The sequence below is a fragment of the Hymenobacter norwichensis DSM 15439 genome, from assembly GCF_000420705.1.
Taxonomy (GTDB): domain Bacteria; phylum Bacteroidota; class Bacteroidia; order Cytophagales; family Hymenobacteraceae; genus Hymenobacter; species Hymenobacter norwichensis.
The window spans coordinates 403,933-515,707 of the sequence record NZ_ATVL01000008.1 but is presented as its reverse complement, the minus strand read 5'-3'; the positions used below and the strand labels follow the sequence as shown (position 1 = coordinate 515,707).

General features: G+C 54.8%; 83 protein-coding genes and 1 tRNA gene. 53 read left to right on the top strand and 31 right to left on the bottom strand.

Features of this window, described 5'->3' with window-relative positions:
- The 3 genes from G536_RS27740 to G536_RS0113210 form a co-directional block, all read right to left on the bottom strand.
- The coding region (locus G536_RS27740) for a DegT/DnrJ/EryC1/StrS family aminotransferase (protein ID WP_211223330.1) at nucleotides 1–823 on the bottom strand (823 nt) is incomplete at its 3' end.
- A gap of 196 nt (nucleotides 824–1,019) precedes the next feature.
- On the bottom strand, nucleotides 1,020–1,715 hold the full coding sequence (locus tag G536_RS0113215; RefSeq protein ID WP_022824076.1) for an acetyltransferase: 696 nt from the start codon (nucleotides 1,713–1,715) through the stop codon (nucleotides 1,020–1,022).
- Nucleotides 1,712–2,362 carry a sugar transferase gene (locus G536_RS0113210; RefSeq protein ID WP_022824075.1) on the bottom strand — a complete coding sequence of 217 codons (651 nt, stop codon included), beginning with the start codon at nucleotides 2,360–2,362 and terminating at the stop codon, nucleotides 1,712–1,714. The genes G536_RS0113215 and G536_RS0113210 overlap by 4 nt, the downstream gene beginning before the upstream one ends.
- A 154-nt stretch (nucleotides 2,363–2,516) precedes the next feature.
- Here G536_RS0113210 and ispE point away from each other — a divergent pair, with 154 nt between their 5' ends.
- The gene (gene ispE / locus G536_RS0113205; protein ID WP_022824074.1) at nucleotides 2,517–3,338 is read left to right on the top strand and encodes a 4-(cytidine 5'-diphospho)-2-C-methyl-D-erythritol kinase; all 822 of its coding nucleotides are present in this window, start codon (nucleotides 2,517–2,519) and stop codon (nucleotides 3,336–3,338) included.
- 68 nt (nucleotides 3,339–3,406) lie between these two features.
- On the opposite strand, the gene G536_RS0113200 is transcribed toward ispE, so the two are convergent.
- The 3 genes from G536_RS0113200 to tgt form a co-directional block, all read right to left on the bottom strand.
- Nucleotides 3,407–4,324: a DMT family transporter gene (locus G536_RS0113200; RefSeq protein ID WP_022824073.1), complete on the bottom strand. Its 918-nt coding sequence runs from the start codon at nucleotides 4,322–4,324 to the stop codon at nucleotides 3,407–3,409.
- A gap of 117 nt (nucleotides 4,325–4,441) precedes the next feature.
- Nucleotides 4,442–5,518, bottom strand: coding sequence for an LptF/LptG family permease (locus G536_RS0113195; protein ID WP_022824072.1), 1,077 nt, complete (start codon nucleotides 5,516–5,518; stop codon nucleotides 4,442–4,444).
- Between the two features lie 661 nt (nucleotides 5,519–6,179).
- Entirely contained in the window at nucleotides 6,180–7,310 is a 1,131-nt protein-coding gene (tgt, locus tag G536_RS0113190; RefSeq protein ID WP_022824071.1) for a tRNA guanosine(34) transglycosylase Tgt, read from the bottom strand.
- 188 nt (nucleotides 7,311–7,498) lie between these two features.
- Here tgt and G536_RS0113185 point away from each other — a divergent pair, with 188 nt between their 5' ends.
- The 3 genes from G536_RS0113185 to rsmG all read left to right on the top strand — a co-directional run bounded on the left by G536_RS0113185 (nucleotide 7,499) and on the right by rsmG (nucleotide 10,068).
- Nucleotides 7,499–8,626 carry a glycosyltransferase gene (locus G536_RS0113185; RefSeq protein ID WP_026880145.1) on the top strand — a complete coding sequence of 376 codons (1,128 nt, stop codon included), beginning with the start codon at nucleotides 7,499–7,501 and terminating at the stop codon, nucleotides 8,624–8,626.
- A complete protein-coding gene (locus tag G536_RS0113180) occupies nucleotides 8,617–9,234 on the top strand; it encodes an RNA polymerase sigma factor (protein WP_022824069.1) in 618 nt (205 codons plus the stop codon). The genes G536_RS0113185 and G536_RS0113180 overlap by 10 nt, the downstream gene beginning before the upstream one ends.
- A gap of 201 nt (nucleotides 9,235–9,435) precedes the next feature.
- Entirely contained in the window at nucleotides 9,436–10,068 is a 633-nt protein-coding gene (gene rsmG, locus G536_RS0113175) for a 16S rRNA (guanine(527)-N(7))-methyltransferase RsmG (protein WP_022824068.1), read from the top strand.
- 684 nt (nucleotides 10,069–10,752) lie between these two features.
- On the opposite strand, the gene G536_RS0113170 is transcribed toward rsmG, so the two are convergent.
- Entirely contained in the window at nucleotides 10,753–11,031 is a 279-nt protein-coding gene (locus G536_RS0113170; RefSeq protein ID WP_022824067.1) for an alpha/beta fold hydrolase family protein, read from the bottom strand.
- 264 nt (nucleotides 11,032–11,295) lie between these two features.
- Between G536_RS0113170 and G536_RS27735 the strand changes: the two genes are divergently transcribed.
- From G536_RS27735 to G536_RS0113155, 3 genes are all read left to right on the top strand, one after another.
- Nucleotides 11,296–13,752 (top strand): prolyl oligopeptidase family serine peptidase, encoded by a 2,457-nt coding sequence (locus G536_RS27735; RefSeq protein ID WP_022824066.1) that lies wholly within the window; start codon nucleotides 11,296–11,298, stop codon nucleotides 13,750–13,752.
- Between the two features lie 912 nt (nucleotides 13,753–14,664).
- Nucleotides 14,665–17,808, top strand: coding sequence for a SusC/RagA family TonB-linked outer membrane protein (locus tag G536_RS0113160; RefSeq protein ID WP_026880144.1), 3,144 nt, complete (start codon nucleotides 14,665–14,667; stop codon nucleotides 17,806–17,808).
- Between the two features lie 22 nt (nucleotides 17,809–17,830).
- Nucleotides 17,831–19,321 (top strand): RagB/SusD family nutrient uptake outer membrane protein, encoded by a 1,491-nt coding sequence (locus G536_RS0113155; protein WP_022824064.1) that lies wholly within the window; start codon nucleotides 17,831–17,833, stop codon nucleotides 19,319–19,321.
- 86 nt (nucleotides 19,322–19,407) lie between these two features.
- Here the strand turns inward: G536_RS0113155 and G536_RS0113150 are convergent, their stop codons facing one another.
- From G536_RS0113150 to G536_RS0113140, 3 genes are all read right to left on the bottom strand, one after another.
- On the bottom strand, nucleotides 19,408–22,260 hold the full coding sequence (locus G536_RS0113150) for a M16 family metallopeptidase (protein ID WP_022824063.1): 2,853 nt from the start codon (nucleotides 22,258–22,260) through the stop codon (nucleotides 19,408–19,410).
- A gap of 261 nt (nucleotides 22,261–22,521) precedes the next feature.
- Nucleotides 22,522–23,802: a sensor histidine kinase gene (locus tag G536_RS0113145; RefSeq protein WP_022824062.1), complete on the bottom strand. Its 1,281-nt coding sequence runs from the start codon at nucleotides 23,800–23,802 to the stop codon at nucleotides 22,522–22,524.
- 20 nt (nucleotides 23,803–23,822) lie between these two features.
- On the bottom strand, nucleotides 23,823–24,506 hold the full coding sequence (locus tag G536_RS0113140) for a response regulator transcription factor (RefSeq protein WP_022824061.1): 684 nt from the start codon (nucleotides 24,504–24,506) through the stop codon (nucleotides 23,823–23,825).
- Between the two features lie 250 nt (nucleotides 24,507–24,756).
- On the opposite strand from G536_RS0113140, the gene G536_RS0113135 reads away from it, so the two are divergent.
- From G536_RS0113135 to G536_RS0113125, 3 genes are all read left to right on the top strand, one after another.
- Entirely contained in the window at nucleotides 24,757–26,052 is a 1,296-nt protein-coding gene (locus tag G536_RS0113135) for a CitMHS family transporter (protein WP_022824060.1), read from the top strand.
- A gap of 108 nt (nucleotides 26,053–26,160) precedes the next feature.
- Nucleotides 26,161–26,883 (top strand): DUF2490 domain-containing protein, encoded by a 723-nt coding sequence (locus G536_RS0113130; RefSeq protein ID WP_022824059.1) that lies wholly within the window; start codon nucleotides 26,161–26,163, stop codon nucleotides 26,881–26,883.
- Nucleotides 26,884–26,901: 18 nt separating this feature from the next.
- Nucleotides 26,902–27,660 carry a DUF475 domain-containing protein gene (locus G536_RS0113125; RefSeq protein WP_022824058.1) on the top strand — a complete coding sequence of 253 codons (759 nt, stop codon included), beginning with the start codon at nucleotides 26,902–26,904 and terminating at the stop codon, nucleotides 27,658–27,660.
- A gap of 26 nt (nucleotides 27,661–27,686) precedes the next feature.
- Here the strand turns inward: G536_RS0113125 and G536_RS0113120 are convergent, their stop codons facing one another.
- Entirely contained in the window at nucleotides 27,687–28,670 is a 984-nt protein-coding gene (locus G536_RS0113120) for a YheT family hydrolase (RefSeq protein ID WP_022824057.1), read from the bottom strand.
- Between the two features lie 176 nt (nucleotides 28,671–28,846).
- Here G536_RS0113120 and G536_RS30665 point away from each other — a divergent pair, with 176 nt between their 5' ends.
- The 3 genes from G536_RS30665 (at nucleotide 28,847) to G536_RS0113105 (ending at nucleotide 31,531) form a co-directional block, all read left to right on the top strand.
- Nucleotides 28,847–29,527 (top strand): DUF4142 domain-containing protein, encoded by a 681-nt coding sequence (locus G536_RS30665; RefSeq protein ID WP_084708610.1) that lies wholly within the window; start codon nucleotides 28,847–28,849, stop codon nucleotides 29,525–29,527.
- Between the two features lie 118 nt (nucleotides 29,528–29,645).
- Complete coding sequence (gene rpsT / locus G536_RS0113110; protein WP_022824055.1) at nucleotides 29,646–29,906, top strand: 30S ribosomal protein S20; 261 nt, start codon at nucleotides 29,646–29,648, stop codon at nucleotides 29,904–29,906.
- A gap of 125 nt (nucleotides 29,907–30,031) precedes the next feature.
- Nucleotides 30,032–31,531, top strand: a complete 1,500-nt coding sequence (locus G536_RS0113105) for a T9SS type A sorting domain-containing protein (RefSeq protein ID WP_022824054.1) — start codon at nucleotides 30,032–30,034, stop codon at nucleotides 31,529–31,531.
- A gap of 96 nt (nucleotides 31,532–31,627) precedes the next feature.
- Here G536_RS0113105 and pyk read toward each other — a convergent pair whose 3' ends face one another.
- Nucleotides 31,628–33,067, bottom strand: a complete 1,440-nt coding sequence (gene pyk / locus G536_RS0113100; protein ID WP_022824053.1) for a pyruvate kinase — start codon at nucleotides 33,065–33,067, stop codon at nucleotides 31,628–31,630.
- 108 nt (nucleotides 33,068–33,175) lie between these two features.
- Nucleotides 33,176–33,604, bottom strand: coding sequence for an IPExxxVDY family protein (locus tag G536_RS0113095; protein ID WP_022824052.1), 429 nt, complete (start codon nucleotides 33,602–33,604; stop codon nucleotides 33,176–33,178).
- A 161-nt stretch (nucleotides 33,605–33,765) separates the two neighbouring features.
- Here G536_RS0113095 and G536_RS0113090 point away from each other — a divergent pair, with 161 nt between their 5' ends.
- From G536_RS0113090 to lgt, 7 genes are all read left to right on the top strand, one after another.
- The gene (locus G536_RS0113090) at nucleotides 33,766–34,002 is read left to right on the top strand and encodes an acyl carrier protein (RefSeq protein WP_019948606.1); all 237 of its coding nucleotides are present in this window, start codon (nucleotides 33,766–33,768) and stop codon (nucleotides 34,000–34,002) included.
- Between the two features lie 152 nt (nucleotides 34,003–34,154).
- On the top strand, nucleotides 34,155–35,405 hold the full coding sequence (gene fabF / locus G536_RS0113085) for a beta-ketoacyl-ACP synthase II (protein WP_022824051.1): 1,251 nt from the start codon (nucleotides 34,155–34,157) through the stop codon (nucleotides 35,403–35,405).
- Entirely contained in the window at nucleotides 35,405–36,142 is a 738-nt protein-coding gene (rnc, locus tag G536_RS0113080) for a ribonuclease III (protein ID WP_022824050.1), read from the top strand. Before fabF ends, rnc begins: the two co-directional genes overlap by 1 nt.
- Nucleotides 36,143–36,289: 147 nt before the next feature.
- Nucleotides 36,290–38,224 carry an NAD(+) synthase gene (gene nadE, locus G536_RS0113075; protein WP_022824049.1) on the top strand — a complete coding sequence of 645 codons (1,935 nt, stop codon included), beginning with the start codon at nucleotides 36,290–36,292 and terminating at the stop codon, nucleotides 38,222–38,224.
- 236 nt (nucleotides 38,225–38,460) lie between these two features.
- A complete protein-coding gene (locus G536_RS0113070; protein WP_022824048.1) occupies nucleotides 38,461–39,057 on the top strand; it encodes an RNA polymerase sigma factor in 597 nt (198 codons plus the stop codon).
- A complete protein-coding gene (locus tag G536_RS27725) occupies nucleotides 39,050–39,289 on the top strand; it encodes a hypothetical protein (RefSeq protein ID WP_022824047.1) in 240 nt (79 codons plus the stop codon). Before G536_RS0113070 ends, G536_RS27725 begins: the two co-directional genes overlap by 8 nt.
- A gap of 170 nt (nucleotides 39,290–39,459) precedes the next feature.
- Nucleotides 39,460–40,464: a prolipoprotein diacylglyceryl transferase gene (gene lgt, locus G536_RS27720; protein WP_022824046.1), complete on the top strand. Its 1,005-nt coding sequence runs from the start codon at nucleotides 39,460–39,462 to the stop codon at nucleotides 40,462–40,464.
- A gap of 72 nt (nucleotides 40,465–40,536) precedes the next feature.
- Here the strand turns inward: lgt and G536_RS27715 are convergent, their stop codons facing one another.
- A complete protein-coding gene (locus G536_RS27715) occupies nucleotides 40,537–41,448 on the bottom strand; it encodes an SdiA-regulated/phytase-like domain-containing protein (RefSeq protein WP_157530611.1) in 912 nt (303 codons plus the stop codon).
- Nucleotides 41,449–41,569: 121 nt separating this feature from the next.
- Nucleotides 41,570–41,791: a membrane protein insertion efficiency factor YidD gene (gene yidD / locus G536_RS0113050; RefSeq protein WP_051166973.1), complete on the bottom strand. Its 222-nt coding sequence runs from the start codon at nucleotides 41,789–41,791 to the stop codon at nucleotides 41,570–41,572.
- 203 nt (nucleotides 41,792–41,994) lie between these two features.
- Here yidD and G536_RS0113045 point away from each other — a divergent pair, with 203 nt between their 5' ends.
- The 5 genes from G536_RS0113045 (at nucleotide 41,995) to G536_RS0113025 (ending at nucleotide 50,581) form a co-directional block, all read left to right on the top strand.
- Entirely contained in the window at nucleotides 41,995–44,304 is a 2,310-nt protein-coding gene (locus G536_RS0113045) for a S46 family peptidase (RefSeq protein ID WP_022824043.1), read from the top strand.
- 98 nt (nucleotides 44,305–44,402) lie between these two features.
- Nucleotides 44,403–45,554, top strand: coding sequence for a DUF4357 domain-containing protein (locus tag G536_RS0113040; protein WP_022824042.1), 1,152 nt, complete (start codon nucleotides 44,403–44,405; stop codon nucleotides 45,552–45,554).
- 46 nt (nucleotides 45,555–45,600) lie between these two features.
- Nucleotides 45,601–46,440, top strand: coding sequence for a PorV/PorQ family protein (locus G536_RS0113035; protein WP_157530609.1), 840 nt, complete (start codon nucleotides 45,601–45,603; stop codon nucleotides 46,438–46,440).
- Nucleotides 46,437–48,545, top strand: coding sequence for a ComEA family DNA-binding protein (locus G536_RS0113030; protein WP_022824040.1), 2,109 nt, complete (start codon nucleotides 46,437–46,439; stop codon nucleotides 48,543–48,545). Before G536_RS0113035 ends, G536_RS0113030 begins: the two co-directional genes overlap by 4 nt.
- Before the next feature lie 278 nt (nucleotides 48,546–48,823).
- A complete protein-coding gene (locus G536_RS0113025) occupies nucleotides 48,824–50,581 on the top strand; it encodes a T9SS type A sorting domain-containing protein (protein ID WP_022824039.1) in 1,758 nt (585 codons plus the stop codon).
- Nucleotides 50,582–50,965: 384 nt separating this feature from the next.
- Here G536_RS0113025 and G536_RS30660 read toward each other — a convergent pair whose 3' ends face one another.
- The 5 genes from G536_RS30660 to G536_RS0113000 form a co-directional block, all read right to left on the bottom strand.
- Nucleotides 50,966–54,541 (bottom strand): reprolysin-like metallopeptidase, encoded by a 3,576-nt coding sequence (locus tag G536_RS30660; protein ID WP_084708608.1) that lies wholly within the window; start codon nucleotides 54,539–54,541, stop codon nucleotides 50,966–50,968.
- 415 nt (nucleotides 54,542–54,956) lie between these two features.
- Nucleotides 54,957–56,804 carry a DUF3857 domain-containing protein gene (locus G536_RS27705; RefSeq protein ID WP_033370218.1) on the bottom strand — a complete coding sequence of 616 codons (1,848 nt, stop codon included), beginning with the start codon at nucleotides 56,802–56,804 and terminating at the stop codon, nucleotides 54,957–54,959.
- A gap of 104 nt (nucleotides 56,805–56,908) precedes the next feature.
- Nucleotides 56,909–58,969, bottom strand: a complete 2,061-nt coding sequence (locus G536_RS0113010; protein ID WP_022824036.1) for a transglutaminase family protein — start codon at nucleotides 58,967–58,969, stop codon at nucleotides 56,909–56,911.
- A 299-nt stretch (nucleotides 58,970–59,268) separates the two neighbouring features.
- The gene (locus tag G536_RS0113005) at nucleotides 59,269–61,290 is read right to left on the bottom strand and encodes a DUF3857 domain-containing protein (protein WP_022824035.1); all 2,022 of its coding nucleotides are present in this window, start codon (nucleotides 61,288–61,290) and stop codon (nucleotides 59,269–59,271) included.
- Between the two features lie 130 nt (nucleotides 61,291–61,420).
- Nucleotides 61,421–62,614, bottom strand: a complete 1,194-nt coding sequence (locus tag G536_RS0113000) for an MFS transporter (RefSeq protein WP_022824034.1) — start codon at nucleotides 62,612–62,614, stop codon at nucleotides 61,421–61,423.
- Between the two features lie 178 nt (nucleotides 62,615–62,792).
- On the opposite strand from G536_RS0113000, the gene G536_RS0112995 reads away from it, so the two are divergent.
- From G536_RS0112995 to G536_RS0112985, 3 genes are all read left to right on the top strand, one after another.
- The gene (locus G536_RS0112995; protein ID WP_022824033.1) at nucleotides 62,793–64,463 is read left to right on the top strand and encodes a catalase; all 1,671 of its coding nucleotides are present in this window, start codon (nucleotides 62,793–62,795) and stop codon (nucleotides 64,461–64,463) included.
- Nucleotides 64,464–64,826: 363 nt separating this feature from the next.
- The gene (gene cmoA / locus G536_RS0112990) at nucleotides 64,827–65,573 is read left to right on the top strand and encodes a carboxy-S-adenosyl-L-methionine synthase CmoA (protein WP_022824032.1); all 747 of its coding nucleotides are present in this window, start codon (nucleotides 64,827–64,829) and stop codon (nucleotides 65,571–65,573) included.
- Nucleotides 65,574–66,299 carry a methyltransferase family protein gene (locus tag G536_RS0112985; RefSeq protein ID WP_022824031.1) on the top strand — a complete coding sequence of 242 codons (726 nt, stop codon included), beginning with the start codon at nucleotides 65,574–65,576 and terminating at the stop codon, nucleotides 66,297–66,299. It abuts the gene before it with no gap.
- A 76-nt stretch (nucleotides 66,300–66,375) separates the two neighbouring features.
- On the opposite strand, the gene G536_RS0112980 is transcribed toward G536_RS0112985, so the two are convergent.
- Nucleotides 66,376–67,896 carry a coiled-coil domain-containing protein gene (locus G536_RS0112980; protein ID WP_022824030.1) on the bottom strand — a complete coding sequence of 507 codons (1,521 nt, stop codon included), beginning with the start codon at nucleotides 67,894–67,896 and terminating at the stop codon, nucleotides 66,376–66,378.
- A gap of 288 nt (nucleotides 67,897–68,184) precedes the next feature.
- Between G536_RS0112980 and G536_RS0112975 the strand changes: the two genes are divergently transcribed.
- Entirely contained in the window at nucleotides 68,185–68,445 is a 261-nt protein-coding gene (locus tag G536_RS0112975; RefSeq protein WP_022824028.1) for a hypothetical protein, read from the top strand.
- A gap of 110 nt (nucleotides 68,446–68,555) precedes the next feature.
- Here G536_RS0112975 and G536_RS0112970 read toward each other — a convergent pair whose 3' ends face one another.
- Complete coding sequence (locus G536_RS0112970; RefSeq protein ID WP_022824027.1) at nucleotides 68,556–69,401, bottom strand: T9SS type A sorting domain-containing protein; 846 nt, start codon at nucleotides 69,399–69,401, stop codon at nucleotides 68,556–68,558.
- A gap of 743 nt (nucleotides 69,402–70,144) precedes the next feature.
- A complete protein-coding gene (locus G536_RS0112965; protein ID WP_022824026.1) occupies nucleotides 70,145–71,635 on the bottom strand; it encodes a T9SS type A sorting domain-containing protein in 1,491 nt (496 codons plus the stop codon).
- A 458-nt stretch (nucleotides 71,636–72,093) separates the two neighbouring features.
- Between G536_RS0112965 and G536_RS0112960 the strand changes: the two genes are divergently transcribed.
- The 3 genes from G536_RS0112960 to G536_RS0112950 all read left to right on the top strand — a co-directional run bounded on the left by G536_RS0112960 (nucleotide 72,094) and on the right by G536_RS0112950 (nucleotide 75,277).
- Complete coding sequence (locus tag G536_RS0112960) at nucleotides 72,094–73,974, top strand: ABC transporter ATP-binding protein (RefSeq protein WP_022824025.1); 1,881 nt, start codon at nucleotides 72,094–72,096, stop codon at nucleotides 73,972–73,974.
- A gap of 24 nt (nucleotides 73,975–73,998) precedes the next feature.
- Nucleotides 73,999–74,457: a GNAT family N-acetyltransferase gene (locus G536_RS0112955; protein WP_022824024.1), complete on the top strand. Its 459-nt coding sequence runs from the start codon at nucleotides 73,999–74,001 to the stop codon at nucleotides 74,455–74,457.
- Nucleotides 74,458–74,671: 214 nt separating this feature from the next.
- Nucleotides 74,672–75,277 carry a DUF4136 domain-containing protein gene (locus G536_RS0112950; RefSeq protein WP_022824023.1) on the top strand — a complete coding sequence of 202 codons (606 nt, stop codon included), beginning with the start codon at nucleotides 74,672–74,674 and terminating at the stop codon, nucleotides 75,275–75,277.
- 21 nt (nucleotides 75,278–75,298) lie between these two features.
- On the opposite strand, the gene G536_RS0112945 is transcribed toward G536_RS0112950, so the two are convergent.
- The gene (locus tag G536_RS0112945; RefSeq protein ID WP_157530608.1) at nucleotides 75,299–76,219 is read right to left on the bottom strand and encodes a hypothetical protein; all 921 of its coding nucleotides are present in this window, start codon (nucleotides 76,217–76,219) and stop codon (nucleotides 75,299–75,301) included.
- A 266-nt stretch (nucleotides 76,220–76,485) separates the two neighbouring features.
- Between G536_RS0112945 and G536_RS0112940 the strand changes: the two genes are divergently transcribed.
- Nucleotides 76,486–77,538, top strand: a complete 1,053-nt coding sequence (locus G536_RS0112940) for a glycosyltransferase family protein (RefSeq protein ID WP_022824021.1) — start codon at nucleotides 76,486–76,488, stop codon at nucleotides 77,536–77,538.
- Nucleotides 77,539–77,642: 104 nt separating this feature from the next.
- On the opposite strand, the gene paaE is transcribed toward G536_RS0112940, so the two are convergent.
- The 3 genes from paaE to G536_RS0112925 all read right to left on the bottom strand — a co-directional run bounded on the left by paaE (nucleotide 77,643) and on the right by G536_RS0112925 (nucleotide 81,116).
- Complete coding sequence (gene paaE, locus G536_RS0112935; protein WP_026880137.1) at nucleotides 77,643–78,722, bottom strand: 1,2-phenylacetyl-CoA epoxidase subunit PaaE; 1,080 nt, start codon at nucleotides 78,720–78,722, stop codon at nucleotides 77,643–77,645.
- Nucleotides 78,723–78,828: 106 nt separating this feature from the next.
- On the bottom strand, nucleotides 78,829–79,410 hold the full coding sequence (locus G536_RS0112930) for a TetR/AcrR family transcriptional regulator (RefSeq protein WP_022824020.1): 582 nt from the start codon (nucleotides 79,408–79,410) through the stop codon (nucleotides 78,829–78,831).
- 284 nt (nucleotides 79,411–79,694) lie between these two features.
- Complete coding sequence (locus G536_RS0112925) at nucleotides 79,695–81,116, bottom strand: FAD-binding oxidoreductase (RefSeq protein WP_022824019.1); 1,422 nt, start codon at nucleotides 81,114–81,116, stop codon at nucleotides 79,695–79,697.
- 193 nt (nucleotides 81,117–81,309) lie between these two features.
- Between G536_RS0112925 and G536_RS0112920 the strand changes: the two genes are divergently transcribed.
- The 6 genes from G536_RS0112920 (at nucleotide 81,310) to G536_RS0112900 (ending at nucleotide 90,671) form a co-directional block, all read left to right on the top strand.
- Nucleotides 81,310–81,831 (top strand): C40 family peptidase, encoded by a 522-nt coding sequence (locus G536_RS0112920; protein WP_245575819.1) that lies wholly within the window; start codon nucleotides 81,310–81,312, stop codon nucleotides 81,829–81,831.
- A gap of 140 nt (nucleotides 81,832–81,971) precedes the next feature.
- Nucleotides 81,972–85,238 carry a TonB-dependent receptor gene (locus G536_RS0112915; protein ID WP_026880135.1) on the top strand — a complete coding sequence of 1,089 codons (3,267 nt, stop codon included), beginning with the start codon at nucleotides 81,972–81,974 and terminating at the stop codon, nucleotides 85,236–85,238.
- Between the two features lie 29 nt (nucleotides 85,239–85,267).
- Complete coding sequence (locus G536_RS31455; RefSeq protein ID WP_084708605.1) at nucleotides 85,268–86,068, top strand: DUF4397 domain-containing protein; 801 nt, start codon at nucleotides 85,268–85,270, stop codon at nucleotides 86,066–86,068.
- 354 nt (nucleotides 86,069–86,422) lie between these two features.
- Nucleotides 86,423–89,782, top strand: a complete 3,360-nt coding sequence (locus G536_RS0112910) for a TonB-dependent receptor (RefSeq protein ID WP_169515096.1) — start codon at nucleotides 86,423–86,425, stop codon at nucleotides 89,780–89,782.
- A 36-nt stretch (nucleotides 89,783–89,818) separates the two neighbouring features.
- Nucleotides 89,819–90,355 carry a hypothetical protein gene (locus G536_RS0112905; RefSeq protein ID WP_022824015.1) on the top strand — a complete coding sequence of 179 codons (537 nt, stop codon included), beginning with the start codon at nucleotides 89,819–89,821 and terminating at the stop codon, nucleotides 90,353–90,355.
- A 242-nt stretch (nucleotides 90,356–90,597) separates the two neighbouring features.
- Nucleotides 90,598–90,671 (top strand) — tRNA-Ala (locus G536_RS0112900).
- A 156-nt stretch (nucleotides 90,672–90,827) separates the two neighbouring features.
- On the opposite strand, the gene cysK is transcribed toward G536_RS0112900, so the two are convergent.
- Nucleotides 90,828–91,748 carry a cysteine synthase A gene (gene cysK, locus G536_RS0112895; protein WP_026880134.1) on the bottom strand — a complete coding sequence of 307 codons (921 nt, stop codon included), beginning with the start codon at nucleotides 91,746–91,748 and terminating at the stop codon, nucleotides 90,828–90,830.
- A gap of 109 nt (nucleotides 91,749–91,857) precedes the next feature.
- Entirely contained in the window at nucleotides 91,858–92,697 is an 840-nt protein-coding gene (locus G536_RS27695; RefSeq protein WP_022824014.1) for a serine O-acetyltransferase, read from the bottom strand.
- A gap of 200 nt (nucleotides 92,698–92,897) precedes the next feature.
- Here G536_RS27695 and G536_RS0112885 point away from each other — a divergent pair, with 200 nt between their 5' ends.
- Entirely contained in the window at nucleotides 92,898–93,239 is a 342-nt protein-coding gene (locus tag G536_RS0112885; RefSeq protein ID WP_022824013.1) for a cupin domain-containing protein, read from the top strand.
- Between the two features lie 89 nt (nucleotides 93,240–93,328).
- Here G536_RS0112885 and G536_RS31810 read toward each other — a convergent pair whose 3' ends face one another.
- Nucleotides 93,329–95,314, bottom strand: coding sequence for a peptidylprolyl isomerase (locus tag G536_RS31810; RefSeq protein WP_084708603.1), 1,986 nt, complete (start codon nucleotides 95,312–95,314; stop codon nucleotides 93,329–93,331).
- Between the two features lie 137 nt (nucleotides 95,315–95,451).
- Nucleotides 95,452–95,955 (bottom strand): acyl-CoA-binding protein, encoded by a 504-nt coding sequence (locus G536_RS30655; RefSeq protein ID WP_022824011.1) that lies wholly within the window; start codon nucleotides 95,953–95,955, stop codon nucleotides 95,452–95,454.
- Between the two features lie 122 nt (nucleotides 95,956–96,077).
- Here G536_RS30655 and asnB point away from each other — a divergent pair, with 122 nt between their 5' ends.
- From asnB to G536_RS0112810, 13 genes are all read left to right on the top strand, one after another.
- Nucleotides 96,078–97,994, top strand: coding sequence for an asparagine synthase (glutamine-hydrolyzing) (gene asnB, locus G536_RS0112870; RefSeq protein WP_022824010.1), 1,917 nt, complete (start codon nucleotides 96,078–96,080; stop codon nucleotides 97,992–97,994).
- Between the two features lie 44 nt (nucleotides 97,995–98,038).
- Nucleotides 98,039–99,388, top strand: coding sequence for a UDP-glucose dehydrogenase family protein (locus tag G536_RS0112865; RefSeq protein ID WP_022824009.1), 1,350 nt, complete (start codon nucleotides 98,039–98,041; stop codon nucleotides 99,386–99,388).
- 112 nt (nucleotides 99,389–99,500) lie between these two features.
- Nucleotides 99,501–100,445 (top strand): UDP-glucuronic acid decarboxylase family protein, encoded by a 945-nt coding sequence (locus G536_RS0112860; RefSeq protein ID WP_022824008.1) that lies wholly within the window; start codon nucleotides 99,501–99,503, stop codon nucleotides 100,443–100,445.
- Between the two features lie 4 nt (nucleotides 100,446–100,449).
- On the top strand, nucleotides 100,450–100,854 hold the full coding sequence (locus G536_RS0112855; protein ID WP_022824007.1) for a sugar 3,4-ketoisomerase: 405 nt from the start codon (nucleotides 100,450–100,452) through the stop codon (nucleotides 100,852–100,854).
- Nucleotides 100,842–101,798, top strand: coding sequence for a GNAT family protein (locus G536_RS0112850; RefSeq protein ID WP_022824006.1), 957 nt, complete (start codon nucleotides 100,842–100,844; stop codon nucleotides 101,796–101,798). Before G536_RS0112855 ends, G536_RS0112850 begins: the two co-directional genes overlap by 13 nt.
- 37 nt (nucleotides 101,799–101,835) lie before the next feature.
- Complete coding sequence (locus G536_RS0112845) at nucleotides 101,836–102,780, top strand: glycosyltransferase family 2 protein (protein ID WP_022824005.1); 945 nt, start codon at nucleotides 101,836–101,838, stop codon at nucleotides 102,778–102,780.
- Nucleotides 102,781–103,032: 252 nt separating this feature from the next.
- Nucleotides 103,033–104,850 carry a hypothetical protein gene (locus G536_RS0112840; RefSeq protein WP_157530606.1) on the top strand — a complete coding sequence of 606 codons (1,818 nt, stop codon included), beginning with the start codon at nucleotides 103,033–103,035 and terminating at the stop codon, nucleotides 104,848–104,850.
- A 51-nt stretch (nucleotides 104,851–104,901) separates the two neighbouring features.
- Nucleotides 104,902–106,011 (top strand): DegT/DnrJ/EryC1/StrS family aminotransferase, encoded by a 1,110-nt coding sequence (locus G536_RS0112835; protein WP_022824003.1) that lies wholly within the window; start codon nucleotides 104,902–104,904, stop codon nucleotides 106,009–106,011.
- A gap of 267 nt (nucleotides 106,012–106,278) precedes the next feature.
- Nucleotides 106,279–107,280, top strand: coding sequence for an STELLO glycosyltransferase family protein (locus G536_RS0112830; RefSeq protein WP_022824002.1), 1,002 nt, complete (start codon nucleotides 106,279–106,281; stop codon nucleotides 107,278–107,280).
- A 5-nt stretch (nucleotides 107,281–107,285) separates the two neighbouring features.
- The gene (locus G536_RS0112825) at nucleotides 107,286–108,269 is read left to right on the top strand and encodes a glycosyltransferase (protein WP_022824001.1); all 984 of its coding nucleotides are present in this window, start codon (nucleotides 107,286–107,288) and stop codon (nucleotides 108,267–108,269) included.
- A gap of 70 nt (nucleotides 108,270–108,339) precedes the next feature.
- Nucleotides 108,340–109,275, top strand: a complete 936-nt coding sequence (locus G536_RS0112820; RefSeq protein WP_022824000.1) for a GDP-L-fucose synthase family protein — start codon at nucleotides 108,340–108,342, stop codon at nucleotides 109,273–109,275.
- 206 nt (nucleotides 109,276–109,481) lie between these two features.
- Nucleotides 109,482–110,378, top strand: a complete 897-nt coding sequence (locus G536_RS0112815; protein ID WP_245575818.1) for an ABC transporter permease — start codon at nucleotides 109,482–109,484, stop codon at nucleotides 110,376–110,378.
- Between the two features lie 27 nt (nucleotides 110,379–110,405).
- Nucleotides 110,406–111,704 (top strand): ABC transporter ATP-binding protein, encoded by a 1,299-nt coding sequence (locus G536_RS0112810; RefSeq protein WP_022823998.1) that lies wholly within the window; start codon nucleotides 110,406–110,408, stop codon nucleotides 111,702–111,704.
- Nucleotides 111,705–111,775 lie beyond the last annotated feature (71 nt).

Below are 111,775 nucleotides of genomic sequence, written 5' to 3'. Positions count from 1 at the left end.
TAGCCAGATGTGCCCGGTACCAGCTGTGAATCTCGCGCCGCCGCTTCACCCGGTCGGCTAGCAGTTCCATCTGGCCCCGCCCGATACCAGCCAGCAGATTGCTAAGGCGGTAATTGTAGCCCGTAACGGAATGCTGGTAGTAAGGTGCGGGGTCTTTGGCCTGGGTAGCTAGGAACCGGACCTGCTGAGCGTATTCGGTACTGTTGGTTACTAAGGCACCACCACCGCTAGTAGTCAGGATTTTGTTTCCGTTGAAAGAAAAGACACCCACGGCTCCAAACGTGCCCAGCGGCTGGCCTTGGTAATGCGCGCCCAACGCTTCGGCGGCGTCTTCGAGCACCGGAATATCGTAGGCCGCGGCCACGTCCAACAACTCGCGCAGCTTGGCCGGCATCCCGTACAGATGCACCAGAATAAGTGCCTTGGGCCGGTGCCCGTGTCTGATTCGGTCTTCGATGGCTTCACGCAGCAGATCGGGGCAGAGGTTCCAGGTGGCGGGCTCACTATCGATAAACACCGGCGTGGCCCCGAGGTAGGTGATGGGGTTGGCGGTAGCCACAAACGTGAACGACGGACATAGCACCTCATCCCCCGGCCCCACGCCCAACACGATGAGCCCGAGGTGAATAGCGGCTGTGCCTGAGGTAAGGGCTACGCAATGCTTGGCACCGGTAAACTCGCAGATGTCCCGCTCGAACCCATCCAAATTAGGACCGGTTGGGGCCACCCAATTATCTTCTAGCGCCTTATGCAGGTAGTTGATTTCGTGGCGGCCGAGGTGGGGCGGCGACAAGTAGAGACGGTCGTAATCCTGACTACGCATGAACTGAACAGGGCCGCAGCCGCAGCTTGTGCCTAAGGGTAACAGAAAGGAAGATTTGCCGCAAAGGTGGCGACACGCACTTTAGCAACCGCCGAAAACCTGCATAGCTGTCGAGTAGAGCTAATTAAGCGTTAAGTACAGAGGCGTGACTTTCAACAAGATACCGGCATTATAAACGCACTTGGTATTACGCTTGCTACTGTCTGGATTTGATTACTTGTGCCGGTACGCCCACTGCAGTACAATGGGCTGGCAGGTCGCGGACGGCTACGGCCCCAGCGCCCACAATAGTATGCGCGCCCACCCGCACCTGGTTGATAACGGTGGCATTGGTGCCCAGATACACGCCAGTTGCCAGGTGCGCTGCGCCGCCAATGTTAGCGTGCGGCATCAGGGAGCAGAAATCTTCCAGCACGGCATCATGCCCAACGGTGCAGCCCAGATTAAGCAGTACGTGCTGGCCCAGCACAATATCGGTGGTCAGGATGCAGCCCTGACCGATAACACAACCTGCCCCGATTTGCAGTTGCTGATACGGCGCGCAGGCCACACTGGGATGTATGAGAGTGGCAAACGACAACGTTGGCGCAGTGAGCTGGCGTACCACTGCGGCCCGGCTCTGGCTGTTGCCTACCGCTACGGCCACGTGTAGCGGACTTGGTGTGGCGTTGAGGTCGGCGGCGGTACCAAGGTAGGGGAGCCCATGCAGCGTATCAGCAGCCGGCCGAACGTCGTCGTAGAAGCCGGTGAGGTGCCAGGTAGGGCGCTGCTCGTTGATCTGGTGAACCAGCACCAATACTTCCCGGCCCAGGCCGCCCGCCCCGAAGATGGCCAGCGGCCGGACCGACGACGTGTCGGGAGTTGGCTGATTGAGGGGAAACGGCGTCGTCATAGGGAGGAAGAGTGGGGGGAGGAAGAAGCTGAGCCGCGAAACGGCGTGGTGGTGGCTTGGCCGGGCGCGGTGATTCCCCGGGCGCCAAGCACGCGCAATACCGTGCGCAGCAGAATCCGCAGGTCGAGAGCGAAGCTGCGGTTATCAACGTACCACGTATCGAACAGGAATTTTTGCTCCCAACTGATGGCATTGCGGCCGTTCACCTGCGCCCAGCCGGTAAGCCCTGGCAGCACCAGATGGCGACGGGCCTGCGCAGTCGAGTACAATGGCAAATACTGGGGTAGCAGCGGCCGAGGCCCCACCAAGCTTAGGTCGCCGCGTAGTATGTTCCACAACTGTGGCAGCTCATCGAGCGAAGCGGCGCGCACCCAACGGCCCAAACGAGGCAGGCGTTGCGCATCCGGAAGCAACTGCCCATTAGCGTGGTGAGTGGTGGTCATGGTTTGCAGCTTATAGAGCGTGAACAGCCGGCCGTGCAAACCCGGCCGCAGCTGCCTGAACAGCCACGGTCCTCGGTTCTGGACAGCAAGTGCGCCCGCCGTGAGTAGTAGCAGCGGCAGCGTAAGCACAAACAAAGGCGTCGCCAGTCCTACATCCAGCACGCGCTTGCCCCAGCGGCTATACCAGTTGGTTGGGTCAGACATACGGGTAGACGAAGCGGTTTGGGTTGCAAGTTATCAGTTGACAGTTGAGAGTTATCAGTTTCGAATTGTCGGTTGCCAGATTAGCGTACGTTTGATCGAAAGCACACTCACAACTGACAACTGAAGACTCGAAACTGACCATTACCTTTAGCCCATGCTCGTTTTTCCGAACGCCAAACTCAACCTCGGCCTTTACGTCACGGGCCAGCGGCCCGACGGTTTCCGCAACCTCGAATCGGTGTTTGTGCCACTGCCGTGGTGCGACGCGCTGGAAGTGCTGCCTGCCCCTAACGGTACCGAAACCACCCTTGCCCTGACCGGCATCTCTATCCCCGGTGACCCGGCCACCAACCTCTGCCGCCGCGCTTACGAGCTACTGCGGGTTGATTTCAACCTGCCGCCGGTACAGCTGCACTTGCACAAAGTGGTGCCGATTGGAGCTGGCCTAGGTGGCGGCTCGGCTGATGCGGCCTTTGCGCTGAAGGCCCTGAACGACCTGTTTCAGCTGGGTCTACCAATCGAGAAGTTGCAGGCCTATGCCCGCCAGCTGGGCTCCGACTGCGCGTTTTTTGTAGCCAACGAGCCGGTTTTTGCCTACGAGAAAGGCGACGTATTCGAGGAAATCAGCCTCAACCTGACCGGTACCGCCTGCAAAGTGGTGTATCCCGGTTTGCACATCAGCACGGCCGAAGCCTACGCCCGCGTATCCGCGGCCTCACCGCGCCACGACCTACGCCAAGCCCTACGCCAGCCGCTAGAAACCTGGCGCAACACCGTCAGCAACGATTTCGAGGATGCCCTGACGCCCATTTATCCGGTGCTAGGCGAAATTAAGCAGCAACTGTACGCGGCCGGGGCAGCCTACGCCAGCCTTTCGGGCTCGGGCTCGGCTGTGTACGGCTTGTTCCCCGGCCGAGAACTGCCCCCAAAGCTGGAGCTGCCTGCGCAGTATCTGGTCTGGGACGGAAGGTTGTAGAAATAGTGAGTTAGACGGTGTATTGCGCAGACTCACGCCATCAAAATCACCACCTCAATAGTGCACCTTTACCCCACCAACACGTCGGCGGCTTCGGGCTTTGGCTGGTGGCGCTTGTTCCATTGGTCGAGGACGGGGTGGATAAGCACGCTGAACAGGATAACCAGCGTGCCGAGGTAGAACCCCGTTGACATTTTCTCTTCGCTGCCGAGCAGCAGCACCGCCAGCAAGATGCCGTACACCGGCTCCAGGTTGATGGTCAAATTCACGACGAAAGCCGAAAGACGCTTCATCAACTCCACCGACGCCGAGAAGGCGTACACCGTACACACGCCTGCCAATAGCCCCAGCCATAGCCAGTCGTAGCCGTGCAGCGCAAGTTGCAATCCATTGCCCTCGGTGAAATAATGGCTGTAGAGCGGAAAGAAAAGCGCAATACTGAGGCCAGCACCCGCCATTTCGTAGAAGGTAAGCCGTAGCGGCGCATGACGCTTCACCAGCTGCGAGTTCAGCACGCTAAACAGGGCCGAAAGCCCCGCCGACAAAATGGCCACCAGTAGCCCCGCCAGCTGGTCCAACTCTGCCCTCGATACCAGGTACAGCCCCACCATCGTCAGCAGCCCCAGCCCAACTTCGTACAGCCGTACCCGTCGCCACAGCAGCAGCGGCTCCAGCAACGAGGTCCAGAGGGCCAGCGTGGCCATGCCCGCTAAGCACACACTCACCGACGACAAGCGCGCCGCCAGAAAGAACGTAATCCAATGTGCTGCCACCAGTGCGCCCACGCCCAGCAGCCGCAAGGCTTCTGTGGGCGCCACGCGCCATCCCACCTTGCGGGCGGTCAGCAGTACGCCTAGCCCACCCGTAGCCAGTAAGGTCCGCCAGAATACCAGCTCTACCGGCGGCACCGAAATCAGCTTGCCCAAAATGGCCGTAAAGCCCCAAAGCAGGACGATAAAATGCAGGCGGAGGTAGTCTTTTAGCATAGGAGTGAAGTTGTGAGGTTGTGAAATTGTGAGGTTGGTTTTGAAGTGGCGCGACTCGCGCAGATTGCGCGGTTAGAACACCAAATTCACCATTTCACAACTTCACAAGCTCACTAGTTAGCGTGGTACCACGCGGTAGAGCACCAGCCCGATGCAGGTGAAAACGATGCTGGGAATCCAGGCGGCCAGCATGGGATTCAAGTCGCCGACTTGGGCGAAGTTTCGGCTGAGGATAACGAAGATGATAAACACGAAAGCCAGCACGAATCCCAGCGCAATCTGCCCGCCTACGCCGGCCCGGCTCTTGCGTGCACTCATAATCACCCCGATAATGGTGAGAATGAACATGGCGTAAGGGTAGGCGTACCGCTCGTATTTGTCGCTCAGATAAATCTGTGTATCAGAAGCACCCCGTTCTATTTTCTGTTTGATAAAGCGGTTCAGCTCGGGCAGGGTCAGGGTTTCGCTGAGGCGGTAGGTGCTGGCAAAGTCTTTGGGGTAGAGGTTGAGCGTAGTGTCGCGGGCGGGTAGTGTCAGCAGCGTTTCCTTGGGGCCGTTGATGATGCGCACCAACTGCGGCGACAGCAGCCAAGCCCGCTTGGTGGAATCCCAGGTAATGGCTTCGGCCGTCATGCGGCGCTTGAGCAAGGTGCCTTCCACGGTTTCCAGCGCAAACTTATAGCCCACGTTGCTTACGTTGTTGTAGCTCTCCATGTAGGCGTAGCTGTTCGGTCCGATTTTGATGTGCACGTTGCGTCCTTTGTACACGTAGGGATTCTTGGTGTACTTCCGCTCGAAGTTGACCCGCGTTTTGTTGGCGTACGGGATGATCCAGCCGGTCAGGGCAATAGTAACCACCGCCAGAATGGCGCTGCCCATCAAATACGGTACTAGCAGCCGCTTGAAGCTCACGCCACTGGCCAGAATCGCCACAATTTCGGTGCGCGCCGCCAGCTGCGCCGTCACGAATACCACCGCAATAAACACGGTAATAGGGGAGAGCAGGTTGGCGTAATACGGAAACAGGTTCACGTAGTACTCCAACATAATCTGCTTGATGCCCAGATTATGCTTGAGAAAGTCGTCGTTCTTCTCGGTGAAGTCAATCACGCAAATCACCATCACCAACACCACTACGGTGAAGAAGAAGGCCGTGAGAAATTTCTTGAGAATGTATTTATCGAGCAGTTTCATGGTTTAGCTGTTAGCTGATAGCTGTAGCAATGTTCTGTTCCGACGAAGCCATATGTACCGAGCTGCCAATAGTGCCAGTAAAGCTCCAAGCTTAAAGCACGCTGCTTTAGCCCAAGGAGACATGGGTAGATCCATGCCCAGCGGAGGATAAATAGTCCAGCCTTGCACCACCGAATCTTGAACTGGCCAACCATAGTAAGGCCACCAATAGTTGGAGGGTATTGGCTGCTGAGGAAATTCGCTTAGCCAAGGACTACTAGCAAAATGAATTAAACTGCCCATGGTATAAGCTAGAAACAGCAAGATGAGCAAATTGCTTGCTAGCTGCATGACTGATGAAGGATCCTTTGTGAAAGGTTTTCTTTTTGTGATGCGAACTACAAAAGCTGCTAATAGGAGCAAAGAGGCACATGAAATAAAGGCAATCCACAAGGGGTGAAGCCAGAGGACAGCTAGTATCAGAAGTCTCAAATAATATGACCAAGGATTCAGACTGTTACTAACTGGACCGTCCGCCATTTCCGGGCTCGAAAAATAAAGGAAGATGCTAACGAAGTCGCTTACAACAAATGATACACAGTAAAGAGTAGGGAGAAATATCAGTAGTAGCCACAGAAGAATACGAGGCAAGCGTTGTGTAAAAAGCATATTTCCTGCAAACCTACAGCCGCGTCATCACCTGCTTCACCATCTGGTCTTTCCATTCGCGGAAGGTGCCGGCCAGAATCTGCTGACGGGCTTGCTTCACCAGCCACAAGTAGAACGTGAGGTTGTGGATAGAGGCAATTTGCGGGCCGAGCATTTCCTTGCTGTGGAACAAGTGGCGCACGTAGGCTTTCGAGTAGAACGTACTGACGTAGCCGCCTAGTTCAGCGTCAATCGGCTCGAAGTCGTCGGCCCATTTCTTGTTGCTGATGTTGATAATGCCCTGGGTGGTGAAGAGCATGCCGTTGCGGGCATTGCGAGTCGGCATAACGCAGTCGAACATATCTACCCCCAACGCTATATTCTCCAGAATATTGGCTGGCGTGCCCACGCCCATTAGGTAGCGTGGCTTGTCCTGGGGCAGAATGTTGCACACCAGTTCGGTCATTTCGTACATCAGCTCGGCTGGCTCGCCCACGCTCAGGCCGCCAATGGCGTTGCCTTCGCGGCCTTGCTCGGCAATAAACTCCGCCGACTTGATGCGCAAATCCTTGAACGTGCTGCCCTGCACAATCGGGAACAGGGTTTGGGAGTAGCCGTAGTGCCCCTCGGTACTGTCGAAGCGCTGAATGCAACGCGTGAGCCAGCGGTGCGTCATGTCCAAGGATTTGCGGGCGTATTCGTACTCGCAGGGCCAGGGCGTGCACTCATCAAAGGCCATGATAATGTCGGCCCCGATGGTGCGTTGGATGTCCATCACGCCTTCGGGCGAAAACAAGTGCTGGCTGCCGTCAATGTGAGAGCGGAATTTCACGCCTTCCTCCTTGATTTTGCGGGTGCCGCTGAGCGAGTACACCTGATACCCGCCCGAATCGGTGAGGATGGGCCGGTCCCAGCCATTGAACTTGTGCAGGCCACCGGCTTTTTGCAGCACATCCAAGCCAGGGCGCAGGTACAAATGGTAGGTGTTGCCGAGGATAATCTGGGCTTGCACGTCGTCTTTCAGGTCGCGCTGCTGCACGGCTTTCACGGTGCCCGCCGTGCCCACGGGCATAAAAATGGGGGTTTCAATTGAGCCGTGGTCGGTGTGGACTACGCCGGCGCGGGCTTTGGTATGCGGGTCTTGGGTTACTAAGTCGAAGGTCATTCTGGAAGAAGGTAGGAGCTAGAAGCTGGGAGTAAGGAGCAAAAGGCAGAAGAAAAGGACCCATAGCCAACAGGCTGTTCAAGGCTTTTTATTTCTCCTAACTTCTAGCTCCCAACTCCTAGCTTCCGAATACAAAGGTACTTCGCCCACCTCGAATGCCTACTTTTGCAGGCTAATTCACCAGCCCTGTGTTGCCAGTTCCTTTTTCCCCCGCCGTGTGGCTGTTGTTGCTCACTGTGTTGGTGCAGCTCTTCTACCTGGGCTACTACTTTTTGCCCTTCGCCAACCGGCCCCCCGAGCCAGAGCCCGATGCCGCGCGGGCCGAGCCGGTATCCATAGTGGTGTGCGCCCGCAATGAGTTAGAGAACCTGCGCCGCCTGTTGCCGCTGCTCCTGAAACAAGACTATCCCGCCGCTTTCGAAATCATCCTCATCGACGACCGTTCCGGCGACGACACCTATCTGTATGTGCAGCAGCTCACCCAATACTATCCGCACGTCCGCCTCGTCACCATCGACCGCACGCCCGAAGGCCTAGCTCCCAAGAAATACGCCCTAACGTTGGGCATCAAAACGGCGCGCTACGGCCAATTGCTGTTCACCGATGCCGACTGCATACCCGCCACCAATCATTGGCTACTGTACATGCAAGCCGGCTTCCAGCGCCCCGCCGATATGGTGCTCGGCTACTCAGCATACACTGAGGCTCCCGGATTTCTGAATAAGCTGATTCGGTTTGAAACATTACTGACGGGCACGCAGTATTTGTCGTTCGCATGGCGTGGCAAACCCTATATGGGCGTGGGCCGCAACCTTGCGTACACGCCGCAGGTCTTTCGCTCAACCAAAGGCTTTGCTTCCCACATCCGCAGCCTGAGCGGCGACGACGACCTGCTGGTGCAGGATGCCGTGACGCAAGGAGCGCGGGTGGCCGTGGTAGCTGAGCCAGCAGCCCACACTTTAAGTGAGCCAGCTGAAACCTGGACGGGGTGGTGGCGACAGAAAAGGCGCCATTTGTCGGCGGGAGGGCGCTACAAGGCGCCCGACCGATGGCGGATTGGAACCTTTATGGGAAGTAATATGCTTTTTCATGGTATTAGTTTGATTTTGCTGTTTTCCCGCCCCGATTGGATACCTTTGGCCGCTGTATGGACGGTGCGCACAGCACTGATTACGGGCACCTATCTCCGCCTTAGCCGCCGCCTCGACGACTCCCTGCCAGCGGCGCTGCTGCCGGTATTAGACCTTGTCTACTTTTTTTATTATCTCGCTTTAGGAATCTCGCTGTTCCTCTACCGTACCCTCAGATGGAAGTAAACAACCCGGAAAAACAGTTTTCAGCAAAGGCCAAGCACGACTTCAAGTTGATTCGGGCCGCCGTGGAAAACACCGATGAAAAGGCGTATGCTGAGCTAATGCATATCTATAAGAAGCCGGTATATCATGTGGTGCTGAAAATGGTGCGGAATCCCGACGATGCCGAGGACCTTACCATCGAGGCTTTCGCCAAAGCCTTCCGCAACCTGCACAAATTCAACCCGGAGTTTGCGTTTAGCACTTGGCTGTTCCGTATTGCCACCAACAACTGCATCGACTTTATTCGCAAGAATAAAATCAAAACGATGTCGATTGACTCGGCTATCAAAATTGATAACGGCGATGAAATCACCATCGACTTCCGCGACCAAAACCTGAACCCGCAGGAATCGACCATCAAAAACCAGAAAATCGAAATCATGCAGCATGTGGTATCCCGGCTGCCTGATAAGTACCAGCGCCTCGTGACGCTGCGCTATTTCGATGAGCTGAGCTACGAGGAAATAGCCCAGGAGCTAAAAGCTCCCCTCGGCACCGTGAAAGCCCAGCTGCACCGCGCCCGTGAGCTGCTCTATGACATGGTGAAAAACAAGAAGGAAATCATATAAGTGAAAAGCCCCGCTAGTCGGGGCTTTTTTTATGCAGTACATATTAGAACGTCATGCAGAGCGTAGCGAAGCATCTCGCGTGCTGACGTCAGGGCTCTTTCTCCAACGTCAGCGGGCGAGATGTTTCGCTACGCTCTGCATGACCACCTTTATAGGATCATTGTACGCAGACTTTGGCTGCTGTACTACCTTTGCCGCACTATGGATATCATCAACCACTACTTTCCGCATCTTACCGACCACCAGCGCCAGCTGTTCCAGAAGCTCGATACCGAGTTCCGTAGCTGGAACGAGCGCCTCAACCTGGTAGCTCGTACTGATGTTGACAACCTGGCAGAGCGCCATTTCCTGCACTCCCTGGGCATTGCGAAAGTGGTGGAGTTTCCGGCCGGCGCCTCGGTGCTGGATGTAGGTACGGGTGGCGGCTTGCCGGGCTTGCCGTTGGCTATTCTGTTTCCGGAAGTGAAGTTTCACCTCGTGGATAGCATCGGCAAGAAGATTCACGCCGTGCAGGAAATGGCGCGTGACTTAGGTCTCACCAACGTTACGGCCGAGCAAATCCGCGCCGAGCAGCTCCGCCCCAAGTACGACTACGTAGTGAGCCGCGCCGTAGCCCGCTTGGCTACCTTCCACACCTGGATTGCGCACCGCTACAAACCCCACGGTGACGTCACTAGCGGCCTTTACTACCTGAAGGGCGGCGACCTAACCGAAGAAATTGAAGAGTCTGGCCTCAAGGCCACTATTACCGACCTCAAGGATTTTTACACGGAAGAGTTCTTCGAGACAAAGAAGGTGGTGTTCGTGCCGACTAACTCGGGTGGGAGGGGGTAGGGAGGCTCGTGTCGTTTCTTAAATGACAACAATCATTGTTACGAGTTTCTTCAATCAGAAGCCTCGTTCAAGGGACACAATACGAGCAAAGAAATGGCCACAGCAGTGGAATAGATGCTTAGTGCTGTAGTTCAGCTAAGCTTTACTGTTTATCCCTACAAGATGGTGTCCTTTACAAGCTTGGCCTTGCTCTCTTTGTTGTTGAGGTCATCTATCATGCAGAACTCTCTGGAAATCTATTCTGCTCAACGGATGGAACAAGCACAGCCAGAAGATTCTTTGATAGGGCGGTGGCGCGGGCAAGAAGAGAGTGTTTGAATTAACTTAGAGTTTACTGCCTCTCATATATTGATCATCCGGCATGACAAGGAGATATATAGAACATTTCGCTACACGGTAAAAGGAAACGCACTTACTCTTAGAGTAGCTGACAAGTCCGTTAGCAAACATTATTATCAGGTGAGACGCTATACGCTCACCTTTAGACCAGATAAAGTAACGCACTCAGAATCCATTGACTTGTTGTATGAATTATCCTTCCATAGAGTCCTATAGGCACCATCTTAACGTCTCTTTCAGTGAGTGGAAGAAATGAAAACAAGGCCTAACGACCAGCTATACAATGTGTAAGAACTTAAGCAGCTAGCTGACCAGTTTTTGTTCACAAATTGGTAGCCATTGTAATCACCCTGGCACCTCGGCCGTCAGAAACTCAACGGCTCGGCGTTCAGAATAATACTCGCCATCGGGCGTGCCTTCTGCAAACCCGACGTGGCCGCCTGCTTGCGGCGTTTCCAGGAAGACGAACTTGCTGCGAGCCGCCACTTCCCGTGGGTAGCAGGTGGGGGCTAGGAATGGGTCGTTTTGGGCGTTGACGAGCAGGGTAGGGATTTGGATGGCGCCAAGGTAGCGGCCGGAAGCGGCGTGCTCGTAATACTCATCGGCCGACTTGAAGCCGTGCATAGATGCGTGGTACTATCCATCAGCTTGAAAGATTTAGCGCCACGGGGTTCCCGAATTGGCTGATTTATCTCCGACTTCTTGTTCTTTCCTCTTCCTCGCTTTCTTCATAACTGCTGTGCGGCGCGCGACAGAAGCAGAGTTGCTGTTGCTGCCGAATTAGAAATGAATACTTGTTTTCTTGGCAAGCACTAGCCGCAACCCTAGTCCTTATTATCTTGTCATTCGTAGCCGCGTGCCATAATGCTTCTTCTTTCCTTTCTGCCTATGAAAACACTGTTTCTTTCCGCCACCTTATTACTCGTTGCAGTTGTATCTGAGGGCCAGGACTTCAAGTATCAAACACCTCCCAAAGCCCTCCAAGACCTGCTACTGGCGCCGCCCACGCCGCGCGTTAGCCTCGCATCGAATGGCCGCACAATGGCCTTGCTGCAAGTGCAGGATTTTCCGACTGTGGCCGAGCTAGCGCAGCCTGAACTGCGCCTGGCGGGCTTGCGCATGAACCCGCGTACCAACGGGCAGAGCCGGGTGAGCTACGCGGTGGGTATCAAGCTTAAAACATTGCCCAACGGTGCCGAAATCGAGGTGAAAGGCCTGCCAGCCCAAGCGCGGATCAGTGACGTGAGCTGGTCGCCCGATAATAAAACCATAGCCTTTGCGCTAACTGTGCCCGGCTCCGGTACCGACGGCCGCGTGGAACTTTGGATAGCCGACGTGGCCGGGGCCACAGCGCGCCGCTTATTGGCCACGCCCCTCAACGATGCGTTTGGTAACTCCTTCGATTGGGTTTCTGACAGCAAAACGATTTTGGCTTGCACCGTGCCGGCGGGCCGGGGTACCGCGCCTTCGGCCGACACTGCGCCCACTGGACCGGCGGTGCAGGAAAGCGGCGGCGGCATCAAAACGGCGGCCCGTACTTATCAGGATCTGCTGAAAAACCCCGCCGACGAGCGACTGTTCGATTACTATGCCACCTCTCAACTGGTGAAGGTGAACGTAGCCGATGGAACAGCCCAGCCCCTGGGCCAGCCCGGCGTGATTCAGACCGCCTCGCCTTCACCCGATGGCAAATACGTGATGCTGCGTACCCGCCACCGGCCGTATTCTTACACGCTACCTATCACCCGGTTCCCGCAGCGCATTGATGTGCTGGATCTAACTACCGGGGCCTCGGTGAAATCAGTGGTTGATTTGCCTTTGGCTGACGCCGTACCCATCGGCAATGATGCGGCGCCTACTGGCCCACGTAACCACGGATGGCGCGCCGATGTGCCCGCTACGCTCTATTACGTGGAGGCCCAAGACGGCGGCAACCCCAAAACGAAAGCAGACATTCGCGATAAAATATTTACTCTAGAAGCGCCATTTACGGGCACGCCACAAGAGCTAGTAGCGTTGCCTATGCGCTTTGGCGGCCTAAGCTGGGGCACCAGCCAACTGGCCCTGGTAGATGGCTACCGCTGGGCCGACCGCCACGAGACTAAGTGGCAGTTGAACCCTAGCAAGCCGACCGCGCCGCTCACTGTGTTGTTCGAGGGGTCGTCGGAGGATAAGTACAAAGACCCCGGCACGCCGTACGAGCACCGCAATGCCCAAGGCAAATCGGTGTTGCTCACGGGCGGACCTTCGGGTCAGAATCTGTACTTGCTGGGCATGGGAGCCTCGCCCGAAGGTGACCGGCCTTTTGTGGACGAGCTAGATTTGAGCAGCAAGAAGACTACCCGCTGGTGGAGGTCGCAGGCGCCCGTGTATGAGGTGCCAGTAGCCATTATTGATGCTAGCGGCAAAAACCGGCAGCTGCTCACCCGCCGCGAGTCGCTCACTCAGTCGCCAAACTACTATCTGCGCGACGCCACTAAAAAAGACAAGCTCACGGCCGTAACCAAGTTCCCGAATCCATACGCGGCGTTTGGGGGCAGTTTCCCCAAGCAGGTGCTCAAGTACAAGCGCGCCGATGGTGTGGACTTGACAGCCAACCTCTACCTGCCGCCAAACTACAAGAAAAGCGACGGTCCGCTGCCCACACTTATGTCGGCTTATCCTCTGGAATTCAAGGATAAAAGTACTGCCGGGCAAGTAAGTGGTTCACCGTACACCTTCACGCGCCTAGGTGGTGGCTCGCCGGTATTCTGGGTTACGCAGGGCTACGCCGTGCTAGAAAATGCCAGCGTGCCGATAGTGGGCGAGGGCAGCAAAGACCCCAACGATACCTACATCGAGCAGCTAGTGAGCAGTGCCAAGGCGGCTATTGACGAAGGGGCACGCCTGGGCGTGGTGGACGCCGACCGGGTGGGCGTGATGGGCCACAGCTACGGCGCATTCATGACGGCCAACTTGTTGTCGCACTCCAACTTGTTTAAAGCGGGCATTGCTCGGAGCGGCGCCTATAACCGCACCCTCACGCCCTACGGCTTTCAGGGCGAGGAACGCAGCTACTGGCAGGTACCGGAAGTGTACAACACGATGTCGCCGTTCAACTACGCCGACAAAATGAAAACGCCCATCCTGCTGATCCACGGCGAGGCCGACAACAACCAGGGTACTTTCCCCATCCAGAGTGAGCGGTACTTTTCTGCTCTCAAAGGCCAGGGCGCTACCGCGCGCTATATAGTGCTGCCAGCCGAGGCGCATGGCTACGCAGCCCGCGAGAATATGCTCCACGTGTTGTGGGAGACGAATGCGTGGCTAGAGAAATACGTGAAGCCACTCAAGCCAGCAAACTAACTACAGCAAAAAGAGTAAACAGTAAAAACCGAGAAGCCTGAATTACCAAGTGGTAGTTCAGGCTTTTTCATGTGTGCTTACCTAGCTGCTTTCCTAAGCGCAAGGTTGGGCTTTTCGCAAGCTGTAGCTAAGCGCAGCAAAGGTGACAGGCTGCTACTATTCTTGTCTTCCAGCATAGCCACGCTACATTGTCAGTGCACCTGACGTCGCAGCAAGTGAAGGCTATTTTCAACTGCTAGCAAATCTTACAGCCTAAGAAAATATGTAGCAACGGCAGTTGTTTGAAAAGTACAGAAATACCCCGTATGGCAGCGTTTTATAGCACTTTGCGGCGGTATTATATAAGTGAAATCGATTGCAATATTTGCAATATTAGCGTGGCTTTATAGAGAAAAATATCATGCCGATTATGCAATTGTTAATATTATGTTCTTTATTGGCACTTACGACCGGAATAAGCTCCACTAATAACTCATAGTACATGGGTAAATATTACACTCGTTTTTGTCTGAAATGCCTATCTAAAAAGGGGCATTATATGAGTGAAAGAGTAAAGTATTGCCTCATAGGGTAGTATTCAAGAGGGCACGGCTAAGATGGCCGCCTATATTCAAACAGGTTTTCAGCTTGTACTCACCCACCACTGCGAGTAAGTTGACATGCGCTCTGATTGGGAGTATCGACAGGGATATAATTGCCGGAAACGACCAGTAGGAGCTTTGGTTTAATTCCTTATTGCTTTTACTGCGTGCTTGTAAAGCATGAGTTGAGTTTCCGAGGTAGGCAGAATCCGGTATTCCAATTGCCCGAAAAACAACTGGGCTTGTAGTGACGGGGGCGAGTAGGGGAGGAGCCAGAAAACAGTAGGGTAAAGTAATTCAAACCTTGTTCATTCAATAAATCATAATTCACATGAAGAAAGCTTTACTTTCCAGCTTTGTCTTGATGTCGGCCCTCCCCACGCAGGCGTGGGCGCAGAACAAGGCTGTGACAGGGCGAGTGACGGATGCCATTACCGGCGAAGGGATGCCTGGGGTAACCGTCCACCTCAAGGACACCTCCGTAGCGGCGCCAACCGATGAGAAGGGCAACTACAGCATCAGCGTGCCGGCTACCGGCGGAACCTTGGTGTTTACGTTCATCGGCTACCTCAACAAAGAGGTGACTGTCGGCAATCAGTCCACGCTTAACGTGAGCTTGGCTAGCGACTCCAAAAACCTCAACGAGGTAGTGGTAGTAGCCTACGGCACCGCCGACCCGGCTACGTTCACCGGCTCTGTGGCCCAGATTGGGGCCGAAAAACTGGCGCAACGGCCAGTAACCAACATCACCAATGCCATTGCTGGCCAAGCCCCCGGGGTACAGGTTTCGGCTGGCTCGGGGCAGCCGGGCGCTGGCCCTGATATCCGCATCCGTGGGTTCAGCTCGGTAAACTATGCCAACGACCCGCTGTATGTAGTGGACGGGGTACCGTACACGGCCGGCTTGTCGAACCTGAACACAGAGGATATAGCGAGCATATCGGTGTTAAAGGATGCTGCCTCCACTGCTCTTTATGGTTCTCGCGCTACCAACGGGGTAGTAATGATTACCACCAAGAAGGGCAAGAAAGACCGGATACAAGTGAATTTGAGGGCGTTGCAGGGCGTTTCGTCGCGCGCGGTTCCTGAGTACGAGCGTGTAAACGCGCAGGAATACTACCCGCTGATGTGGGAAGCCTATCGGAATAGCTTGGTCAGCAACACCGTTACCAACGCGCAGGCCAGTCAGCGGGCCACCAATGACATCAAGGGCCTGTTGGGTTACAACCCCTTCAATGTGCCGAACAACCAGATTGTGCGCACGGATGGCACGCTAAACCCGGATGCGCAGCTGCTGTGGGGGGATGACCTGGATTGGGAGAAAGCATTAACCCGGGACGGCTCCCGCTCCGATTATACCGTGAGCTTCAACGGTGGGTCCGAGAAGAGCGACTACTACGTTTCGCTGGGCTACCTGAACGAGAAAGGGTATGTGATTAAGTCGGACTTCGAGCGGTTCGCGGGCCGGTTGAACGTCAACAGCAACCTAACCAAGTGGTTTAAGGCGGGTGTGAACCTGAACTACACCCTCACCAACTCCAACCAAGCAAATACGGGAAGCTCCACGGGCTTCGTAAACCCCTTCTTCTTTAGCCGCGGAGTTGGGCCTATTTACCCCATCTACCAGCACGACCCCACCACGGGCGAATACGTGCTCGACGCGAATGGTGAGCGGATATATGATTTGGGCGGCTCCTCCCCAACCATGACCCGCCCGGTGTATCCCGGCCGGCATATCATAGCTGAAACCGAGTGGAACAACAACCTCTACCGCCGCAATGTGCTGGGCGGCAGAACCTACGGGGAAATCACCTTCCTGAAAGACTTCAAGTTCACGGCCAACTTCGCTGCCGACATCACCAACTACGAAGAGCAGACCTACGAAAACACCATAGTGGGCGACGGTGCCCCGGCTGGTCGGGCAGGCCGCGTGCTCTACAACCTAACGAGCTACACGGCCAACCAGCTCCTCAACTACACCCGCACGCTAGCAGACGTGCACACGGTGGATCTGTTGGCGGGCCACGAAAACTACAGCCGGAGCCGCGACTACCTGAGCGGCACCAAGTCAGGAGAGGTAATTGCTGACAACACTGAACTCCAGAACTTCAGTACCATCAACAGTTTCAACACCTACCTGCAAGAACACCGGATAGAGTCGTATTTCGGGCGGGCAAACTATACCTACAACGACAAGTACACTGTGTCGGCCTCGTATCGGCGAGATGGTTCTTCCCGGTTCTACAAAGATGTGCGCTGGGGTAGCTTCTGGTCGGTTGGGGGCTCTTGGCGCTTGGATCAGGAAACCTTCTTCACCAAGCCCAACTGGGTTGACATGGTGAAGCTGCGGTCGTCGTACGGCCAAGTGGGCAACGAAAACCTGGAGAATGCCGACGGCAACCAATACTACGCGTGGCAGGCGCTGTACACGCTGGGCCAGAACAACGCTGGCGAAGCGGGCTTCTCGCAAGCAAGCTTAGGCAACCGGGGCCTGGTGTGGGAAAAGAACAACAGCTTCGACGCGGGTCTTGAATTCTCCCTGTTTGGAAATCGCCTGAACGGTTCGGCGGAGTATTTCAAACGCACCTCCAAGGACCTGTTGTTTGAAGTGCAGCTGCCGCTTTCCAGTGGGGTAGCCAACCGGATTGAAAACGTGGGCACGATGTACAACCAGGGGGTCGAGCTGCGGCTGGCTGGTGACGTCATCAAGACCGATGCCTTCACCTGGAACCTGGACGTCAACTGGACCACCTTCAAAAATGAGATAACCCAGCTGCCTTACCCCGAGCTGGTGTCGGGTACGAAGAAGCTGAAAGTAGGCGAGGATTTGCAGTCGTTCTGGCTACGCGAGTACTACGGCGTTGACCCGGAAAACGGCAATGCTCTTTACCGCGCCACCAGCTACATTGAGGCCAACAGCAAGATCATCGGCGCCGATACCGTGACCTCGAATGCCAACAACGCCCGGTTCCATTACGCCGGCACGGCTATTCCGAAGTTCTCGGGTGGTGTTACGAATACGTTCTCCTTCAAAGGTTTCACTTTGTCGGCGTTGCTCACCTACTCGGTAGGCGGCAAGTTCTACGACAGCCAGTACGCCACCCTGATGAACCACGGCACCTACGGCGGCGCCATGCACAAGGACATGCTGAACCGGTGGCAGAACCCGGGGGATATCACCGACGTGCCTAAAATGCAAGCGGGCAATACGGCCAACCTGGCGGCCGCTTCCGACCGGTGGTTGATTGATGCTTCGTATCTCAACTTTCGCTCGGTGAGCTTGAGCTACAACATTCCGGCTCCTCTCACCACGCGCCTCAAGCTGCGCAACGTGAACATCTTCGCCACAGGTGAAAACCTGGCGCTGGTTTCCAAGCGAAAAGGCATGAACGTGGCCCAAACCTTCTCGGGTACCACCTCGGCAGTGTACGTGCCTGCCCGGGTGCTTTCGCTAGGGTTGAATCTTTCTTTGTAGCAACTGATTGGACTGATTGGTCATGAAAAAGACGATATACAGCGCGTTGCTAGCCAGCGCCATGATTTTTTCCTCCTGTGATAAGGAGTACCTGGAAACGGCCCCCACCACGGCCGTAACCGAAGGGGACGTGCTGTCCAGCACCAAGAACGGCATGGCCGCGCTGAACGGTATCCACCGGATAATGTACTTGCAGCACAACGGCAGCCAGAACCAGGGCGGCGAAGGCTCAAATAAGATTATGATGGATGCCCTAGGGGAAGACTGGGTGCAGACAATAGGAACCAGCTGGTGGTCTGGTGAGCACAACTGGATTGCACACCGGAACGCTACCTCGACTACCACCTACAACCATGCCTGGTACTATTTTTATTACCGCATCATCGCCAATGCCAATGTGCTGATTAACGGTATAAGCAATGCCACCGGCCCAGAGGCTGAAAAGCAAATGATCATTGGCGAGGCCTTGGTGTACCGCGCCTGGGCTCATTTTCAGTTGGTACAAGTGTTTGGTGAACGATACGCAGCCGGTGCAACCAACAGCCAGCTAGGCGTGCCGCTGATGACTACCAACACCACGGAAGGCCAGCCGCGCGCTACCGTGGAAGAAGTATATACCCAGATCAACACAGATTTAGATGCAGCTATCGGGATGCTGACCGGCGCGGCCAACCGCCCGGCTAAATCGCACTTCAATGCGGCTGTAGCCAAAGGCATTAAGGCCCGGGTGGCCCTCACCATGCAAAACTGGCCGGTGGCTGCACGATTGGCGCAGGAAGCCATTCAGCAAAGCGGTGCTACCCTCATGAACCGGACGCAGTACACGAGCGGGTTCAACAGCATCGACAACCCGGAATGGCTGTGGGGCAGCAAAATGCAAGCCGACCAGACCAGCTATTTCTACTCCTTCTTCGCTTACATGTCGGCCAACTACAGCTCGACCGTTATCCGGCAGAACCCGAAGAAGATCAACTCGGTGCTCTACAACCAAATCCCGACCACCGATATTCGCAAGGCGCTCTGGGACCCCACCGGCGCCAGCATTCCGGCCCCGGCCACGGGCGTGAAAGCGCCGTACGGGCAGAAGAAGTTTCTGGTAGCAGACCCCAACCTGAGCATCGGGGACGTGCCGCATATGCGCTTAGCCGAGCTGTACTTAATCCAGGCCGAAGCCGAAGCCCGGCAAGGTTTGGCCGCTGCGGCCGGCACTCTGTTTACGCTAGTTAGTGCGCGCGACCCGCAGTATGTGCGGTCCACCCGTACCGGGCAGGCTTTAGTAGACGAAATCCTTTTCCAGCGCCGCATAGAGTTGTGGGGGGAAGGATTCCGGTTCCTGGACTTGAAGCGCACCAACAGTGCGTTGGATAGAACGGGTAAGAACCATATCACGCAATGGGCCTGGATTCTCACCGGCAGCAACTTCCGGGTTGAGGCTGGGGCCAAGGAGTGGCAATTCGTATTCCCGCAGGCTGAACTCAACGTGAACAAAGCCATTGTGCAGAACCCGCTGTAGCAACACATTTTCTGGTGCTTGATACCAGTGGCAACAAAAAGAGCCGCTCCTTTCGAGGAGCGGCTCTTTTTGTTGCCACTGGTTGGTTACTTGATTTGCTTACCCGTGGCGTCTAGCAGCGTCACTTTGCCGGGGGCAAACTTCTTCACTTCCTCGTACTGCGTGGCTTTGTCGCCTACCACCACATAAACCAGCTCGTTCTCCGGCATGTACTTGCCAATGGTAGTTTTGAAATCGGCTACCCCCATCTGCATCAACTGCTGCTGGTCGTCCTCGATGAACTTCGGCGGCTTGTTGAACTTGCTGATCCGGCGCAGAATACCCAGCTTGGCGCCCTGGCTTTCATAAACCAGCGTGTTGCCTTTCAGAATCTTGCTTTTGGCAATGTCCACGTCGGCCTGGCTGAAGGTAGGGCCGTAGGTGGTCAGTAGCTCCCGAATCAGTTGTAGCGAGGCACCAGTGGCGTTGGCCCGCACGCTCGTCGAGACGATGAAGGGAGCTATTTCCTTTTGTTCTTGGACCGTTGAATACGCCCCGTAGGTGTAGCCTTTCTGGATGCGGAGCAGCTGAGTCAGGCGGCCGCTGGCGCCGCTGCCCAATACAGCATTGGCAAACGTAGCCTTACTCAGGTCTGGGTCGGAGCCGGCCAGCGCTAACTTGCCAATGTAGAGCACCGACTGCTTGGCGTCGGGCACATCAATGAAATACACGTTGCCGCCCAACGTTTGGGTGGGAATGGGCTGCTTGGGCATAGTCACTGCTTTGGCAGCCCAAGTGGTTTCCAGCGGCTGCAAGGCGTCGGCTACCTGTTTCTGATTGATGGCACCCACCACGTGAACAGCCGCCCCGGAAGGCGAAATGTTGCGGTTGTAGTACGCCTTCAAATCGTCGAGGGTGATGCCAGCCGTTGTTTCCAGCGTGCCACTGCCTGGGGTACTGAGGATGTGGTTAGGGCCGTACATCAACCGGAGGAAATTCTGGCTGGCTACGGCGGCTGGGTTGGCTTCCTGACCTTTGAGGCTGGTAGCCAACGAGCGTTTCAGGCGGGTGAATTCCGCGGCGTCCCAGCGGGGTTGCAAGAGTATTTCCTGCACCAGTGCCAGAGTAGGAGCAAAGTTGCGGGCCAGGCAGCGCGCCTGCACCCGAAATTCTTCGTTGGTGCTGTTCACCGAAATGCTAGCTCCCAGCAAATCAATGGCTTCTTCTAGCTGCGCTGGGGTTTTCTGGGCCGTGCCCTGCATGAGCAGCTGAGCCAGCAGGGAGGCGGTACCGGCTTTGTCTAGCGGGTCCAGATAGTGGCCGCCGGGGATGGTTACGTCAAACGAAACCAGCGGAATTTCGCGGTTGTCAATGCCGTACACTTTCAGGCCGTTGCCCAAAGAGGCATTCCAGATATCGGGCACTTTAAATAGCGGCGTTTCCAGAAATGGCGGCTCCGACCGGTCGTTTTTGGTTACGGTTTTCTCGAATACGGCTTCCTTGCCTTGGCCCACATCTTCGTTTTGCACACCAGACACTACTTTTTCCTGGTACACCGTGGCTAGTTGCGCGCCTTGCACCACTAGGTTCTGCTGGCCTTTAGGCACCACGCTGGTCATCACATAGGGCTTGCCTTTCAAGTACTGGTTGTACACCCGCATCACGTCTTCGCGGGTTACGGCTTGGGCCAGTTTGGCGGCTTTGGTGATGTAGGCCGGGTCGCCAGCAAACTCGTTGTCGCGGCCCATCTGCAAGGCCTTGCTCAGCACCGATTCCACGCCGGAGTACAGGTCGGTTTCAATTTTGGCTTGGATGCGCTGGAGTTCGGTATCCGAAAAACCCTGGGCTTCAAAACGCTGCAACCCCTCCTGAATGGCACTGTGCACCTGTTGCAAGCTGGTGTTCGGGTTGGCCCGCACCTGCACAATAAATTCGCCAGCCAACTCACTGCTGTACTGATAAGCCCCCACGTTGGGCGCCAGTTTCTGCTCTTCTACAATCACCTTGTAGAGCGGCGAAGTGCGGTTGCCAGCTAGCAGCTGGCTCAGCACCTCCAGCGCATACGTGTCGCGGTGGTACTCCTGAATGCTAGGAAACACCATTTGCAACTGCGGCAAGCGGGCAAAATTGTCTTCCAAGTACAGGGATTTCGTTTCCGTCAGGCCGGCGGGGCGGGGCGGCAGGGGCTTCACCTCCGGACCCTTCTTGATTTCGCCGAACCAACGCTGCACCTTGGCCTTCGTTTCAGCAATATTGATGTCGCCGGCAATTACCAGCGTGGCATTGTTGGGGCCGTAGTACTGGTGGTAAAACTCCTGCACATCGGCCAAGGTAGCGGCCTGCAAATCCGGCAAAGAGCCAATCACCGTCCAGTTGTAGGGGTGGTCGGTGGGGTACAGGTTTTTGCGCAGCACCTCGTTGGTGAAGCCGTAGGGGGCGTTGTCGTAGTTCTGGCGCTTTTCGTTTTTCACCACCTGAATTTCGCGCGCCAACGCTTCCGTGGTCACAGTTTTAATCATGTAGCCGAGCCGGTCGGAGTCAATCCACATGATTTTGTCGAAAGCATCCTTGGGCACCACTTCGTAGTACTGCGTGCCATCGTTCCAGGTGCTGCCATTGCGCTGTCCGCCCCACTCCTCAATCAGCTTACGGTTGGCCCCCACTGGGGCATTCTCCGAGTCGTTGAAAGACATGTGCTCGAAGAAGTGAGCAAAGCCAGTTTTGCCCGGTTTCTCGCGGTTGGAGCCCACGTGCATAATGGTGGCCACCGCCACAATGGGGTCGGAGTGGTCTTCGTGCAGCACCACCTCCAGGCCATTTTCCAGCGTAAACTTTTCGTAGGGTAAGGAAAACGAACCTGCTTTTGCCGCCGTGGGCTGCTGGGTGGTTTTGCAAGAAGATACCGCCCCAAGGGAGGCCGCTGTAAGCAGTAAAGCCGCAAGCTTAGAGGTCTGAAGCATTGTTGTAAGAAAGTAAGTACTAATGGAATAAAAGCAATAGTAGCAGTTTTGCCGCAACACATTCTATATGACCGCCAAGTTAGGCTAGCGTTGCTTCCATGAGCTTGCGCAAACTGCTTACGGCAGCCTGAGAATGCGCCCACTGAAGCTGGTGCTTATTCAGATCAGGTAAGTTGCCTAGCGTGTAATTTCCTTGCTGTTACCTACTTCTAGGTTGGCCTCGCCCTGCCAGCTTCCTGGTCGGATGGTTCTAGCTTAGACTTAACTGAACAATACTTGTTGCCGATGTCGGCCGGGGGCTACGTAGGTGTAGCGTAGTGGCAGGCCGCAGTTCGAACAGATTTGCAACACCAAAGCCAAGCCTAGGCCAACGCTTTCAGCGGAGCTGTCGGGGGATTTGTGAAAACGACTGAACAGGCCCGCTTCCTGCAATGATTCTGCCCGGCCGGTATTCTCCACGGTGAGGGCTTCCGGTGTGAGGCGCACCACCAAGAGCCCTTCCGCCACGTTGTGCCGAATGGCATTAACCAATAAGTTGCTGGTCAGTACTTCCAGCAGGCCGCGGTGAATACGAATGAGTACGCTGGCTGCAATTTCCGTTTCTAGTTGGATGCCGCGGGCTGCCAGCTGAGGGGTGAGCTGATTGAGCTGGGTGCGCACGGTGGCCGCCACATCCACGGTTTCGGCGGGGAAGTACAGGTGGTTATCGAGTTGAGCCAACAACAGCAGGCTTTTGGTGAGGTGAGTGAGCCGCTGCGCCACGCCCATCAGGTTTTCGATATAGCCGGCCTGCTCTTCGGTAAGGCCGGGCGCCTGCACCAGCAAGTCGAGGTTGGTGCGCATGATAGCCAGTGGGGTCTGGATTTCGTGGGCGGCGTTTTCCGTAAATTCTTTCTGATACCGGTACACCCGCTGGTTTTGCCGCAGCAGCAGCTGTACAGCTTCGTGCAACTCCCGAAACTCCCGTACCGGCGTAGTAGGCAGCGTGATGGTTTGGTTGCGGTTGAGTTTGTACTGCTGCAACTGCTCCAGCAACGCGTAGAACGGCTGCCACAGGCGGCGGTTCAGAATCAGTTGCAGCCCAAACATGCCCAGCCCTAGCACGCTGAAAAGCCCCGCCCCCGCCACCACAATGCGCAGCAGCAACGACTGCGTATCCAGCAACGACAACCGGATTTGCAGCTCGTACGGCCGCTTTTGGAACACCACGGGCACCGCCAGCTGCCGGTAGGGCTGCTGCTGGCCGGTCAGCTCATTGAACATGGGCCGGATACTGAACTGGTCGGAGCGGCGGGCGGGCAATGCCCGGAGCGGCACGAACTCCACGTTGTGGTCGAGTTGGTGCCAGTACGCTAAGTCGGCGGGGCTGTGCAGATACAAGCGTAATGCCTTCTGCACCCGCAACTTGCGCCGGCTCAGCGTGCGGTCCACGTAGGCATAGTACAGCTTATGAATCAGCGAGTAATACACAAACGACCCCACACCCGCCACAACGCTGGCATACAGCAAAAAAATCAGCGTGGTGCGGGTCAGGAGTTTCATACAGGCAAGGAAACAAAAGGCTACGCCAAGTCGGTGTCGAAGCGGTAGCCCAGGCCGTACACCATCCGGATATAGTTGGGCGCACCAGCTTCAGTGAGCTTGCGCTTCAGGTTCTTGACGTGCGCGTACACCGTTTCGTAGGTATCAAACTGCTCGGCGGCATCCCCGGAAAGGTGCTCGGCAATGGCACCTTTGCTGATTACCCGGCCCTGATTGGCGAGCAGCAGCAGCAGCAAATCCAACTCGGTACGGGTGAGGTTTAGGGGCTGGCCGCCCAGCGTAGCCACCCGCGCCGCAACGTCTACCATTAACGAGCCGACCTGCACCATATTGGCCCCATTGTAGCGGCGGCGGCGCACAATAGCGGCCACGCGGGCACTAAGCTCGGGCAAGTGAAAGGGCTTGGGCAGGTAATCATCGGCGCCCAGCTGCAAGCCCGCAATCCGGTCGTCCACGGCGTTGCGGGCCGACGTGATGATAACGCCCGCCTCGGGCCGCTGCTGTTTCAGTTCGCGCAGCAGCGCTAGGCCGTCGCCGCCGGGCAGCGTGAGGTCCAGCAGAATACAGTCGTAGTCGTATAGCAGCATTTTTTCCTGCGCCTGATCGAAGGTGGCAGCTAGCTCACACACGAAATGCTGCCCGCGCAGGTAGCTGCCGAGGCCAGCCGCCAACTCGGGCTCATCTTCAACGATCAGTAGTTTCATGAATGAAAGCAGAAAAGGAGGAAGGGGTAAAGGTAAGGCAGTTTCGAGCGCCACTGTAGCGCAAGCAAGCGGATTGCGCGGGTGCTTTGCCAACTAGAAGCGAGTACTGGAAGCACATGAGTGATTCATCACTTTTTGTAGGCGTAGGGTGGGCATCTTCCAAATGTATTCTAAATCCATTGGTAGTATCGCCATACGTTTCGGCGTGCTGCTGCTTTTGCTCCTTTCTTTCCCACCCAATTCTCTGCTTATGCTTTCGTTGCTAGGTTTCCTGATGATCAGTACGTTTATGTACCTGATCATGTCCAAGCGCATGTTTGCCATGACGGCGCTGATCCTCATCCCGATTGTATTTGCGCTGATTGGAGGATTTCGGGCCGAAATCGGGGACATGATGCTGGAAGGAGTCAAGAAGATTGCGCCCACCGGCGTGATGCTCATCTTCGCCATTATGTACTTCGGCATCATGACCGACGCGGGGCTGTTCGACCCCATCGTGGCCAAGATTCTGAAAGTAGTGGGCGGCGACCCGCTGAAAGTGGTTATCGGTACGGCCATCCTGGCTTTGTCCGTCTCGCTCGATGGCGATGGTACCACCACCTATATTATTGTGGTGGCGGCCATGCTGCCGCTGTACCGCCGTCTGCACATGAACCCGCTGGTGCTCACTGCCACCGCGTTTTTGTCGAGCGCCGTGATGAACATTCTGCCCTGGGGCGGCCCCACGGCCCGCGTACTCTCGGCCCTGCACCTGGATAGCTCGCAGGTATTCACGCCCCTGATTCCGGCCATGATTGTAGCGGCGGGTTGGGTGCTGTTCGTAGCCTACATCTTCGGTAAGCGCGAGCGGGCCCGCCTGGGTATCACCGTCATTACCGAAGATGCCACGGCGCTGGTAGCCGAGGCCAACGAAGAAGAGCTCAGCTTGCGCCGCCCCAAGCTGCTATGGCTGAATGCCCTACTCACGCTGGCTTTGTTGGTTGGCCTGTTCATGGATATTGTGCCGCTGCCAGTACTGTTTATGACGGCTTTTGCCCTTGGTATGCTTATCAACTATCCGCGCCTGGGTGAGCAGCGCGGCCGCCTGAACGCTCACGCTGGCAACGCCGTCATTGTGGCCGGGATGGTATTTGCGGCGGGCATTTTCACCGGTATTCTGGCGGGCACCAAAATGGTGGATGCCATGTCCCTGACCATCGTGACGCTGATTCCCGACATGCTCGGGCCGCACTTGCCCGTTTTGACGGGTATTACCAGCGCACCGTTCACCTTCTTCATGAGCAACGATGCTTATTACTTCGGCATTCTGCCGCTGGTGACGAAGGCCGCCAGCCAGTTTGGCGTGAGCGTGGTGGATATGGGCCGGGCTTCGCTGCTGGGGCAGTCGGTGCACTTGCTGAGCCCGTTGGTGCCTTCCACCTACCTACTCGCCGGTTTGGCCGAAGTGGACTTCGGCGACCATCAGCGCTTCACGCTCAAGTGGGCCTGCGGCACGGTCATCGTGATGCTCATTACCTGCCTGGTGCTAGGAGTGGTGCCGCTCTAGCAGGCTGGCGGCTCTCCGGAAGCTTAGTCCGGAAGTGTTTGCCCAATCCTCTGCAATCCAACATTCCACCCGCTGCCCTGCCCAGGACGGCATTTTCTTCGGCTTCTTATGAAACAAACGTTTCTCTTTTTCGCCATGCTCGTGCTGCTGGCTGCTGGACCAGCGTTGGGCCAAAACCGCGGCAAGTACAACAGCTGGCTGCAATACACGGGTACCTACTCGCTCAATCAGCGCTTCGATGTGAACATTGGGGCGCAGTACCGGGCCTACAGCGGCCTCACCGACAAGCGCCTGCTGCTGGGTTTGGCCAACCTGCAATACAACCTCAAGAGCCTGCCTATGTCGGTGGCGGCGGGGTACATGTATTTGCAGCTGCAACCCTACTCCAACCCAGAGCAAACCGAAAAATTCGATAACCGCGAAAACCGACTCTACCAGCAAGTTATTGTAAACAACAAGCTGGGCCGGGCGCGGCTGCTGCACCGCTACCGCATTGAGGAGCGCTGGACTCCCGGCGACTTCCGGCTGCGCTTTCGGTACCTGGCTTCGTTGCGGCTGCCGCTCGGGCCTCGTTCGTTGGAAAACCCAAAGTGGTACGCTACCATCAAAGACGAAATCCGCATCAGCGATGAGCCTAACCCTTTCGACAGCAACCGGGTGTGGGGAGGGGCCGGCTACATCCTCAACAAGCACTTAGGTGGCGAGCTGCTCTGGATGACACAGTTCAACGGCGGCGCCGACCGATCCAATTACGTAGTCTTCATCCTGCGTCACGATTTCGGCTGGTCGTCCGACAAACCAGAGCGCCGCCCGCGCTTCCTGCCGCAGTAAATACCCTACCTCTTCCGCATGAACGAACACCTGCAACAAATCATCGACAACCCGCTGGCCGCGCTGGCTATTGTGGGCAACCTGGTTATCATCGAAAGCCTACTGTCGGTGGACAACGCGGCGGTGCTGGCCACTATGGTTGGCGACTTGCCCAAGGAGCAGCGCCAAAAAGCCCTACGCTACGGCATCATCGGGGCCTACGTGTTTCGGGGATTGTGCATTCTGTTCGCCTCGTTCCTGATTGAGTTCTGGTTTCTCAAGCCTTTAGGCGGCCTCTATTTGCTGTATTTGACCTACGACCATTTCAAGCCGAAAGGCAGTTCCGAAACAGACGAGGAAGGCGTAGACAAGCAGCAAAGCTGGCTATACCGCCGCACGCTGGGTCTGTTCGGAAAATTCTGGGCTACCGTGGCCTTGATTGAGCTGATGGACCTAGCCTTCTCCATCGATAACGTGTTTGCCGTGGTGGCCTTCACCGACAACCTGATTCTGATTTGTTTGGGCGTGTTTATTGGCATTCTGGCTATGCGGCTGGTGGCGCAGGTTTTTGTGGTGATGATGGCCCGCTACCCCTTTCTGGAAACAGCTGCTTTCGTGGTTATTGGCATCCTAGGGCTGAAGCTCTTCTTGTCTTTGTTCGAGCACTACTTTCCCCTGCACCCCGTCAGCCACTTCCTTGGCAGCGAAGCCGCCGATGCTGGCCTTACCGTGCTGACTGTAGCCGTGTTTGCGGTGCCTTTATTCGCGTCGTGGGTGAGGCAGCAAGTAGTCCGGTAGCTGCGAAGAGGATAGATAATTGACTCTTACCCCGGCACCTCGGCCGTCAGAAACTCGACGGCTCGGCGTTCAGAATAATACTCGCCATCAGGCGTGCCTTCCGCAAACCCGACGTGGCCGCCTGCTTGCGGCGTTTCCAGGAAGACGAACTTGCTGCGAGCCGCCACTTCCCGTGGGTAGCAGGTGGGGGCTAGGAATGGGTCGTTTTGGGCGTTGACGAGCAGGGTAGGGATTTGGATGGCGCCAAGGTAGCGGCCGGAAGCGGCGTGCTCGTAATACTCATCGGCCGACTTGAAGCCGTGCATAGGCGCCGTAAACCGGTCGTCGAACTGTGGGAAGTCGCGCAGCAAATCTAGGCCTTCCAAATTCACTTGGCCAGGCAGCAAGGCCGCCTTCTCACGCATCTTACGCCGCAACGATTTCATGAACCGATTCATGTAGACACGGTTTTGAGGCTTAGCAATTTGGTGAGAACTGGCTTTGAGGTCGGTGGGTACTGAAAATACGGCTGCCCGCTGTACTTCCGGTGGTAGCCGGTCGGGGTTTTCGCCGAGGTATTTGAGCGTGACGTTGCCGCCCGCTGAGAAACCCGTGAGATACACCCGCTGATAGCGGCCAGTAGCTAAGGCGTGGCGTACCACAAAATCCAGGTCGTCGGTATCGCCGAGGTGGTAGGAGCGGAGCAGGCGATTCATCTCGCCGCCGCAGCTGCGGTAGTTCCAGGCCAAGGCATCGAACCCGGCCCGGTTGAGGGCCCGCACCATGCCGCGCACGTAGGGCCGCGAGGCGTCGCCTTCCAGCCCGTGCGACACGATGGTCAGCGTAGCAACAGTGCGGTCCTGAAGCCGGGACCAGTCCAAGTCCAGAAAGTCGCCGTCAGGAGTTTCCACCCGCTCCCGCTCGTAATGCACCTCCGGCACCGTGCGCAACAAGCTCGGAACGATGGTTTGCAAGTGGCCGTTGAACAGATAGAACGGTGGCTGGTAACGGGAGTGCGCAACGAGGGGCATGGGAGTTCACAAGTAAAAAGCAACCCTATAAAGCCAGATAAGCCGCAATAAGTTTGCTAGGGCTGCGGCGTATAGGTCCGGGACAGGCAGAATTAAGACGTTGTATCCTACAGCACTGACCTGATAGCCAAACTACCGTATAGGCAAGAAATGTTCTGCGTTTCAACCCTATACCTATGAATACGACGAAAGCTCTTTCCCCATTGCTGCTTGCCGGTACCATGCTGCTCGGCTTCGGGTGCAGTACCACCAACACCACCAGCGACCCGGCCTCTACGGCTACCGCTGGTACTATGCCTGGTCCGGCCGGCAACGTAGGCGATGCCACCACTACCCCCGCCGTAGTTAGCGGCTCGGTTGATGCCCCTACCGGTGATAACACGGCCCCTACTACCGCCATGGAAAGCTTCACGGCTAGCCTACCTACCATGCAGGACCCAGTGTTCTTGTTGACGGCCGGTAGTAGTAACCTGCTAGAAATCCAGACCGCGCAACTCGCATTACAGAAGTCAACTAGCCCAGAGGTGAAGAAATTCGCGCAAATGATGCTCGATCACCACACCAAAACCACTCAAGAACTGAAAGGCGTGGCTGCGCCGCTGAACGTTGCGTTGCCCGAAGTTATGATGCCCATCCACCAGGCTATAGCTGATAAAGTGAAAGCCACGGAAGGCAAGAAGTTCGACGAGACCTATATGGACGCAATGGAAACCGCGCACCAGATGGACGTTGCTATGTTTGAAACCAAAAGCCGCACGGCTACCGACCCAACCGTGAAGGCATTTGCCACTAAAGCACTGCCCATGCTAAAGTCGCATGCCGCCATGGCCACCGAAATTGAAGACAAGGTTGATTAAAGCTTACGATGGGCTAGATTAGAAGCGGGAGGCAAGTATTTGTTATTTCCCGCCAAAACCTTACCTTTGCCAACCCAATTGAAACTGAATTCGAGCAGAAGAACCTTTTTTCTACCCCATGGCAAATCATAAGTCGGCCCTCAAGCGCATCCGTTCCAACGAAGCTAAGCGCGTGCTGAACCGTTACCAGGCTAAATCTACCCGCACTGCTGTTAAGAAACTGCGTGCTACCACCGACGTTACCGCTGCCCAAGAGCTGCTGAAGAAAGTATCGTCGATGCTGGACCGTCTGGCTAAAAAGAACATCATCCATAAGAACAAAGCCGCCAACAACAAGTCGAAGCTGGCTAAGTTCGTGAAGTCGCTGGCTGCCGCTTAAGCAGCAAAAGCTACTTCTGCTCTTTATACAGGAAAGGCCCCGTGCGCAAGCGCGGGGCCTTTTCGTGTTTCGTTTATATCAGTTATATTCTATCTTGCCTGAAACCTATTCTTATTTTCCTTTATATGAAGCACTTGTACCAGTTTCTGCTCCTGAGTTTCTGCCTGAGCTGGCTGCCAGCCCAAGCCCAGAACTGGCGCCCCTTCCGCCCTAACGGCGACGTGCACGCCTTCCGCGGTGCCTCTCCTGATACCATTTTTACCTTGCGGCTAGATTCGGCGGGCGTAACCGGGTCCGATTCGGTGTACTACTTCAACCGCATCATGCGGCGTGCGGGCAACGTTTCGTGGCAGAAGGCTCGTAACAACCAGTTCGGGCAACAGCTGCGCTACAACGCGGCGCGACGGACGTATGCGCTGTTCTGGAATGGGGGATCCAACAATACGTTGCTGCTCGACTATCTGCTTGTATTGAAGCCTTTCGCGCAACTAGGCGAGACGTGGACCAGTGGCTTCACCGACTATGGGGTAGCAACCACGCTAGTTTCGCGCGGAACCATGTTGCTTGATGGCGTGCAGGATTCGGTGGCAACCTTTCGGGCTGGTGCCACTCCGGGCGTGCTAGTGGTGCTGAGCAAGAATAATGGTCTGGTGTCGGGGCCGGCCAACCTGCTCTTTGGTGTTCTGGCCCCCAAGATGCTCACGCTGGCCCGGCGCCCCGTCCCCGCCGGCCTCAGCTACTACAACCCGCTCACTATGCTGGATTTGCAGCCGGGTGATGAGCTAGGATATGAGCAAACGCCCTATACCGCCAGCCCTTTTGCGTGCTTCACTGGTTATACCTTGTATCGAATAATCACGCGGCAGATTACCGCTGATAGTATTGCCTATACCATGCAGGCGCAAGGACGCACTGTGAATACTGGTGCCCCGAGTTGTGGGCCAGCGGGCGTTACGGTTTCGGGCGTATCTGTAGCCCGCATTGCTGCTTCACGCCGGACAGGGGAGTGGCGGGGTAGTTGGGCTTTTAAGCCATTAGGTGCTCTGCTAACATACGCTTACCGTTCGCCGGGCATAACGACAAACGCAAATAGCGTTTTTATGGGTCTGCCAATTGTGCCAGCACGTTACGGAACGACTTGCAGTGGGCCGGCTGCGTTACTATCGGAAGCGCTGTACTCTAGTTTGCCAAGCACTGGCTACAACCCTGGAATAGATGCCTTGGGCTGGCAGCAAGCCGTTGCACAGGCAGTAGGAGTAGTACAGCAGGGTGAACACCACTTAGTGTACAGCCGCCGCACTATCAACGGTACTGTGCAAACCTGCGGTAGCCGCGTAAACTTTGCTACGTTGCTGCCCACCAAAGCCACCCAGCGGGCGGCGATGTTCCAGTTGTATCCCAACCCAACTGCCAGCTCCGTTATGCTCACGCTGCCCGCACCAGCTCGTGCAGGTACTACGGTGTGGGTGTTGGATGCCTTGGGCCGTACCATGGCGCGCCAGCCGCTAACGAGTGGCCAAACTACCGCCGTGCTGCTGCTACCAGGGTTAGCAGCCGGGGTGTACGTGGTAGAAGTACAGACCGCTGGAGAAGCGCCGCAGCGGTTGCGTTTGCAATATCAATAGCTTTCGGTAGCATAAGTGCATAAAAACGCCCGCCTGGATTACCAGACGGGCGTTTATGTACAGCGTAAAATTACGCAAAGCTTAGCGCTGCATAATTTACGCTACGCTCACCTTTACCATATTGGCTTTGCCTTTCTCGTTGATAGGCATAGAGGCAGTATTGATAAATACGTCACCTTTCTGGAGATGGCCCATCGTGGTCAACACGTATTTGATGTCGGAAACGGTGTTGTCGGTGCTCACCATCCGGTCGTAGTAGAAGCCGCGCACGCCCCAAATCAAGCTCAGTGTAGTAAGCAATGGGCGGTTGTCGGTGAAGACGAAGATGTTGGCTTTGGGGCGGTACTTGGCAATCTGGAAGGCCGTGTAGCCGCGGTGCGTCATGGCCGTAATAGCCTTGGCCCCTGTATTCTTGGCCAAGTGGCATGCCGCCGACAACAGGCTGTCTACCATGAAGCTAGGTGCCGTAGGATCAATCGGGAACCAGTGGTTGTAAAGGGTTGGCATACGGGTTTCCACGCTCAAAATAGTAGCTACCATAGAGCGGATTACCTCAGCCGGATAAGCGCCTACCGCCGTTTCAGCTGACAGCATCACGGCATCTGCCCCGTCGATTACAGCATTGGCTACGTCGGAGGTTTCGGCACGGGTCGGGCGCGGGGCCGTAATCATACTTTCCATCATCTGGGTGGCCACAATGACGGGCTTGCCGGCTTTGTTGCACTTCTCCACAATCTGTTTCTGCGCCATCGGCACTTCTTCCATCTTCACTTCCACGCCCAGGTCGCCGCGGGCCACCATTACGGCATCGGTAATGGCAATGATTTCGTCGAGGTTTTTGAGGCCTTCGGGCGTCTCGATTTTGGCAATGACGCGGGTGGATTTGCCGGCTTCGGCAATCAGCGACTTAATGAAGCGAATATCTTCGGCGCGGCGCGCAAACGACAGCGCAATCCAGTCTACGTCGTGCTCCAAGCCAAACTTCAAATCCTCAATGTCTTTTTCTGTCATCGAAGGCGCCGATACCTCGGAGTCGGGCAGGTTAACTCCTTTGCGAGGCTTTACCAGGCCGCCGTATATCACCTCCACGTCCACTTCGGTCTCCCGGTCGGTGGCCAGTACTTTCAACTCAATCTTGCCGTCGTCCAGCAGAATCATGTCGCCGGGCTTTACGTCGCGGGCCAATCCCATGTAGATGGTGCTCAGGCGGGTAGCCGTGCTGATTTCCTTTTCGCCGCACACCAGCTTAATCTTGTCGCCGCGCGTGATTTCCACACCGCCACCTTCTACGTCACCCAGGCGGATTTTGGGGCCCTGCAAATCTTGGAGCAAGCCCACGTTGGTACGCAAATCCTTGTTCAGCCGCCGCACCGTGTTGATAACCGACAGATGATCTTCGTAGGAACCGTGCGAGAAATTGAGGCGAAACACGTCTACCCCTTCGCGGATGAGCATAGCCAGCCGCTCGTAGGTGTTGGATGCGGGGCCCACTGTGGCCACAATCTTGGTTTTATTGAACTGAGCGCGTGATTCCATAAGTGAGTGACGCCAGGCTCCAGCTTGGCGGGTTGTTGAACGAGTGGCAAAGGAGTGCCGGCCCCAGCGGCCGACGGTTCACCAAGCTGGAGCTTGGCGCTACAATCCTCAAAAGAGCAGATTTTCTTTAAACTTCAGGCTATTCGGGTCAAATTGGCAGGCGTATTGAACTACCGGTAAGGCCGTCAACTCCTGCATCAGCGTGTCGGCGGCCAGCATGCCGCTGCCGTTGCTCACCTGAATTAGGTAGTCATATTCTTTGATATCAGGCGCCAGAAAGGGTTTTTTGAGTACCGAGGGGTCGAGGGAGCGGTTGCGCAAAAGCCGGAGCGTGAGGTGCTCCGTGGCATGAAGATAATTACTGATCACCAAGCGACCTTGGCTCAACAAATCGTAAATCAGATCCTGCTGCTTCACCAGGCGCAGGCGTAACGACTGGTTGAGCTGCCACGCCAGCATGTGCTCCCGGCTCGACGAAACCACCCCGAACAGGTCGAAGTTGCAGTCGTATTCTACGTCCAGCGTAAGCGTTTTCATGAGCAAATAGCAATGTGAGAGCGAGCAAAATTACAGACCTAGCAGTCGAAATGAATGGATGAGGTCAGAATCTTGTACCCGGAAGTTTAGGGCAACGATGTTTGAAAATGTTAGGGAAGATGGTGTTATTTGTGGCGAGTTTTCTCTAAACCCCCACGGAAATGTCTGAAATTGCAGAAAAAGTAAAAGCCATTATCATCGACAAACTAGGCGTAGAAGCATCGGAGGTAACTCCAGAGGCAAGCTTCACCAACGACCTGGGTGCCGACTCGCTCGACACGGTTGAGCTGATCATGGAGTTTGAAAAAGAATTCAACGTGTCTATCCCCGACGACCAGGCTGAGAACATCGGCACCGTGGGTCAGGCTATCAGCTACCTGGAAGAACACGCTAAGTAGTATTAAGTACTTGGTATTGAGTATAGAAATGCCCTGACTTGGGGTTGACTTCAGTACTCAATGCGTACTATCTAACTCGTAATTTGCGCATTCGGCCGGCCTGCCGCCGGCCGTTTTGCTTTTCCATTTTTTCGTAATCTCTGCCCATTCTTATGGCTTTTCGGAGAGTTGTCGTTACCGGGTTGGGTGCCATCACGCCAGTTGGCAGCACCGTCCCGACTTATTGGGACGGCTTGCGCCAGGGACTGAGTGGGGCCGCCCCCATCACCCGCTTCGACGCCAGCAAGTTCAAGACTCGCTTCGCTTGCGAAGTGAAAGACTACAGTCCCGATAACTACTTCGACCGCAAGGAAGGTCGGAAAATGGACTTGTTTACGCAGTTTGCCGTCATTGCCAGCGACGAGGCTATCAAAGATGCCGGGTTGCTGGAAGGCATAAACAAAGACCGGGTTGGCGTGATTTGGGGTTCCGGTATCGGCGGCCTGAAGACTTTCCAAGAGGAGAGCTTCAATTTTGCCAAAGGCGACGGTACGCCTCGCTACAACCCCTTTTTCATTCCGAAGATGATTGCCGACAGCTCGTCGGGCAACATCTCCATCAAGAACGGTTTCCGCGGCCCAAATTTCGTAACCACTTCGGCGTGTGCATCTTCCTCGGATGCCATTGTAGCCGCCTACAACTACATCCGCCTCGGTATGGCTGATGTGGTAGTAACCGGTGGTTCTGAAGCAGCTATTACCGAAGCTGGTGTAGGGGGCTTCAATGCCCTGAAAGCCATGAGCGAGCGGAACGACGATGCTCTAACTGCTTCCCGGCCTTACGATAAAGACCGGGATGGTTTCGTGCTGGGTGAAGGCGCTGGGGCATTGGTGATTGAAGCCTACGAGCACGCACAAGCCCGTGGCGCCAAAATCTACGCCGAAATCATCGGTGGCGGTCTTTCTTCGGATGCCTACCACATCACGGCGCCTGATCCTACGGGAGAAGGTGTGGTGCTGGTGATGCAGAATGCGTTGCAGGATGCTGGCATCAAGCCCGAAGAGGTGGACTACATCAACACCCACGGCACTAGCACCCCCCTCGGCGACGGAGCTGAAATCAAGGCCATTCAGAAGGTATTTGGCGAGCACGCCTACAACCTCAACATTAGCTCTACCAAAAGCATGACCGGCCATCTGCTGGGTGGTGCGGGTGGTATTGAAGCCGTAGCCAGCATTTTAGCTATTCAGCATGGCATTATTCCGCCCACCATCAACCACGTCACCGATGACCCCGAACTGGATGCTCGTTTGAACTTCACGTTCAACGAAGCGCAAGTGCGGGAGGTGAATGTGGCTATGAGTAACACATTTGGTTTCGGCGGCCACAACACCTCGGTGGTGTTCCGCAAATTCAAGGCGTAATGAGCGGCCTGCCTCTGTTCGGGTTTTTCCGGCGGATGCTGGGTCAGGATCAAGCTTTTATTCGGGCCATTGCTACGATAACGGGCCGCACGCCTTCCAACGTGCGGCTCTATCGTTTGGCCTTCACCCACTCATCGGTGGTGCGGCAGCAGGGCGAACAAGGACGGCAGCAAAGCAACGAGCGGCTGGAATTTCTGGGTGACGCCGTGCTGGGCACGGTGGTGGCCGAGTACCTGTTCCGCAAATTCCCGTACGAGCAGGAAGGCTTCCTGACCGAGATACGCAGCCGCATTGTGAACCGGGAAAGCCTGAATGCCCTGGCCTTGAAGCTGGGCCTGGATAAGTTGGTGCAGCTTGACCCCGGTCAGGGCCGAGCGGCTCGGTCCCGTTCCGTAAATGGCAACGCGCTGGAGGCATTAGTAGGCGCAGTGTACCTCGACCAAGGCTACAAAGCGGCCCGCCGGTTTGTGCTGGGGCGCATTGTGAAGCCCTACGTGGATGTAAAATCCATGACTCAAACCACTGCCAACTTCAAAAGTAAGCTCATTGAGTGGGCCCAGCGCAACGGCCGCGTCCTGCGCTACGAGTTAAATGGCGAAGCCCGGCCGGGCGGCGTAATGGAATTTTCGGCTACAGTGCTGCTCGACGAAGAGGCTGTGGCTACCGGCATGGGCCTGAGTAAGAAGCAGGCCGAACAACTAGCCGCCGAGCGGGCTTTGGAAGTGCTGGGCGTGTAAGCACAACTTTGCGACTTCTGCGTTTCATCTGCGTCTTCTGCGGGCTAAAATCGTAACAACGACTTGGCTGGCGGAAGACGCCGCCGTTTCGGGCAACCCAAAGCCAGGAAAAGGAGTTGTTTTGCAAAACCATCTTTATTCCGACCTATGCGAATTGCCGGCGCCGCCCTCAACCAGATACCATTCGATTGGACCCACAACCTGCGGGTTATCCGCGAAGCCATAGACCAGGCCAAAGCAGCCGGCGTGCAGCTCTTGTGTTTGCCGGAACTGTGTCTTACCGGCTACGGCTGTGAAGACCTCTTTCTGAGCGACTGGCTGCCCGAGGCAGCGCTGGCGCACTTGCAGCAGGTACGGCCCTGGACCGACGGTATTTGCGTGGTGGTGGGGCTACCCATTCGGCTCAACCACCGTACCTACAATACGGCCGCCGTGCTCCGCGACGGCCAGATTTTGGGGTTTGCGGCCAAGCAATTTCTGGCCAACGACGGCGTGCACTATGAGCCGCGCTTCTTTCACCCCTGGCCGGCCGGCGAAACCACGACCGTAAGCTGGGAAGGGGAGGAATGGACGATGGGGGATATGATTTTCGAGCACCAAGGCGTGAAATTCGGCTTTGAAATCTGTGAGGATGCGTGGCGGCCCGATGATGTGCGGCCCGCCTGCCGCCTGCAAGGCCGGGTAGACTTGATTGTGAATCCGTCGGCCAGCCACTTTGCCATGAGCAAGACTGACCAGCGCTATCAGTTGGTACTCAAGGCTTCGCGCAACTTCAATTGCACCTACCTCTACGCCAACTTGCTCGGCAACGAAGCGGGCCGCATCACCTATGACGGCGAAATACTAGTGGCGCGCAACGGACACCTGCTCCAGCGAAATCAGCTTATGAGCTTCAAGGAAGTGGATCTAGAGTACGTGGACGTGGATTTCACGGTGCCACTGGAGCCCGCTGAGGCTATTGCGCCGCTGCCCACGCCCGACGAATACCGGGAGCTGAACCAGGCGCTGAGTCTGGCCCTATTTGACTACCTGCGCAAGGCCCGCAGCCGGGGCTTCGTGCTGAGCCTGAGCGGCGGTGCCGATTCCTGTATGTGCGCCATAGCCGTGGCCGAAATGGTGCGCCTGGGCACTACCGAGCTAGGTACGGCCGAATTTATGCGGCGCAGCGGCTGCTTCACCGCCGACGAAATCGAGCACATTGCCGGAGCCGTTGCGCCTGTGACTGATCAGCAGATGCCGGGGCCGAAGGATGCTTCCCTGACCGATCCGAACAACGAGCAGCGGAAGACCAACAACGACATCACGCGCCGGCTGCTCACCTGCGCCTACCAGGGCACCATCAACTCATCCGACGACACCTTTAACTCGGCTAAGGAGCTGGCCGATTCCATTGGAGCGGTGTTTTATAACTGGGAAATTGATGAGGAAGTGACGGGCTACGTGGGCAAGATCGAGCATGCGCTGAACCGTGAACTGACCTGGAAAACCGATGACCTAGCACTGCAAAACATTCAGGCACGGGTGCGAGCCCCTGCCATTTGGCTGCTAGCCAACGTGCAGAATTGCCTGCTCATCACCACCTCCAACCGCTCTGAGGCTTCCGTGGGCTACTGCACCATGGACGGCGATACGGCTGGCAGCATCTCGCCTATTGCCGGTGTTGATAAGGATTTCGTGAAAAAGTGGCTGCGCTGGGCCGAAACCGAGCTGAACTACCCGGCGCTGAGCCACGTGAACGGCCTGCAACCCACCGCTGAGTTGCGACCCCTAGAGGAAAAGCAAACTGACGAGCGGGACCTGATGCCCTATATTCTACTCAACCGCATCGAGCGACTGGCCTTCTACGATCGGCTCAGTCCGCGGCAAGTGCTAGCCACATTAGTGCATGAAGAGCCTGATACCGACCCGGAGCAGTTGAAAACCTACGTGAAACGGTTCTATAGCCTCTGGAGCCGCAACCAGTGGAAGCGCGAGCGGTACGCCCCCAGTTTCCACCTCGACGACTACAACGTGGACCCTCGCTCGTGGCTGCGCTTCCCCATCCTGAGCGGCGGCTACACCGAGGAGTTGAACGCGCTGTAGGCTCTTGGCAGCATAGGCCGTGCTTTAGAAGATACTGCTTTCTAAAGTAATGTTCTGTTAATCAAGGATATATTAAAAAGATTGTAGGATGGCCGCAAGTTTTGTGGGCTAACGGGGCCTAAGCAGATGTAACCTCAGTAGGCGCAAACAAGGTCGGGTGCTGAGCAGGTTGTTTCTATCTTTCAGTTCTCGCTTCACTGGTGTATACACTTCCGCTGCCTGCTGCCCACGAGGTTGTGCCTCCTGCGTACTTCTGCGCTACTTCTGTTGATGCCGAACTGGTAGCGCAGCTGCAACAGGGTAGTGAAGACGCGTTTCGTAAGCTGGTGGAACGCTACCAGAACCGCGTCTACCGTACCGTACTGGCGTTGTTAGGGTCGCCGGAAGATGCCGAGGACGTGGCCCAGGAAGTGTTTGTGGAAGTCTACCAAACCGTTGGCCGGTTTCGGGGGGAGGCCGCGCTGAGTACCTGGCTATATCGGCTGGCTACTTCGCGGGCCCTAAAATACCGGCAACGGGCCCGCACCAAAAAACGCTTTGCCTACTTCACCAGTTTGCTAGGCTTCGATAACCAGGTACTTCACGAGCCACCCGACCACGCGCACCCACAGGCACAACTGGAAGGGGAACAGCAGGTGGAGCTTCTACGCGCGCATATTGCCCGGTTACCGGATCAGCAACAGATAGCCTTTACGCTACGCTACGAGCAGGAATTGAGCTATGAGGCAATAGCCGCCGTGCTTGAAACTACGGTGCCAGCCGTGGAATCTCTGTTGTTTCGTGCCCGCAAAACCCTTCGTACGCATCTTAAGCTTTCCTCGCATCATGTCTGATTCCGCCCCTCGCTCTACTGCCGACGAAGAATGGGAAAACCTGCTGCACCGCTGGCGCACCCAACAACAGCCTCAACCCCGGCCCTTTTTCTACAGTCGGGTACGCGCCCGGCTGGTTGGGGAAGCAGTGGCGGTACCTCAACCATTGCCTAACTGGCTACGCTGGCCCAGCTACGCCGTCATGCTGGCTATAGTTCTGCTGCTCAGTGGTGACGGTGCTCTGCTGCGCTAAGTTTGCCACCTCAACCATGATGGGGCGTTTAGCGCGACTAGCTACCCGCTGATTCGGCAGCGTTACTACCAGTGGCCTCCGTCTGCACGGTGCCGGAGTAGGCAGTCGGTTTGCAAAGCCGCAAGCGGAATGTCTGACTACCTTTGAACCCTTTCCATCTTTTCGTAACCATGCTCTCCTTTCTTGCTTTCATCACCTGGGATACCGACCCCATCCTGGCCCATATCGGGCCGCTGACGCTACGCTGGTACGGGCTGCTGTTCATGTCGGGCTTTGTATTCGGCACGTTCATCCTCTCGCACATCTACAAATCGGAGCGTACCTCGCCGCGCTGGGTGGATGTTATTACCATCTACATGCTGGTGGGTACCATTTTGGGGGCACGGCTGGGGCACGTCTTGTTCTACGACCCGGCTTACTACCTGACGTCGGAGCACTTTTGGGAGATATTTAAAATTTGGGAAGGCGGCCTAGCCAGCCACGGTGCTACCCTGGGTATCTTGTTGGCCTGCTGGCTATTTGCCCGCAACAACAAGTTTGATTACCTCTGGGTGCTCGACCGGATTGTGATTGTAGTGGCCCTGGGCGGCTGCATGATTCGTTTGGGCAACCTCATGAACTCGGAAATTGTAGGCGAGCCAACCTCCAAGCCTTGGGGATTCGTGTTTGTGCGCGACGCCGACCATTTCGTGCCCGTAACCCGGCCTTTGCCACCCGGCGCGGTGCAGGTAGCTGCCCAACCCGTTACACGTGTAGATGGCTCCGAAACCTACCGTATGTTGCCCAAAGGCACCCCCGTAGCGCCCGATTCGCCGATGGCCGTGCCACGCCACCCCACTCAGATTTACGAAGCTGCCTTCTGTATTTTCCTGCTGGTGCTGCTTTACGGCATGTGGAACCGTACCAAAGACCGAACGCCCCGCGGACTGTTATTTGGGCTGTTTGTGGTGCTCTTGTTCACGCAGCGTTTCCTCGGCGAGTTCCTGAAGGAAAACCAGGAGGTATTCGAGGATAAACTACCGCTGAACATGGGTCAGATTCTGAGTTTGCCGCTGATTCTGGTGGGTTTATGGGTGCTGCTCCGTGCCGGCAAAGACCCCAAAAATCCCTACGGTTATGCTCCCCGAGATTTGAGTGAGGAGGAAGCCAACGGCACGAAAACTATAAAAGTGTAATCTTTAGAAGCAAAAAAAGCCCCGCCAGGTAGTCTGGCGGGGCTTTTTTTGCTTTTGCAGGTGCTGGCTTTACTACAGCTTATAGCGGTAAAGCGAACCTTGTTCGGTGCTAATTAGCAGGGTATTATTATCCAGAAACAAAACGCCTTCCGTTTGTCCGGCACCTTTCAGCGAAACGGTTTTTACCGAGGCTTTTAATGCGCCCGCAAAATCGTTGCCTTCATACAAGTAAAGCATCTCCCGGCCTACCAAAGCTAAATGCTGGCTGTCAGGGCTTAGGTCGGCGCCGGTTACTTCGCCGCTGATGGATAACTCCGTGAGAAGTTGAGCGGTCTGAGTGCCGGGCTGGTCGGGCAGGGTGTACACCTTGCTGGTGCTTTGCTGGGCGCGGTCTTTAGTGAACAGGTAGACTTTGCCGGCGTGCCACAGGGAAGCTTCGCAGTCGAAGTTGCGTTCTTCTTTGGTTGGTGGGAATGCCTTTTGGTCGGCGTACCGGAAACTGATTTTACCAACCTTGTCGGGCTGGTCCGGCTTGACGCGGTAGATGGCTAGGTCGCGCCGGGAGTTGTTGTTGTTGCCGGCGTCCACTACGTATACGTTGCCTTGATTGTCTTCAGCAAGGCTTTCCCAGTCAACATTGGTAACTGGCAATTCCCGCTCACCCAACAGCTTGCCTTGCTCGTTAAAGAGGTAGAGCACGGGCGGGTTGCCAGCGTCGGAATGGGTATAGTAAGTACCAGGCCGGCCGCCGTGCGCCAAGCCTGAGCTTTCCCGGATGTTGCCGTCGAGGCTGGCCATTTTCTCCAGCCCGGCTACTGCCTTCTCGCTTTTGCTCTTATCCCCCTTGTTCTTCTTGCCCTTTTTGCCTTTCTGCTTTTCGGTGGTGGCGGTTTCCGAGTTGTTGGTTTTATCGCTCTGAGCCTGGGAACAGGCGGTGCTAAGCAGTGTAGTCAAACCAAGGGCTAGCAGAAATGATCTAGGCATTAGAAAAGAGTTGAATTGAAATGATAAAAAGGGCTGCCCGACCCAACGAGGACGGGCAGTAGCAGAAGTGCCTTATACGCAGTAAGCACAATAAAGTGCAGGGGGCGTAACTGTTGGCTACCTACGGCACAGGGTCGTAGCCGTGGCCGCCCCAGGGGTGGCAGCGGCTGATGCGGCGCAGGGCCAGCCGGCCACCACGCCAGGGGCCATGCTTCTCGATGGCCTGCACGGCGTAGGCCGAACAAGTGGGCGTGTAGCGGCAGCTGGGCGGCGTGAGCGGCGAAATGAGGTGGCGGTACACCCACAGCAAACCCAGGAACAGACGACGAAACAGACTCGACATAGAGGTAAAGAACCACAAACGCCCCCGAATAATTGCACCGCTGCATAACACTACCGCAGCCCATGCCTTAGTTTGTGCCAGCAGCAACACTAACCAGTGCTTGCCGCCTTCGAAATACACCTAAGCCCTAGTGCACCCGAGTCTTTTCGTAAATTCGCCGACCGGCCATGCCGATTATCTATCCCCATTTTCCCTCCAATCTTATGCGCACAACTAATTGGGCGAAAGCCCTGCTGCTGACGCTGCTCATGCCCCTTGCGGCCCACGCCGATGAAGGCATGTGGCTGCCTATGTTCGTGAAGCGGCTCAACCAGGCCGACATGCAGAAAAAAGGCCTCAAGCTCACGGCTGAGGAAATCTATGACGTTAATAATGCTAGCCTCAAAGACGCCGTAGTGCAGCTTGGCGGCTTTTGCACCGGCGAGTTTGTGAGCAGCCAGGGCCTGATGCTCACCAACCACCACTGCGGCTACGACGCCCTGCAAACCCATAGCACACCCCAGAACAACATCCTCCAAAACGGCTTCTTTGCCACTACCCGGGCCGAAGAAAAAACTAATCCGGGCTTGTTCGTGGATCTGTTGGTGCGCATGGAAGACGTGACCGGCAAGGTGCTGGAAGGCATTACGCCCACCACGCCCGAGGCCGAGCGTATGGCTATGGTGCAGAAGCGCCAGAAAGAAATGGCCGATGCCGCTAAGGAAAACGGCCAATATGTTGCCTACGTGCGCGACATGTTTGGTGGCAACGAGTTCTACCTGTTTGTGTATCAGCGCTTCGGTGACGTGCGCTTAGTAGGCGCGCCGCCCGAAGCCGTGGGCAAGTTTGGTGGCGACACCGATAACTGGATGTGGCCCCGCCACACCGGCGACTTCTCGATGTTCCGGGTGTACGCCGACAAAAACAACAAGCCTACCGCCGGCCCCCAGACCGACAACGTGCCCTACGTACCCAAAAAGCACTTGCCCGTAAGTTTGCAGGGCGTGAGTGAAGGCGACTTTGCTATGGTGTTCGGTTTTCCAGGCCGCACTCAACGTTTCTTGCCCGCTGCGGGCCTGCAACTCACCCTCGACCAAAGCAACCCGGCCCGCATCAAGCTGCGCGATACTCGCCTGAAGCTGTGGAAAGAGGACATGGACCAGGATCCTGCGCTGCGTCTGAAGTACGCCTCGAAATATGCCAACATTGCCAACTACTGGAAGTATTTCATCGGCCAGAATGAAGGCATGAAGCGCCTGAAAACCGTGGACGCCAAGAAAGAAGAAGAGGCTTCTTTGGATCAGTGGATCAGAGCGGACCAGGCGCGGGTGCAGAAGTACGGTGAGGCGCTGCCGGTTATCAACCAAGCCTACTCTGGTCTGCGCGAGTACAACCTCAGCTCACAATATGTGAACGAGGGTGCGTTCGGGACGGAAATCGTGACGCTGGCTTCGCGCATGATGCCGCTTTACTCCACCCTGAAATCTACCCCTACCGACAAAGCTGCTATTCAGAAAGCCGTAGAGGGCCTCAAGGAGCCAGTGGCCGAATACTTCAAGGACTACAGCGCGCCCACCGACAAAAAGGTGTTCACGGCCCTGATGACTATGTATGGCAAGGACGTACCGGCTACGCAACTGCCCGATGTGTTCCAAACCGTGCAGAAGCAGTACGGCAACTCGTGGGCGAAATACGCCGATTACGTGTTTGCCAACTCCTTTCTGACTTCAGAAGCTAAGGTGAATGCCTTCCTGGCCAACCCTACGCTGGCCAAGCTGGAAGCTGACCCCGGCTTTAAGACCTTCAACTCAGTATACACCAACTATGCGCAAAACATCCTGCCGAAAATGCAGGGTATGCAAGCCGGCCTGATTCGCGCCAACCGCCTCTACGTGGCTGCGCTGCGTGAAAAGAACACCCAGAAGGTGTACTCGCCCGACGCCAATTCCACCATCCGGCTCAGCTACGGCACCGTGCGCCCCTACAAAGGCCGCGACGCCGTGCGCTACGACTACAAAACTTCGGCCCAAGGCATTCTAGAGAAGGAAGACCCCACTAACGACGAGTTTGTGGTGCCGAAGAAAGAGCTGGAATTACTGAAAATGAAAGACTATGGCCGTTTCGCCGACAAAGAAGGCAACCTACCCGTAGCCTTCATCACCGACAACGACATCACCGGCGGCAACTCCGGCTCGCCGGTTATTAACGGCCGCGGCGAGCTAATCGGTATTGCCTTCGATGGTAACTGGGAAGCCATGACCGGCGACCTGGCCTACGACCCCGAGTTGAAACGCTGCATCAACGTGGACATTCGCTACGTGCTCTGGTGCATCGAGAAGCTGGGTGGCGCCCGCAGCATCGTCGATGAAATGACCATCGTCAACAATGGTCCGAACCCCGGCGTAGGCCCTGCTGCCACTGCTTCGGCCACCGATATGAGCGACGTGGAAAAGATGAAGGTAAAAACCGACGACGGTCAGAAAACCAAAATCAAAAAGAAGAAAGGTAAAGACAGCGTATCGGCGGGCATGTAAGCCACATCCTGACGCTTTCCATCCTTTATTAAAAGCTCCGGTGCCGGTTTGGTGCCGGGGCTTTTTCATGGCTGCGGGTAAATGCCTAAACTTGATTTATGATTGAGCTATTAGAGGATATTAGGCGGCGTCTGCTGGCCAGTGAGTATAAAAATGAAGAACACGTCCGCCTGTCACTGGTAGCGCGCGTCGTGCAAGCAGTAGGCTGGAATATCTGGAATCCGGTGGAGGTTTATACCGAGTTTAAAGCCACTGAAAAAGAAGATAATACACGGGTGGACGTGGCGCTATTTGCTAATAATTTCGCGGCTGATACTATCTTCATCGAGTGCAAAGGTGTGGGCCGTATCGGCGACGACCTGGCGAAAGTGGAGCGCCAGTTGCGCGACTACAACCGCAACCATTCGGCGCTGTTCACCATCATTACCGACGGTCAGCACTGGCGCTTCTACTTCTCGCTGACCAGCGGCGAGTTTGCCCAGAAGCTGTTCGGTAGTCTCGATTTACTGCATGATGAGCCCACCGAAACGGCCGCGTATTTCCAGGATTTTCTGGGGCATGAAAATATTCTGAATGGGTCGGCCCGGTTGGCGGCGGAAAGCTATCTGCTGCTCTCGCGCAAGGAGCGCGCCATGAAAGATGTGCTACCGGAAGCTGAGAAGCATATCACGCAGCCACCGTTTCCGGCGTTGCCGGAGGCACTGCTGGAACTGTTGGCCGCCAAAGGACTGACTGTTTCGCGGGAAGAAGCCGTTGCCTTTCTGGCTGGCGAAACGTTGCCCAAACCGAAACCAACGGTGCTAGTGCGGAAGGCTGTGGGCGAAAAGATGGAGAGTAGGTCAGCAGCTTCACGTCAGTCTGCGGAGCAAGTTGACGCGAAGAAGGCCCCTCAAGTCGCTTCAATAGTCTATTTGCCTGCTTCACTTCAGGTAAAATTCGCCCTCTCACTGAGTCGCCTTGGCGTGAAAGCGGAAGGGCATTACGCTGCCGATAAGACGATGACCGTTTTGGCTGGTTCCACGGCTATGCCAGAAGCCAAGCCGAGTTTGAGTCCGGCGCTTAAAGCACTACGGACGGAATTAATGGAGCAAGGAATAGTGGTGGCTCATGGTAAAATATTGCAATTCAGCCAACAGCACGTATTTAAATCGCCTGCTCAAGCTGCGGATGTAGTTTGCGGCTACTCAGTTAATGCAAAACAGGCTTGGGTTGATGATTTAGGTAAACCTTTGAGGGATTATTTAGAATAAAACGGGAAGATTTGGCTGCTTCAACGCAGCATCATATCTTCAAAATATGATAAAAATATACTTATGCTTAGGGCTCTTATTATTATCATTTAGCACCCAGGCTCAAGGCAGTGGGCCCGGCGCCAGAGCAGCCGCGTTGGGCAATGCTTCCGTTACGCTGAGCGACGTATGGGCCGTGGGCAACAACGCGGCGGGGCTGGGCCAAGTGAACCGGCCGGTAGTCGGCGTATATGCCGAAAACCGCTACCTGCTCAGCGCCCTGAATACGGTGGCCATAGCAGCGGCCGTGCCCGTAGGTGCAGTGGAAAACAATAAAGCCCAAAACGGTGTGGTAGGCGTGGAGCTTCAGCGTTTTGGCGGCAAGCTTTACAATGAGCAGCGAGTGGGCGCGGGCTACGGTTACCGAGGTGGGTTGGTAAGCGTAGGTGCCAGAGTGGATATGTTGCAGCTTAGCATTGAAGGGCTGGGCAGCCGGCGGGCCGTGGCGCTGTCGTTGGGTGGGCAAGCGGAGTTGATACCAAAACGGCTAGTGTTCGGCGCATACCTCTACAACCTCAACCAGGCCAAACTGGCCGAATATCAGGACGAGCGGGTACCGACCGTGCTCAAAGCCGGCTTCTCGTACCGGCCTACTGCTAAGGTGAGTTTCAATATTGAAACCGAGAAGGATGTGGAGCAGGATGCCAACTTCAAAGCCGGGCTGGAATACCGCGCCATTGAGAAGCTAGCGCTACGAGCCGGGTTTCGCAGCCTCACCGAAGAAACCACCGGCGGCATCGGATTTCAGGCTGGGGCGCTCCAGATTGACTACGCCGCCGCTTGGCACGCTGCGTTAGGCTTGAGCCAGCACGTAGGTATCAGCTTGCAGTTCGGGAAGCATCCATGAGTTGCCGCGTTCTAAAGCTGCTGCCAGCGCTGCTGCTGCTAGCGTGCAGCGCCCAGGCGCAGGAATACGTGCGCCCCGCTGCCGACCTTGACCGGCTGACGCAGGAGCTGTTTGCTGAAATTCAGAGTGACCAGGTGCCGTACGAAGATTTGTACGAGACGCTGCTGCAATACTACCAGACCCCGCTCAACCTCAACACCGCCACCCGTGAGGAACTGCGCGGTCTGTTGCTGCTCTCCGAAACTCAGATTACCAGCCTGCTCGACTACCGCCAGCAGCGGGGGCCTCTGCTCACGCTCTACGAGTTGCAAGCAGTGCCCAGCTTTGATGTGCGCAGCATCTACCGGGTAGCGCCCTTTGTAACGGTGCAAACGCTGGGCGGCGCTAATGCTGTGCGTGGGCCGCTGTGGCAGCGCGTGCTAAAGGAAGACAACAACGCGCTGTTCGTGCGCTACGAGCGAGTGCTGCAAGGCCGCAAGGGTTACTCCGCCACGCCGCTCGACAGCCTCGGCCACGGTCCCACGCGCTATGCCGGCTCGCCTGATAAGCTGTTGGTGCGCTACCGGGTCAGCCACCCCAAGGATTTCAGCCTGGGCTTCACGGCCGAAAAAGACGCTGGCGAACAATTGGTTTGGAACCCCAGCGCCCGCCGCTACGGCCCTGATTTTCTGTCGGGGCACTTAGTAGTGCAGGAGCGGGGCCGGCTGAAAACGTTGGCCCTCGGCGACTATCAACTGCAATTCGGGCAGGGGCTGCTGCTGTCGTCGGGGTTGCAGGTGGGCAAGGGGGCCGAAACCATTACCAGTCTACGGCGCAGTTCGGTAGGTGTGCGGCAGTACTCATCGGTGCTGGAAAGCACGTTTTTCCGGGGTGCGGCGGCTACCATTAGTCTCGCGCCTACGGTGCGGGCCACAGCCTTCGTGTCGCGGAAGCGGGTGGATGGCAACGTGCAGCAAGCTGCCGACTCCCTGGCAGAGTTTGATGAATTTTCGTCGGGTTTCTTGCTAACAGGTTTTCACCGGACCCCAAGCGAACTAGCCAACCGGCAGGCGTTGCGCGAAACTGTGGCGGGCGGCAACCTGGGTTACACCAGCCGCAACAGCAACTTTGCGGCTGGCCTCACCGCCGTTGGCACTTACTTCGACAAAGCCATTCAGCGCCGCCCCGAATTATACAACCAGTACGAATTTCGGGGCAAGCAGAACTTAGCGCTGGGCGCGCACTACACCTACGTGCGCGGCAACGTACTGCTGTTTGGTGAAACGGCCCGTAGTAGTTCCGGCGGCTTTGGTACTGTGAACGGGCTATTGGCCAGCGTTGCGCCCACCCTAGATGTGTCGGCGTTGGTGCGGCACTACACCCGCGACTTTCACACGCTTTATGGCAATGCCCTTAGCGAAAACACCCGCAACATCAACGAGTCGGGGCTGTACCTGGGAGCGAAGCTGCGGCCGGTGGCCCGCTGGGAAGTGTCGGCTTATTATGACCAGTTCTGGTTTCCGTGGTTGAAATACCAAGTAGGTGCCCCCTCACACGGGCACGACTGGTTGCTGCGTGTAGCCTACGCGCCCACCAAAACCAGCCTACTCTACGCCCAAATCCGAACCCGCGAAAAACAGTACGACGCTGATATTACTCGGGCAGTACCATTGCCCGTGCCCACGGTGCGTCGCAGTTTGCTGCTCTACTACGATGCCAGCCCAGCCACCACGTTAGGCTTGCGCACCCGCGTGCAAGGCACCCGCTACTACGAAGGCAACGGCCCTTGGCGCACTGGCTACGTGCTGGCCCAGGATGCTACAATAGGGGTTGGCCGCCGCTTGCGGCTCACTGCCCGTTACGCTGTCTTCGACACCGACGATTATGATACGCGGCAATATGTGTTCGAGCAAGATGTGCTGTATGCCTTCTCGGTACCGGCGCTTTCCGGGCAGGGCACCCGTATATATGGCCTGGCGGAAGTCAACTGCAACCGGCACCTCACACTCTGGCTACGTCTTTCAGAAACGCACTATCGTCACCAGCGTACGGTTGGGTCGGGGCTGGAGGAAATCCAGGGGCCGCGCCGCACCGAGCTAAAAGCCCAGGCCCGCTACCGGTTCTGAGCAAGTAGTGGCAAGGTGCATGCAGTGGAAAGCTTGATAATCAGTGGGTGAGTGCAAGAAATACTAGTCTGCGCATTTTGCTGGAGCGGTTCTTTTATAGAGTAAGAGAATGCCACAGAACTACGCCAACTAGTCAGGGATGAAGCCAAACAAAGGCACTTACGGCGAGGAGAAAGATTTATAGATTATCTTGGCCTAATCCTCGTTGCTATAAGGCCATATAGGGCCATGCGAGCAAGGCCGAATCTTCTTTTCTCATCTTCTGACTCTACCGCTAAATGAAAACACGCTTACACGCGAAGTCGGTTGGCCGCTACCTGCTAACGTTGGCAGCCGGTGCAGCCTTAACCATTGGGGCCGCGTCAGCCCAGGTTAATACGTACACCTTTGCACCGGTAGCCGGTACCTTCACGCCCTTAGCAACCGGCACCGCTGTACCAGATCTGGCGACCGACGATGCCGTATCCCCAACCATCCCTATCGGCTTCTCATTCACCTACGATGCCACCGTTTTCACCCAACTGCAAGCGTCTTCCAATGGCTTTTTGACTTTCAATACATCCAATATTGAAGTAGCGCAAACTAACACGCTGGCCACCGGCACTGCAGCCAACCCATCCGTAGCCGACAGACTACGCCCACTGATTGCCCCACTCTGGGACGATATAAGCGGCCAAGTCGGCGCTGCGTTGTACGCCACCACTGGTACAGCTCCAAACCGGGTATTTACTATGGAATGGCGGAATTTCTTGTGGGATTATGATGCTACGTCCCCAGTCGTTTCGTTTCAGGTGAAGCTCTACGAAACCACCAACGTGGTGGAGTTTATTTACCGGCCCGAAGGAGGCGCTGTAAGCGCTCCTTCAGCTTCTATTCTGCTGGCAGGCGTAGGCACCGGAGCCGGAAGCTACTTGTCGCTCAACAACGCTACGGCCACCCCCACAGCTAGCTCCACCGTTGAAACGCGCACTATTGCCACCGTGCCCGCTGCTGGGCAGATCTACCGCTTCACACCTCCTGCAGTGATTTGCGGCACGCCACGCAATATAGCAGTTAGCTCTATTAGCAATACCTCGGCTACTGTTAGCTTCACGGGTGGGGTAGGCAACACCAGTTACACGGTGGTGTACACGCCCGCCGGCGGCACGGCCACTACACTCACGCCGGCACCTACCAGTTCGCCCTTCGTCCTGACAGGCCTTACGCCTAGTACGGCTTACACCGTGTCCTTACAGCCTAATTGCTCAGCCGGCGTAACCGGTAATAGCAGTACGGTCACCTTCACTACTGGTACGGTAGCTGCTCCTGCCAACGATGATCCTTGCGCAGCTATTCAGTTGCCAGCCCTTTCTGCCACATCAGTTCCAATAAATGCTACCAACCTGGGGGCTACTACTACCTTAAGTACAGTAGCGCCTGGCTATACTTCGCCGCCGCCTCAAGGCTGCGGTGTAGCTGTCAACCCTAAGGATGTGTGGTTCCGCTTCACTACCAACGCCAGCGGCGTGGGTAGCACCAATGCTGGTATTGTTACTACAGGTACGGCGGCTGGGTCTATCCGAGTGTTTTCGGCCACTTCTTGCTCATCTGGGTTTGTACAGGTGGCTTGCAAAGGTGGGGCCACCAACAATACCAACGCTGGTTCGCTGAACGTGACAGGCCTCACGCCTAGCACAACCTATTACGTAGCAGTATCGCCGTATGCTACTTCCGACGTGCAAGGTGCTTTCACTATTACCGTTAATAGCTTAGTGCTGGCTGCGCAGCAGCAATTGGCAGGCGGTGAGGTGAGCGTATTCCCCAACCCAACTACCACCGGCCAGCTGACGGTACGCGTAACGGGTGCCGGCAGCCTAGCCGCCGCACAGGCTACTTTGTTCAATACTTTGGGCCAGGCAGTAGAGCAACGAAACCTTGCGGTGCGCGGTGGAGTGGCCGAACAGTCATTCTCCACGGTAGGCCTGGCTAAAGGGATTTACACACTGCGTTTGCAGGCTGGCCAGCAAACAGTGATTCGAAAAGTAGTGGTAGAATAGTAAATTCTACTTCCTGCAATAGTCAAAAAAAGCCATCCCTGCACTAGGAGTGGCTTTTTTTAGTGGTGTATCCAAGCAGGTAATAGTAGCTTATGCTCAGAAATACTGAATAGCAATACAGCAAGCGAGGTTAAAGGAAATAGTAACGGAGTGTGAGTATTTCCTAGTGATTGAAAGCTCAATTCCGAAGGAAGTCCAAGCCTAACCGCTAACGTAGGTGAAGTATGAGCATCCTGTTCTTTTAGAGCAAGTGGACCAGGCTGGGTGGTATGCTTCGGACGGTAAATGCGTAGTAAAGTATGGTGGGGTACTAGTAGTGCTTTCAACAAAAAAGGCGGCCCCCAAAATTGGGAGCCGCCTTTACTACACAGAACTAGTTGATTGCTATTGCTTCAACAGTTTCACTACTGCTGTGCCCTCAGGCATATCCAAATGCAAGTGGTAAAGCCCGTTGCTGAGCTTGCTCAGGTTGAGTGAGTGATGCAGTGGTGCGCCATTTTTGTTGAGCGTTACCTGCTCTACTGTGCGACCCAAAGCGTCGGTTACACGCAGCGTAAACATACCGCGCTGTGCGTTGTCTACATTCACCTGGAACAGGCCAGTGCTAGGATTCGGGAAAACATCTACGCCTTGCAATAAGGCGGCGTTCTGGTTGGCCAGAACCGTAATGCTTACGCACGATTCGTTGGAGTATGACGAGTTGCCGTTAGCATTGATAGCCCGCACCCGGTAGCAGTACTGACCGTTGGCTCCCGAAATTTGGTCGGTGTAAAACGTGGTATTGGCGGGTACAGTACCAACCAACTGATAGTTGGTATTATTGGCTCCGCTTCGCTCCACCTGGAAGGCTGTTTCGGTGGCGGAATTGTCAACCCATATTACCGTCACCCCAGCTACGTTGTTGGTTACTCCCGAGGCAACAGCCGTTAGCGGGTTAGGTGCAGCTGGAGCCTCTCCAACGGTGCAAAGCTCCAGGCCCCAGCCCGTCAGCGTACCACCGTTGCCAGCTGTATTGTCGGTAACAGTTAGGGTCCAGTTGCCGTTGGCCCGGTCGTTCAGCAAAGTAGCCAGCGAGTTGGCTGGGCGGTACGTGCCGCCACCCGTGAGTGGGCAAGCAAGGGCAGTAGCGGCGGCATCATTCAGGCTTAGGCTGATGTTGGCAGTACCAGGGCAGGCGTTTGCCAGTAGTACAGCTGTACGGCCGGCCGGGTTAGTGAGCGAAATAGTAAGCTCCCCAACGTTAGGGTGCGTAACCGCTAAGTTGCGGATACGAATGTCGCCAACCACCTCAGTGTTGGTAACGGTGATTACCGACGTAACCGAGTTAGCGCCAGTTGCCGCAATAGTTAAGGGCACCTGAGAGGCTGCAATGCTGGTGCAATTCAGGGTAGCTACCTGGAAAGCCTGGCCCGCCGAATAAGGAGCCGAGCCGCAGAAGCTAACTCCCCGCACCCGCCAGTAGTAAGTGGAACCTGGTGTCAGGCTAAGCGCAGTAGGAGTGAAGCTGGTCGTCGTGAGGCCGGTCTGGGAGAGAACCACCGTGGTAAAGTTGGCGTCCGAGGCTACCTGTACATCATAGGTAGTGGCACTGGCTACAGCGTTCCAGCTAAAGCGTGGGCGTGGGCTTACGCGAGCGGCAGCGGCTGGAGTAATAGGTACGGCCATGGCCGTGGCAGTAGGCAGAATCTGGAATGTGTACTGCTGCGTCTGGCTTTCGGTGCCGCTGACGCCGTTCAATGAGATGGTGTAGGTGCCTGGGGCAGTAGTAGGAGCGGAAGCAATAGTAGCTTGAACTGTACCGCCTACAGCAGCAGTAGCGGCGCTATACGTTACCGTCACGCCAGCCGGCAAGTTGGCCGCCGACAGAGTTACCGTACCGGTGAAGCCCTGTAGCTGACCAATAGTAATAGGAACCGTGATTGGCGTACCAGGGCAAACAGCGGAAAATTGGGTCCCGGATGTGCCGAGGAAGAACGTAGGCGTACCGCTGTTGCGGATCGTGAAGTTCAGGTTGGAAAGGTCGAAGAAGATGTTGCCTGAGGCCTGCACCTTAATACGAGCCGTTGTGGTGGCCGCTACTGTGGTAGGCACGGTTACATTTTCAAAACCGTCGTTAGGAGTGTTAGCCAGCAGCACGGTTGGGAAAGTCAGACCACCGTCGGTGGAAAGCAGAATATCCACGTTGGCAGCACTAACGGGGGCAGCCGTAGTATTGGCTACATCCCATGCTACCTGCTGCGGAGCGCCTGCCTGCCACGAAGCAGTAGAAGTGTTAGGCTGCGTTACTAGGAAGGGGCCAGAGTTACCAGCTACCACCACGTTCATCGAGTCGTAGTCGGCACCACCACCGGTAGCGCGGTTGTCGCGGGCCACTAAGCGGAATATCAGCCGGCGGCCGTAAGAGGGCAGAATCTCGCCGAGCGAAGTGGTGTTAGCCAGCAGATTAGAGATGCGCGGGAACGTACGTGAAGGAGAAGTTACCGGGGCAAAAACTCGGAAAATGGGCGCGTCACCAACTGGTGCGGTAGGTGCTCCTGCGTCACCTAAGTTATACTGCTCCCAAGAGTAAGTCAGGGGGTCGTTGTTAGCATCAGTTGCCGAGCCCGTTAGGGTAAAGGGCGTGCCAAGTGGAATGCGGTAGTTAGTACCAGCGTTTACCACCGGAGCGGCATTGTTGGTAGCCGTATTTACGCTGCAGTTGCCCGCTCCGCTAACGTACGTTAGAATCTCATCGTAGCTGCGGGAGTGGAAATACGGGTCACTGTTATTCTGCGTGTTCTGAAGAGCACCGCAGATGCCTGCATAAGCCATAATGGTGGTGCCGCTGCCAGGTTCGTAAGCCGAAATGCCCGCGCGGTTGCCACCTGCACAACTGCCAGTGGTACCATTGAATGTATGATTTCCCCCAAATTGGTGACCAATTTCGTGCGCCACATAATCAATATCAAAGGCATCACCGGTTGGGTTAGGCAGGCCAGTGGTACCGCGCGCCTTCTGGCCTGCGCGGCATACTACACCTAGGCCGGCTACACCGCCGCCATCGGTATTGAATATGTGACCAATGTCATAGTTGGCTGAGCCAATCCGGGTGTCAACTATTGTTTGGTTGGTGTTGAGCGTTGCGCCGTTACTTTGGTTGGTATAAGGGTCTGTGTTGGGGTCTAGGAAGATAAGGGTATCCGTCTTGGCTACCAACGTCAGCCGGATAGCTAGTTCCGTTTCGTACACCCCACTCACACGGTTCACCGAGGATACAAAGCCTGCCAAGGCGCCCGCTGTGGTTCCGCCTTTTGTAGCTGCGTACTCGCCAGTACACGCCATGGCTATGCGGTACGTGCGTAGCGTGGAGCCATTTGGAAAGCGGCTGGCCGTAGGGGCCGGAAGCGGAGAAGCAGAACTGGTAGTAGCGCAAGCCCAGCTCTGGGTGCCCATATTCATGCTGCTCTTGCTGAACACCAAGTGCTGCACTGAGTTGCCATCAGCCGCCGGATCAATGAATACTGTGCGTCCTACGCCCCGAATCATGGCGTGGAAACCGGCCGGCGATACGTCTAGGCGCACACTGGCCGTTGGATCGTCGAGGCTCTGGCCAATGTAAGCCTTGATCATTGGGTAGCGCTCAGCCAACCGAGGATCCATCACAGCTACCTGTGCCACACGGTAGCGCTCCGACGTGCCATCGGGCAGCGGCAGCGAAATAACGGTGGACGAGGTGCGCAAACCACTTTCAACGGGGGCGGTAGCTAGGGCAGCCCGCAAAGTAGGCAGTTGCACGGTCACGGCACGATACTGGCTCAGCGCTTGGGTGGTCGCGCGGGAGGCAGCTGGTAGTGGTTCAGTGTCGTTGGCCCACAGCACCCGTTGGGCACTGGCCGCCAGGGGCACCCCGGCTGTCAAGAGCAAGCCGCCCATAACAGCCGACCGCCACGTACGACGTGAGAAAGTAAAAGGTGGTAGCATAGAAAGAAAAAAGAGGTGGAAAAGGAGGAAAAACACACTTTATTGAAGGCGCCTAAGATAGTGCTTTAGTCGGCATAGAATGAAGAATTCCCTGATTGTAAAGCAATTTACTTTGCTTGAACTGCGTGATATGCCACCTTTCAAACTGTTGAGCGGATTGCTATAGAGACGCACCAGATTGAGATGGCCTGTTGAAAACAAAAATATTTAATGGAATAATTAAATTTGTTTCCAGAAGTCAGCAAATGAAATCTAGGCCTTTTTGCTTTCAATCACATAGCAATAATGCCAGTATCTCAGTTGGTATTTCGTGAAGCGGTTGACACGCCCATTGAGCCTAGCTTTATATAGCCACCACAACAAAAAAATCCCACTGGCAGCAAGGCCAATGGGATTTCTAACTTCAGCTAAGAGGCTAAACGTCGGTCCTGACGAGTACTATCTGGGCTTTATCGGCGTTGCTGATGCGTCGGCGAAAATCCTGGTAGGCTGGGTACTCAGTGCGGGCAAAGCGGCTGCGAGGTACCAGCAAGCGGCGCACGTACAGGAGCGTGCCATCGGGCAGGGCTTGTACTTGGCTGGAATAAGTACCGAACGTGGTGGTAAGCTGCACTGGCGTCGGTAGGCTTTCGGGTTTGAAGCCGGCGGGCACATGAATGCGTACTGTATCAGCGTAGCTGAAGGGGTTGTCGAGCCAAATAGCGGTGCGCCGCTCTCCTGCACTAGCTGGCAAAGCTGTCCAGCGGCTTAGCAGGTTAGGGGTCAGGAAAGCACGCTTGCCCGATACGTTAGCCCAGCCCGGCAGCGTCAGGCCCAGCGTTTCGGTGAGAGTGGGTACCGCGCCGCGGTGGTCGGTGGCATACGCCAGTTTGCTGATAGTAAAATTGGCGAGCGGCAAACGCTCTGCCATCACTTTCTTCTGGTCGGCTGCGTTGAGCGAGCCCGCCAACGCGGCGTAGTTATCTTGCTCAAGGCCAGTACGCTTGGTTCGGATGCTGGCCGTGGCCCCGCCTTGGACATCCAAGAACACATCAGCTAGCCGTTCGCGGCGGTTTTCGGGGGCGCCGTAGCGAGGCGTGCGTACCAATTTGCCGCCTTGAGGGGTAATCAGCAAGGCATGGCGGTTGCCGGTGAAGCTGCTCATGTACCCAAATGCGTTGGTTTGGCTGGTGCATTCCAGCCACACAGTGTCGCGCTTGGCAGCCTTTAGCAGTGGTACGCACAGCACCACGTGGTTGAATTGCTGGCTGGGAAACTCGGTGCGAATATCTTCCTCATCGGCTCTGACCAGCGCGCAGTGTGCCGTAATACCGGCTGCTTTCAGCAACGCCTGGCAATAGTTGGTGAGGGCTTTACAGTCGCCGTAACCGTTGGCGGCCACACTGGAGGCTGGAAAAGTCTGCCAGCCTCCAATGCCCAGCTGTACCGATACGTAGCGGGTGTTGGCTTGGAGCCACTCATACACCTTTTTTATGCGGACCCGCTCGTCGGCTTCGCTTTGTACCAGCGCGGCTATTTTGGCCTGCACGGCAGCTGGCAGTTCGTCGCGGCCAGCATTAAGCTGGTAGTTCCAGAGCCCTAGCGTTTGCCAAGACGTGAGCATGCCCAAATGGCCCTGTACTTCAAACTGACTGGGAGCCGTGAAAACTACTGGTGTCGTCTCGGCTACGGGTGGTCCATCTGGCTCGTTTTCCACCGCCGCTAGGCTCTTGATTTGCCACTCGTAGCTCTGCAAGCCGGCCGCTTGATTGGTTTGTACTACGGCGGTGCCAGTTGGTAAATCACGCTCTTGATAGCGCAGTGGCAGCTCAGTGGGCGTTAGCACCCGGAAAGTGGCCTGCTCCACAGCTACTTGCTCGGCTGGCTGAGGGCGCCACGTAGAGTAGAACAGGGTATTAGTAGAGTTGACTTCGTACTCAAATTCCACTGTGTAAGGGTAAGAAGGCTGGCGCAGGTCGGCGGTGCGGCCCCGGCCGTCGTTGGCCAAACTGAACCCATCGGACAGCGACACATCCTTGATATCGGATGGCTTGAGGGCTCGTAGTAGGCGGCCGTCGGCATCGTACACAGAGCCCCGTAGGTAGTTCACCGTATTGAGCTGGTCGTAGTACACCATGGTGCGGCCGTAGGTGGCACCGGCATCATCAAAAATAGTGACGGCCCGCCGAATGGTTTCAATAGTGCGGCCCGCCGACTTCACTAGCAAGGTTTCGTCGGAAAAGCGCACTACCGCATGTGCGTTTTCGCGCAGGGCAGCGGGCATATCCGCCACCGCATACTTAGGAGCCGGACCCGCTACAGCGCTAGCTACGCGGGCACCCAAAAAAAGAAGCGCCCAACAAGTTGATTTTACGAGCAGGATAGTCCTCATGACTTCTTTTTCAACACAATTTGTTCAGCTTGCTTGGCCACCACCAAGCGGTAGAATTCGCGCAACGACTTGTACTCCTCGGCCGAGTACACGGGCCGAGTGAGATTGAGACGGCTCATCAACTGAATAGTGCCATCGGCAGCGGGCTGCGCCTGAAATATAAAACGTCCGCCATTTTCGGGCAGCGCCATATTGGTAGACTTGGGTAGCTCTTCAACTATGTAGCCGCTGGGCAGGGTCAGGGTCATGACCAGAGTTTCGTCCATGGCGCACCCGAAATCCACCGGAAACAGCCGCTCTTCGTGCACGAAGGGGTTGCGGGAGTTGCCGAAGTGCTGCAAGGGCTTCAAATACATGGTACCTACGGGCGCATCACTGCCGGCTACTGTTAGCTCGTAGTCTAGGGCCAAAGGCTTATCCAGCACGTCGCGCTGGCTGAATTGATATTTGCCTAGGTTCCAGCCTTCGCGGCCGCGCAGCATTTCTTCCACAAACTTCTTCTCGCCTTTTTCACGTAGCCGGTCGCGCTGGTGTAGGCCGGCGTAGCCGCCGTGCTCAGCGTGTACCTTGCCCGTGTAGCCGCCTTTGTCATCGAAGACAAGCTGAATTTGTTGGTACTCGGTGAGGCGCTGCTGAGGGGCTAAACTAATCCAGCGCGAATCGGTGGCTTTGGGCATAATGAGGCGGCCGTTGCCGTTGAGGCAGCGCGTGGGTAGCATACCGCAAGGCAGTAATTCTTCAGTGGCATCCACCAGCATTTCCTTGCCTTCCGGCAAACTCACATGCGCCACCACGTAGTTGAAGCGCGAGAGCATCGGCAGGAAATCGGTATTAACGAACCCATTGTCGCGGGTGCTCAGTAACACGGGATTGGCTTGCAAGCCAGCCTCGCGGAGTGCGGCAATTAGCAATAAATTAACGTCGGCAGCCGAGCCGCGGTGCAGGTCGTAGGCTTTTCGGATGGTAGCGTTGCTGTAAAGCCGGTCGTGCCCATCGTACTTCACGGCTTTGCGGACTAAGGCATGAATAGCAGCTACGCGGGCGGCTGGGTCTTTTTCCTGTGCTAATAGCGGCGTAAGTTGCTCTTTCAGGAAACCGCCGCGCTTGAGCTGCACGCCAAAGCTTTCGTGTGCTAATAGGTCATCGTTGATGCCCTGCCACGAGCTAGCAACAGACTTATACGCTTGGTTGGGCCATTTAAAACCAGCCAATTCAAAATCCAGGCGCGCTACAAAGTCGCGGGAGGATGTCATGAATGGTTCGTTACGGAACGCAGGTACGTTTTCCGCGGCCCAGCGGTGGGTTTGCATCTGAGCCGATACCGTTTCGGAGCCTCCCGAGGTACGGCCCCCCTGCATGCCGGGCTCCAGCGACGAACTCCAGCGCACTGTGAACTGCGTGTTGCCTGACTGATGCTCGTTTACGGCCAGCGGTACGTAACCCTGCATCAAGATCTTGTAGTCGAAGTACTCGGGTATCTGGGCCCGATACTCGCTCCAGCGCACCGGAATGCTGTACTGGAACTGCCAATCGTTGAAATTGAACAGGAAGTCGGAGCTGACAGTGTAGCTGTATTCGATAACGGCACCCTCGCGCACATTGGGCAGCGTGAACTTGCGGGTGGTTATGTTGGCGCTGGTTTCTTCCCGGAATACGGCTGCCGATTCCAGCTTCTCCTTCACAATCTGGCCGTTCGCCAAGTTGTAGGTGAAGCCTTTCAGGTTGAGTAACTTTTCTTCGCTGGTGCCTTTGTGGTAGAGGGGAACTTCCACCGTGGCGCGGTCGTAGCCGGCTTTGGTGAGAATCTTGATGCGCGTAACCCGCTCGAACACGATTTTAAATCCTTCGTCGGCGACGCCAGTTTCGAAGCGTGAGCGACCAAAGTCGCACAGCACTACCGCCTCGGCAGCGCTGTCGGCCACAAAGTTTTTGGGGTCGAAGTCTTTAAGCTCTGGTTTGCCGAACTTAATGGGTTCCACTTGGCTGAAAGCCGACGGCATAATGCCGCAGCCTACTACAGCCAGCAGCGCGAGCCGGCGGAGTATTGTTGGTACCATGAAATAATAAGAAAAAGTAAGGAAGGCACTGATAAATAAGCGTCTAGCGCGCAGTAAGCGCTGCTAGGAAACACTTAGAAAGAATAAAAAAGGCGGCAGGTTATCTCAGAACAGTATTAGGATAGGCTAAATATGAGAAGTTTTAGTATATCTCTTATCACCTATTATGAAGAAAATGTAAAGTGCACGATAATGCAGTGTTTATCTGTTCGTTGCGTTGTGTTCAACGAATAATATGCTTTGGCCTATGAATCACCAATTGGTAGTCATTGCGGAGCAGCACTTAACGCAACCCAATACTACTTTCGGCGCACCACAAGCATTTCTGCATACTTGGCCATTGCCCGCTGATGAAATTCGCGTAAGGCTGCGTATTCTTCTGGGTTATAGCGGGGCTTAAACAACTGAAGCCGGGTGGTAATCTGCAAGGTTTCCGGACTGGTTTGGTTGGCTTGATACAGGAAGCGGCCCCCGCCGTTGGGTAGCGCCAGTGCAACGTTAGCAGGTGCTTCTACTGTGAAATTAGCTGGTAGCGTCAGGGTTACTAGGTCGGTGTAGTCGTGGGGCATGCCCAGATCGACCGGAAAAATACGCTCCGCTGCCTGAAACGGGTGCGACGTATGGGTTAGCGCTTTTAAAAGCGGTAAGTAAAACAGGGTCGCGTCGGGGTTTTCGGCCGCTAAACTAACGGCTAACTCTACGGCTACGGCATTGCGAGCCGAGTCGGCGGCCAGTAGCTTCAGGTTTGTTGGCTGCCAGTCTATCCAGTGGTGCTGTATGTGCCCCAGATACTCACCCGTAGAGCTTTCCCGAATTTGCCGGCTAGCCTGTACAGCTGCGTAGCCACTGTATTCCAACTTCGCGGTGCCTTCCAGTTGACCTTGAGGAGTAAGCCGGAGTTTAGCTGTCCGCAATTCTAGGTGGCTAGCAGACGGTTTCAGCGGTAGCCAAGTGCCTTCGGCGTTAGCCAGGCAGCCTTCACCATTCAGGCAGCGCTCAGGTAAATAGCCCATTGGGAGTTGGGGCTCGGTGGCATCCAGGAAAACATTGGGCTTATCGGGCAATGCAAGGTGCACTGCCACGTAATTGAATTGCGTGATAACAGGCATAGTGGTTTGCACTTGGCCATGGTCGCGGGTGCTGAGCAGGACGGGGGTGGCCGGTAGGCCAGCTTCGCGTAGCGTTTGTACCAGCAGCAGATTCACATCAGCCGAGTTGCCCGAATGCTTCTCGTAGGTCTGGCGCAATGGCTGCGACGCGTACACGCGCTGCTGCCCGTTGTAGCGCACACTGCGCTGCACCAATGCCAGCACCGCCGCTGCCCGAGCAGCTGGCACAGGGTACTTCAGCTCAAGTGCCTTGGCTTCGGCAGCCAAGGGAGCCGTAGCTGTTAAGGCTTTGCCAAATTCCTCGTCCTTTTGTAGCGTTTTCCACAGGGTTTCCCATTTGCCGCTCAGGTCGTGGTAATCGCTGCCAGTGAAGTCGCTGCCTGCCAGCTCGAAATGTACGCTGCGTACGTAGTCGTAAGCTGTGGTCGTGTAGGGCTCCGACCGAAAAGCTGGCACGTCTTTCATCACCCACCGCAGTTGCAACGCTACCCCGGTTAGCAGGGCGTCTTTGCTGGGTGCCAAGGTGTTCTCCGACGACATGTTGTAGGAGGTGCTATAGGGTACTGTAGTGGATTCCTGGACGGCAAATGGGCGGTAGCCGCGCGTTACTGCTTTGTAGCGGTAAAACTGCGGAATCGAGACACGGTATTCGCTCCAATGCACTGGAATGCTGTGCTCGAACTGCCAGTCTTGTAAATTGAAGACAAAATCGGAGGTGATGGTGTAGCTGAACTCCACAATGGAGCCCTCCCGCACGTCGGGCATGGTAAAGGACACTTGCATGTGGTTTTTATCTACTTTTTCGCGGAAAGCTGGATCAGACGTTAGCTTCACCTGCGAAATCTTGCTGTTCTGAAGATTATAGGTGAAGCCTTTCAGGTTAGTCAGGCGTTCCGAATTGCCATCTTTGGTATAAAGCGGCACGCGCACCGTGGCATAGTCGTAGCCCGCTTTACGGTTGATGCGCAACCGGGCGGTCCGCTCAAATACCACCTGAAAATGGTCTTGGGCCCCGATAATTTTGGTGGTGCCAAAATCGCACAGATACTCGGCAGCTGCCGCGGTGGTATCGGTGGTGGATAGATTGGCAAAATCGGTGGGCGCCACGCTGCCAAACCGGATAGGTAAATTAGGGGTTTTCTGAGCCAATAGTGGCCCGGCCAGCAGCAGACAGAATAGCAGCTGCCAGCAGCGAATAACGAATAGTAACATGGTGAATACCAGGCTATAAATACAGGTAATACTAAGCTGCGACCAACCTGATGAAGCTCGTCGTTTCAAAGTTGCAGTAAAACCGGCAGCCCGCCAAGCTTCAGATGCTAGCTATACTTGTATATTTATTTCACTCTGCGTTAGCAGGCTGGGTTTTTACGCCGAACAGCAAGTACACCACGGCCAGCAAGGTAAGCGCCATGCTCAGGCCGTGCACGTAGGGGAGGCGTTCTGTTTGGTTGGCAAAAATCCAGCCGGCAGCCAGCGCACCCACACCAATACCCATTTCCAACGCAATGTACATGGTGGCCACGCCCCGGCCGCGCCGTTCGGGGTGGCTCCGGTCGATGGTCCAGGCGTAGAGGGCCGGCGAGTTCAGGCCCGTAGCAATACCGAACAGCACCGCGCCAGTCAGGAACAACGGTACCGAGTGTGTGGCCAGCATCAGCACGCCCAGTGCTACCGTCAGCAGCACCGTGGACACGCGCAGCACCGGCAAGCGGCCATACGTGTCGGAGACGCGACCCGCCAGCAACCGGATCAGCAGAGACGCTAGGGTAAAGCACAAATAGAACAAGCCCTTGTCGGCCGCTTTCAAACCCAGAGCCGTGCTTTGGTCGGGCACCACCGTTAGGATAGCGCCGTACGGGAACAAACACAGCAGCGTAACCAGGGCCGGCTGCATCACTTGCGGCTCCAGTATCTCGTTCCACTTCAACTTTAGTAGCTGCCAGCTGAACCGTTGGCGCTGCTCCAGCGGCAGGGTTTCGGTGAGGGTGCCCTGTACCAGCAAGCTCAGCAAGGCCAGCCCCGACGAGCAATAGAACAGCGTGTTGAGCGAGAAGGCCGCCGTAATACGCGGCCCCAGCGCCGGCCCAGCGGCCATGCCCAACGAGCCTGCCACGCCCAGCAGGCCCATGGCTTCGCCGCGCCGGGCCAGCGGAATAATATCACTAATGAAAGCGGCCGTAGCAGTAGGCTTGAAGCCGGTACTGAACCCATGTAGCAGCCGCAAGCCCATAAAGCCCGCCACGGTGGCCGTCCAGGGGTAGAAGAAGCCGCACACAAAGCACACCAACGACCCGAACACCATCACCGGAATCCGACCCACCGTATCGGCCAGCTTGCCGCTAAACGGCCGCGAAATGCAGGCTGTGAGCGTGAAAAGAGCAATAATGTAGCCCTTGTACTCGGCGCCGCCCAGCCCGGTGAGGTAGGCAGGCAGCTCAGGCAGCAGCATGTTAAAGCTGGCAAAAAACAGGAAAGAAGACAGGCACATCAGCCAGAAGCCGGTGCTATAAGTGCGGGTTGCGGGAGCTGACATAAAGCTCAAAGGTAGCTACACCGAACCGTTAGCGGCAGGCAATTCTGCCAGGCAAATACTAGCTCAACAGTGTGAAACCCGAAATTTTATAGCGAAACTCGCAAACTATAGTTTCGCTCCAGGGGTTAGTTTTAGCCACTGAGCTGCGGCTCTTATTTAACCATCAACCCAACTTCTCATGGATCAGGACCAGAATCAGAATGGTGCTTCCGATGCCCTTTCGGGTACGGGCACGGCTGTAACGGGCGCCGGCACTTCTCACGACACACGTACAGCCGACGGCGAAAACGCCCAGACGCTCACCACTCGGCAAGGCCATCCACTTACCAACAATCAGAACCTACGCACTGTAGGCAACCGGGGCCCGGCTACGCTGGAGAACTACCAGTTTCTGGAGAAAATCAGCCACTTCGACCGGGAGCGGATTCCGGAGCGAGTGGTACACGCCCGCGGCGCTGGTGCGCACGGCGTATTTGAGGCATACGGCAAAGTGGGCGACGAGTCGATTGCCAAGTACACCCGCGCCAAGCTGTTCAACACGGCCGGCAAAGAAACCCCAGTATTCGTGCGCTTCAGCACGGTAGGCCATGGTGGCCACTCGCCTGAAACCCTGCGTGACCCGCGCGGCTTCGCAGTGAAATTCTACACTGAAGATGGGAACTGGGACTTGGTGGGCAACAACCTGAAGGTGTTCTTCATCCGCGACGCCATGAAGTTCCCGGACCTCATTCACTCGCAGAAGCCCGACCCGGTACACAACCGCCAGACCGGCGAGCGTATCTTCGACTTTATTGCCAACACGCCCGAGGCCATGCACATGGTGTCGTTCTTGTTCTCGCCGTGGGGCATTCCGGCCAACTACCGCCAGATGCAAGGTTCCGGCGTGAACACCTATAAGTGGGTGAATGCGCAAGGCGAAGCCGTGCTGGTGAAATATCACTGGGAGCCGCTGCAAGGCATCAAAAACCTGACGGCATCCGAGGCCGAAGCCATTCAGGCCAAGAACTTCAACCACGCCACCCAGGACCTCTACGAGCACATCAAAGCCGGCGACTTCCCGCAGTGGGAGCTGTGTGTGCAGATTATGTCCGACGGGGAGCACCCCGAACTGGATTTCGACCCGCTGGATGACACCAAAATATGGCCCGAAGACCAGTTTCCTTTCCTGCCCGTGGGCAAGATGACGCTGAACAAAAACCCCGAAAATTACTTCGCTGAAGTGGAGCAGTCGGCGTTTGGTACCGGCGTATTGGTGGATGGCCTCGACTTCTCCGACGACAAGATGCTGCAAGGCCGCACGTTCTCGTACTCGGATACGCAGCGCTACCGGGTGGGCACCAACTATTTGCAACTGCCCATCAACGCACCGAAAAAGCACGTAGCCACCAACCAGCGCGACGGCCAGATGGCGTATCATGTGGATTCGGCACCCAACCAGAACCTGCACACCAACTATGAGCCCAGCAGCCTGAATGGCTTGAAAGAAGCGCCCCGCACCGCCCCCGACCACACGCCGGAATATCAGGGCCGCCTGTTGCGCGAAACCATCGACCGGCAGAACAACTTCAAGCAGGCCGGTGAGCGGTACCGCCTGCACGAAGATTGGGAGCGTGACGACCTCATCAGCAACATGGTAGGGGCCCTCACCGACGCCGACCACAAGGTGAGCGACAAAATGGTGGAGCTCTGCACCAACTGCGACGCCGATTGGGGCCGCCGCTTAGCTGAAGGTTTGCAAGCTGCTCGCGCCGGCAAACAGGCCGAGGGTGGTAACCAGTATAACCAAGGCAAAACTTCTGCCGCTGTGAAGCAAGCCGAGGAAATGGCTCATGATGCGAAGCCGTATTAAGTAAGCCTAAGGCGCAAACTGTAAGTAGCCAACGTGTTACTGCTTGCAGTTAGCTTTAGCGCCTAGTAAAAAGTAAAACAGCCCCCCTTATAAACCTTACTGGTATATAAGGGGGGCTGTTTTACTTTTAAACCTCAATGGCGGGCGTACAAGAGCATTACTAGCTTAAATTGACTTTTAGTAAGCTGAACAAAGCCAGATTAAAATAATTTAATCCTAATTTGCTTGCGCCCATGCCTTGCATAAGTAGGAATACGGTTGGTGCCACCTAGCCTCTTACATTGCACTAAAGTAGCATATAGGCAAAACCAGAAATTAACCCATCCATCAGCCACTCTTTTTGCGTTTTCAGATAAGAAAGCCATGCTCGAACAACCCAACAACGAAACCGACGAAGTTTTCAAGGAAGAAATCACCCAAGCTTCCGACTTCAAATTCAGTGCGAAAGTCGCCGGAGTGTTCGATGATATGGTAAGCCGCTCGGTGCCTTATTATGGCGAAATCCAGCGCATGATTTCCGAGCTAGCCGCCGACCATGCGCAAGAAGGCACCGCTGTATATGACCTCGGCTGCTCTACCGGCACTACCATGATAGGCATGGATACTATGGTGCCCGCCGATATCAAGTTTGTGGGCATTGATGATGCAGCCGAAATGCTGGAGAAATGCAACCTCAAGCTGAAAGAAGCTGGCTTCGTGCGCCCCTACGAACTCCGCGTAGCTGATTTGCAACAAGGCGCTGAAATACAGAATGCTTCAGTGGTTGTGCTGTGCTTAACCCTGCAATTTATTCGGCCTATTCACCGTGAGAAACTCCTCAAATCAATATTTGAAGGGATGGTACCGAACGGCGTTTTAATTCTGGTAGAGAAAATATTAACTGAAGATAGTGTTTTCAACAGAGATTATATTAAATATTATTATAATTATAAAAGAAGAAATCAATATAGCGAAATGGAGATTTCGCAAAAGCGTGAGGCACTAGAAAATGTGCTGATTCCGTACAAACTCAGTGAGAATATTCACATGCTCAGGGAGGCTGGTTTTGCCTCATGTGAAATATTTTTCAAGTGGTATAATTTTTCGGGCCTCATTGCAATAAAGAAGTAGATGATTTCAATAGGAAACTTTTTCTTTAAGTACAGGAATCAACTTTTTATTTTCCTGTACATAGCCTTGTTTATTCCCTCACCTGACATTTTCACGCCCGAAGTTTTTGGGCCACACTATTATGTATGGCCAATTAGTATTGGTTTGCTTGTAACCATAACTGGGCAGCTAATTCGAGGAGCGTCTATTGGGCTAGTGTATATTGTGCGTGGCGGCAAAGACAAAAAGGTGTACGCGGAGGATTTAATAACGCAGGGCATGTTTAATCATGGCCGGAATCCCTTGTACGTAGGAAATATTCTGATGCTGGTGGGGGTAGGTATTCTGTCCAATTCCTTGCTCTACATGGTGGTATTTATTCCTCTGTTTCTATTTATTTACCAAGCCATTGTATTGGCAGAAGAGAACTTTCTGCGAGGCAAATTCGGTGCTCAGTTCGACGCATATTGCACACGGGTGAATCGGTGGGTAATAAATCCGGCGGGTATAGGCCATACATTTCAAACGCACGATTTCAATGCTGCGCGTTGGATTTTAAAAGAATACAATACACAATTTGTTTGGCTGTTAGGTATTACTCTTATTCTGTTATTCAATTATCCTGAATTGACTGACGGCAGTACTGCTTTGCGAAATAAATTGCTGGCAGTCATTATAGGCTTTCTAACGGCTGTTTATTTGTTTATAAAATATTTAAAAAAGTCGCATAAATGGGTTGCTGAATAAACAGGAGTAGGAACAGAAAAGGCAGCCTAACCGGGCTGCCTTTTTTATTGTTTATTGTAAGTGTAGAGCCTCTGAATCACGGGTTTTCTGTACCGGTGCTATCAGCTATTTCCGGTTCTACTGGCCCGGCCGGCTCTGTGTATAAGGTGTCGTGAGTAGCTGAGGCGTCTGAGTTATTGATTTCTGAGGTGGTAAGAGGCGTTGCTTCGGGTGCCTGGGTAATCGTAGCGGAATCCGAAACAGCCGCAATTTCGCGGGTAATCGTGTCGGTCAGCGCATCGAGCGAAGGACCAGTTGTCGTTCTTTCTGGCTCGTTATTGCTTACCTGTGTGCGGTTCAAGTGGGTTTGTTCTTTGTCCTTAACCACTCGGGCCAAACCCCAAACCCCAAGCCCGATGCCTGCCGCCGCGCCTACAACTACTGCTACGCGGGGCCATCGTAGCTGCGTTGTGGGGCGTTTCACCAAGTTATGGGGCGCGGGCTTAGTAGCCGGGCGCTTAACAGTTGTATTAGTGGTGCTGGCGGCTGGTGCTGGTGGCTTAGCCTGAAACTGTTCAATTAGCTGGCCGAGCTGCTGAATACGAGCGTCTAGCTCCTGGTTACGCGAAGCCGCCTCGTTGCGGGAGGTACGAATAGCGGCTTCCAGCGCTTCTTTTTCGCGGGTTTCAGTGGCCAACCTTGCCTGTAGTGCGGTGGCATCGGGAGCTGCTGTCGGGGCCTGGGCCAATTGAGCCCGGAGTAAAGCAATACTTTTTTCGCGCTCGGCCTCGCGGGCTTCCATTTGCTGGCGTTGCTGCGCCAACTCATCCTTGATTTGTTGGCGCATTTGTTCTAGCTGCCGTTTCTCCTCACTATTGGCGGCCACTGAGGCTGCGCTGCCATAGGGGGCATCGTGGGGTACGTCTTCGGCTCCTAGCCAGTGCCACAACTGCCGTGCCTTCTGGGTCCAGTAACCATTGGGCTCATCCGTGTCGCCGGTGGGGTTGTGATCGTTTGTTGATGCTTCCTCAGGGTGCTCATTGGCTAGGTCCTGGGCCCAGGCAGCTAGCTCGGTGTCGCTAAGTTGAATTTCGGGATGAGCCGCTTGCCGAAGCCGCCGCGGTAGTTGGTTTATGTCGCCAAGCAACTCGAAGCTGTCGGCGCCGGACTGCGTGCGCAGATACTGTTCGACACCCGCTCCAAACGTAACGGGCTCAGCAAACAAGGCAAAGCCAGTAAGTAGCTCCGCTGGCACTTGGCCAACTCCTAGTTGTGCATCCAACCAACCAGCCAACTCTTGTTTCAGCCGGCGAAATTGCGCAAAGGGGTTGCCCGCTGTACCGCTTACCTGAATTGGCTGGCCATCGAGCTGCCAAGGAGCCGCACCTTGGATGGGTATTGTGAGTTGGCCGCCGTTTGTCACAAATAGTATCATCGATACGCTATGCGAGCGTACCACTACTGCGTCAAATATTTCACCGTCTTCTTCCACCGCAAAGTTGCCTAGCAGCAACGAAACCGACACTTCGCTCTCAGCGGCAAGCACGCTTTGCAGCGACTCGAATTGCGCTTGTTTGACCGGGTCGGCAAAAGGTGGATGCAAAAAGGTGTGCAACATGGCTGGCGAATAAGAAACTAAGTTACGGCCGTTGTTGAAAGCAGTTTGCTGCTACTAACGTAGCACTTCCAAAAGCTGCTATGCTAAGCGCAGATAGTACGCGTAGCGTATGGCCGCTACGTGGCAAGCAACTAGCAACAGCCAACCACTCATTACACACGATGAGCAGATGCAGTTTCCGGCTGTAGTGCTTGCTTTAAGGATTTTCCACCTTCTTCTGGATAAGCTGGACATAACATTTGCCTCCGAGGGTGCCGTAAAGTCACACGTACCATTTCTCTTTGCTTTATGCCCCTGCATCGGCTTTTAGACCAGAAACTTAGCAAGACGTACGAGCCTTCTACACGCATCGATGACGTGTTTAAGGGCTATGACATCACCTTCCTTACCAACGAGCATGGCGAACCAATGACGTTATTTTTCGGCAAGCGGCGGCCCGATGGTACCATTGCTGGAGAGCGGTTTACGCGCACCATCAAGCGGGAGCCAGGAAGCCTAGCCGTGAAGTCAAGTCATTGGGACAACCAGGGTAAGATTATGAACCGCTAACCTGTGAATGAAAGCAGAAAAGCCTGCGCTATAACCAGCGCAGGCTTTTACTGAATTAGTTAAGGTGGTGTATAGCTCGACTACAGGTTCAGATATTAGTGGGCAAGCCGTTATTTTCGAACCTCAACACGTGTTGAGCTGGCTTTTGTGCCGCTTTGAACTCGGATTAAGTAAAGCCCTTGCCGTAAGTTGGGGTTGTTTACCGTGAAATCACGCTCTTCGCCGGCTTTCAGGGTACCTTCGAATAACCGCGACACGGCAGTGCCTTGCATGTCGATGAGGTTGATTTGCACGGGTCCATCCGTATTTGCTGATACGTGCACCTGGAATAGGCCATCAACAGCAGGGTTCGGCATAGCGTCTACCACCACTGCCGGACTAAGTGAAGTGCGGCTATTAGGGCAGGGGCCATACGTATCGCCGTGGCTTAAGTGAGCTGCTAGCGCAGTAGCATCTAAGCACAGCGGACGGCCATTATGGCACACGTTGTATTTTTCGCCGCTGCCGCAACGCACATCCACTACATTAATCGTTGTAGTAGTAGCGGTACTTATATTACCACAGGCATCGGTGGCAATTAACGTAGCCGTGTGCGGACCAGCAGTTGTGAACGTAATTTGATTGGCCGCATAAGAGGCCTTGATGGCAAGCTTCTTTTTTGTGCCGCCGCAAGGGTCGCCGAAAACTTCGAAGACGTCGGTGTTTTCAAACGAATACGTGCTACGCCCTAGCAGCTTCGATTCCACGTATGATTTGCTGTTCGTTGCGTGGCAATTAGAGTTAATAGCATAAGTGTTGCCGTTGATGAAGGGGGTGCCATAACTGGCAAAGTCAATGGCAACGAAAACAGTACCGGTTGGTGAGCTAGCCGTAGGGCCATCCAATGTATTGATGTTGCCATTGTAAAACTCGTTGCCAACTACTGATACCGTACCAGCAGGGCTACCATCTTTCAAGAGGCTAAGCGTAACAGGGCCGCAACTTGTGCTAGTAGTGCTGCCGCTATTAATCTGTGCTGCTGTAACAGCCACTTGCCCAGAATTGGTTAGGTAAACCGTAAGGGCAGGTGTGGCAGAAGCTGTAATCGTTTGAGCAGTAACGTGCAAGCAAAGCCCTGCCAGCAAAGCAAGGAGAAGCGTAAAACGACGGTAAAAGTAGGGTTGCATAAGAGTGGGAGTGTGGAATAGAAGACGATGACCTCCTCGTCAGAGCAGAGACTCAACCTAATAATTGTGGTTGAGTGATATTAAATTATGTAAAATAATATTCAATTAATTATATGATAAGTCATTAATAAAAAGATTCCAATTTGTTGTTTTTGGATTGTAGTATAGCCAGTATGGTTTTAGTGATAAAATAGGATATGCACGAGCAAACCGAGTGAAAAACTCAATCATGTACTACACGAATTTTATTTAAATATTTATATTATTTGATGTATTATGCTGTAAATTTCCTTATCTGTCAGCAGTGGAGTAGTTATATTCTTCGTAAGCCGATGGGTTAGCAACTAACACATACCACAACCAATGAGCACAAGGCTGTTGTAACGGGCCTTTCGAAATAGTAGATTTCTCTTTTTACTTGCTAACCATACAGTTCAACCTCATAGTACTACAAACAGAAAGGCAACGGGATAAGCCCGTTGCCTTTCTGTTTGTAGTACTATGAGGTTGGTAGGAGCCTACCTGTGTTACAACTACTTAGTTACCAACAAACGCTGGTTGGTAACTTTGCTGCCAGTGATGAGCTGGCAGTTGTACACGCCACCGGGCAGCTTACTACCGTTCAGCGTCACGTTGTAGAGGCGGCTGGCTTCCACTTCACCGTCGTAGAGAGTAGCTACCAACGTACCTAGCTGATTGTAGACTTTCACTTGAGCTTTGCCAGCCTGCGTAGGGCGGAAAGCAATGGTAGCCTGGTCGGTTACGGGATTCGGATAGGCTTGCAGTTGATTGTCGGTGCTCAAGCTAGCATCGGCCGCAACTTTGCCGCCACGTGTAGCAACGCTGCTGTTGCAAGTAGCATCAGCCTCGATAATAACATTTACGGTCTGGGTCGAAACGTTGCCGGAGTTGTCGGTAACCGTGATAGTTACTGGGTTCGAACCAACATTAGCGCAGGTAAAGGTGCTCGGGCTAATACGTACCGAAGCCAGGCCGCAGTTATCGGTGGTGCCGTAGTCGATGTCAACGGGGAAGATGGTGCGGGTACCATTCTGTAGCTGGGTCCGGAAGCCGGCCGCCAAGATGCGGGGAGCCGTGTTGTCAACCACCAACACCGTTACAGTTTGCGAAGCGCTGTTGCCAGCATTGTCGGTAGCCGTGAAGGTTACTTGGTTCGGGCCGATGTTGGCGCAGGTGAAGGTGCGGGGGCTAATGGTCATAGAAGCCACACCGCAGTTGTCGGTAGTACCATAGTCTACGTCGGCGGCTTCAATGGTGCGGGTGCCGTTAGCTTCTAGGCCTACAATGAAACCAGCAGCCAGAATAGTTGGCGCCTGTGTATCGTTCTGGCACGGATTGCTAACGTTAGGCAATACCGTTACGTTGGTGGTAGCAGCAGTGCTTTTATTGCCGCAAGCATCAGTGGCAATCAGCGTAACGGTGTGCGAGCCAGCCGTAGTGAATACCACTTGGCTCATGGCATAAGCAGCAGTAATAGCCAGTTGCTTTCTCGTGCCGCCGCATGGGTCGCCGAAAACTTCGAAAACGTCGGTCCCTGCAAATGAAGCGGTGCTACGCCCTAACAAACGGGACTCTACATACGATTTGCTGTTAGCTGCATTGCAATTCGGGTTAACAGTATACGTGTTGCCGTTGACAGTTGGAGTGCCATAGCTGGCAAAGTCAACATTCACGAATACCGAGCTGCCTGCTGCTGTTATGGTAGGGCCATCAAGTGTATTGATGCTGCCATTGTAGAACTCCGAACCTACGCCAGACACGGTGCCAGCAGGCATTCCGTCTTTCAACAGGGTTAGAGTTACAGCACCACAGCTAGTGGTGGTGCTACTGCCGCTATTCACTGTAGCCGCAGTAACTACTGCTTGCCCAGAGGTATTGAGGGTGGTAGTCAGGCTCGGAATAGCCGACGCAACAATGGTAGATGATTGAGCTACAGCGCTGCCGCTTAAAGCGAACAAGGAAGCGCACGAAAGCAACAGGTGTTTGTAACGGTGGGGTTGCATAAGCAGTTAGTGATGAGGGTAATGGTGGCACAAATATCCCTGCCATATAGGAAAGCCAAAGGGTGAATGTGGCTTTGGATGAAGCGAATTTATATAAAAAAATATTAGTTTATTAACATAATTCTGCTGTATAGGAAAGGTGCAATTAACCAAATTGTCATTGGCATTAAACCAAAATAAAATATGATGAATTACAGTGAGTTAGTGCGAAATGATATATATAAGATTTATAAAAAATGTTTGATATGTTATATAATATTTTTTCAGTGAAATTTGCCCTTTCGGTCATAGCGCTATGGCAGTCGTAAGTCAGTCGTTTCAGTACAGTCACTCCGTGGCGGAACAAGACTGGTACACCGGCTCATATGAATAAGGTGGACACTTGTATGCGTGGCTGTAGTTGATGCCAAAACGGCAACCCATTTACTTCGGTCCGATGCTTGCCTTATGTGGGGTGTATGTCTTGGATATCAAACCTCTTAACTAGTGTTTCCGCCAAAAAGCCCCGTCCTGATGGTAAGCCTGCCCTTACGGTGCGGGAGCGGGTTTCGGCCCTCAAAAATCTGCCGGAATTTTTGCGCCTTATCTGGCAGACCAGCCCGGCTCTTACGCTGGGCAACGTAGCGTTGCGGTTGTTGCGAGCAGCGCTGCCAGTTGCCATGCTCTATGTTGGGCAGCTAATTTTGGATTCAGTGTTGGCGCTAAGCCGGGCTGAGTACCGGCCCGCTTCTCTGATGCCTGCCTCAGGTTACGTGGCGCTGGAGTTTGGCTTGGCTATCCTCTCCGATGCGTTAGGGCGCGGCGTGGCTCTATTGGACTCATTGCTTGGCGACTTATTTGCCAACCAAACCTCGGTGCGGCTCATGCAGCATGCCGCCGAACTCGACCTCGACCAGTTCGAGGATAGTGCATTCTATGATAAGCTGGAGCGGGCCCGCCGCCAAACCCTGTCGCGCACGGTGCTGATGGCACAGGTGCTGAGCCAAGCGCAAGATGCCATTACCATGGCGTTTCTGGCCGTGGGCCTGGTGGCCTTCAACCCATGGCTGTTGCTGCTGCTGCTGGTAGCCGTTATTCCGGCGTTCCTGGGCGAGTCGCACTTCAACGAGCGGAGCTACTCGCTGGTACACGGCTGGACGCCCGAGCGGCGTGAGCTGGACTACCTACGCCAAACCGGTGCCTCCGACGAAACGGCCAAAGAAGTGAAGATTTTTGGCCTCTCGCAGTTTCTGATTGACCGATTCAAGCTGCTCTCCGATGAGTTCTACCAGAAAAATAAAGCCCTCGTGATAAAGCGGGCTGGCTGGGGTACGTTCTTCGCAGCGGTAGGGGCAGCAGGTTACTATGCGGCCTACGTATATATTATTATGCAGGCGGTGTATGGGCGCGTCAGTATTGGGCAGCTGACGTTCTTAGCTGGCTCGTTTGGACGGATGCGGGGCTTGCTGGAAGGCATCTTGAGCCGCTTCAGCAGCGTGGCTGAAGGCGCCCTGTATTTGCAGGATTTCTTCGACTTCTTCCACCTCCAGCCGCGCATCATCCGGCCCGATGCCACTCAATTCGTGCGCCCGTTTCCGCAGCCTATTCAGGAAGGCTTCGTATTTGAGAATGTGGGCTTCAAGTACCGCAACGCCGAGAAGTGGGCCCTGCGCAACCTCAGCTTTCAGCTGCGGGCCGGCGAAAAGCTGGCGTTGGTAGGCGAAAACGGCGCCGGCAAAACCACGTTGGTCAAGCTGCTCTCCCGCCTCTACGACCCCACCGAAGGCCGGATTCTGCTCGATGGCCATGACCTGCGCGAGTACGACCCCGCCGAGTTGCGCCAAGAAATTGGGGTGATTTTTCAGGATTTCGTGCGGTTTCAGCTGCCGGCGGGCCAGAACCTGGCAGTGGGCCGCATCGAGGAAAAGGAAAACCGCCCGCGCATTGAGCAGGCCGCCGCTCAAAGCCTAGCCGACTCGGTTATTGCCAAACTGCCCCAGGGCTACGACCAAATGATTGGCCGCCGCTTCAACGGCGGCGTGGATTTGAGCGGCGGCGAGTGGCAAAAGATTGCGCTGGGCCGGGCTTACATGCGCGACGCCCAGTTGCTGATTCTCGATGAGCCCACCGCCGCCCTCGATGCCCGCGCCGAGTATGAGGTATTTCAGCGCTTCAACGAACTCACCAAAGGCAAAACCGCCGTACTCATTTCGCACCGGTTTAGCACCGTGCGCATGGCCGACCGGATTTTAGTGGTGGAGCACGGCAAGGCGGTGGAAATTGGCAGCCACGAGGAACTGCTGGCGCGAGGTGGCCGCTACGCCGAACTATTTCAGCTGCAAGCCGCCGGTTACCGGTAGGCGCGGCATTTATATTCGCGGCTTATGGAAAGCATAGACTATACGTTTTTGCCAGAACTGCCCGCGCTAGGGCCGCTACGCCAGACAGTGCTGGCGCTGCTGAGCGCTGCTCTGGAAAGTACCACCGAAGAATTGGAAGCGGATATAACCTATCAGCAGCAGCGCGGCACCTTACAAATTTGGCTGGCTTTAGCCGGCGAGCAGGTGGTTGGCTGCAAGGTGGGGTACGAGCGTAAACCGGGGCACTATTATAGCTGGTTGGGCGGCGTGCACGACGATTTTCGGGCGCGCGGTATTGCCCAGAGGTTGATGCAACAGCAGCACGCGTGGTGCCGGCAACAAGGTTACCACTGCATCCGCACCCAAACCTATAACCGCTGGCGGGCTATGCTGCTTCTAAATCTGCGGCAAGGTTTCGACGTGGTAGGCACTGTACAGGGCACTCATGGACTCGCTATTGTGCTGGAAAAACAGCTAAAGTAATCCGCGCCTGGCCTGCTACTTCACTGGGCCGGAGGCGGCTGATTAAAAAGCCAGCCACCACCAATTCAAGCTCCTTGGCAAAACTGTTCAGCTAAGCGAATAGTCAATGCAGTGAGAGGAAAAATAAGCGAGGTTCCCGCTGACTCCCAGCATCTAACCTTTAAATTGTTTCGTAACTTAAAGCCGGTGATTCCCTCCCACTTTTCAGCTTTATATGAAACTGCTTTCTACTCTTTTCGTTGGTTCCACTCTGGCCGTGGCCTTATCCGGCTGCTTTGCGGCGCGCGAGGCCCGTATCGAGTCTGACTACAGTTATGCTGGTGCGTTCCGGCGCTACCGCACGTATGAGTTCGTAACCGGCGACGGTCTGGCCGCCGACTCCAGCAAGCTGGGGGAAGTGCTGCGCGACGCCATCCGTACCCGCATGAAGGTGCAAGGTTATAAACCCAGCAAGCGCCGCCCCGACCTGCTGGTCAATTTCCGGGTATACGAGGGTGACATGCGCTTCCGCGGCTACGCCCAGGAAGACATTGCGCGCTGGGTGAACGAAGAAAAGATTGAGGACGATGAAACGCCCGCCGAGCAGCGCACCGGCTACCAGCCCGTACGGATGCTCCTGGCTGAAGGTACCTTGCTTATCACCTTGATTGATAACCGCACCAACCGCGCCGTCTGGAACGGCTATGCTTCCGGCGTAACGGTACCCAACGGTACGCAGGGCGAGCTAGTGCTCCGCCGCTCCGTCCGCTCCATTTTCGACCAATACCGCGTGTTCACGCAAGGCTACCTGGAAGGCAATAGCCAGCCCAGCGGCGAATAGCCTTACGTAACGCCGCTGGTGCTACCGCCGGCTCGATGGTATCCGAAACTGTACGCCCACACTTGGTACAACGGTCAGCCCGCTCAGGCTGGCCGTTTTGTTGTTGAGCAGTTGGTAGTTGCCGTATTTCTGATAGTAAATGCCAAGGGAAGGAATAAAATACACGTATCGATAGCCCAGCTTAGCATTGACGAAGGCCCCAAACGACGGGAAATTCACCTTCTGCTCCAGCAGCACCGGCACCTTCACCCCGCCATTGAAAATTTTATTTGGCTCGAAGCCATAGCGCATGAACGTGTGCGTGTACACCGCGCCGTACGAAATAGCCCCGATTTCCTCTTCCGCCCCCAAAGAGTGGCTGAAAACCAGTGGGATTATAATATCCTGCCGCGAGGCCCGGAAGCCCAGAATGTCGTCGATATTATCTAGAAACGGCAGGCTGGGCAGGCTGGCCCGCTGGGTAGCAAATTGTAGCCCGATGCTGGCGTAGGTAGCGCCCGCCGGTCCGCCAGGCCGCTCTACCGTGCCCGTAGGCCCCAGAAATTGGTAAGCCGCATCAAATACGTGCGAGCCAAAGGCATATTTATAGCCTACATCGAGCCGGTCGAGGGCGCCATAGCGAATATATAAGTCGGAGGAGGGGCGCACCGGGTCGAGGACATAAGCCAGGGCGGCCACCTGCAGATTATCGATGGTGCCTGAATAACCGATGGTGTCTTTCCGTACGGTTGCCTCTGCTGCCGATTTCAGGGCCGAGCCGGTTTTGCTGATGGTTTCGGTGGCCACGTTGAAGGCCAGGTTGCCGCCCGCCCGAAACTCGCCTTTTGGGGTCACCTTGCCCGTGCTGACGATGGTACGGGGGGCGGTGCAGGCACCGGCAAATAGCGTGGCCGTAGCCAAAGCCAAGGCAACAACTCGGCTAGAAGAAGAAAACCAGAACATACAGGCAATAAGAAAAAGGAAATCGAGAGGCGCTTCACTAAAACCGCGCCGAAAGTAAGTAATCTACCATGCAAACCAACCGCAGGTCCCGGGGCTTACTACTTGTGCGCTTAGAATAATAGTTAAGTAAGCGTAGCACTCACCGTGGAGCAGCTCGTGCTGAGCAAGCACCCAAGGGCCTTAGGCTGATAGCAGTGGCGGAGTTCCGAGCGAAGTTGTTATTTCACGGCTTCATAGGTCAGCTTGCAGATTAACCGCTCACAACCATGAACATTTTATACGGAGTGCCCGGCGAAGGAATGGGCCACGCTACACGCAGCAAAGTAGTTATTCAGCACTTGCTGGAGGCCGGGCACAAGGTGCAGGTGGTGAGCAGCTCACGGGCTTATCAACTGCTAGCACGCACATTTCCGGGCCGCGTACACGAAATCCGGGGCTTCCATCTAGCCTATCGGGAACTGACCGTTTCCAAGCTGCGCACTGCCGCTCTCACCCTGCGCACCGCCCCAGAAAACCTGGTCGTCAACTTCCGGAAGTACCGTGAAATGTTCTTCGGCGTGGAGTTCGACGTGGTGATATCCGACTTCGAGTCGTTCAGCTACCTGTTCGCCAAATCCAAGCGTCTGCCTGTAATCAGCATCGACAATATGCAGGTTATCAGCCGGGCCCGGTTGGATGTGGTGGTGCCGCCCGCCGAATACGGCAACCTGGAAGTGGCGCGGCAGATTGTGCGGGCCAAGCTGCCGCGCAGTCAGCACTACTTTGTTACCACGTTTTTCCCGCTGCCCCTTAGCAAGCCCAATACCACACTGGTGCCACCTATTATCCGCCCCGAAATTCTGGCCGCGCAGCCAACTACGGGTACGCACGTATTAGTGTATCAGTCGGCTACCACCCAAAGCAACCTAGTGCCGCTGCTGCAAAACCTGCCGAAGCAGGAGTTTCGGGTGTACGGATTCAATAAGGAGGAGAACCATGGCAACGTGCAGCTGAAGGCTTTCAGTGAGCAGGGATTTATTGAGGACCTGGCCAGCGCCCGCGCCATCATCACCAACGGTGGCTTTTCGCTTATCAGCGAAGCGGTGTTCCTGCACAAGCCCATCTGCGCCATTCCCATTCCAGCGCAGTTCGAGCAGTTTCTTAACGCCGCCGAAGTGGAGAAGCTCGGCTACGGCCGCCACTTCCCGGCCCTGACCGCCGACAACCTCAAAGCTTTTCTCTATGACCTGACCGGTTTTGAAACGGCCCTGACCAGCTACAGCCAGGACGGTAACGAACTGCTATTCCGGCAACTAGATGCCTTGCTGGCGGGTTTGTAGCCACTCATAAAGCTGTCATTCCAAGCTTGCCGATGATCAATGAGCTTTAATGGAAGTGCCATTTATACAGCCTTGTATAGCTGTATATCAAGTGCTTAAACGCTTTATTGGTCGAAATCCACGGTTACCTGCTCTGAGGTAGGACGGGCCTGGCAAGTGAGGATGTAGCCCTTGGCCACTTCAGTGTCGGAGAGGGAGTAATTCACGTCCATTTCGGTGGTGCCGTGCGTAACGCGGGCCCGGCAGGTACTGCACATACCGTTTTTGCACGAATACGGTGCGTCAGCCCCAGTTTCCAGCAGCGCATCCAGCACCGTGTCGCCGTAGTACGACATTTCCAGCACCCGTGTGCTGCCATCGAGCTGCACTGTTACCTGGCTGTGCTTATCATCGGTGCCGCCGAGGTGCGGTTTGGCGGGGCCCGTCGGGGTTTTGTGGCTGCCCGCCGCAGTGAACATCTCGAAGTGGATACGGTTGGCGGGCACACCGGCGCTGGTAAGAGCAGCCCGCACACCCTGAATCATTTCTTCTGGCCCACAGATAAAGCACTCGTCAATCTGGCTGGCGGGCAGCAGCTTCTCCAGAAACTGCCGGGTTTTATCTTCATCAATGCGGCCAAACAGCAGGTCGGTGTCGTTTTGCTCGCGGCTCAGAATGTGGTACACGCTCAGTCGCCGCAAAAACTTGTTTTTTAGGGCCTCAATGGCTTCTTTGAAAATGATGGAGTTGCGGCCCCGGTTACCATAAATCAGCGTTACTTGGCTCTTGGGCTCGGTCAGCAGAATAGTCTTGATGATGGAAAACACCGGCGTAATGCCGCTGCCTGCCGCAAAGGCTACATAGTGCTTGGCATTGGCGGGGTGCAAATCGGTGGAGAAGCGTCCGGCCGGCGGCATCACCTCCAACTCGTCACCTACTCGCAAATTTTCCACGGCCAGCGACGAAAACCGTCCTTCGGGCACCTTTTTGATAGCCACCTGCCACTCGCCATCCAGCGGGCTGCTGCATATAGAATAGGAGCGGCGCAGTTCTTCGCCGTTATGCTCGCGCCGAAACGTGAGGTACTGGCCCTGCGTGAACCGGAACGTGTCGGCCAGTTCGGCGGGCATGTCCAGCGCTAGTGTCACGCAATCGGGCGTTTCCCGCTGAATCCGCTTGATTTTTAGCTTATGAAAACGACTCATGTTGTGTGAGCTATTAGCTGATGGCTGCTAGCTTTTTATTCTTGTTTGGGAAGGCAATGTTGGTAGCTACGTGACAGGGCTATGTCAGTGAAGCTCTAGCCGCCTGCTAAACTGCCAGGCCATTCAGCAGCATCGTGAGGATGTTCTGCTCCAGCTCCTCGGCGGATACGCCCCGGCCCGGCCGATACCACAGCTCCACCCAGCGCACCGCCGACAGGATAGTGAACAGCGCCACCGACACGTTGACGGGTTGCAACTCGCCGGCCGCAATACCCTGCTCAATGAGTGCTGCAAAACCGTGCTCATATCGTTTGCGCGCGTCTTTGAAAGCCGTGAGCTTGTCGCCAGTCAGGTACTTCCAGTCGTTGTTGGCCACCGATACGGCTGCGCCGTCTTCCAGCATCAGCCGGATGTGCTGCCGAATTAGAACCTGGATTTTGTCTTTGTAGGAAGTGGCAGTTTGCTCCACTTCAGCCAGCTGTGACACATACGTATCGGACACGTAAAAGCAGATACTCTCCAGGATTTCGTCCTTGGACCTGACGTGGTTGTAAATGCTGGCTGCTTCCATGCCCACCTCCCCGCCCAGGTCGCGCATGGAGGTGCCAGCGAAGCCTTTAGCTTTGAAGAGCTTGGCAGCTTCTTCCAGAATTCGTTGGCGCTGATTGATCTTACCCCGTTTGGCCATTGGTGGGAAGTGTCAGGGTGGGAGAGGAGTTCGGTGCGGACGGAGACCCTACAGCGGCCTTGTGCAGAGCGGCAGGATTTCCGGAGAAAACAAAGCTACTATAAAAACTAACAAACGTTAGTTTATGGACGGACGCATTGTGAGACAGGCCGAAAGCAACTAGCTGGCAAGCGCAACACGGCGTTTTGCCGTTTTCCGTTCGTACGGCCTAGCTGAAATGCAAATCCCCCACCGAAAACAGTTTTTCGGTGGGGGACAAGCAAAGCGTAGTACTGAAAACCGGCTTAGAATATTTTGCCAGGATTCAGAATGCCGTGGGGGTCGAATACCTGTTTGATGCCGCGCATCAGGTTCAGGTTGGTTTCTTTTAGCGCGATGCCGATGTAGCCTTTCTGCACCAGCCCAATGCCATGCTCACCGGAAATGGTGCCGCCCAGCTTCACACACAGCTCGAATATCTCGGAAATCGGCTGGCGCAGACCTACATTCCATTGTTCGTCGCTTAGCTCACCCCGGATGATGTTAACGTGCAGGTTACCGTCGCCGGCGTGGCCGTAGCATACGCTCTTGAATCCGTAACGCGCCCCGATTTCCTTCACGCCCTTAAGTAGCGTTGGCAATTCGGCACGGGGTACTACGGTGTCTTCCTCCTTATACACCGAGTTGTAGCGCACCGAATTACCGATGTTGCGCCGAATACGCCACAAGTCGTCTTTCTGGCCCGCCGTATCGGCCAGCAGAATCTCGTCTACATCGTAATTTTCGAGTACGCCATACACCTGCTCGGCTTCTTTATAAAGCTGGTCGAGGTCCTGGCCGTCTAATTCAATCAGTAAATGCGCGTGAATATCCTCAGGTAGCGTGAGTGGAATTTTGAGGTAGTCGGATGACCAGGCAATGGCCTCACGCTCCATAAACTCCATCCCCGACGGGATAATGCCTGCTCGGAACACCGCCGAAACTGCCTCGGCCGCCTGCTCCGTCTGCCGGAAGGGCACCAGCATCAGGATGTTATGCTGCGGGTAGGGGAGGAGTCGGAACACTACTTTGGTGATGATGCCGAGCGTGCCTTCCGAGCCAACCAGCAGCTGGGTGAGGTTGTAGCCGGTGGAGTTTTTCAGTGTGTTGGCCGCCGTCCAGATAATTTCGCCGGTGGGTAACACCACTTGCAGGTTCAGCACATAGTCGCGGGTGGTGCCGTACTTCACGGCTTTAGGGCCGCCGCTGCTGTGGGCCAGGTTGCCACCCAACGAGCAACTGCCTTTGCTGGCCGGGTCGGGCGGGTAAAACAAGCCTACTTCCTTCACCGCGTTCTGAAACACCTCGTTTATTACGCCGGGCTCCACGGTGGCTTGCAGGTTCCGCTCGTCAATCTGAATGATGCGGTTGAGTCGTTCGGTGCTCAGTACTACACCATGATGTACCGGCAGCGCCCCACCACTCAGGCCCGTGCCCGCGCCCCGCGCCGTCACCGGAATATGGTGCTCGTGACACAGCCGTACAATCTCGCTTATCTCTTCGGCGTTACCGGGGCGCAGCACCACATCTGGGGCGAAGTGCAGGTCCTCGGTATGGTCGCGGCCGTAGTCGGAGTAGGCGTCGGCGGTGGCAGTGGCTTCGGCGCGGGCTGCCGTAAGAACGTGCGCTGGTCCAACAATGGCCTCGAAGGCAACGACCAGCTCGGGGGTAAGGGCTTGATAATTCATTGACGGAGGAAGCATTAACGCTGATTCGCGTATCTTTGACCCAATGCGGGAATACATGACGAAGGTACATCATTCAACCTACAGACGTTTTTGGTGGCCACTATTAATGTTGGCGCTAGTAGTAGGAATGACCAGTTGTGGCAGTTCCAGAAAGGTAAACTACCGCAATGGCCGGTACTATTCGGCGCGCGACATGGCCCGGATAAAGGCTGCTGAGCGTAACCGCCGGGGCCGGGCGCCCATTAGCAAGGCCAAAACCAAAACAACAACCCCCACCGGCCGGGCCAAGATTGTAACCAAGCGGAGCAGCACGCCTCTGAACGCTAGCCGCGAGATGGTAACAGTTATTGAAACGGCCCGCTCCTTCCAAGGTACTCCTTATAGGTACGGTGGTACCACCCGCCAGGGTATGGACTGCTCAGGCCTACTCTATAATGCTTTTGCTGCCATTGATGTGCCCATTCCGCGCTCCAGCAACGAGCAGGCCCTATGGGGCAACCCCGTCAGGCCCCAGGATCTGAAAGCCGGCGATTTACTGTTCTTCGGCGCGTCGCCGGGTAGCAGCACTATTACCCATGTGGGCCTCGTGACGGAAGCCACCCCGGAAGGAGTGCAATTCATTCATTCCTCCAGCTCATCAGGGGTAATCGAAAATAGCTTGGAAACAGATTACTATTTGAGCCGCTTCATAAAAGCGGTGCGGCCGCCGTTGTAGGATTTCGGTTCGCTGCTGTATTATTCTTATTAGTTGCTTGGAATTGCAAAATCGGTAACCATAAGGTGATACAGTAGCGGAAACAGTGCAGTATTTTTGCGGCTTCTTTCAGAACAGCTTTTTCACCTTTTTCCAATTATATGAGACAAATACTACTGCGCAGTATGTATATGCTGCTGCTCCTGCTTGCTGCACACACAGGCTGGAGCCAGGGTACAACTACATCGGCCATGAACGGGGTCATCACCGATAAGCAAGGTGATGGTTTGCCAGGTGCTACTGTTATTGCAGTGCACACTCCCACTAACACCCAATACGTAGCGCCGACTAACTCGGAAGGCCGTTTCAACATTCCAAACATGCGCGTAGGTGGTCCTTACACTGTACGCGTAACGTTTGTTGGTTATCAGGATATCACTCGGGAAGGTATTTTCCTGAGCTTGGGTCAAAACCAGCGCTTGGACTTGAACCTAAGTGAAACTACCACGCAACTGGAAGGCGTAACGGTAACGGCTACGAAAGATCCAACCATCAATGCTGGCCGCACCGGTGCCGCTACTACAGTGAACCGCGAACAAATCGAGCGGCTGCCTACCATCTCGCGGAGCTTCCAGGATTTCACGCGTCTGACGCCCCAAGCCAACGGCAACTCGCTGGGCGGCCGTAACGGCCGTTTCAACAACGTACAAATTGATGGTGCCTCCAACAACGACTTGTTCGGTTTGGGTAGCTCGGGCGCTCCAGGCGGTCAGGCTGGTACCAACCCTATTTCGTTGGATGCTATCCAGGAATTTCAAGTGGTACTTGCTCCTTACGACGTACGGCAGGGCCGCTTCAGCGGTGGCGGTATCAACGCCGTAACGCGTTCCGGTACCAACGAATTCTCGGGTTCGGCCTTTGCTTTTGGCCGGAACCAGAATACGGCTGGCAAGAGCCCAACGGCTGATGCCGCTGGCAACCGCACCAAATTGGCTAAGTTCAACGATTACCAGACTGGCTTCCGTTTGGGTGGTCCCATCATCAAAGATAAGCTGTTCTTCTTCGTGAATGGGGAAATTGCGCGCCGTAGCGCGCCATTGCTGTTCCGTACGGGTAGTCAGCGTGAAATTGATGCCAATAGTAGCGCTTCAGACCTAGTAAAATTCGTAAGCACGGAAGACCTTCAGCGCATCTCCAATAAACTGCTCGAATACGGTTATGATGCTGGCGCAGTAGGCGATATTAATGCCGAAACCCGTAGCGATAAGGCGTTTGCCCGCTTGGACTGGAACATCAGCCAGAATCATCAGCTTACGCTGCGTCATAACTTCGTTAATGCTTCAGACGACAACATTTCGCGGGGCCTGACTTTCTTCCGTTTTGGTAACAACGGCTACCAGTTCCTGAGCAAGACCAACTCGACGGTAGCGGAATTGAAAAGCCGTTTTGGCAACCGCTATGCTAACAACTTGCTGGTTGGCTACTCAGCTATTCGTGACAGCCGTACAACGCAGGGCAGCCTGTTTCCCTCTATTACCATCACCCAGAATAACGCTACCATCTCGGCAGGCTCTGAATTTAGTTCGGTTGCTAACCGCCTAGACCAAGACATTCTGGAAATTACCGACAACTTCAACATCTTCGCTGGTAAGCACGTGTTTACTATAGGTACAAACAACGAAATTTTCCGTTTCGATAACCTGTTTGTGCAAAGTACCCAAGGTCGTTACGACTTCCCGAGCATTGATGCTTTTATAAATAATACAGTAACTGGTACTGGTTTCCGCTACCGCCAGAACTTTGCTTTGCCTGGTGGCAAGCCAACGGCTAAGTTTGGCGCGGCTCAATTTGGCGCCTATGTACAGGATGAGTACAACGTAACAGAAACACTACGTCTCACAGCAGGTGTACGTTTTGATCTACCGGTTTACTTTGACACACCTTCTTATAACCGCCGTGTCGATTCCACCTTCGCAGTGGCTTCCGCGCTGGGTAGCGCGTACGATGTTAAAACAAATCGGGTACCTAAATCCCGGTTGCAGATATCTCCTCGGATTGGTTTCAACTGGGATGTTCGCAAAAACCAGAGTCTACAGTTGCGCGGCGGCGTTGGCATCTTCACCGGCCGTCCGGCCTACGTGTGGATTTCCAACCAGTACGGCAATACAGGGGTTGACTTCGCTACTTATGATACCAACAACAGCACGGTGCGCCCTGCCGCTGGCTTGGGATTGAGCAACAATTACGGTGTAGTGCGTGACCAGATCAGCAGCACTCCGGCATCGGCCGCAAAAGGTAGTATTGCAGTAACTGACAAAGATTTCCGTAACCCGCAGTTGGTACGGACCAACGTTGCTATCGACTATCTGCTGCCCGGCGGCATTGTAGCCACGCTGGAAGGTATCTACTCTAAGACACTGAACGATGTTCTGCCGCAGGATATAAACCTGGTAAATCCAACAGGGGTACTATTAGGTGATGGTCGCCCAGTATATCCTACCGGTACTACCAACGGTAACTCCAACCGCTACCGCAACGGCCGCGACTTCAACAACGTGATTTATCTGACCAACACCGACAAGGGGTATCAGTACAGCATCACGGGTGAGTTGAAGAAGCAAGTGAACAGCAACCTGTCCGCTACGGCGGCTTACACCTACGGTCAGTCGCGCGACTTATACTCAGGCACTAGCTCCACGGCCGTTTCTATCTGGGAATTCAACCCACACGCTGGTAATCCTAACAACCTGCCGCTGTCTTATTCCAGCTTCGATTTGCGTCACCGGACTATCGGTTCATTCTCTTACCGCAAAGAGTACGCCGGCCACTTCGCTACTACCGTTTCGGCATTCTATAATGGTCAGTCGGGTTCGCCCTTCTCCTACAGCTACTACGGGGGCGACATCAACAATGATGGCGGCGCTTTCACCAGCAATTCCAACGACCTGATTTACATTCCGCGCAACCAGAGCGAAATTGTGCTAGTAACGGACGGCGTAAACGACCGTCGGACTGTTGATCAGATTTGGAATGAATTGAATACGTTCATTGAGAACGATGATTACCTGAAAGAGCACCGCGGCGAGTATGCCGCTCGTAACGGTGCCCGTACGCCTTGGCAGCACCGCATCGACGTGCGTTTGTTACAGGATATCTACACGAAGATTGGCGAGAAAAACCACACCATTCAGCTGTCGGTTGACGTTATCAACTTCGGTAATCTCTTGAGTAAAGATTGGGGCCGTGACTACTCTGTATCGAATGGCAACTATGGTTTGCTGCGTTATCAGGGCTTAGAGAACGGTACTACTGGTCGTCCTACTTTCAGCTACGGTGCCAACGCGAATACTGCCCCAACGGTAGCCTACCAAATTCAGCAGCTTAATTCTCGTTGGCAGGCTCAGTTTGGTGTTCGTTACCTGTTCTAATCAGTCAGTTTAGTTAAAAGCACCGTCTCATGAAATTTTCCTTTGTCTCGCTTTTCACCAAACTAACATTGGCTACTTCAGTAGCTGGTGTATTGATTGGTTGTGATGATCCAGAGTACGATACTCCTAAACCAGAAACTACTACCACTTTGTCTTCGGCTCGTGTATTAGTAGTAAATGCTTCTCCTGGTTCGCAAGCTGCTACCATTACCGTTGATAACGCATCTGTTAACCAAACGGTGTCGTATTTAAGCTCGCCATCTACTGGCTATTTACAAGTACCAGTAGGTCTGCGTCAGGTTGGAGTTGTTGTGCCGAACAACGTTAAAGATGCCAGCGGTAATGTGTTACCTGGTGTAGTCCGCCAGCAATTTGCGGCCGGTAGCTCTTACACTGTATTTTCAACCGATGCTCCAACGAGGGCTGGTTCTGGTACTGATCTAGGTGGTGTTCGTGCCATTGTACTGAACGACAACTTAGCCGCTCCAGCGGCTAACAAAGCTAAAATTCGCTTTGTAAATCTTTCTTCGTCTGGTACTTATGGGATTTTTAATTCCGTAACGCAAGCCTCATTGTTTTCAGCAGTGCCTACACGAGCCTATCGGCTAACTAATAATGGAACTACAGCAACGTCTACAAATTATGCAAACTTCACAGAGGTAGATGCTGGTAGTTACACAGTAGATGTTCGGAGTGCTGCTACTACTCCACTTGCAGGAACAGGGCAAGCTTTGACATTTACTGCTGGTAAAATCTACACACTGTATGTGCGGGGTGTAGCTGGATCTACCACTACTCCGTTAGGCGTATCAACTGTGTTGCACAACTAGTTGCGCAGCTAGTTTATCTAATTAGGGCACAAAAAAAGCGAGTGGAGTATTCTCCACTCGCTTTTTTTGTGCCCTGTCCAGCTTATAAAGAAAGTCTTCTATGAGTTTTTAGAGCCGTATTTCATTGCGTGCCTGTACTAAGTATTAACTGCAATAACCAAGCGCATAATATAAATTATTGAGTTTTAATAATATTTTAATAACATCAGAATAGTGTGCATGCCTATTACTTTTGTAGTTGGGTTTCATCAACTACTTCACATGAAAAACAGTTTTTACCGTCAAATTCTATACCTGCTTCTAGTGGTTTTGTCCGCCCAGCAGGCATGGGCACAGGGTGCTACAACATCGGCTATGAACGGGGTCATTACCGATAAGGATGGCTCTGGTTTACCTGGTGCTACCGTTATTGCGGTGCATACGCCTACAAACACTCAGTATGTAGCACCAACCAACTCGGAAGGGCGCTTCAACATCCAGAACATGCGGGTGGGTGGCCCTTACACAGTCCGTATCACCTTTGTAGGCTATCAGGACGTAACACGTGAAGGCATCTTCCTGACGCTTGGGCAGAATCAACGCTTGGATATCAACCTAAGCGAATCGACGCAGCAACTGAATGAGGTAACTGTTTCTGGTCGCCGCGACCCGGTTATCAACTCTGGCCGGACCGGTGCTGCTACGAGCGTACAGCGGGAACAAATCGAGCGCCTGCCTTCGTTAAGTCGCTCGTTTGCCGACTTCACCCGTCTGACGCCTCAGGCCTCAGGTACTGGTACCAGCTTTGGCGGTCGTAATGGCAACTTCAACAACGTTACTATTGACGGTGCTATTTTCAACAACTCATTTGGCCTAAGCGGTACTGTAGGCGGCCAAGCCAACGCACAGCCTATTTCCCTTGATGCTATTCAGGAAATCCAGGTGAGCATTGCGCCGTTCGACGTTCGGCAGGGTTCGTTTACTGGCGCTGGTATTAATGCCGTTACCCGTTCCGGTACCAACGATATTTCGGCCTCGGTTTATGGTTTTCACCGTTCCAACGACCTAGTAGGCGACAAAGTGCGCGACATCAATCAGCCGTTCCCTGAGTTTAAGCTAAACCAGCTTGGCGCACGCGTAGGTGGGCCAATCATTAAGGACAAACTCTTCTATTTTGTTAGTGTGGAAGGTGAGCGCCGCGACGATCCACCAGGTACCTTCGTAGCCAACCGCTCAGGTCGGCCCATACCAGGTCCAGGCAGCAATACATCTGCCGCCAGCGCCTCCGAACTTGACGTATTGTCAGATTTTCTGCAAACCACTTACGGTTACAGCACCGGGGCCTACGAAAACTACGAGTTGAAGCAGAACTCCGATAAGATTACTGCTAAGATTGACTGGAACATCAACCGCACCAACACCTTTTCTATCAAGTATAACTACTTGAAATCATACCGTGACGTGCCCCCTTCTAACTCGGGTTCGCCAACAGTAACGGGTGGGCGCAGCATGTCGACGAACACGCTGCCTTTCCTGGCCTCATACTACCGCATCAACAATAACCTGAATTCGTTTATTGCTGAATTGAACTCCACATTTGGCAATGGCATCTCCAACCAATTGCAAGCTGGTTTCACCGCTCAGCGTGACTTCCGCACTTCGTTGGGTGGGTCGCCGTTTCCGTTTGTTGATATTCTCTACAATGCCAACGGGCCAGGTGCTAATGGCAATGAGTTTACGTCGTTTGGTTACGAACTCTTCACGCCGATCAACAAGCTGAATTCAGACATCTATCAACTGTCGGACAACATCACCAAGACGGTAGGTAAGCATACGTTTACGCTGGGTACTTATAACGAGTACTACAAATTTGCTAACGGTTTTGCGCCTGACTTGTATGGCCGCTACCGGTTCAACTCTCTTACTGACTTCTATAACTCGGCTGGGTACGATTACAACCTAAGTACATTGGCCGTTACGCCTCGTAGCGGTGGTGCTTTAGCATCGGCTACCAATAACTACACAGTTCGTTATGGACTCAACGTTAATGACAGCAACCCTGGCTTAGAGTATCCGCTGGCCGAAACCAAAGCTGCTCAACTTGGCTTCTACGCCCAGGATGAATGGAACGTGCTGCCGAACATGAAAGTGACTACCGGCCTACGCGTTGATATTCCTATCATTCTGAGTGATTTGCAGCGCAATGAAGATGCAGCCAGCATCCGTTTCCGCAACGATTATCAAATCCTGACGGATCAAGTACAAAAAACCTCGGTGATGTTCTCTCCCCGGATTGGCTTCAACTGGGATGTAAACAACGATGGCAAAACACAGTTGCGCGGTGGTTCAGGCATTTTCACCGGCCGGGTACCATTCGTATGGATTTCCAATCAAGCCAGCAACAACGGCCTGTTGGGTGGAGTGTACAGCGTGAACGGTACAATAACCAACAATGGAGTAACCAGCGCCAATCCATTAGCGCAGCCGTTCAACCCTACGGCCGGATACCTAAACCCTAATGCCAACATCAACCAAACTACGCTACCTGCCACCTACAACCTGGCGGTAACCGAGCGGGGCTTCAAGTTTCCGCAGGTGTGGCGTACCAACATCGGTATCGACCAGCGCCTGCCCGGCGACGTGGTATTCACCTTAGACGCTATATTCACCAAAGACATCAACGCGGTGTATTTCGACAACGTGAACCTGCCCAACCCGCAGGCGCGTGCTGCTGGTGCCGACAACCGCCCTATCTACCGTCTGCCCGGCGCCCTGAACACCCGCTCGTTCCAGGTTAGCCCAAAAATTGTGAATACTGATGGTGCTATTGTAATGCGTAACACCGATAAAGGCTATTCTTACAGCGCAACCGGCCAATTGCAGAAGACTTTCAGCAATAGTGTTTCGGCCAGCTTGGCCTACACTTACACCGATTCGCGCGACGTAAGTATCGGCGGCTCCACTCCGTTCTCGTTGTGGTCGGCCCGTCCTATTTCCGACGATCCGAACGCTAACAAGTTGGGGTACTCTGAGTTCCTGCGTCAGCACCGCGTAGTTGCCTCGGTTTCATACCGCAAAGAGTACCTAGGCCACTTGGCTACTACTATTTCGGGCTTTCTGGACCTCGGCCCTAATGGGCGGTTCTCTTATGTGTACAACGGCGACATGAATGGTGACAACGTGGGCAACAACGACCTGATGTACATTCCGCGTACTCGTAGCGAAATCAATCTTACCAACCTGACCCTGTTCAGTGGCACCCCCCAGCAGACCATCTACACTGCTGATCAGCAGTGGATCGACCTAGACAACTACATCGGTCAGGACAATTACCTGGGCAAGCACCGGGGCGAAATTGCTGAGCGCAATGGCGCGGTACTACCATGGGTTGCATTCGTAGATGCGCGCCTGTTGCAGGACGTATTCACCAACATCGGTAAAAACCGGAACACCTTGCAATTCAGCCTTGATGTGTTCAACATTGGCAACCTGATCAATTCGAATTGGGGTGTTGGCCAGACGCAGCAGCGCAACTCGCCGCTTTCGTTCGTGGATTACGACCAAGCCTCGGGCCAGCCGCGGTTCAACTTCAACCCTATCGTGAACTCGCGCACGGTATTCCCTGATGGCACCACAACTGCCAGTGTGCAAACGCTGAACGTAACAAACCGCTACGTGACGACGGAATCTTCGCGTTACCGCATTCAACTGGGTCTGCGCTATACCTTCAACTAGTGCTAGCCGACTTCGAATCCGTAATCATTTTGTAGTATGAAAAATCTGTTTTTCGCCCTTCTCGCGGGTCTGGTATTAGCTTCCTGCTCGGAAATAAGCACCGACCCGGCCCCAGTTCGCGCAACGCGCACGGCCCAAACCGTAACGATAACCTACGCGCAGACTGCTAGCACTATCGCCAACGATACGACCTTGCAGAATCCGCAGTTAAATGTGTACGTACTGACTCCAACAACTAATGCGGATGGTACATTGAGCTACCCGCCCATTACTACAGCCACGGTTCCAGCATTTACCACTACCAATTTTGCCAGCCCGCAACCTTTCACAGTAGCCACCAACGTAACGGTAAGTGAGAATACGCCAAGCACAGGTATTCGGCTGGTACTGAGAACTACCAACCGCCCAGGTCGTAGGGCCAACTCACAGCGCCTAACAGCTTCGGTAGTGATAAATGGTGCGAGCAAAGCCACTGTTACCCATCAGGGTACAAACTTCTCTCGCACAGCTTCCGCTACCGGTGGGTTTTTCACTACTCAACTGGATACGAACGTAGCTGCTTATGCTTTTTAAAAGCAGTAGCTGAGAATCGTGTAAGCGCCCGCTACCGAAAGGTGGCGGGCGTTTTTGTGTGTAATAGAGTTGGAGCGAAGCCATGTTAAAGGTCTAGGTGATACTACTTCCGTATTTTTTGTAGTTGACTTTATGCACGTTGCGTTATTGGGTGGAAAAAAAGCGGCTTTGGCCTTGCCAAACCGATATCTAGCCGTACTTTTGTCCCACTCTAACGCAAGCGGCGAATGAGCACCAGAAACGGGGGATTAGCTCAGCTGGCTAGAGCGCTTGCATGGCATGCAAGAGGTCATCGGTTCGACTCCGATATTCTCCACGTTTGAAAGCCTAACCTACTCGGTTGGGCTTTTTTTATGCCTTGCATTTTGCCAGTCGCGAGGTCCTGCTATGGGCCGTCATTAACAGAAAGGGCTTGCCAGATGGCAAGCCCTTTCTGTTTACAGTAAAAGCTTAGAAGCTGGCAGAATCTCAGCTACACAAACAAGCCCTCTACCGATAGGTACCGTTCGCCGGTGTCGTAGCAGAAGGTAAGGACGCGGCTGCCCTGAGGCATTTCGTCGAGCTTCTGGGCAACGGCGGCCAGCGAGGCGCCGGACGATACACCCATAAAGATGCCTTCCTCACGAGCGGCGCGGCGCGCCATATCGAAAGCGTCTTGCTGCGAAACTTGAATTACGCCGTCCAGAACGTCGCGGTGCAGGTTGGCAGGAATGAAGCCCGCGCCGATGCCCTGAATGGGGTGGGGGCCAGGGGCACCGCCGCTGATAACCGGCGACAGTTCTGGCTCTACGGCGAAGGTTTTCATGTTGGGGAACAACGGCTTCAATACCTCCGTGACGCCAGTAATGTGGCCGCCGGTGCCTACGCCGGTAATGTGGTAATCGAAGCCTTCGGGAACGTCGCGTAGCAGCTCCTGAGCGGTGGTTTCGGCGTGTACTTTGATGTTGGCGGGATTCTCAAACTGCATGGGCATCCAGGCGCCGGGCGTGCTCTGCACAATTTCGTGGGCCTTCTCGATGGCGCCTTTCATGCCCTTCTCCCGCGGCGTAAGCTCCAGGTTGGCCCCGTAAGCGGCCATCAGGCGGCGCCGCTCAATCGACATCGACTCGGGCATAACCAGCGTTATTTTGTAGCCCTTCACGGCGGCCACCATAGCCAGCCCGACGCCAGTATTGCCGGAAGTTGGTTCTACAATCAGGCTATCGGAGTTCAGGATACCATCTTGCTCGGCCTGCTCGATCATGCTCAGGGCAATCCGGTCTTTGATGCTGCCGCCAGGGTTGGCGCGTTCCAGCTTCACCCATACTTCCACGTCGGGGCGCTGGGCGAAAAGTTTGTTGAGGCGTAATAGCGGCGTGTTGCCGATGGTGTCCAGAATGGAATGGGCTTTCATGGATTTGGATTAACGGTTTTGATTGTTAAAATGCCGACGTAGAATTGCTTGAAAAGCCAAACGATGCTCAAAGAATCAACCATTTAGCAAGTAAGCAATTCAACTATTTTCAAATAGAAAAAGTCAGGCCCTCAGTAGGGTCTTCGGTGCGAGTGACGTGGATTTGGGCCCGGTGGTATACGCGGGAATGAGAAGGGACGCTTTCGGTGAGCCACACGTTGCCGCCGATGATGCTATGGCTGCCTACTACCGTGTTGCCGCCCAGAATGGTTGCTCCGGCGTACAGCACCACGTGGTCTTCGATAGTGGGGTGGCGCTTGATGCCTTGCAAATCTTTGTTCACGCTCAAAGCGCCCAAGGTCACACCTTGGAATATCTTTACATTGGCCCCAATAACAGTGGTTTCGCCTACCACAATACCAGTGCCGTGGTCGATGCAGAACGAAGTGCCGATTCTAGCGCCGGGGTGAATATCAATGCCGGTGAGCTGATGCGCGTATTCGCTGATGAGGCGTGGCACGAGCGGCACCTGCAACTGATGCAGGGCATGGGCCAGCCGGTGCATAGCAGTGGCGTAAAAGCCGGGGTAAGTGGCAATAACTTCCTCGGTGCCCTGCGCGGCTGGGTCGGCCGCTAGTATGGCAGCAGCATCGTAGAGCAGCATCTCTCGCAGAGAAGGAAGGCGGCCAATAAACTCGGCGGCTACGGCAGCCGGTGCGGCGGGCATAGATACGCGCATAAGCAGGGAGGCCAAGTCAGTTTGAAGCTGGCTGAGGGTAGCGGCTATGGCATCAGGCCGGACGATAGGTTTAGGGGCGCGCTCCGGAAATAGCAGCTCCAATATCTGCTCGGCCAGCTGGCAAAAGGCCAGGCCAGGTAGCGGTGTGGCAGCTTGCTGGTGTGCCCGCACCAACGCGCGCACAAAAGGAGTATCAGCAGAAAAAGACATAAGTAAGTAGGCAAGGTCAGCCAGGCAGCGGACAGAAGTAGCAGGGCCGGCAACGGCCACAGTATAGGTCAACTGCCCATGCCACGGAAAGTTCTGACCAAAGGAATCAGTAACCGCAACTGCCTGGTACGCGTTAGGAAAGCTAGTCTTTTGTTGAAGACGTCTTATTTCCTTCCTTCATTTCTCTACGCAACCATTCCATGGCTGATACCACCATCACAAAAGTTGATTCCGCTCATTCACCTAAGGGCGACGACGGCGAAAAATACCTAGCCTCCGGCGTACACGTATCCATGCGCCTCTGGGAAAACGAGGAACCTGGTGAGCCAAAAGAACCTACCAGCCGCGCCTACGAAACTGTAGGATACGTATTGAAAGGCCGGGCAGAGTTGCATTCCGAAGGCCAAGTGGTAGTGCTGGAGCCCGGCAATTCGTGGGTGGTACCCAAGGGCGCCTCGCACACTTATAAGATTCTGGAGAGTTTTTCGGCCGTAGAAGCCACCTCGCCCCCCGCCCAAGCCCACGGCCGCGACGACAAGTAGGTGCCTGATTGAGCATCATTAATTGCCAGTTGAGTGATATCAGTTTTGCCTAAGTGCAGGTAACTGATATCACTTAGCTGGCAACTTGCTTAACGGACCAACTCTACTCGCACTATTTTATCGCCGATGTCGAGCCGTTGAGCTACATCCATGCCCTGCACTACCTGAGCGAAAATGGTGTAGCGCCCATCAAGATGGGGGGTAGGAGCGTGGGTGATAAACCACTGGCAGCTTTCGGTGTCCTTGCCAGCCGAGGCCAGCCCCACGGCGCCCTCGCCGTAACGCAAATCTCCAAATTCGGAACGAAGATTATAGTCAGTGCTGCCAGAACCGTCGCCACGGGGGCAGCCGCCTTGTGCTACGAAGTTGGGTACTACCCGGTGGAAGGTCTTGCCGTTGTAGAAACCCTGCCGCACCAATTCCACGAAACTGGCCACCGAGCCGGGCGCATCGTTTACGTGCAATTGCATGGTGATGTCGCCTTTGCTGGTCGTAAGCAACACCCGCTGCTGAGCGGGAATGGTGCGCACCAAACCCCAATCAATAGGATGGCTGGCGGCTTTGGCAACGGGCGTAGGAGTAGCCGGTTTGTCGTTCAGGTAGTCGAGCGTTTGTTGTAGGGCCTGCCAAGCTTCTAGGTCGCGGGGCATTACCAACTTGTCGCGGGCGGTGGTAATGAAACCAAAGTCGGGCAGCAGGCGGCGCAGATTCAACTTGGGGTCGCGCAAGGCTTCAGCAGCCGTAGTCATTAACGTTACGTCGCCGCTGGCCATGGCCCGGCGGACAGTGAGGGCAAAGGCTGCGTGTTGCGTTGCCGGGAAGTTGGGGAGGCGGCGCATCGCCACTAAAGCCTCTATGCCGTACGAGCCGATTACCAGTGGCTGCCCGGCGGCAAAGGTGGCCTGCTGCACAAGCTCGTACGCGGCCGGGTCTTCACCAAGCGCTTTCAGTAAGTAGCCTTTCTCATACGGATCGGAGGCAGCGGTGTAGCGTTGTTCAATAGCCGTGCGGATGGCTCCGCGCTCCGTGCCCCCCAGCTTTAGTGCCGTGGCCAACAGGGTGGCTCGTACCCGCCAGTTGCTGAGCTTATTGGCTTTTTCCAGAAATAGTGTGCCCTGTTCCCCGCTGGCGTGGGCCAGAAAAAACTCGGCGGCCGTAACGGCAACCTGGCCGCTGCGGTCGGTGGTGGCTTCCCATGCCGCTTCCTTCACGGGACCGTACATGGTGGCATTCATGGCCCGCAAGGCACTTATCCGTACGCGGAAATCAGGGTCACGCCGCGCCAAGGCTACGAGCGCAGGAGCAATGGCTGGATTTTTTACTTTGCCCAGCGCAGTAATTGCCGCGGCTCGCGTTATGGCGTCGGGGTCGGTGGTAGCGGTGGTGAGGGCCGTTTGATAGAGCGTCAAGTCGAGGCGCGGAGTTCGGGCCAGTGTGAAAGCTGCCCCGCGCCGCGCCGCCAGTGGCTGCTGCTGGTCTAGCAGCGCTACCGCCCGGCTCACGGCCGACTCCGACGTTACCCCGCGGATACCGGCCCGCAGCAGCCCCCACGCTTGGCCCGACAACGCGGCCGTATCCGTAGAACTAACGCTGGCGCGTACTAGCTGCCGTAGTGAGGTGGCTGTGACACAACGGCCCAGCGCCTCGAAAAAGTAGCGCTGCCCGGTTGTAGGCGTAGCTGAAAGCCGGGTAGCCAAGGCCGCCACTGCCGTACTGTCGCCGGTTTGCCCAAGGGCATAAGCGGCTGCTTGTTGCACGGCGGGGTCGGCATCAGTTAGCAGAGGCTGCAAGCCAGACGTCGCCATTTTATCCTGCACCGAGGCCAGCGCCAACGCTGCCGCCTGCCGGTAACGAGCTTCGGAGTGCGTAAGGTAAGGCAGCAGGGCTGTGGTGTTGCGCTCATCCTGCGCCGTGGCAATCAAACGGTACGTGGCATCATCAAACTGATTAACAGTAGTTGCTGCCACCGGCAGTTGGGGTGCGTTGGAAGAAGCACAGCCCGATGAGAGAGCAACCGATACGCACGCAAAGTAATACAGCGTCTTCTGCCGAGCAGAGAAAGGGGAGTGAGTCATGGCTGGCCCAAAATAGCCAAAATCTAACAGCTCTATTTTGCTAAGCAGTAGCTATCTGCTTTGTCTACCAACCTTCCAAACGCAAACCGGCCCGCTCCCAAAAGTGGAAGCGGGCTGGAGTAACAAAAAAATAACAGCTACTTCTGCTCGTCTTTTAGATGGTCTTCGCCGCCATACGGAGCGCCAGCCGTAATGTCGCCTTGCAGGCCACCCTGCGAAATTCCGGGTCCGGTGTTGGCCTGGCGGGCCGTAGTGCTGTTTTCTTCAGTAGGCGGGTTCACCTGTGAGCCGGTGGCGGGCTGGCCGTTGCCGGTAATAACGTTGGTTTTCTCACCAACGGGGCCTGCCAATTCTGTTACCTTTTGCACATATTGGCGGCGCGCTTCATCCTGGTCGGTGCCCTTAAACTTGCTCCAGGAGTCCCATTGGGCCTGCGACATGCCTTTTGGGCCGTTGGGGTTGTCGGGCGTATCGTCGCCTACTTCGTCGCGCTTGGCATCATGGTCGCCTTCGGTAGCCTGCTTGTATAGGCCATACAGCTCATTCATATGCGCCGCCGCCTTGTCGCCGGGCAGGTTGTCTACGCGTGATACGGCGGCTTCAAACTGCTTTTGCAGGTCTAAATTGTCCTGAAGATTCATGAGTGAGTGGCTAAGGAGTGGAAATCTGCACTGTGTACTAACCTAGCTTGGCTTTGGTTGCGAGGTGCCTCCGCTACATTTTTACTGAACTAGTCTTCTTCCTTCGTACTTTTACCCGCCTTATGTGTGGAATAACCGGATTATTTGCTTTTACTGATACAGGTCGTACTGTGCTGGCCGCGCTACCGGCTTCTACCGACGCTATTGTCAGCCGTGGCCCCGATTCGCAGGGACATTTTGTGTACGACCGGTGTGGCCTGGGTTTCCGGCGCTTAGCCATCCTCGACCTCTCCGCCGACGGTAACCAGCCCATGACCGATGAGTCGGGGCGCTATACTATCGTTTTCAACGGCGAAATCTTTAATTTCCGGGAGCTGCGGCAGCGCCTCATTAAGAAAGGCCACCAGTTCCATTCCCAAACCGATACCGAAGTAATTCTGCGCCTCTATATCACCGAGGGGCGCGGGTTCCTGAAAAAGCTGAACGGCTTCTTTGGCCTCGCCATTTACGATAAGGAGGAAGACTCGCTCTTCATTGCGCGCGACCGGATGGGGGAGAAGCCCATCCTAGTGTATCGCGACGAAGACAAGTTTCTGTTTGCCTCCGAAATGAAGTCGTTGCTGGCGCTAGGCATTCCGCGCAAGCTCGATTATGTGGCCCTGAGCCACTATTTGCAACTCAACTACATTCCGGGGCCCGCCACTATCTTCAAAGGAGTACGCAAATTACTGCCCGGCCACTACCTCTATATCAAAGGTAAGAAAGTGGTGCGCAAGCGGTGGTACAAAATCCCGTACGACCCCAAGAAGGCCAGCAAAAACAAGCTCACCTACGAAGAGCAGCAAAAGAAGCTGGTGGACTTGCTCGACGACGCCACCGCCCGCCGCCTCGTAGCCGACGTGCCTGTGGGTGCCTTTCTGAGCGGTGGCATCGATTCAAGCGTGATTGTGGCTTTAGCCTCGCGCCACACCGAGCACCTGAATACGTTCAGCATCGGCTACCGCGACGAGCCGTTTTTCGACGAAACCAAGTACGCCAAGCTGGTTGCCGAGAAGTACAAAACCAACCACACGGTTTTCTCGCTATCCAACCAGGACCTCTACGACCATATTTTCGATGTGCTGGATTACATCGACGAGCCTTTTGCGGATTCGTCGGCGCTGGCCGTGTACATCCTCAGCAAGCGCACCCGCGAAAAAGCCACTGTTGCTCTATCCGGCGACGGCGCCGATGAAATGTTTGCTGGCTACAACAAGCACATGGGTGAGTTTCAGGTGCGGGAAGGCGGTTTCAAAGCCGAAGCCGTAACCGGTCTGAATTTGCTATGGGATATTCTGCCGAAGTCGCGCAACTCGTTTTTCGGCAACCGGATACGGCAGTTTCAGCGGTTTTCGCGGGGCATGCTCAGCGGCCCTAAGGATCGGTACTGGGACTGGGCCACGTTTGCTTCGGCCGCCGATGCGCGCGGTTTACTCAGCGCGGCCTCGCGCCGCAAAGTGGGCAAGAAGCTGGCCGAGAAGCGCCGCAAGGATATCCTGGAAAACCTGCACGCAGACGGCGACTTAAATGAGGTGCTGCTCACCGACATGCAACTGGTGTTGCCCTACGACATGCTGGCCAAGGTGGACATGATGAGTATGGCTAACTCGTTGGAGGTTCGGCCGCCCTTCCTCGACCCCAACGTGGTGCGCTTTGCTTTCTCGCTGCCAGTGGAAAGCAAAATTGACGCGAAAATGAAGAAGCGCATCGTGCAGGATGCCTTCCGCCCGCTATTACCCGAAGAATTATACAAGCGCCCTAAGCACGGCTTTGAAGTGCCGTTGCTGAAGTGGTTCCGCGGGGAGCTGCGCCCGCTGATTGAAGAAGATTTATTATCCGATGGATTTATCGAAGCGCAAGGTATATTTGATATTAACGCTATTCGAGGGTTGAAGACTCAACTCTTTTCTCGTAGCCCCGGCGACGTGCATGCCCGTATCTGGGCACTTATTGTATTCCAGCATTGGTGGAAACGCTATATGATGGCCCCCGAAGTTTGATCCCACGCCCTTAATCATATTCTCTCCACTTTTTTACGCTCCTTATGAAAGTAGCAGTAGTTGGCACCGGCTACGTCGGTCTGGTTACAGGTACCTGTTTTGCCGAAGTTGGCATGGACATTACTTGTATCGACATTGACCAGAAAAAAATTGACAATCTCAAGCAAGGTATCCTGCCGATTTACGAGCCAGGCCTGGAAGAGATGGTAACCCGCAATGTGTCGGCGGGTCGTTTGCACTTCACCACCGATATTGCCGAAGGTGTAAAAGATGCTGACGTAGCATTTATTGCGGTAGGCACCCCTCCCGGCGAAGATGGCTCGGCCGACTTGAAATACGTGCTGGCCGTAGCGCGGGCCATTGGTGAAAACATCACCGACTATTGCGTAGTGGTAACCAAAAGCACCGTGCCTGTAGGTACCGCCGCCAAGGTGCACAACGAACTGACCCAGGCATTAGCCAAGCGCAATTCCAGCATCGAGTTTGATGTAGCTTCCAACCCTGAGTTCCTGAAAGAAGGTGCGGCTATCGACGACTTCCTCAAGCCCGACCGGATTGTGGTAGGCGTGTCGTCGGAGCGGGCGCAGGATGTGATGAGCAAGCTCTACAAGCCATTCTTGCTCAATGGCCACCCTATCATCTTCATGGACATTCCATCGGCCGAGATGACGAAATACGCCGCCAACTCCATGCTGGCGACCAAGATTTCGTTTATGAACGACATTGCCAACCTATGCGAAATCATGGGTGCCGACGTGAACATGGTGCGCAAAGGCATTGGTTCTGACGCGCGTATCGGCACCAAGTTCATTTACCCTGGTATCGGCTACGGTGGTTCCTGCTTTCCAAAAGACGTGAAGGCCCTCATCAAAACGGCCTCCGAAAACGGCTACCAGATGCAGGTGCTAAAAGCCGTGGAAAGCGTAAACGAGGCACAGAAAGAGGTGCTGTTCGACAAAGTGAAGAAGCACTTCGGCGGTGACCTGAAAGGCCGCAAGCTGGCGCTGTGGGGCCTGTCGTTCAAACCCAAAACTGACGATATGCGTGAGGCTCCTTCGTTGGTTATCATCGAGAAGTTGTTAGCCCATGGCTGCACCGTATCGGTGTACGACCCAGTAGCCGTACCCGAAGCCAAGCACTCGCTCGGCAACACCGTAACGTACGCCAAAGACCAGTTCGAGGCGTTGGTAGATGCTGATGCTCTGCTGGTTATCACCGAATGGCCCGAGTTCCGCTCGCCAAGCTTCGGTGTAGTAGGCAAGCTCCTAAAGCAAAAGGTTATATTTGATGGTCGTAATATTTACGATCCGCAGGAAATGAAGGAAGCCGGCTTTGCATATCACTGCATCGGCATCCGTACCGCTCACCAGGAGCCTGCTCAAGTTAGTGCTTAGTTGGTAGTACTTCGTGCTTAGGCAGTTCTGTTAATCAGTGGTGGAACAGCCTAAGCACGAAGCACTGAGCACGAAATACCAAGCATCAACTACGCATCAAGTACAACCTATTATGTCTGACAAGAAACGCATACTAATCACCGGCGGCGCTGGCTTCCTGGGTTCGCACCTCTGCGACCGGTTCCTGGCGGAAGGCTACCATGTCATTGCCATGGACAACCTCGTAACCGGCGATATCGGCAACATTGAACACCTATTCGGCCGCGAAGATTTCGAGTTCCATCACGCCGACGTATCGAAGTTCGTATTCGTGCCTGGCAAACTGGATTACATCCTGCACTTCGCTTCGCCGGCATCGCCCATCGATTACCTCAAAATTCCGATTCAAACCCTAAAAGTGGGCTCGCTCGGTACGCACAACCTGCTGGGCCTGGCTCGCGTGAAAGGTGCCCGTGTTCTGATTGCCAGTACCTCGGAAGTGTACGGCGACCCAGAAATCCACCCGCAGGTGGAAGAGTACTTCGGCAACGTAAACCCTGTGGGTCCGCGTGGCTGCTACGACGAAGCCAAGCGCTTCCAGGAGGCCATAACCATGGCTTACCACAACCACCACGGTCTGGAGACGCGCATCATCCGCATCTTCAACACCTATGGTCCCCGGATGCGCCTCAATGACGGCCGCGTATTGCCAGCATTCCTGTCGCAGGCGTTGCGCGGCGAGGCCTTGACCGTATTCGGTGATGGTTCGCAGACGCGTTCCTTCTGCTACGTGGATGACCTAGTAGAAGGCATCTACCGCTTGCTGCTGAGCGACTACCACTTGCCCGTGAACATCGGCAATCCGTCGGAAATCACCATCAAGGAGTTTGGGGAAGAAATTGCGCGTCTGACCGGCGTGGAGTTCAAGCCAACCTACCAAGCTCTGCCCGAAAACGACCCGATGAAACGCAAGCCAGACATCACCAAAGCTAAGGAGATTCTGGGTTGGGAGCCGAAAGTGGACCGAGCCGAAGGCCTGCGCCGCACGCTGGAGTATTTCAAAGCGCACGTGAAGTAGATAAATGGAAGGCCCCTACCTGATTGAATTCCCCAAGGTGGGGGCTTCGGACATTGGTTTCATTTCAATAGCTGAACATCCTCAGCAGATTCCTTTCGAGATAAAGCGCACTTTCTGGACGTATTATACGCCGGAAAGTGTGCTACGCGGCCGGCACGCCCATCATCGCACCGAACAGGTGTTGGTGGCCGTTGCTGGCCGCATTATCGTTACCACCGAGCTAGCCAACGGGGAAGTAGAGCTTTTTCGTCTGGAAGACCCGCACGTGGGATTGTACATTCCGCCGTATGTGTGGCACACCATGCAGTATTCGCATTCGGCGGTGCAACTGGTGATGGCTTCGTTACCTTATAATGCGCAAGATTACATCCGGGACCACTCAGAGTTTCAACGGATATGGAAGCGCTGAATGCTGGCTTGCTGGCCCAACGGGCGGCGGTGCTTGCATTCCACTCGCCCTACAGCTTTATACGAGGGGCCGCGGGTGAGCAGCAAAACCAGCTGTTCGGAGTAGGACGTTTTGCCCGCTTTCCGGTCACGCCGCACGAGCAACTGACTACCTTTCAGATACCGGATCAACAGCTTCTACAGTTGCTGCTGACTGAATTACCATGGGATTCCGAGTTCTTTGGAACTCGCACTATTAAACTACTAACGGCCCTCTTCAACCCGACTGCGCCCCTGGCCGGTCGGGTTTTGGCTGTGCGGGCCTGGCAGCAGCAGCAGGCGGCTACCGGTAGCTTCTATTGCTTCAGCGAAGTGCCAGCCGAGGATACGGCCCTGTTACAGACCCTGACGGCTAGCGGCTGGCGGCTGGTGGAAACCCGGCTGCAATTCTACCACGACCAAGTAGTTGAATTCGAGCAGCCACGTTACCCGGTGCGTTTAGCTAAGCTCGAAGAAGCCGAGCATATCGGTGAAATAGCGGCAGCGGCCCACAACCCCTACGACCGATTTCATGCCGACCCGTGGTTTGGTGAAGCGCAAGCGGATGCATTTCTGGCGCGTTACGCCAGCGCGGCCGTGCAAGGTTACTGCGACGCGGTTCTTATACCTGATGAGCCTGGTCTACCTGTTGATTCGTTCCTGGCTATCAGTGACCTGACTGCCGATGCTCGCCAGTTGGGAGTGGGGTTGTGTAGGGTGGTACTGACGGCGGTGGGGCCGCAAAACCGGGGCTGGCACCTGCGGCTGGTGTCGGAAACGATACAGCGGGCCCGGGAACAAGGCGCCGGCTACGTGCTGATGACCACCCAAGCTACCAATCGGGCCGTGTTCCGGACCTGCGAGAAACTGGGTTTCAAGCTTGGTGGTACCACGCATATACTGGCTTACCACTACCCAAGCCGCTAAGCGCTACCTTGCGCTGAAATTCCTCCCGAAATTCCCCATGCCCACGCTTTCCGTCATTGTTCCCTGCTACTTCAATGAAGATAATATCCCGGTAACGGTACGGGAGCTGATTGCCAACGAAGCCCGCTTTCCGCCGGAAGTATCTTTTGAATACATATTCGTGGATGATGGCTCGCGCGACCATACGCTGCAAGCCTTACTTACGGCGCGGGCCCAGTATCCCGACCGAATTCGGGTAGTGGAACTGGTGGGTAACGTAGGCTCGTACAATGCCATTGTGGCGGGCATGGAGCAGGCTACCGGCGACTGTATGGCTATTATTACGGCCGATATGCAGGACCCACCCGAGCTGATGGTGCAGATGTACGGCCACTGGCAGCAGGGCTTCAAGCTGGTGATTGGCAACCGGCAAGATCGGGAGGAAACTGGCTGGGCGAAACGCACCGCCGAGCTGTTTCACTGGCTGATGAAGCATCTGGCGTTGCGCAACATCCCGGACGGTGGGTTTGATTTCGTGTTTTTTGATAGGCAAGTGCGCGACGATATTGTGCGCATGCAGGAGCGCAACAGCAACATCTTTTATTTGATGGTGTGGCTCGGCTATTCCTACGTGAATATTCCGTACGTGCGCCGCAAGCGCGAAATTGGAAAGTCGCGCTGGACCTTGCAGAAAAAGCTGAAGCTCTTCATCGACTCGTTACTCTCGTTTTCCTTTTTTCCGATTCGTGTTATATCAGTAGTGGGCTTGCTGCTGGGTTTTGCGGCTTTGTTATTTGGTTTGTATGTCATTGGCCTGCGCATATTTGCCCCGCAAGGCCCCGCTGGATGGACTACTCTCATGGTAGTGGTGCTGTTCGTATCGGCGTTTCAGATGATAGCCCTTGGCATCATTGGTGAGTACGTGTGGCGTGGCATGGATGCGGCCCGTAACCGCCCACTGTATGTAGTCAAAAAAGTATACAATACGGATTCTGCTAAGTAGCCGCCCAGTGCCGCAAAAGCCACGCAGTACACCGGACTCGCCGGCTATATGACGTTATTCCTGCAATTAGGGCTTCTTACTTTAACGGCTTTGCTAGCCAGCTATGCAGTTGGAGCACTGCTGTTGAACCTGTGTAAGACTGCCCCGCGGGAGCCATGGCTAGCACTATTTATTTCCTTGGTATTCGGCAGCAGCACTCTGAGTTGCTGCTATGCTACATATTGCACACGGGGCGCTACTATTATGCTACCCATGCTGCTGTTGTTGGCTGGACTATTGTGGCTGCTGCGCCAGCCGAGCACGGCTAATATTGCTGTTGGTCGCCATATCGTGCCTGTTTCCCGAAGCGGCAGTCAACAACTGCCTTGGCTATTAGTATTAGGCTCGTTAATCTTTCTGACGCGCTACCTGCTGCTTGTTGACATCAGTTCAGAATTTCTGCGGACGCCTTTTCAAGACTATGTTTTCTATGCGCGGCTGGCTACGCCGTTGGCTTTGCGCGGGGTAGAAACCAACTCGCTGGAAGTATTTTATCCGCAGTTCCTAGCTCCATATCCCTACCATTATTTGGAAATATGGTGGAATGCCCTGCTGGTTGAATTGACCGGCTTGCCCTCTGTTTGGTGCATGTTTCTTTGCGCCTTTTCGGTGATGATAACCATTGCCGCAATTGGGTTTGCCGCAATTTTCGCGCATTTTCAGTTGCGTCGTTGGTGGGTGCTGACGCTTGCTGTGCTTTTCCTAACGGTAACAGGTGTGGTATGGCCCTTTTTGCAGCATATTTCTTTGGTGCAAAACGGGGCACTACTATCCAGTTTGCTGTTGCCTTTGCAGCCCAAGCTGGCCCCGATTTACTGGTTTATGCTCCTAGGAGCTGCTTTTCTCCTGTCTCGCCACTACCTAGCGGCGGCGGTAGCACTGGCTGTGGTGCCGTTGGTGTTTGTGCCGGCCGCGCCAGTAGCTGGCGCCGGTGTGGCTATGCTAGCGTTGTACTTGTGGTTGGCAGGGCAGCTTCGCTGGCAAACAGCGGCAGCTATGGTTGGGCCAATGGCATTGGTCTGCGTTTACATCATAGTATTTTATCTTTTACACTCGGCTGGATACCATTTTCCTGGGACCAGCCAGGGACAATTGCTACAAGCTGTTGTACCGCAATTCAAGGAAATAAAAACACTGTTCAATATAGCAGTAGGCGTTCTGCTCAACTTCAGTATCTATTTCTTGGGGTATGGCGTGGTAGTATGGTGTGTGCTTTTGGCCAGCCGGCGGGCGATAGCCATAGGTAAGCAGCAGCATGTGATACTGGTGTGGTTTGCGGCTAGCTTGTTGGCTGCGGCCGTTATGCGAACCTTGGGCCATCATTTTCTGGATGGTTTTCAATTCTTTTCCAACCCAATGGTTCCGCTTACACCTGTTGTGCTGGCTATCCTGCTGGGCGCCGGGCTAGAAAATGCGCGGCCCCGCATGTATGGCTTAACTGTAGTAGGCTTGCTGCTTTTGCTGATTGTGAATAGCTATGAACTGATTACCGATACGCACCCCGGCCACGTAACCACCCGCTACTCACCGGAGTTTTTGCGGCAGATGCAACGGGTGATGCCCACTCTTGGAGCCAGAGGAGGCTATCTGCTAGCCGATGCTGACTATATAAACGCCTACACACTATCGGCTGATTCATATACTGCGGGCAACTATGTGTCCAATTTCAAAAATCACTACGCTCTAATTTCCCTCTCGGTACTCGACGCTGACAGCCTTACCACAGACCCTCGTTTCGCGCGCGACTCTGTGCAGGCCAAACAGATTGTACACCAATCCACACTCTACCGATTTGCTAAATTTCGGGCAATCCAAAACCGTAGTACCTCGCTTGATAGCACTAGGTATGAGCTAGTCCGGCAGGCCGGTTTGTCTTTTATTTGTGTTTCCCGATTGGCCCAGTTGCCGGTTGTGTTGCAGCCGTTAGTGGCCGAAATGTACGTTGATTCTTATTCCGGCGAGAAGCTATACGTACTACGCCGCCGTCATTTTTTGCAGCCCGCCGACCCGTATAAAATTCCGTCTTGGTAGCTTTGCCTTTCGGTCTTTCACTCATTTCCCAAGGCCGCTTCAAGCTCCGCTATGCGTATTCCATTTCTCTCGTTTTCTCCTCAGCATGATCCGTTGCGTGCCGACATACTGGCGGCCATAGCAGCTGTTTATGACAAGCAATGGTATGTGCTTGGCGACCAGGTTAAGGCGTTTGAGCAAGCTTATGCTCAATTCAACGAAGTACAGCATTGCATAGGAGTTGCCAATGGGCTCGATGCACTGCACCTTGCTCTGGAAGCGTTGCAGGTAGGTACCGGCGATGAAGTGCTAGTGCCCAGCAACACCTACATTGCCACTTGGTTAGCCGTATCGTTTATGGGCGCAACACCCGTGCCGGTGGAGCCTAACCCGGATACTTACAACCTCGACCCGACCCGCTTGGAAGCGGCCATTACGCCGCGTACCAAAGGCATTATGCCGGTGCACTTGTACGGCCAGGCCTGCGAGATGGGCCCAATACTGAGTGTAGCGCAGAAGCACGGGCTTTGGGTGGTCGAAGACAACGCCCAGTCGCAGGGTGCGCAGTGGGAGGGAGGTCTGACCGGTAGCTTCGGAGCAGTGAATGCTACCAGTTTCTACCCCGGCAAAAACCTAGGAGCCCTCGGCGACGCCGGTGCCGTAACCACCAAACGCACCGATTTGGCTACCCGTATTCAAACGTTGCGTAACTACGGCTCCCAGCGCAAATACTACAACGAAGTCATCGGCCACAACTCACGGCTTGATGAGTTGCAGGCCGCCGTGCTCAGCGTAAAGTTGCCCCACCTGCTCACCTGGACCAGACAGCGCCAAGAGGTAGCGCGTCTCTACAACGAGCAGCTAGCGGGCCTGGGTGACTTGGTGCTGCCCGCTGTAGCCCCTGGCGCTACACATGTCTACCACCTGTATGTAGTTCGCACCCACCACCGAGACGCGCTTCAGCAGCACCTCACTGAGCAAGGCATCGGCACGCTCATTCACTACCCAATACCACCGCACCGGCAGGAGGCGTATGCTCATTTGCAAATTCCGGCCGGCGCATATCCCCTTGCCGAAGAGCTAGCCGCTACCAGCTTAAGCCTACCCATGTGGCCTGGTATGCGGCCTGCTGATATATCGGCGGTTGCTGATGCTATAAAGAGTTTCTTTGCCGGCCACTAGAGAAGTGCCAGTAGTGAAATGGCTAGTAAAGAGTGGATTATAGCGGTAGCCAGATAGCGCTTGTCATTGGGGTTAAGCGCTGAGAATCAGGCTGGCAACCGGCCGCCAACCGGCCCGAAAAGAGAATGACACAAATCTGCTTGCCGAAAATCAGCTACCTTTGCGACGCCAAAAGCAGTTCACGCACCATATAACTGGGTTCACTGAACTGTCCTGGCTGTTACGTTGCCGGTAATGGCCGGTGGCTTACCCTACTTTACTAGTTGCATGAGTACGACTACGAGCATCGTTATTACCTCCATTTTTGCGCCGACTAAGGCGGTTACCAAATTTGCCGGCTTGCCGGACTATCAGCTGGTGGTGGCCGGCGACAAAAAGTCGCCCGCTACTTGGAGCGAACCGAACGTTGTGTACTTATCGGTGGCCGATCAGGAAGCTATGGGCTTTCAAATGGCTACTAAGCTGCCTTTCAACCACTACGGCCGCAAGATGATGGGCTATCTGCATGCCATCAAAAACGGCGCGCAAGTAATTGTAGACACCGACGACGACAACATTCCGTACGACGACTGGACGTTCCCGACTATGGAAGGCGAATTTGCCACATCGCCGGCCGATAAGGGCTTTGTCAATATTTATAAGAACTTCACCAGCCACCACATCTGGCCTCGGGGCTACCCGCTCGACCTCATCCTCAACAATGAGCACAACCTCAAGGAAGAGGAGCTGACCACTGAAACTGCGAAAATCGGTATCTGGCAGGGATTAGCCGACAGTGACCCGGACGTAGATGCCATCTACCGCCTCGTGGATAACACCGAGGTGTTCTTCGATAAGCGTACCCCTATTGTGCTGGCCGAGGGTACCTTGTGCCCCTTCAACTCGCAGAACACAGCTGTACGGCGTGAGCTGTTTCCGTTGCTCTATCTGCCAGCCTACGTTACGTTTCGCTTCACCGACATCCTGCGCGGCCTAGTGGCTCAGCCCATTCTGTGGGCACATGGCTACCGCTTGGGCTTCACAGAAGCCACTGTGCTCCAAGAACGCAACCCGCACGATTATGTAAAGGATTTTGAGTCAGAAATCCCTTGCTACCTGCACCCAAATCGGGTTATTGCCGCTGTTACCCGCGCCATTGATAAGTCGGTGACCGTAAGTGAAAACCTGCGTCGGGCATACGCCGAGTTGGCCAAAGAAAATATTGTGACCGAGCAGGAAATCGAGCTGCTTGATTTGTGGCTGGCCGACGTAGCTTCCTTGACCAAGTAATTTTCATGCAGGAATTTCCATCCCTATCCATCGTTATTCCGTCCTGGAATCAGGGCCGCTTCATCGAGCGGACACTGCTTAGCATCCTGCGCCAAGATTACCCCGGCACAGTGCAGGTTATTGTGTCGGATGGTGGCTCGAATGATGAAACTGTAGACGTACTTAAAAAGTACGATGAGCAGATTGAATGGTGGTCGGCACGGGATAAAGGCTTCGTTGATGCCGTAACGAAGGGCTTAGCTCGCGTTACCGGCGAAGTGGTAGCTATACAAAGCAGCGACGACTATTACTTGCCAGGAGCTTTTCGACGCATGGCTGAAGCGTTTCAGCAGTATCCGGAAGCCAGCTTTGTTTCCGGCGGTGAATACGGTATCGATCTGCACGACAACATCGAGTACGCCAACTCCTTCACGGGCCCAATTACGCCCCGCTCCATCCTGTTCGAGTTTGTGCCCGCTCAGCACGCCACATTTGTGCGCCGCGAAGCCCTCGAGAAAACCGGCGGTATGCGCGTAGAAGTGGATATGTGCGCCGACATCGACCTGTGGTATCGGGTAGCGCACTTCGCGCCCGGCCGCGCCATTCCAGATATGCTGGCTGCTTATCAGCTGCACCCCGACCAGCGCACTGCTACCTCGCCGAAGTGGTATCCTAATTTGGTGAAGATGGTGGAAAGCTGCGAGCAGAACCCCACGTACGGGTCGCATTTCAAGCTCACCGATGAGGAACGCCGCAACTTGTACACTTACTGGGAAATCAACTGGACGGCCAAGCGGGATGCTGCTGCGGCGAAACCTATTGCCTGGGCTAAGCTGCCGGGTTTGCTAAGCTACAGTTCTCGCACCCGCCGCATGATTCTGGGCTCTACGGTCAACCCGTTGGTGAAGCAGCTGCTGCCCACTTCCCTGGTTCAATCCTTACGCCCACAGGTCACAGCCCCCGCAACCAGTACGCCAGCTTCAGTGGACCTAAACTGGTGGAAGAACTAGCCTGCCCATTAATACTTCTCTCGGAAAATTGCCTTTACCCGCGCGTAGCCGCCGGACACTGACTACAACTATGGAACAAAACGCCAAAATATATGTGGCCGGCCACCGTGGTATGGTGGGCTCAGCCATCCTCCGCCGTTTGGAAAAAGCTGGCTACCACAACTTCATTACGCGTACATCGTCGGAGCTGGATTTGCGTAACCAACAGGCCGTAACCGAGTTCTTTGCCACTGAGAAGCCAGATTACGTGGTGCTGGCTGCTGCTAAAGTGGGTGGTATCAACGCCAACAACATCTACCGGGCCGAGTTTCTGTATGACAACCTGATGATACAGAACAACGTCATCCACAACAGCTACCTCAATGGGGTGAAAAAGCTGTTGTTTTTGGGGTCGTCGTGTATCTACCCGAAGATGGCCCCGCAGCCGTTGCAGGAAGATGCTCTGCTGACTGGTACCCTGGAAAGCACCAACGAGCCCTACGCCATTGCTAAAATTGCTGGTATCAAGCTCTGTGACGCATACCGGAGCCAGTATGGTTGCAACTACATTTCGGCCATGCCCACCAACCTCTACGGGCCCCACGACAACTACGACCTCAAAAACTCGCACGTACTACCGGCCCTAATCCGGAAGTTCCACGAAGCTAAGCTCGCTGGCGCTCCTGAAGTGGAAGTGTGGGGCACCGGCACACCCCGCCGTGAGTTTCTGCATGTCGATGACCTGGCCGAAGCTTGCTACTGGCTACTGGAAAACTACAACGAGCCCGGCCTCGTGAACGTGGGCACCGGCACTGACCTCAGCATCCGTGAGCTGGCCGAGCTGGTGCAGCGTACTGTTGGCTACGAAGGAACCATCCGCTTTAACACCGACTACCCCGACGGTACCCCACGCAAGCTAATGGACGTTAGTAAGCTGGCTGAAAAGGGCTGGAAGGCTACTATTGGCCTGGAAGAAGGCATAGCGGCCGTGTATGCCGATGCGTTTGGCGTAGAGCGTCCTGCCTAACTGGCGGCACTATATGTCCCCATGCTCCTAAGCAAGGGATGGGATAGGTGCGCCCAGTTTGTCTCATTTGGGCTACCTTTGCACACGCAGATCAAATAGGTGCTTAGGTAGTAGGTGCTGACTCTAGAAAAATAGAGAGTCATTTCTGGGCTGTAAGTCCCAGCAGAAATCTTGTTAATACATCTATTGTGCAAACCACGGACGCCTTGAATCATACCGAACCGGCATCAACTATTCCAGCCACTAACAAAGAGTGGACGGAGGTTATTGAGCCAAAAACCAACTTGCTAGACCTGCGCCTTGGTGACGTATGGCGCTATCGAGACTTGGTTATGATGTTTGTTCGGCGGGATTTTGTATCAACCTATAAGCAGACGATTTTAGGTCCGCTTTGGTTTTTTATCCAACCTCTACTCACCACTATCACCTTCATCATCGTGTTCGGGCAGGTAGCTCGGCTGTCAACTGACGGCCTGCCACAGGTGGTGTTCTATTTAGCGGGCGTGACAGTGTGGAGCTATTTTGCGGCTACATTGACGACTGTTTCCACGGTGTTTGTCGCTAATGCGGCAATTTTTGGGAAAGTGTATTTCCCTCGCCTGACAATGCCGGTATCCATTGTTATATCGAACATGGTCCGGTTTCTCATCCAGTTCGGGTTATTTCTGGTTATCTGGCTGTTTTACGTTGTGCGGGGTGGTACTACCATTCAGCCAAATTGGGTTATTGCGCTTACTCCAGTACTCCTGATAATAATGGGATTAATGTCTCTTGGACTAGGAATGATATTCAGTGCGTTGACTACCAAGTACCGTGACCTAGCGATGTTGCTTACTTTCGGGATTCAGCTTTTGATGTATGCCACCCCCGTCATTTACCCTTTATCTAGCATAACAGGCGAAATCAAGGGTATTTCTTACAAAACTATTATTCTGGCAAATCCTATGAGTGCCATTGTGGAAACCTTCCGCTATGGCTTTTTGGGGTCTGGCGCATTCAACTGGTCCTACCTGGGCTATAGTGCTGCATTTACGGTTGCTATTCTGATTATCGGGACTATCATCTTCAACAAAGTGGAGAAGAGCTTTACCGACACGGTGTAAGCTTGGTTGCCCGAATCAGCGCCCAGCATGAGTAACATTGCCATACGAGTAGAAGACCTAGGAAAACAGTACCGGCTCGGGGAGATTGGCACGGGCACGTTGAGTCACGACCTGAACCGGTGGTGGTCGAAGGTGCGGGGCAAAGAAGACCCGTTTGCCAAGGTCGGCGAGGTCAACGACCGTACTAGCAAGGGTACCAGTGACTACGTGTGGTCGTTGCGGGATGTCAACTTTGAGGTGAAGGCGGGCGAGGTGCTGGGCATCATCGGGCGCAACGGGGCGGGCAAGTCCACGCTGCTCAAGATTCTGTCGAAGGTGACGGCGCCTACCACCGGGCGCATCAAAGTGCAGGGCCGGATTGCCTCGTTGCTGGAGGTGGGCACGGGCTTTCACCCCGACCTGACGGGCCGCGAGAATGTGTACCTGAACGGGGCCATCCTGGGCATGTCGAAAAGCGAGATCAGCCGCAAGTTCGACGAGATAGTGGATTTTTCGGGTGTTGAGCGCTACATCGACACGCCGGTCAAGCGCTACTCCTCGGGTATGTATGTGCGCCTAGCCTTTGCTGTGTCGGCTTTTCTGGAGCCCGAGATTCTGATTGTGGACGAGGTGCTGGCCGTTGGCGATGCCGAGTTTCAGAAGAAGTGCCTCGGAAGGATGGAAGATGTAAGCCGCAACGACGGCCGCACCATCCTTTTCGTGAGCCACAGTATGGCTGCCGTAAAGAATATTTGCACTACCGGCTTATTGATGAGGAATGGTCAACTGGCTTACGCTGGTACTGCAGCCCAAACTGTAGATTATTACATAGCTAATTTTCTTGAGTTTAATAATGCTGCCAAAGTAATTATAAACAAAAGCCACCGTCTTTGGGAGGCCTCTAGAGCTATAATATATGAGTCGGTAGAATTTCTAAATGCATTTGAAAATAATTGCTACTCTATCCAAGATGACATACTTCTTCTCTTAAAAATCAGAAGTTCTATTGATTCACAAGCTTTCAGAATAGCTTTCTCTGTTTTCAAAATTGATGAAACTCCAGTAGGTACTTTTTTCTCTAACGAGATTTTTTCTATTAAAAAGGGAGAGACAAGTGAAATAGAGTTGGTTGTCAAAAACCATCAACTTGCTAAAGGCCAGTATTACCTTTCCTTTTCTATAGGTGTTGGAGATGAAACTACTGGTATAACAGACTATGACATTATTGAACAAACTTTGTTTTTTGAAATAATGTATACTGATAGTCTTAGAGAAAAAATGATAACACTATGGGAGCCAGTATTTGGAAATATTAACTTTCAAAACATTGGGTTGAAGCAGAAGTAAAAGATCATACTCCTAATCCCATTATTTTTCAACAAAGTGGAGAAGAGCTTTACCGACACGGTGTAAGCTTG

Coding starts and splice junctions, on each gene's coding strand:
- G536_RS0113215 (WP_022824076.1), bottom strand. CDS start 1,715: ATGACGACGCCGTTTCCCCTCAATCAGCCAACTCCCGACACGTCGTCG.
- G536_RS0113210 (WP_022824075.1), bottom strand. CDS start 2,362: ATGTCTGACCCAACCAACTGGTATAGCCGCTGGGGCAAGCGCGTGCTG.
- ispE (WP_022824074.1), top strand. CDS start 2,517: ATGCTCGTTTTTCCGAACGCCAAACTCAACCTCGGCCTTTACGTCACG.
- G536_RS0113200 (WP_022824073.1), bottom strand. CDS start 4,324: ATGCTAAAAGACTACCTCCGCCTGCATTTTATCGTCCTGCTTTGGGGC.
- G536_RS0113195 (WP_022824072.1), bottom strand. CDS start 5,518: ATGAAACTGCTCGATAAATACATTCTCAAGAAATTTCTCACGGCCTTC.
- tgt (WP_022824071.1), bottom strand. CDS start 7,310: ATGACCTTCGACTTAGTAACCCAAGACCCGCATACCAAAGCCCGCGCC.
- G536_RS0113180 (WP_022824069.1), top strand. CDS start 8,617: ATGGAAGTAAACAACCCGGAAAAACAGTTTTCAGCAAAGGCCAAGCAC.
- rsmG (WP_022824068.1), top strand. CDS start 9,436: ATGGATATCATCAACCACTACTTTCCGCATCTTACCGACCACCAGCGC.
- G536_RS0113170 (WP_022824067.1), bottom strand. CDS start 11,031: ATGCACGGCTTCAAGTCGGCCGATGAGTATTACGAGCACGCCGCTTCC.
- G536_RS27735 (WP_022824066.1), top strand. CDS start 11,296: ATGAAAACACTGTTTCTTTCCGCCACCTTATTACTCGTTGCAGTTGTA.
- G536_RS0113160 (WP_026880144.1), top strand. CDS start 14,665: ATGAAGAAAGCTTTACTTTCCAGCTTTGTCTTGATGTCGGCCCTCCCC.
- G536_RS0113155 (WP_022824064.1), top strand. CDS start 17,831: ATGAAAAAGACGATATACAGCGCGTTGCTAGCCAGCGCCATGATTTTT.
- G536_RS0113150 (WP_022824063.1), bottom strand. CDS start 22,260: ATGCTTCAGACCTCTAAGCTTGCGGCTTTACTGCTTACAGCGGCCTCC.
- G536_RS0113145 (WP_022824062.1), bottom strand. CDS start 23,802: ATGAAACTCCTGACCCGCACCACGCTGATTTTTTTGCTGTATGCCAGC.
- G536_RS0113140 (WP_022824061.1), bottom strand. CDS start 24,506: ATGAAACTACTGATCGTTGAAGATGAGCCCGAGTTGGCGGCTGGCCTC.
- G536_RS0113135 (WP_022824060.1), top strand. CDS start 24,757: ATGCTTTCGTTGCTAGGTTTCCTGATGATCAGTACGTTTATGTACCTG.
- G536_RS0113130 (WP_022824059.1), top strand. CDS start 26,161: ATGAAACAAACGTTTCTCTTTTTCGCCATGCTCGTGCTGCTGGCTGCT.
- G536_RS0113125 (WP_022824058.1), top strand. CDS start 26,902: ATGAACGAACACCTGCAACAAATCATCGACAACCCGCTGGCCGCGCTG.
- G536_RS0113120 (WP_022824057.1), bottom strand. CDS start 28,670: ATGCCCCTCGTTGCGCACTCCCGTTACCAGCCACCGTTCTATCTGTTC.
- G536_RS30665 (WP_084708610.1), top strand. CDS start 28,847: ATGAATACGACGAAAGCTCTTTCCCCATTGCTGCTTGCCGGTACCATG.
- rpsT (WP_022824055.1), top strand. CDS start 29,646: ATGGCAAATCATAAGTCGGCCCTCAAGCGCATCCGTTCCAACGAAGCT.
- G536_RS0113105 (WP_022824054.1), top strand. CDS start 30,032: ATGAAGCACTTGTACCAGTTTCTGCTCCTGAGTTTCTGCCTGAGCTGG.
- pyk (WP_022824053.1), bottom strand. CDS start 33,067: ATGGAATCACGCGCTCAGTTCAATAAAACCAAGATTGTGGCCACAGTG.
- G536_RS0113095 (WP_022824052.1), bottom strand. CDS start 33,604: ATGAAAACGCTTACGCTGGACGTAGAATACGACTGCAACTTCGACCTG.
- G536_RS0113090 (WP_019948606.1), top strand. CDS start 33,766: ATGTCTGAAATTGCAGAAAAAGTAAAAGCCATTATCATCGACAAACTA.
- fabF (WP_022824051.1), top strand. CDS start 34,155: ATGGCTTTTCGGAGAGTTGTCGTTACCGGGTTGGGTGCCATCACGCCA.
- rnc (WP_022824050.1), top strand. CDS start 35,405: ATGAGCGGCCTGCCTCTGTTCGGGTTTTTCCGGCGGATGCTGGGTCAG.
- nadE (WP_022824049.1), top strand. CDS start 36,290: ATGCGAATTGCCGGCGCCGCCCTCAACCAGATACCATTCGATTGGACC.
- G536_RS27725 (WP_022824047.1), top strand. CDS start 39,050: ATGTCTGATTCCGCCCCTCGCTCTACTGCCGACGAAGAATGGGAAAAC.
- lgt (WP_022824046.1), top strand. CDS start 39,460: ATGCTCTCCTTTCTTGCTTTCATCACCTGGGATACCGACCCCATCCTG.
- G536_RS27715 (WP_157530611.1), bottom strand. CDS start 41,448: ATGCCTAGATCATTTCTGCTAGCCCTTGGTTTGACTACACTGCTTAGC.
- yidD (WP_051166973.1), bottom strand. CDS start 41,791: ATGTCGAGTCTGTTTCGTCGTCTGTTCCTGGGTTTGCTGTGGGTGTAC.
- G536_RS0113045 (WP_022824043.1), top strand. CDS start 41,995: ATGCGCACAACTAATTGGGCGAAAGCCCTGCTGCTGACGCTGCTCATG.
- G536_RS0113040 (WP_022824042.1), top strand. CDS start 44,403: ATGATTGAGCTATTAGAGGATATTAGGCGGCGTCTGCTGGCCAGTGAG.
- G536_RS0113035 (WP_157530609.1), top strand. CDS start 45,601: ATGATAAAAATATACTTATGCTTAGGGCTCTTATTATTATCATTTAGC.
- G536_RS0113030 (WP_022824040.1), top strand. CDS start 46,437: ATGAGTTGCCGCGTTCTAAAGCTGCTGCCAGCGCTGCTGCTGCTAGCG.
- G536_RS0113025 (WP_022824039.1), top strand. CDS start 48,824: ATGAAAACACGCTTACACGCGAAGTCGGTTGGCCGCTACCTGCTAACG.
- G536_RS30660 (WP_084708608.1), bottom strand. CDS start 54,541: ATGCTACCACCTTTTACTTTCTCACGTCGTACGTGGCGGTCGGCTGTT.
- G536_RS27705 (WP_033370218.1), bottom strand. CDS start 56,804: ATGCCCGCTGCCCTGCGCGAAAACGCACATGCGGTAGTGCGCTTTTCC.
- G536_RS0113010 (WP_022824036.1), bottom strand. CDS start 58,969: ATGGTACCAACAATACTCCGCCGGCTCGCGCTGCTGGCTGTAGTAGGC.
- G536_RS0113005 (WP_022824035.1), bottom strand. CDS start 61,290: ATGTTACTATTCGTTATTCGCTGCTGGCAGCTGCTATTCTGTCTGCTG.
- G536_RS0113000 (WP_022824034.1), bottom strand. CDS start 62,614: ATGTCAGCTCCCGCAACCCGCACTTATAGCACCGGCTTCTGGCTGATG.
- G536_RS0112995 (WP_022824033.1), top strand. CDS start 62,793: ATGGATCAGGACCAGAATCAGAATGGTGCTTCCGATGCCCTTTCGGGT.
- cmoA (WP_022824032.1), top strand. CDS start 64,827: ATGCTCGAACAACCCAACAACGAAACCGACGAAGTTTTCAAGGAAGAA.
- G536_RS0112985 (WP_022824031.1), top strand. CDS start 65,574: ATGATTTCAATAGGAAACTTTTTCTTTAAGTACAGGAATCAACTTTTT.
- G536_RS0112980 (WP_022824030.1), bottom strand. CDS start 67,896: ATGTTGCACACCTTTTTGCATCCACCTTTTGCCGACCCGGTCAAACAA.
- G536_RS0112975 (WP_022824028.1), top strand. CDS start 68,185: ATGCCCCTGCATCGGCTTTTAGACCAGAAACTTAGCAAGACGTACGAG.
- G536_RS0112965 (WP_022824026.1), bottom strand. CDS start 71,635: ATGCAACCCCACCGTTACAAACACCTGTTGCTTTCGTGCGCTTCCTTG.
- G536_RS0112960 (WP_022824025.1), top strand. CDS start 72,094: ATGTCTTGGATATCAAACCTCTTAACTAGTGTTTCCGCCAAAAAGCCC.
- G536_RS0112955 (WP_022824024.1), top strand. CDS start 73,999: ATGGAAAGCATAGACTATACGTTTTTGCCAGAACTGCCCGCGCTAGGG.
- G536_RS0112950 (WP_022824023.1), top strand. CDS start 74,672: ATGAAACTGCTTTCTACTCTTTTCGTTGGTTCCACTCTGGCCGTGGCC.
- G536_RS0112945 (WP_157530608.1), bottom strand. CDS start 76,219: ATGTTCTGGTTTTCTTCTTCTAGCCGAGTTGTTGCCTTGGCTTTGGCT.
- G536_RS0112940 (WP_022824021.1), top strand. CDS start 76,486: ATGAACATTTTATACGGAGTGCCCGGCGAAGGAATGGGCCACGCTACA.
- paaE (WP_026880137.1), bottom strand. CDS start 78,722: ATGAGTCGTTTTCATAAGCTAAAAATCAAGCGGATTCAGCGGGAAACG.
- G536_RS0112930 (WP_022824020.1), bottom strand. CDS start 79,410: ATGGCCAAACGGGGTAAGATCAATCAGCGCCAACGAATTCTGGAAGAA.
- G536_RS0112925 (WP_022824019.1), bottom strand. CDS start 81,116: ATGAATTATCAAGCCCTTACCCCCGAGCTGGTCGTTGCCTTCGAGGCC.
- G536_RS0112920 (WP_245575819.1), top strand. CDS start 81,310: ATGGCCCGGATAAAGGCTGCTGAGCGTAACCGCCGGGGCCGGGCGCCC.
- G536_RS0112915 (WP_026880135.1), top strand. CDS start 81,972: ATGAGACAAATACTACTGCGCAGTATGTATATGCTGCTGCTCCTGCTT.
- G536_RS31455 (WP_084708605.1), top strand. CDS start 85,268: ATGAAATTTTCCTTTGTCTCGCTTTTCACCAAACTAACATTGGCTACT.
- G536_RS0112910 (WP_169515096.1), top strand. CDS start 86,423: ATGAACGGGGTCATTACCGATAAGGATGGCTCTGGTTTACCTGGTGCT.
- G536_RS0112905 (WP_022824015.1), top strand. CDS start 89,819: ATGAAAAATCTGTTTTTCGCCCTTCTCGCGGGTCTGGTATTAGCTTCC.
- cysK (WP_026880134.1), bottom strand. CDS start 91,748: ATGAAAGCCCATTCCATTCTGGACACCATCGGCAACACGCCGCTATTA.
- G536_RS27695 (WP_022824014.1), bottom strand. CDS start 92,697: ATGTCTTTTTCTGCTGATACTCCTTTTGTGCGCGCGTTGGTGCGGGCA.
- G536_RS0112885 (WP_022824013.1), top strand. CDS start 92,898: ATGGCTGATACCACCATCACAAAAGTTGATTCCGCTCATTCACCTAAG.
- G536_RS31810 (WP_084708603.1), bottom strand. CDS start 95,314: ATGACTCACTCCCCTTTCTCTGCTCGGCAGAAGACGCTGTATTACTTT.
- G536_RS30655 (WP_022824011.1), bottom strand. CDS start 95,955: ATGAATCTTCAGGACAATTTAGACCTGCAAAAGCAGTTTGAAGCCGCC.
- asnB (WP_022824010.1), top strand. CDS start 96,078: ATGTGTGGAATAACCGGATTATTTGCTTTTACTGATACAGGTCGTACT.
- G536_RS0112865 (WP_022824009.1), top strand. CDS start 98,039: ATGAAAGTAGCAGTAGTTGGCACCGGCTACGTCGGTCTGGTTACAGGT.
- G536_RS0112860 (WP_022824008.1), top strand. CDS start 99,501: ATGTCTGACAAGAAACGCATACTAATCACCGGCGGCGCTGGCTTCCTG.
- G536_RS0112855 (WP_022824007.1), top strand. CDS start 100,450: ATGGAAGGCCCCTACCTGATTGAATTCCCCAAGGTGGGGGCTTCGGAC.
- G536_RS0112850 (WP_022824006.1), top strand. CDS start 100,842: ATGGAAGCGCTGAATGCTGGCTTGCTGGCCCAACGGGCGGCGGTGCTT.
- G536_RS0112845 (WP_022824005.1), top strand. CDS start 101,836: ATGCCCACGCTTTCCGTCATTGTTCCCTGCTACTTCAATGAAGATAAT.
- G536_RS0112840 (WP_157530606.1), top strand. CDS start 103,033: ATGCTGCTGTTGTTGGCTGGACTATTGTGGCTGCTGCGCCAGCCGAGC.
- G536_RS0112835 (WP_022824003.1), top strand. CDS start 104,902: ATGCGTATTCCATTTCTCTCGTTTTCTCCTCAGCATGATCCGTTGCGT.
- G536_RS0112830 (WP_022824002.1), top strand. CDS start 106,279: ATGAGTACGACTACGAGCATCGTTATTACCTCCATTTTTGCGCCGACT.
- G536_RS0112825 (WP_022824001.1), top strand. CDS start 107,286: ATGCAGGAATTTCCATCCCTATCCATCGTTATTCCGTCCTGGAATCAG.
- G536_RS0112820 (WP_022824000.1), top strand. CDS start 108,340: ATGGAACAAAACGCCAAAATATATGTGGCCGGCCACCGTGGTATGGTG.
- G536_RS0112810 (WP_022823998.1), top strand. CDS start 110,406: ATGAGTAACATTGCCATACGAGTAGAAGACCTAGGAAAACAGTACCGG.